This is a genomic window from Brenneria izbisi, from assembly GCF_025840185.1.
GTDB lineage: Bacteria > Pseudomonadota > Gammaproteobacteria > Enterobacterales > Enterobacteriaceae > Brenneria > Brenneria izbisi.
On the sequence record NZ_JAMPJU010000014.1, the window covers coordinates 1 to 92,084 of the forward strand.

At 52.3% G+C, this 92,084-nt stretch carries 84 protein-coding genes, 7 tRNA genes, 1 other RNA gene and 1 pseudogene; 47 read left to right on the plus strand and 46 right to left on the minus strand.

Translation table 11 applies throughout. The features are described 5' to 3' along the window. Positions 1-75: 75 nt before the first annotated feature. Positions 76-261 (plus strand): annotated as a pseudogene (locus tag NC856_RS15135) (IS3 family transposase); the annotation flags it as partial. 35 nt (positions 262-296) lie between these two features. Here the strand turns inward: NC856_RS15135 and NC856_RS15140 are convergent. Continuing rightward, positions 297-1,205 carry an alpha/beta hydrolase gene (locus tag NC856_RS15140; RefSeq protein ID WP_264091282.1) on the minus strand — a complete coding sequence of 303 codons (909 nt, stop codon included), beginning with the start codon at positions 1,203-1,205 and terminating at the stop codon, positions 297-299. Between the two features lie 487 nt (positions 1,206-1,692). Here NC856_RS15140 and NC856_RS15145 point away from each other — a divergent pair, with 487 nt between their 5' ends. Next, entirely contained in the window at positions 1,693-2,478 is a 786-nt protein-coding gene (locus NC856_RS15145) for an endonuclease/exonuclease/phosphatase family protein (protein ID WP_264091283.1), read from the plus strand. A 59-nt stretch (positions 2,479-2,537) separates the two neighbouring features. On the opposite strand, the gene mltD is transcribed toward NC856_RS15145, so the two are convergent. Together mltD and gloB are read right to left on the minus strand one after the other, a co-directional pair. Continuing rightward, a complete protein-coding gene (gene mltD / locus NC856_RS15150) occupies positions 2,538-3,914 on the minus strand; it encodes a murein transglycosylase D (RefSeq protein ID WP_264091284.1) in 1,377 nt (458 codons plus the stop codon). 70 nt (positions 3,915-3,984) lie between these two features. Next, positions 3,985-4,740 carry a hydroxyacylglutathione hydrolase gene (gene gloB, locus NC856_RS15155; RefSeq protein ID WP_264091285.1) on the minus strand — a complete coding sequence of 252 codons (756 nt, stop codon included), beginning with the start codon at positions 4,738-4,740 and terminating at the stop codon, positions 3,985-3,987. A gap of 44 nt (positions 4,741-4,784) precedes the next feature. Here gloB and NC856_RS15160 point away from each other — a divergent pair, with 44 nt between their 5' ends. Further along, positions 4,785-5,495, plus strand: a complete 711-nt coding sequence (locus NC856_RS15160; protein WP_264091286.1) for a class I SAM-dependent methyltransferase — start codon at positions 4,785-4,787, stop codon at positions 5,493-5,495. Positions 5,496-5,504: 9 nt separating this feature from the next. On the opposite strand, the gene rnhA is transcribed toward NC856_RS15160, so the two are convergent. Then, positions 5,505-6,071, minus strand: a complete 567-nt coding sequence (rnhA, locus tag NC856_RS15165) for a ribonuclease HI (protein ID WP_264091287.1) — start codon at positions 6,069-6,071, stop codon at positions 5,505-5,507. On the opposite strand from rnhA, the gene dnaQ reads away from it, so the two are divergent. From dnaQ to NC856_RS15190, 5 genes are all read left to right on the plus strand, one after another. Continuing rightward, positions 6,025-6,762 carry a DNA polymerase III subunit epsilon gene (gene dnaQ / locus NC856_RS15170; protein ID WP_264091289.1) on the plus strand — a complete coding sequence of 246 codons (738 nt, stop codon included), beginning with the start codon at positions 6,025-6,027 and terminating at the stop codon, positions 6,760-6,762. The genes rnhA and dnaQ overlap by 47 nt on opposite strands. Before the next feature lie 126 nt (positions 6,763-6,888). Next, positions 6,889-6,965: transfer RNA gene (locus NC856_RS15175), tRNA-Asp, on the plus strand. A gap of 327 nt (positions 6,966-7,292) precedes the next feature. Then, the gene (locus tag NC856_RS15180) at positions 7,293-7,709 is read left to right on the plus strand and encodes an Arm DNA-binding domain-containing protein (RefSeq protein ID WP_264091290.1); all 417 of its coding nucleotides are present in this window, start codon (positions 7,293-7,295) and stop codon (positions 7,707-7,709) included. A gap of 148 nt (positions 7,710-7,857) precedes the next feature. Next, positions 7,858-8,076 carry a hypothetical protein gene (locus NC856_RS15185; RefSeq protein ID WP_264091292.1) on the plus strand — a complete coding sequence of 73 codons (219 nt, stop codon included), beginning with the start codon at positions 7,858-7,860 and terminating at the stop codon, positions 8,074-8,076. A 76-nt stretch (positions 8,077-8,152) separates the two neighbouring features. Continuing rightward, positions 8,153-8,686, plus strand: a complete 534-nt coding sequence (locus tag NC856_RS15190; protein WP_264091293.1) for a hypothetical protein — start codon at positions 8,153-8,155, stop codon at positions 8,684-8,686. A 115-nt stretch (positions 8,687-8,801) separates the two neighbouring features. Here the strand turns inward: NC856_RS15190 and nrdF are convergent, their stop codons facing one another. The 7 genes from nrdF to NC856_RS15225 form a co-directional block, all read right to left on the minus strand. Next, a complete protein-coding gene (gene nrdF / locus NC856_RS15195) occupies positions 8,802-9,764 on the minus strand; it encodes a class 1b ribonucleoside-diphosphate reductase subunit beta (RefSeq protein WP_264091294.1) in 963 nt (320 codons plus the stop codon). A gap of 24 nt (positions 9,765-9,788) precedes the next feature. Next, on the minus strand, positions 9,789-11,939 hold the full coding sequence (gene nrdE / locus NC856_RS15200; protein ID WP_264091295.1) for a class 1b ribonucleoside-diphosphate reductase subunit alpha: 2,151 nt from the start codon (positions 11,937-11,939) through the stop codon (positions 9,789-9,791). Beyond that, complete coding sequence (gene nrdI / locus NC856_RS15205; protein ID WP_264091296.1) at positions 11,918-12,325, minus strand: class Ib ribonucleoside-diphosphate reductase assembly flavoprotein NrdI; 408 nt, start codon at positions 12,323-12,325, stop codon at positions 11,918-11,920. The genes nrdE and nrdI overlap by 22 nt, the downstream gene beginning before the upstream one ends. Before the next feature lie 9 nt (positions 12,326-12,334). Next, positions 12,335-12,574, minus strand: coding sequence for a glutaredoxin-like protein NrdH (gene nrdH, locus NC856_RS15210; protein ID WP_137714431.1), 240 nt, complete (start codon positions 12,572-12,574; stop codon positions 12,335-12,337). A 303-nt stretch (positions 12,575-12,877) separates the two neighbouring features. Continuing rightward, positions 12,878-13,672: an adenosylmethionine decarboxylase gene (gene speD / locus NC856_RS15215; protein WP_264091297.1), complete on the minus strand. Its 795-nt coding sequence runs from the start codon at positions 13,670-13,672 to the stop codon at positions 12,878-12,880. Positions 13,673-13,712: 40 nt separating this feature from the next. Further along, positions 13,713-14,573 (minus strand): polyamine aminopropyltransferase, encoded by an 861-nt coding sequence (speE, locus tag NC856_RS15220; protein ID WP_264091298.1) that lies wholly within the window; start codon positions 14,571-14,573, stop codon positions 13,713-13,715. 108 nt (positions 14,574-14,681) lie between these two features. Further along, the gene (locus NC856_RS15225) at positions 14,682-15,029 is read right to left on the minus strand and encodes a YacC family pilotin-like protein (protein ID WP_113865866.1); all 348 of its coding nucleotides are present in this window, start codon (positions 15,027-15,029) and stop codon (positions 14,682-14,684) included. Between the two features lie 282 nt (positions 15,030-15,311). Here NC856_RS15225 and NC856_RS15230 point away from each other — a divergent pair, with 282 nt between their 5' ends. Next, positions 15,312-16,964, plus strand: a complete 1,653-nt coding sequence (locus NC856_RS15230) for an ABC transporter permease (protein WP_264091299.1) — start codon at positions 15,312-15,314, stop codon at positions 16,962-16,964. 4 nt (positions 16,965-16,968) lie between these two features. Next, on the plus strand, positions 16,969-18,015 hold the full coding sequence (locus tag NC856_RS15235; protein WP_264091300.1) for an ABC transporter ATP-binding protein: 1,047 nt from the start codon (positions 16,969-16,971) through the stop codon (positions 18,013-18,015). Positions 18,016-18,022: 7 nt separating this feature from the next. Here the strand turns inward: NC856_RS15235 and NC856_RS15240 are convergent, their stop codons facing one another. Continuing rightward, positions 18,023-18,439 carry a GNAT family N-acetyltransferase gene (locus NC856_RS15240; RefSeq protein WP_264091301.1) on the minus strand — a complete coding sequence of 139 codons (417 nt, stop codon included), beginning with the start codon at positions 18,437-18,439 and terminating at the stop codon, positions 18,023-18,025. Between the two features lie 160 nt (positions 18,440-18,599). Between NC856_RS15240 and hpt the strand changes: the two genes are divergently transcribed. Further along, positions 18,600-19,133, plus strand: coding sequence for a hypoxanthine phosphoribosyltransferase (hpt, locus tag NC856_RS15245; RefSeq protein ID WP_264091359.1), 534 nt, complete (start codon positions 18,600-18,602; stop codon positions 19,131-19,133). Between the two features lie 47 nt (positions 19,134-19,180). Here the strand turns inward: hpt and can are convergent, their stop codons facing one another. Continuing rightward, positions 19,181-19,822, minus strand: a complete 642-nt coding sequence (gene can / locus NC856_RS15250; RefSeq protein ID WP_264091302.1) for a carbonate dehydratase — start codon at positions 19,820-19,822, stop codon at positions 19,181-19,183. Between the two features lie 127 nt (positions 19,823-19,949). Here can and NC856_RS15255 point away from each other — a divergent pair, with 127 nt between their 5' ends. Next, positions 19,950-20,873 carry an ABC transporter ATP-binding protein gene (locus tag NC856_RS15255; protein WP_264091303.1) on the plus strand — a complete coding sequence of 308 codons (924 nt, stop codon included), beginning with the start codon at positions 19,950-19,952 and terminating at the stop codon, positions 20,871-20,873. Further along, positions 20,870-21,640 (plus strand): ABC transporter permease, encoded by a 771-nt coding sequence (locus NC856_RS15260; RefSeq protein ID WP_264091304.1) that lies wholly within the window; start codon positions 20,870-20,872, stop codon positions 21,638-21,640. Before NC856_RS15255 ends, NC856_RS15260 begins: the two co-directional genes overlap by 4 nt. A gap of 44 nt (positions 21,641-21,684) precedes the next feature. Here the strand turns inward: NC856_RS15260 and panD are convergent, their stop codons facing one another. The 9 genes from panD to thpR form a co-directional block, all read right to left on the minus strand. Next, a complete protein-coding gene (panD, locus tag NC856_RS15265; RefSeq protein ID WP_113865877.1) occupies positions 21,685-22,065 on the minus strand; it encodes an aspartate 1-decarboxylase in 381 nt (126 codons plus the stop codon). A gap of 17 nt (positions 22,066-22,082) precedes the next feature. Next, positions 22,083-22,937, minus strand: a complete 855-nt coding sequence (panC, locus tag NC856_RS15270; RefSeq protein ID WP_264091305.1) for a pantoate--beta-alanine ligase — start codon at positions 22,935-22,937, stop codon at positions 22,083-22,085. Between the two features lie 30 nt (positions 22,938-22,967). Then, positions 22,968-23,762: a 3-methyl-2-oxobutanoate hydroxymethyltransferase gene (gene panB / locus NC856_RS15275; RefSeq protein ID WP_264091306.1), complete on the minus strand. Its 795-nt coding sequence runs from the start codon at positions 23,760-23,762 to the stop codon at positions 22,968-22,970. Positions 23,763-23,912: 150 nt separating this feature from the next. Further along, on the minus strand, positions 23,913-24,410 hold the full coding sequence (gene folK / locus NC856_RS15280) for a 2-amino-4-hydroxy-6-hydroxymethyldihydropteridine diphosphokinase (RefSeq protein WP_264091307.1): 498 nt from the start codon (positions 24,408-24,410) through the stop codon (positions 23,913-23,915). Continuing rightward, a complete protein-coding gene (pcnB, locus tag NC856_RS15285; RefSeq protein WP_264091360.1) occupies positions 24,407-25,822 on the minus strand; it encodes a polynucleotide adenylyltransferase PcnB in 1,416 nt (471 codons plus the stop codon). Before pcnB ends, folK begins: the two co-directional genes overlap by 4 nt. 86 nt (positions 25,823-25,908) lie before the next feature. Further along, the gene (gluQRS, locus tag NC856_RS15290; protein WP_264091308.1) at positions 25,909-26,802 is read right to left on the minus strand and encodes a tRNA glutamyl-Q(34) synthetase GluQRS; all 894 of its coding nucleotides are present in this window, start codon (positions 26,800-26,802) and stop codon (positions 25,909-25,911) included. A 72-nt stretch (positions 26,803-26,874) separates the two neighbouring features. After that, positions 26,875-27,330 carry an RNA polymerase-binding protein DksA gene (dksA, locus tag NC856_RS15295; protein ID WP_264091309.1) on the minus strand — a complete coding sequence of 152 codons (456 nt, stop codon included), beginning with the start codon at positions 27,328-27,330 and terminating at the stop codon, positions 26,875-26,877. Positions 27,331-27,669: 339 nt separating this feature from the next. Continuing rightward, entirely contained in the window at positions 27,670-28,371 is a 702-nt protein-coding gene (sfsA, locus tag NC856_RS15300) for a DNA/RNA nuclease SfsA (RefSeq protein ID WP_264091310.1), read from the minus strand. A 7-nt stretch (positions 28,372-28,378) separates the two neighbouring features. After that, a complete protein-coding gene (thpR, locus tag NC856_RS15305) occupies positions 28,379-28,921 on the minus strand; it encodes an RNA 2',3'-cyclic phosphodiesterase (protein ID WP_264091361.1) in 543 nt (180 codons plus the stop codon). 85 nt (positions 28,922-29,006) lie between these two features. Between thpR and hrpB the strand changes: the two genes are divergently transcribed. The 5 genes from hrpB to fhuB all read left to right on the plus strand — a co-directional run bounded on the left by hrpB (position 29,007) and on the right by fhuB (position 38,113). After that, positions 29,007-31,466 carry an ATP-dependent helicase HrpB gene (gene hrpB / locus NC856_RS15310; protein WP_264091311.1) on the plus strand — a complete coding sequence of 820 codons (2,460 nt, stop codon included), beginning with the start codon at positions 29,007-29,009 and terminating at the stop codon, positions 31,464-31,466. A gap of 102 nt (positions 31,467-31,568) precedes the next feature. Next, on the plus strand, positions 31,569-34,043 hold the full coding sequence (mrcB, locus tag NC856_RS15315) for a bifunctional glycosyl transferase/transpeptidase (protein ID WP_264091312.1): 2,475 nt from the start codon (positions 31,569-31,571) through the stop codon (positions 34,041-34,043). Positions 34,044-34,413: 370 nt separating this feature from the next. After that, positions 34,414-35,211 carry a Fe3+-hydroxamate ABC transporter ATP-binding protein FhuC gene (gene fhuC, locus NC856_RS15320; RefSeq protein WP_264091313.1) on the plus strand — a complete coding sequence of 266 codons (798 nt, stop codon included), beginning with the start codon at positions 34,414-34,416 and terminating at the stop codon, positions 35,209-35,211. A 2-nt stretch (positions 35,212-35,213) separates the two neighbouring features. Beyond that, positions 35,214-36,125, plus strand: coding sequence for a Fe(3+)-hydroxamate ABC transporter substrate-binding protein FhuD (gene fhuD, locus NC856_RS15325; RefSeq protein WP_264091315.1), 912 nt, complete (start codon positions 35,214-35,216; stop codon positions 36,123-36,125). Beyond that, a complete protein-coding gene (gene fhuB, locus NC856_RS15330; RefSeq protein ID WP_264091362.1) occupies positions 36,125-38,113 on the plus strand; it encodes a Fe(3+)-hydroxamate ABC transporter permease FhuB in 1,989 nt (662 codons plus the stop codon). Before fhuD ends, fhuB begins: the two co-directional genes overlap by 1 nt. A gap of 1 nt (position 38,114) precedes the next feature. Here the strand turns inward: fhuB and NC856_RS15335 are convergent, their stop codons facing one another. Then, complete coding sequence (locus NC856_RS15335) at positions 38,115-38,705, minus strand: LysE family translocator (protein WP_264091316.1); 591 nt, start codon at positions 38,703-38,705, stop codon at positions 38,115-38,117. Positions 38,706-38,844: 139 nt separating this feature from the next. On the opposite strand from NC856_RS15335, the gene NC856_RS15340 reads away from it, so the two are divergent. Beyond that, positions 38,845-40,305 (plus strand): aminotransferase-like domain-containing protein, encoded by a 1,461-nt coding sequence (locus tag NC856_RS15340; RefSeq protein WP_264091318.1) that lies wholly within the window; start codon positions 38,845-38,847, stop codon positions 40,303-40,305. 14 nt (positions 40,306-40,319) lie between these two features. Here the strand turns inward: NC856_RS15340 and hemL are convergent, their stop codons facing one another. Next, the gene (hemL, locus tag NC856_RS15345) at positions 40,320-41,600 is read right to left on the minus strand and encodes a glutamate-1-semialdehyde 2,1-aminomutase (protein WP_264091319.1); all 1,281 of its coding nucleotides are present in this window, start codon (positions 41,598-41,600) and stop codon (positions 40,320-40,322) included. 269 nt (positions 41,601-41,869) lie between these two features. On the opposite strand from hemL, the gene erpA reads away from it, so the two are divergent. Beyond that, on the plus strand, positions 41,870-42,214 hold the full coding sequence (gene erpA, locus NC856_RS15350) for an iron-sulfur cluster insertion protein ErpA (RefSeq protein WP_264091320.1): 345 nt from the start codon (positions 41,870-41,872) through the stop codon (positions 42,212-42,214). A gap of 70 nt (positions 42,215-42,284) precedes the next feature. Here the strand turns inward: erpA and btuF are convergent, their stop codons facing one another. Both btuF and mtnN read right to left on the minus strand, forming a co-directional pair. After that, positions 42,285-43,097 (minus strand): vitamin B12 ABC transporter substrate-binding protein BtuF, encoded by an 813-nt coding sequence (gene btuF / locus NC856_RS15355; RefSeq protein ID WP_404802339.1) that lies wholly within the window; start codon positions 43,095-43,097, stop codon positions 42,285-42,287. 5 nt (positions 43,098-43,102) lie between these two features. Further along, positions 43,103-43,801 (minus strand): 5'-methylthioadenosine/S-adenosylhomocysteine nucleosidase, encoded by a 699-nt coding sequence (gene mtnN / locus NC856_RS15360; RefSeq protein ID WP_264091322.1) that lies wholly within the window; start codon positions 43,799-43,801, stop codon positions 43,103-43,105. A 119-nt stretch (positions 43,802-43,920) separates the two neighbouring features. Between mtnN and dgt the strand changes: the two genes are divergently transcribed. The 7 genes from dgt (at position 43,921) to NC856_RS15395 (ending at position 52,495) form a co-directional block, all read left to right on the plus strand. Beyond that, positions 43,921-45,429: a dGTPase gene (dgt, locus tag NC856_RS15365; RefSeq protein WP_264091323.1), complete on the plus strand. Its 1,509-nt coding sequence runs from the start codon at positions 43,921-43,923 to the stop codon at positions 45,427-45,429. 145 nt (positions 45,430-45,574) lie between these two features. Further along, complete coding sequence (gene degP / locus NC856_RS15370; protein WP_264091324.1) at positions 45,575-47,017, plus strand: serine endoprotease DegP; 1,443 nt, start codon at positions 45,575-45,577, stop codon at positions 47,015-47,017. 175 nt (positions 47,018-47,192) lie between these two features. Next, entirely contained in the window at positions 47,193-48,356 is a 1,164-nt protein-coding gene (locus tag NC856_RS15375) for a CdaR family transcriptional regulator (protein WP_264091363.1), read from the plus strand. A gap of 339 nt (positions 48,357-48,695) precedes the next feature. After that, positions 48,696-49,706: a sulfate ABC transporter substrate-binding protein gene (locus tag NC856_RS15380; protein ID WP_264091325.1), complete on the plus strand. Its 1,011-nt coding sequence runs from the start codon at positions 48,696-48,698 to the stop codon at positions 49,704-49,706. Between the two features lie 101 nt (positions 49,707-49,807). Beyond that, positions 49,808-50,620, plus strand: a complete 813-nt coding sequence (gene cysT, locus NC856_RS15385) for a sulfate ABC transporter permease subunit CysT (protein ID WP_264091326.1) — start codon at positions 49,808-49,810, stop codon at positions 50,618-50,620. 11 nt (positions 50,621-50,631) lie between these two features. Next, positions 50,632-51,513 carry a sulfate ABC transporter permease subunit CysW gene (gene cysW, locus NC856_RS15390; RefSeq protein ID WP_264091327.1) on the plus strand — a complete coding sequence of 294 codons (882 nt, stop codon included), beginning with the start codon at positions 50,632-50,634 and terminating at the stop codon, positions 51,511-51,513. Continuing rightward, complete coding sequence (locus NC856_RS15395; protein WP_264091328.1) at positions 51,503-52,495, plus strand: sulfate/molybdate ABC transporter ATP-binding protein; 993 nt, start codon at positions 51,503-51,505, stop codon at positions 52,493-52,495. Before cysW ends, NC856_RS15395 begins: the two co-directional genes overlap by 11 nt. A gap of 115 nt (positions 52,496-52,610) precedes the next feature. On the opposite strand, the gene NC856_RS15400 is transcribed toward NC856_RS15395, so the two are convergent. From NC856_RS15400 to oxdA, 7 genes are all read right to left on the minus strand, one after another. Continuing rightward, complete coding sequence (locus NC856_RS15400) at positions 52,611-53,288, minus strand: energy-coupling factor ABC transporter permease (protein WP_264091329.1); 678 nt, start codon at positions 53,286-53,288, stop codon at positions 52,611-52,613. Between the two features lie 108 nt (positions 53,289-53,396). Further along, positions 53,397-53,840 carry a nitrile hydratase accessory protein gene (locus NC856_RS15405; RefSeq protein ID WP_264091364.1) on the minus strand — a complete coding sequence of 148 codons (444 nt, stop codon included), beginning with the start codon at positions 53,838-53,840 and terminating at the stop codon, positions 53,397-53,399. Next, complete coding sequence (gene nthB / locus NC856_RS15410) at positions 53,837-54,490, minus strand: nitrile hydratase subunit beta (protein ID WP_264091330.1); 654 nt, start codon at positions 54,488-54,490, stop codon at positions 53,837-53,839. Before nthB ends, NC856_RS15405 begins: the two co-directional genes overlap by 4 nt. Positions 54,491-54,507: 17 nt before the next feature. Further along, on the minus strand, positions 54,508-55,122 hold the full coding sequence (nthA, locus tag NC856_RS15415; RefSeq protein ID WP_264091331.1) for a nitrile hydratase subunit alpha: 615 nt from the start codon (positions 55,120-55,122) through the stop codon (positions 54,508-54,510). Positions 55,123-55,149: 27 nt separating this feature from the next. Next, positions 55,150-56,664 (minus strand): amidase, encoded by a 1,515-nt coding sequence (locus NC856_RS15420; protein ID WP_264091332.1) that lies wholly within the window; start codon positions 56,662-56,664, stop codon positions 55,150-55,152. A gap of 146 nt (positions 56,665-56,810) precedes the next feature. After that, the gene (locus NC856_RS15425) at positions 56,811-57,677 is read right to left on the minus strand and encodes a transporter (RefSeq protein ID WP_264091333.1); all 867 of its coding nucleotides are present in this window, start codon (positions 57,675-57,677) and stop codon (positions 56,811-56,813) included. A gap of 22 nt (positions 57,678-57,699) precedes the next feature. Next, on the minus strand, positions 57,700-58,758 hold the full coding sequence (gene oxdA / locus NC856_RS15430) for an aliphatic aldoxime dehydratase (protein ID WP_264091334.1): 1,059 nt from the start codon (positions 58,756-58,758) through the stop codon (positions 57,700-57,702). Between the two features lie 438 nt (positions 58,759-59,196). On the opposite strand from oxdA, the gene NC856_RS15435 reads away from it, so the two are divergent. After that, positions 59,197-60,126 carry a helix-turn-helix domain-containing protein gene (locus NC856_RS15435; RefSeq protein WP_264091335.1) on the plus strand — a complete coding sequence of 310 codons (930 nt, stop codon included), beginning with the start codon at positions 59,197-59,199 and terminating at the stop codon, positions 60,124-60,126. Positions 60,127-60,380: 254 nt separating this feature from the next. Here NC856_RS15435 and NC856_RS15440 read toward each other — a convergent pair. The 5 genes from NC856_RS15440 to NC856_RS15460 all read right to left on the minus strand — a co-directional run bounded on the left by NC856_RS15440 (position 60,381) and on the right by NC856_RS15460 (position 61,046). Next, positions 60,381-60,509, minus strand: a non-coding RNA gene (locus NC856_RS15440) — RtT sRNA. A 117-nt stretch (positions 60,510-60,626) separates the two neighbouring features. Next, a tRNA-Lys gene (locus NC856_RS15445) sits at positions 60,627-60,702 on the minus strand. Positions 60,703-60,709: 7 nt separating this feature from the next. Further along, positions 60,710-60,785 (minus strand) — tRNA-Val (locus NC856_RS15450). 42 nt (positions 60,786-60,827) lie between these two features. After that, positions 60,828-60,903, minus strand: a tRNA-Val gene (locus NC856_RS15455). A 67-nt stretch (positions 60,904-60,970) separates the two neighbouring features. Then, positions 60,971-61,046, minus strand: a tRNA-Val gene (locus NC856_RS15460). Between the two features lie 291 nt (positions 61,047-61,337). Between NC856_RS15460 and gltX the strand changes: the two genes are divergently transcribed. Then, positions 61,338-62,753: a glutamate--tRNA ligase gene (gltX, locus tag NC856_RS15465; protein ID WP_264091336.1), complete on the plus strand. Its 1,416-nt coding sequence runs from the start codon at positions 61,338-61,340 to the stop codon at positions 62,751-62,753. Between the two features lie 60 nt (positions 62,754-62,813). Here the strand turns inward: gltX and NC856_RS15470 are convergent, their stop codons facing one another. Beyond that, complete coding sequence (locus NC856_RS15470) at positions 62,814-63,677, minus strand: alpha/beta hydrolase (protein WP_264091337.1); 864 nt, start codon at positions 63,675-63,677, stop codon at positions 62,814-62,816. Between the two features lie 267 nt (positions 63,678-63,944). Here NC856_RS15470 and NC856_RS15475 point away from each other — a divergent pair. Then, positions 63,945-64,020: transfer RNA gene (locus tag NC856_RS15475), tRNA-Ala, on the plus strand. Between the two features lie 62 nt (positions 64,021-64,082). Beyond that, positions 64,083-64,158, plus strand: a tRNA-Ala gene (locus tag NC856_RS15480). Positions 64,159-64,275: 117 nt separating this feature from the next. On the opposite strand, the gene ung is transcribed toward NC856_RS15480, so the two are convergent. Continuing rightward, positions 64,276-64,962, minus strand: coding sequence for a uracil-DNA glycosylase (gene ung, locus NC856_RS15485; RefSeq protein ID WP_264091338.1), 687 nt, complete (start codon positions 64,960-64,962; stop codon positions 64,276-64,278). Between the two features lie 363 nt (positions 64,963-65,325). Between ung and grcA the strand changes: the two genes are divergently transcribed. Beyond that, positions 65,326-65,709, plus strand: a complete 384-nt coding sequence (gene grcA / locus NC856_RS15490; protein WP_264091339.1) for an autonomous glycyl radical cofactor GrcA — start codon at positions 65,326-65,328, stop codon at positions 65,707-65,709. 92 nt (positions 65,710-65,801) lie between these two features. Here the strand turns inward: grcA and srmB are convergent, their stop codons facing one another. Further along, a complete protein-coding gene (gene srmB, locus NC856_RS15495; protein ID WP_264091340.1) occupies positions 65,802-67,133 on the minus strand; it encodes an ATP-dependent RNA helicase SrmB in 1,332 nt (443 codons plus the stop codon). A 133-nt stretch (positions 67,134-67,266) separates the two neighbouring features. On the opposite strand from srmB, the gene trmN reads away from it, so the two are divergent. Further along, on the plus strand, positions 67,267-68,013 hold the full coding sequence (trmN, locus tag NC856_RS15500; RefSeq protein ID WP_264091341.1) for a tRNA(1)(Val) (adenine(37)-N(6))-methyltransferase TrmN: 747 nt from the start codon (positions 67,267-67,269) through the stop codon (positions 68,011-68,013). 106 nt (positions 68,014-68,119) lie between these two features. Here trmN and nadB read toward each other — a convergent pair whose 3' ends face one another. Continuing rightward, the gene (gene nadB / locus NC856_RS15505; protein WP_264091342.1) at positions 68,120-69,724 is read right to left on the minus strand and encodes an L-aspartate oxidase; all 1,605 of its coding nucleotides are present in this window, start codon (positions 69,722-69,724) and stop codon (positions 68,120-68,122) included. A gap of 362 nt (positions 69,725-70,086) precedes the next feature. Between nadB and rpoE the strand changes: the two genes are divergently transcribed. From rpoE to acpS, 11 genes are all read left to right on the plus strand, one after another. Continuing rightward, the gene (gene rpoE, locus NC856_RS15510) at positions 70,087-70,662 is read left to right on the plus strand and encodes an RNA polymerase sigma factor RpoE (RefSeq protein ID WP_113865945.1); all 576 of its coding nucleotides are present in this window, start codon (positions 70,087-70,089) and stop codon (positions 70,660-70,662) included. A 57-nt stretch (positions 70,663-70,719) separates the two neighbouring features. Then, positions 70,720-71,370 (plus strand): anti-sigma-E factor RseA, encoded by a 651-nt coding sequence (gene rseA, locus NC856_RS15515; RefSeq protein ID WP_264091344.1) that lies wholly within the window; start codon positions 70,720-70,722, stop codon positions 71,368-71,370. After that, on the plus strand, positions 71,370-72,320 hold the full coding sequence (gene rseB / locus NC856_RS15520; RefSeq protein ID WP_264091345.1) for a sigma-E factor regulatory protein RseB: 951 nt from the start codon (positions 71,370-71,372) through the stop codon (positions 72,318-72,320). Before rseA ends, rseB begins: the two co-directional genes overlap by 1 nt. Before the next feature lie 2 nt (positions 72,321-72,322). Further along, positions 72,323-72,793, plus strand: coding sequence for a SoxR-reducing system protein RseC (rseC, locus tag NC856_RS15525; RefSeq protein ID WP_264091346.1), 471 nt, complete (start codon positions 72,323-72,325; stop codon positions 72,791-72,793). A gap of 279 nt (positions 72,794-73,072) precedes the next feature. After that, a complete protein-coding gene (gene lepA / locus NC856_RS15530) occupies positions 73,073-74,872 on the plus strand; it encodes a translation elongation factor 4 (RefSeq protein ID WP_264091347.1) in 1,800 nt (599 codons plus the stop codon). 16 nt (positions 74,873-74,888) lie between these two features. Further along, positions 74,889-75,839: a signal peptidase I gene (gene lepB, locus NC856_RS15535; protein ID WP_264091348.1), complete on the plus strand. Its 951-nt coding sequence runs from the start codon at positions 74,889-74,891 to the stop codon at positions 75,837-75,839. Between the two features lie 209 nt (positions 75,840-76,048). Then, positions 76,049-76,729: a ribonuclease III gene (rnc, locus tag NC856_RS15540; protein WP_113865957.1), complete on the plus strand. Its 681-nt coding sequence runs from the start codon at positions 76,049-76,051 to the stop codon at positions 76,727-76,729. Further along, positions 76,726-77,631 (plus strand): GTPase Era, encoded by a 906-nt coding sequence (era, locus tag NC856_RS15545; RefSeq protein ID WP_264091349.1) that lies wholly within the window; start codon positions 76,726-76,728, stop codon positions 77,629-77,631. Before rnc ends, era begins: the two co-directional genes overlap by 4 nt. Positions 77,632-77,642: 11 nt before the next feature. After that, a complete protein-coding gene (recO, locus tag NC856_RS15550; protein WP_264091350.1) occupies positions 77,643-78,380 on the plus strand; it encodes a DNA repair protein RecO in 738 nt (245 codons plus the stop codon). Between the two features lie 80 nt (positions 78,381-78,460). Further along, entirely contained in the window at positions 78,461-79,192 is a 732-nt protein-coding gene (gene pdxJ / locus NC856_RS15555) for a pyridoxine 5'-phosphate synthase (RefSeq protein ID WP_264091351.1), read from the plus strand. Then, on the plus strand, positions 79,192-79,572 hold the full coding sequence (gene acpS, locus NC856_RS15560; protein ID WP_264091352.1) for a holo-ACP synthase: 381 nt from the start codon (positions 79,192-79,194) through the stop codon (positions 79,570-79,572). The genes pdxJ and acpS overlap by 1 nt, the downstream gene beginning before the upstream one ends. 3 nt (positions 79,573-79,575) lie before the next feature. Here acpS and NC856_RS15565 read toward each other — a convergent pair whose 3' ends face one another. After that, positions 79,576-79,836, minus strand: coding sequence for a YfhL family 4Fe-4S dicluster ferredoxin (locus NC856_RS15565; protein ID WP_264091353.1), 261 nt, complete (start codon positions 79,834-79,836; stop codon positions 79,576-79,578). A gap of 488 nt (positions 79,837-80,324) precedes the next feature. On the opposite strand from NC856_RS15565, the gene pdeH reads away from it, so the two are divergent. Both pdeH and NC856_RS15575 read left to right on the plus strand, forming a co-directional pair. Next, positions 80,325-81,116: a cyclic-guanylate-specific phosphodiesterase gene (gene pdeH / locus NC856_RS15570; RefSeq protein WP_264091354.1), complete on the plus strand. Its 792-nt coding sequence runs from the start codon at positions 80,325-80,327 to the stop codon at positions 81,114-81,116. Between the two features lie 783 nt (positions 81,117-81,899). Then, a complete protein-coding gene (locus NC856_RS15575; RefSeq protein WP_264091355.1) occupies positions 81,900-83,414 on the plus strand; it encodes a sensor domain-containing protein in 1,515 nt (504 codons plus the stop codon). A 74-nt stretch (positions 83,415-83,488) separates the two neighbouring features. On the opposite strand, the gene NC856_RS15580 is transcribed toward NC856_RS15575, so the two are convergent. From NC856_RS15580 to NC856_RS15590, 3 genes are all read right to left on the minus strand, one after another. Then, complete coding sequence (locus tag NC856_RS15580; protein WP_264091356.1) at positions 83,489-84,853, minus strand: HlyD family type I secretion periplasmic adaptor subunit; 1,365 nt, start codon at positions 84,851-84,853, stop codon at positions 83,489-83,491. Continuing rightward, on the minus strand, positions 84,840-87,032 hold the full coding sequence (locus NC856_RS15585) for a type I secretion system permease/ATPase (protein ID WP_264091357.1): 2,193 nt from the start codon (positions 87,030-87,032) through the stop codon (positions 84,840-84,842). The genes NC856_RS15580 and NC856_RS15585 overlap by 14 nt, the downstream gene beginning before the upstream one ends. Before the next feature lie 239 nt (positions 87,033-87,271). Further along, entirely contained in the window at positions 87,272-88,627 is a 1,356-nt protein-coding gene (locus NC856_RS15590; protein WP_404802338.1) for a TolC family outer membrane protein, read from the minus strand. 377 nt (positions 88,628-89,004) lie between these two features. On the opposite strand from NC856_RS15590, the gene NC856_RS15595 reads away from it, so the two are divergent. After that, positions 89,005-92,084 (plus strand): retention module-containing protein (locus NC856_RS15595; protein WP_264091358.1); only part of this gene is annotated, 3,080 nt, incomplete at its 3' end.

Genomic DNA, 92,084 nt, shown 5'->3' on the forward strand with positions numbered 1-92,084 from the left:
TCGTTCGAGAGCTTTATCCGCTTATTTTAACTGATTTGGGGCGAGTCCAACTTCGGCCGTTGACATAGGAGCGTCAATGCGGTGGCCGAATCGTTCTTCAGTTCGCTGAAAAAAGAACGCATCAGGAAGAGAATATACAAAACCCGGGATCTGGCCCGAGCGGATATCTTCGATTACATTGAAGTGTTTTACAACCGGGCTCGGCGCCACAGTCATCTCGGCGGCGTCAGCCCGGAGGCCTTTGAACAGGCCTCGTCGTGAGGACAGAATTTGTCTACGGGCGTGGGGGCAGTCCATTATTTTCCCCGCGTCAGCACTATTGCCAACTGAGCACTTATCAGGCGCTTGCAGTCCTGCTGCAAATTTTCAGCGGTTCCCATATCCATGAATCCGTGATCAACGCCCGGATAGATTTTATGCAGACATTCTATACCGGCCTGATACAGACGTTGGGTAAACACGAAATGCTCAGGCGTAAAAGGACAATGCTCCGCAGAAATCAGGATTACTGGTGGAAATAGGCTGATGTCCGCAGTCAGACCGACCGAGAGAAAGCGATGAGAATACTGACTATTATCGCCTTGTAGGTAAGCGTCCCTGATGCAGAGATCAATCAGATCGTTTTTAAGCATGCTTCCAGCTGCTTTGCCGGTGAGCTTATTCTGGTGCGGAATGGTAAAATCCAGCGGTGGGTAAATTACGGACAAGGCAGAAACCGGGAATGCTTTTCGTTCGTCAGCCAGGATACAGAGAGCCATAGCAATATTGGCACCGGCACTGTTGCCGCCCAGAATAATTTTTTCAGGATCTATACCGTAGTGGTCAGCACAGGCTATGACATGAAGAATGACTTCAAAGGCTTCTTCTATTGCTGACGGGAAGGGATACTTCGGAGCCAGCCCGTAATCAATTGAAAATACGGTGCAGCCTGCATCATTTACTATTCGCCGGGCCATAGGCTCATCATCCCGGTAACTGCTCATACAAAAGGCCCCGCCGTGTAGATAAAACATGGCTGCGGTTTTTTCGGTGCTCGATGGAGAATAGATTCTTACCGGCGTGGCGCGAAATGTCGTATCAACCATGATGTCACGTACCGAGCCGACGGGCACGTCCATACCATCCGAAAGGGGCGGCATCTGGCTGAGAAATTTCTGCATCTCCTCAATTTTTGATGCTGTGTCTTCAGTTCTGTTATTTCTCATACAGTTTATCCTCAGGTTAATGTTTCGCTTAAAGATAGACGATATTTAAGATTTGTAACCGCTTGGGGTAAGAGCATTTGCCGGCGCAGGCTTTGCCAGAAAAAGCACACAAGCATAAAGCAGATTTCATAAATATCCCGGTAGGCCAGTACATAAGCCTCTCGCTGAACCTGGCTACTTAAAGACCTTTTACTCTATTAAAAATAATGAGTGTATAATTCAGGAGATCGCTGAGGCGCTGGATGTAGAACCTTATGTATTTTCAAGAAATTACGTTGAAAAATTGAATATCGCCCGTTCCGCCACTTATTGCATCGGCCTTGAGTTTGGACTCTGGGCTTTTCTGCATTTGAATAGCAGCCTGTTTTATATTTTATCTGCTTAACGTCAGTCACACATTGAAAGACGGTAATAAAATCCCTATAACAGAAGAGTACCTCTGCTCCAGTTGTTGCATTGGCGTTATAAAATTTATAGCAGGCGAGGCGTGCGAAAAAAAACCTATTCGATGAGATATGTTGCAGGACAACCGGCAGAACGTATCTTTCCAACTCGGCAAATGTTTCCTCTGGAACAAGTGCTGCCTACCGGTCCCTTGCTGCTAAAGCAGGATGTTTTGCGTGTGATGGTGTGGAACATCTTTAAGCAGCAAAGAATGAACTGGCTTTCTGTTTTGCAGAACTTTGGCAAAGATACCCAGTTGGTTCTGTTGCAGGAAGCTCAGAGCACGCCTGAGCTTATTCGCTTTGCAACTTCCAACTATCTTTCTACCGATCAAGTTCCCGCGGTTGTTTTGCCGCAACATCCTTCTGGCGTGATGACGTTGTCGGCCGCTCAGCCAATGTATTGTTGCCCGCTACGGGAAAGGGAGCCACTGCTGCGTTTATCCAAGTCTGCCTTAGTAACCGTGTATTCGTTGCATGATGGCCGACAACTGATGGTTATCAACATTCATGCGGTAAATTTCAGTTTCGGTGTGGAAGTATACAGTAAGCAGCTTGAATCTATTGGTGAGCAACTTAGTCTTCACCGTGGCCCGGCAATTATGGCGGGTGACTTTAATGCCTGGAGCCAGCCCCGTATTAATGCGCTTTATCGCTTTGCTACACGTATGGCGCTAAAAGAGGTCGGTTTTATTGATGATCATCGTCGCAAAGCGTTTGGGCGTCCGCTGGACTTTGTGTTCTATCGTGAACTGGCTGTTGTCCAATCTTCAATACTGGTGACGCAGGCATCGGATCACAATCCCTTGCTGGTCGAATTCCAGCTTTGACGATAGTCGCCTGGCAAAAAAAACCGCCTTAATTTCAGGCGGTTTTTTATGTCTATGAACTAAGAGTCTGGCTGGGCGCTATTACTGACATAAAGCGTCAGTCTGTCACCGGGCTGGATATTGGCTTTCTTGTTGATCACCGTATTCCAGCGCATAACATCCGCAATATTTACGCCATGACGCCTGGCGATGCTGGCAAGCGAATCACCTTTACGAACTTGATAGGTGATTGAACCGCCTTTACTGTCGCTGTTAGCTACCCTGGCAATTTGCAACGTCTGTCCAGCTTTGAGCGCGTTCGCACTACGCAGATTGTTCCAGCTTTGCAAATCTTTGGCGCTAACATTCAGCCGCGCGGCAATTGCAGATAACGTATCGCCAGAGCGAACGCTATACTGCGATTCGGTCGTTGACTGCGCCAGTCTGGTCGGCTGGATCGCAGCGATGTCACCATCTGCCAGCGAATCCTTCAACTGCTCGACATGCGCTTTCGGAACCATAATGTAATGCGGACCATTTGGCGCGGTTACACCGCGTTTGTAGCCCGGATTGTAGTTCTTCAGCATGGTCAATGACAGACCGGCCATCTCCGCAGCTTGCGTCAATTGCATTTGCTGTCCAACGTCTACTCTGGCCAATGCACGGCTTTCGTTTGGCGTGGGCAGCTTAACGCCGTATTTTCTGCTATTCTTAAGAATATCGCTCAAAGCCAGCATTTTCGGAACATAGATTGACGTTTCACGTGGTAACGCCAATGCCCAGAAATTGGTTGCTTTACCCTTTGCTCTATTCGCTTTAATAGCTTTCATGACGCGACCTTCACCACTGTTGTAGGCGGCGATGGTCAATAGCCAGTCACCGTCGAACATGGTGTTAAGACGCTGCATTATATCCAGAGCAGCGGTCGTCGACGCGACTACGTCACGACGCCCGTCATACCATTGGTTTTGTTTCAAACCATAATTTCGTCCTGTGCCAGGGATTATCTGCCATAGCCCTGCGGCATTGGCGGATGATGTGGCGTGAGGATCAAAAGCGCTCTCCACTATGGGTAGCAGTACCAGTTCCATCGGCATGTTACGTTGCTTAATCTGCTCGACAATCCAGTACATGTACGGCTCTGCCCGTAATGTTACATCGTGGAGATAGCTCTTGTTTTTTAAATAACGCTTTTTTTGCTCGCGGATCCGGGCGTTTTCCGGAACCTCCATCTTCAGCTCGTCGCTAATGAAGTTCCACAGATCTCGTTGCGCGAGGCTGTCATCATCCAGCCATCGCGCGGAGGTCTCTCGACCATCTGCGTACTTTCCTGCTTCACTTTGACTTGCCGAAGACAAACTCTGTGCATGCTGTTTGGGTTGTGAGGTGTCGTTGGGCGGCACCTGGCAACCGACTAGCAAGACCGAGGCGATAAACATCATCGCTTTAGCCTTCATATGTGTGTCAATAGTTGCTTAAAAGACGAGCAATAATACGTTGATTAGGGAGTCAGTACAACCTATACCTTTAGAAATGGTCTTTCTTACTGCGTAGTTGCTCAAAAATCTGCCAATCCGCCATGCTTTCAGGTTCTTTTGATATTTTTCTTTTTAAATCAATATCATGGCATCTAAGAAATAGATTGATTTTACGCTCTAATCCTAATGTTGTAGGCAAGCTAGATTGTGATTTTTTGCGTATCTGGCTGATTTTATAAAGATAAGCCTCAATAGTGGGTTCTTCTGGCCATATTTCATTAGAAAACATTAAGTTTGCTTGCGTGTATTCATGTGCACAGCAAATGAGCGTGTCATCAGGGAGCGTTGATATTTTTTTAATTGATTCAAACATTTGTTTTGGCGTGCCTTCAAAAATTCGTCCGCATCCGCCGGAGAAAAGTGTATCGCCGCAGAATAAAAAGGGGGCAATATAATAAGCAATATGACCGGATGTGTGGCCTGGAACATCGATTACGGAAAATTCTGAATCTAATAATTCGATGACTTTTCCGCCACTCACGATGGTCGTTGTACCGCAATTAGCGGTTTCCTGTGGACCAAAAACAGGCAGATTCGCATAGTGACCCACGATACCGGCAACCCCGCCGACATGATCGTTGTGATGGTGGGTAAGTAGAATCGCCTTGGGAGAAAGCCGGTGTTGGTCAAGCGCATCCAGCACCGGTTGCGCCTCGCCTGGATCGACGATCACACAATGCTTTTCTTTGTTACTCAATAACCAAATGTAGTTGTCCTGGAGGGCGGGAATACTGATAAGATTCATTGATTACCTCGTTTTGCTATCAGCCTGAGGAAAGAGAATAAAACATGCAGCCAGCGCATACCCCTCAGACACTTGTTGCCCCTGCTTCATGGGATGATATCACCTGTGGTCAATACTATCGCGAATCACTTGAACAGGCATTACTCCCCTGGTGGCCGAAGTTGTTTGGTTTCCATCTGCTCAAAATAGGCCCGTTGAGCGCTGAGATTAGCGTGCGTGAGTGTTCGATTTCACATCAGGTTAATGTCGCCCCTTGTGGTAACAATCTGCAGATTATTGCTGATCCGCATCAGTTACCCTTTTCTGAAAAGTCGGTTGATGCATGTTTACTGGCGCAAACACTGTCTTATTCATCAGATCCACATCGGATGCTGCGTGAAGTTGACCGAGTGCTGGTTGATGATGGCTGGCTGATATTGAGCGGATTTAATCCAATCAGTTTTGTTGGATTGGCCAAACTTATTCCCAGATTAAACAAACGACAACCTTATTGTAGTCGAATGTTTACGCAAATGCGGTTGATGGACTGGCTGAGTTTGTTGAACTACGAAGTGGTGCACCATGCCAGTTTTCATGTCACGCCGTGGCGAAGGAATAAAGGAAAGTTGAATAAACACATCCCGGTCTTTGGTTGCATGACATTACTTGTTGCGCGTAAAAGGACGATTCCGCTGATACCCACGCCGATGCGGGCCAAATTGCGCAAGGCGCCGTTGCGCCGCACGGTCGGCGCAACGAAAATCTATCGACGTTAAGGTGTCGCCTTACTCTGGATGATAACCGACGTCATCTAGCGTCGGCGCGTTGGCCGCTTGACGCGCAAGCTCATCACAGCGTTCATTTTCCGGGTGTCCGGCGTGGCCTTTTACCCATTCCCAGCGCAGGGTATGGCGTTGGATCGCTACATCAAGGCGTTGCCAGAGATCAACATTTTTTACCGGCTTTTTATCTGCGGTTTTCCAGCCCCGTTTTTTCCAGTTATGAATCCAACGGGTGATCCCCTGGCGGACATACTGGCTGTCGGTGCTTAACACCACTTCGCACGGAGAGGTTAGTGTTTCAAGCGCCGCGATAGCCGCCATCAGTTCCATCCGGTTATTGGTGGTTAATCGGTAACCGGCACTTAGGGTTTTTTCATGCTGCTTGTAACGCAGCAAGGCGCCGTAACCGCCAGGGCCAGGATTTCCCAGGCAAGATCCGTCGGTGAAAACTTCTACCTGTTTAAGCATCTCTGGTAGACTCTCCCTTATGGTGAAAACGGCAAGTCTGACATAAACGAAAACGATGAGCACTGAAATTACGCGACAAGTCGTCCTGGATACAGAAACCACCGGTATGAATAAACTGGGGGTTCACTACGAAGGACATAAAATTATCGAAATTGGTGGCGTAGAGGTGATCAACCGTCGTCTTACCGGTCGTCACTTTCACGTTTATATCAAACCTGATCGTTTAGTCGATCCCGAAGCCTATAACATTCATGGCATCAGCGATGAGTTTCTGGCGGATAAGCCGACTTATGCCGATATTGCCGATGATTTTCTCGATTTTATCCGCGGGGCCGAACTTGTTATCCATAATGCCATGTTTGATATCGGCTTTATGGATTATGAGTTCCGCATGCTGAATCGGGATATCCCGAAGACGGAAACATTCTGTCAGATCACCGATAGCCTGTTAATGGCGCGTAAGATTTTCCCCGGCAAACGCAACAATTTGGATGCGCTTTGTGATCGTTACCAGATAGATAACAGTAAGCGAACGTTGCACGGCGCTTTGCTGGATGCCGAAATTCTGGCGGAAGTCTATCTGGCCATGACTGGCGGCCAGACGTCGTTGGCATTTTCAATGGAAGGTGAAATGCAGCGACAGGAAAATGAGAGCGAAACAATTCAGCGCATTACGCGTCCGGCTTCGGCGTTGAAGGTGCTTTACGCCAATGAAGAAGAATTATTTGCACATGAACAGCGTTTGGATCTGATCGCCAAGAAAGGCGGCAGTTGCCTGTGGCGTAATGAGTAAAACACCATCGGCGAGAGAATCGCCGTTAAGATGAAATTATAAGCAAACAGAATCGGTTAGTTATAAAAACCATTGACGTAATAGTACCATCATCTTAGTATTCATCCCGCTCAATGAGCGTAGAGTGGAGCGGTAGTTCAGTTGGTTAGAATACCTGCCTGTCACGCAGGGGGTCGCGGGTTCGAGTCCCGTCCGTTCCGCCACTTATCTATTCCGGGATGTTCCTATACATCTCTGGATGAATAAAAACCGTATCGCTGTCAAAGGCATACGGTTTTTTTTCGTCTCTATGATACCCCCGGTATAGCGGGGTATCCGGCTCAAAATGGCCTACGTGTCGGAAAGAGAAATTTCGTAGGCCATTTTTATGGCTCGCTATCCCTGCGAGCCACCCTGACGGGCCGTCGCTATCACGACGTTAAAAATTTCTCCTGGAAATTTTTTGGTTTTGTGGCTGAGAAAGGGTCGCGGATACAGGACATTACACCATTCCCGTTGTTTGGTTTTTAACGACAACCAAGGAGTGAACGATGACCGCAATACCCCGCCTGCTTTCTGCTGTCACAGTACGAAAAGCAAAACTCGCCGCTAAAGATTATGAACTGTCTGATGGGCATGGCCTGACACTTTCCATCAGGACTACCGGTAAGAAAATCTGGCGTTTTCGTTACCAGCGACCCAATTCCTCAGCACGTACCAATATCACGCTGGGCCATTATCCTGCCATGACGCTGGCTGCCGCACGTACCCTTCACGATGAATATATCGCGCTGTTGATTAAAGGTATCGATCTCAAAAACAGGAGCAGGACAAGGCTGAGCAGGAAAAAAGAGCCAAAGACAGCCTGTTCGTTAATGTGGCAACGAGGTGGTTCGCCATTAAAAAAACCAGCGGTATTCCCGACGTTCATGCCGGTGATATCTGGCGTTCACTGGAGGGGGCGGTGAGCCGCTGGCGATTGAACTACGGGGCAGCAGACAGGCAGGGCGTCATGATGAGACGGGTAATGTCGAATGGCGCGACAGACCTTCGCTGGATATCAACAGCAGCCAGGTTGCGCTAACCACGGCGACGGGCAAGGCCAATTACTTTGTCATGAGTAGTGGGACTAAGACACCTGGATGTAATAAGACTCAGGGGACAGGGGCTGGCAAGATTGCTGATATTATGGGGAAAATACGGAGAGGTCGTAATGGATGGACCATGGAGAAAATGAGCGAAGTTGATCCTGACTTTCTAAAAAAGATAGATGCTATCCGTGATGCCTCTAAAGATAACAAGGTTGCTTATATGCACGCACAAGTTTTTTTTTGATTCAAAGGGCGCGCTCAGTCAATTGGCTGGCAATGGAACGGGTATTCAGTTAAATACGTGGTAGTAAGGACAAAATATGGCGAAAATTCAAAGTCGATTGGATAAAGTATTGCCCCAAGTGCCAAGCTGGGCTAGCGACGCGTGGCCTATAAACGGGAACCGCTTACAGCGGTATGTTTCTGGGGAAGGTAGCGTGGGTCATGCATGTACAGATCTGTTTGATTATGGGATGCAGGCAATCAGATTCAGTTTGCTTGCCGCCCGTGAATACAATTCAAAAGATGCTATTAAGCAAATGACTTTTGGGGTTGCGCGGAATTTGTTTTCAGAAATTGTCGATCTAAGGATTTTAACATCCCCAGAGCAAATGTTTATCGGTACGTTGGATGATTGTACACATACGATGCTGGGAGTATTGGCGCTTGGGAAATCGGAACTGGTTTTCCCTTATTACCAAACAGTATTTGATTGTATTGAGAAGGGCTATGGTTTAGGTGACGGTCATAATCCACCTCTTGGAACTACACTTCGCTACGCCGCTTTCGGTCTGACTATTATCGGCGACTGGTTAGGAAAACCACTGGATCTGAGCAGTGGCGCTGGATGTTGAACTTTATTTTTTCAATGAGTTACGGTGGAAAATTGCATGGCGTCCGTTCCGCAACTACTCTAAAACCCCTGAATTGGCGATGATTCAGGGGGGTATCATTTCAGCGCCTGCTACGTTAGAAATCCCAATCCTCATCTTCCGTATTGACTGCTTTGCCAATAACGTATGAAGAGCCTGAACCTGAGAAGAAGTCGTGATTCTCATCAGCATTCGGCGATAGTGCGGAAAGAATGGCCGGATTGACGTCCGTCATGCTGGCAGGGAACAACGCTTCATAGCCCAGATTCATTAACGCTTTATTGGCGTTGTAGTGCAGGAATTTTTTGACATCTTCCGTCCAGCCGACGCTGTCGTACAGTTCCTGGGTATAGAGCACTTCATTGTCATAGAGATCCTGCAATAGTTCATAAGCGAAGTTCTTGACCTGCTGCTGACGCGCACTGTCCGCTTTCGCCAGACCTTGCTGGAATTTATAGCCGATGTAATAACCGTGTACGGCTTCATCCCGGATGATCAGCCGTATCAAATCTGCGGTGTTGGTCAGTTTCGCCCGGCTTGACCAGTACATCGGCAGATAAAACCCGGAATAAAACAGAAACGACTCCAGAAAAACGCTGGCGACTTTTTTCATCAGCGGATCGTCACTGCGATAATGCGCCAGGATAATGGCCGCTTTTTTCTGCAACGCCGGATTTTCCTCGCTCCAGCGGTACGCGTCATCCACTTCACTGGTCAGGCAAAGTGTAGAAAAAATAGAGCTATAGGAGCGTGCGTGAACCGCTTCCATAAAGCTGATGTTGGATAATACCGCTTCTTCGTGTGGTGTGACGGCGTCCGGCATAAGCGTCGGCGCGCCCAGCGTATTCTGAATGGTGTCCAGCAGCGTCAGCCCGGTAAATACCCGGATGGTTAACTGACGTTCATGGGCACTCAACGTTCCCCATGATGGAATGTCATTCGAAAGCGGTACTTTTTCCGGCAACCAGAAATTTGATGTCAGCCGGTTCCAGACCTCCAAATCTTTATCATCTTCGATTTTGTTCCAGTTGATGGCCTGGACGCGCGTTAACAATGTCATAATCAGATTTCCTTCAGCGATGGCTTATAGCGCGCAGGACACACAGCCCTGAACTTCTGTGCCTTCCAGCGCCATCTGTCGTATACGAATGTAATAGATGGTTTTGATCCCCTTGGTCCAGGCATAGATTTGCGCTTTATTGATATCCCGCGTGGTGGCGGTATCACGGAAGAACAGGGTCAGCGACAATCCCTGATCGACGTGCTGAGTCGCGGCGGCATAGGTATCAATAATCTTCTGCGGACCAATTTCGTAGGCATCCTGGTAATACTCCAGGTTGTCGTTGGTCATATAAGGGGCGGGGTAGTAAACCCGTCCGATTTTGCCTTCTTTGCGAATCTCAATACGCGACACAATCGGGTGGATGCTGGATGTGGAATGATTGATGTAAGAAATCGAGCCTGTCGGCGGTACGGCCTGTAAATTCTGGTTATAAATGCCATAGGTCATGACCGATTCGCGCAAGTCCGCCCAATCCTGCTGATTAGGAAGCGTGATCCCGGCCTGAGAAAATAGCGCCTGTACCCGTTCTGTGGCGGGCAGCCAACTTTGCTCAATGTATTTGTTAAAATATTCGCCGGAAGCATACTTCGAGTTTTCAAAGCCTTTGAAGCGCTGACCGCGCTCTATCGCCAACTGGTTCGATGCCCGCAGCGCGTGGTAGGCCACGGTATAAAAATAGATATTGGTGAAATCAATGCCTTCCTCAGAACCGTAAAAAATACGTTCCTTTGCCAGATAGCCGTGCAGATTCATCTGGCCGAGGCCAATGGCATGAGATTCGTCATTGCCTTTCTCGATTGAAGGTACGGAACGGATGTGACTCATATCGGAAACGGCGGTCAGCGCGCGAATAGCCATTTCCACCGTTAACCCGAAGTCAGGCGATGACATCGACTTGGCGATATTCAGCGAGCCGAGATTGCAGGAGATATCCTTGCCGACATGACGATAGCCAAGATCCTCGTCGTACACGCTGGCGTCATTAACCTGCAAAATTTCAGAACACAGATTGCTCATATTGATGCGTCCCTGAATCGGGTTCGCCCGGTTTACCGTATCCTCAAACATCATGTAGGGATAGCCGGATTCAAACTGGATCTCGGCAAGGATCTGAAAGAATTCTCTCGCTTTGATGTGTGACTTGTGGATGCGCTTGTCATTCACCATCTCATGGTACTTTTCACTAATGCTGATTTCCGACAATGGAACGCCGTACACCTGTTCGACATCATAGGGTGAAAACAGGTACATCACCTGATTCTCTTTCGCCAGTTGGAATGTGATATCGGGTATGACCACGCCCAGCGACAGCGTTTTAATACGGATTTTTTCATCGGCATTTTCGCGTTTGGTATCCAGAAAACGCAGAATATCGGGGTGATGCGCATTGAGATAAACCGCGCCGGCGCCCTGACGCGCGCCCAACTGGTTGGCATAGGAGAAGGCATCTTCCAGCATTTTCATCACCGGAATAATACCGGACGACTGATTTTCGATACGTTTGATCGGCGCGCCAGTTTCACGGATATTGGTGAGCATGAAAGCGACGCCGCCTCCACGTTTGGAAAGCTGAAGCGCTGAGTTAATCGCGCGACCAATGGATTCCATATTGTCTTCGATGCGTAGCAGAAAGCAGGAAACCAGTTCGCCGCGTTGCTTTTTGCCGCAATTCAGAAACGTGGGCGTGGCGGGCTGGAACCGACCGCTGATAATTTCGTCTACCAGGGCGCTGGCAAGTGCGGCGTCACCCGCGGCCAGGGTCAGCGCGACCATGCAGACGCGATCTTCATAGCGTTCCAGATAACGTTTGCCGTCAAAGGTTTTAAGGGTGTAACCGGTGTAATATTTAAAAGCGCCCAGGAACGTTTGAAAGCGAAACTTATGGCGGTATGCCTGCTGGAAAAGACTTTTAATAAAACTGAAGGCATATTGATCCAGAATTTCCGCTTCGTAATAGCCTTCCTCAACCAGATAGCGCAGTTTTTCTTCCAGATTATGGAAGAACACCGTGTTTTGATTCACATGTTGCAGGAAATAACGCCGAGCGGCCAGTTTGTCCTGTTCGAACTGGATGCGCCCCTCTGCGTCGTAGAGGTTCAGCATGGCGTTGAGAGAATGGTAGTCCAGCTCCGTGTTGGCTGGTTTTGTGATCACGGATTCTGTTGTTGCCAAAATTTAGTTACTCCCTTACGCACATTTGCAACGTCTTCCGCGGTGCCAAGTAGCTCGAAGCGATACAGGTAAGGCACCTGACACTTCTGCGCGATAATGTCACCCGCGAGGCAGTACGCTGCGCCGAAGTTCATATTGCCTGCGGCAATGACGCCTCGCAGGTAATCACGATTTTGCCGTTCGTTCAGAAAATGGATCACCTGGCGGGGTACGGCGCCTTTGCTGCTGCCGCCACCGTAGCTGGGAACCACCAGAATATAAGGCTGCTCCACTTTCAGGGGGGGAAGCCCGGTAGCGATGGGGATTCGCAGGGCGGGTAATCCAACCCTGCTAATGAAGCGATGGGTATTTTCCGACTGGCTGGAAAAATAGACCAGTGGGTTCATCGCGCCCCCTTATTGCAACCGCTGCGAGGCATGAAGCGTGCTGATTTTGTCCGGGCGGAAGCCGCTCCAGTGATCATCCGCCGTCATGACAACCGGTACTTGCTGATAACCTAATGCCCTGACCTGCTGTAACGCCTGCGCATCTTCCGTTAAGTCCACCAGTTGATAGTCAATTCCCTGTTTATCCAGCGCACGGCATGTCGCATTGCATTGAACACAATCTGGTTTGGTGAAAATAGTAATACGCATGATTCGTATTTACCCTTTGGCGTGAAAGAAGTTTATCGGAGCGGCTGGCTTGGCGGGTATGTGTTCCCGGACCGATCCACGAAGCAACCATCATTAGTGATGAGGCTACGCTCTGAATACTAGATGTAGTTGTTTTGAAATTCAACCATACAATATATAGGATTTATGTGTAAGCTTATACAACAGGTCGCCAACCCGGATGGCGCAAGGCGAAAAGGTAAAAAACCGTCATTTTAAAGAAAGTGTGGCGAGGGTAACCTCTTAAGGATAAAAAAGGGAGCCTCGGCTCCCTTCAACATGACATCACATTTTCGGCAGGTTCCTGCCGTAATAGATCTCCTGCATTTCATGATACAGCAGGTCAGTAATTCTCTTGCGTTCCGCATTGCTCAACGCGTCGGGCCTGACATTGAACAGGTAATGTTGCAGATCGAAATCTTTCAATAACATCTTGGTATGAAAAATATTTTCCTGATAAACATTAACATCCATCATGTGATAAAGCGATTTCATGTCTTCTGACATGAAGTTCTGAATCGAATTAATCTGGTGGTCGATAAAATGTTTCACGCCGTTGATATCACGGGTAAAGCCCCGCACACGATAATCAATGGTCACAATATCGGATTCTAGCTGGTGAATAAGATAGTTAAGCGCTTTTAAAGGGGAGATGACGCCACAGGTTGACACTTCAATGTCAGCGCGAAAAGTACATAATCCGCCTTCGGGGTGGCTTTCCGGGTAGGTATGCACGCAAATATGGCTTTTGTCCAGATGCGCGACCACGGCGTTCGGCAAAGGTCCCGGATGTTCGGAATTATCGACATCCCGTGGATCCATCGGTTCTTCGCTGACCAGAATGGTCACGCTGGCGCCTTGCGGTTCATAGTCCTGACGGGCGATGTTAAGAATATTGGCCCCGATGATCGAGCAGGTTTCGGTCAGGATTTCGGTTAAGCGATTGGCGTTATACTGTTCATCAATGTAGGCGATATAACCCGCGCGGTCATCGGCTGTTTTGGCGTAACAGATATCGTAGATACAAAAACTCAGGCTTTTGGTCAGATTGTTAAAGCCGTGTAGTTTCAGCTTGTGCAATTTAAGTCACCCCCTTGTTGATTGGTTGCTGTGAGAATTGTCATGAACCGGATAATGCATTTAATAAATACTGCGGCAGCGCGAAGCTTCCCACATGCACGTCTGGATTGTAATAGCGACAGTCAATGCCGGAAGCCGCGAAGCGTTGACGTAACGTTTCAGCGCTAAGCTGGCGCAACGCCTTATGGTGACTGGCCCAGGCGAAGGTCATAATGCCGCCATAGTAGGTCGGTATCGCCGCCTGATAAAAACTGACGTCACTGAAATAATGGCTCAGTTTTCGGTGGCTATTGACGGCTTCATCCTGCTGTAGAAAACAGACGCCGTTCTGGGCGACAAAAATCCCGCCGTCATTCAGGCAACGCGCGCACCCCTGATAAAAATCCGAGGTAAACAGGCTTTCACCCGGCCCGATGGGGTCGGTGCAGTCGGAAATGATGACATCAAATTTCTCGGTGCATTGACTAACGTAGTTTACGCCATCATCAATGACCAGATGGAAACGGGGATCGTCATAAGCGCCGGCATGATGATTGGGCAAATATTGCCGACAGAAGGCGACGACGCCAGCGTCGATTTCCACCATGGTAATATGTTCGACGCCGCGGTGCCGACTAACTTCACGCAGCATCCCGCCGTCGCCGCCGCCGATGATCAGCACACGTTTGGCGTTGCCATGAGCCAGCAACGGAACATGCGTCAGCATTTCGTGGTAAATGAATTCATCACGCTCGGTGGTCTGCACCACGCCATCAAGCGCCATGACGCGGCCCAATGACGCATTTTCAAAAATGATCAGATCCTGATGAGCGGTTTTTTGGTGATACAGCACCCGGTCGATGGAAAAATACTGACCAAAGTTGGCATGTAAGGTTTCATACCAAGTTTCTTTCTGGGACATGTTAGGGCTTCCTCCGCGATAACAGCCATGAAAATTGGCGCGCCATCATAGCTAACTCTTGCGCCGCTTGCACGGTCGAATTTCAGTCAGCGCGGAGGATGGGGGGAATTATTGCGCGTAGGCAAGCAATCCGAGTGAATTACGCGCCAGCGATTGGCATTTTTTAGGTGTCGCGATCGCAATATTACTCAGGTCGCGGTAGCTGTCTTCACCCAGGGCCGTCATGTTGTAGGTATTGTAATTGCTGAGATCCCAGCGATTTTGCTGCGCAAATGCCACCAGCGTCCGACGAATCTGCTCATTGGGCAGATCCTGATAGCCGCAGTTGTTCTTCAGATAAACGAAAATCGCGGTCAGATCCGCAAGATCTTCCGCCTCAAATTCGTTTAATGCTTTGCTGGCGGAGGAGAAGCTCATCAGACTTAGCAGGAGCATCGCCAGCGCGGAGTTTTTCATGGTTAAACCTGTTCCTGATATCGTCAGATGACGTTATCACAGATGTTGCCTCTGGTTCCAAGCTTTCTTGTCGCGCACGCAAGGCGGCATGCGTAAAAAAACCAGACAATATCAGGCGGAAAGAGGACTGAAAAGCGAACGATACCGGCGTTGGGGGGCAGGCAAGCGCTTTCTTCAGGTTAATCGTGCGATTACAGGCTATTTATCGTTGATTGACACCATGACGTCGGCATCAGGCTCTGTTATTAATAATAATGGTCTAACTAATATAGTTTGTACTTTATGATCTCCGGTTTCTGGCGCGTCAGTAGTTGGTTGTTGGCGGGACTGTTGCTGTTTCCTTTAGCAACGGTTTTCGTTCAGGCTTTTTTTATGACGGGCGTCCTGTCCGACACTCAGTGGGCCGTCGCAAGCGACGTTGAAAATTTCTCCCGAAAATTGTTTGCCGAGGATCGCGGATTCGCCCAGCTATGGCGGAGCGGATTACCGGTATATCTGCTCAATTCGGCGGCGCTGGTGACGGGTACGGTGCTGCTCAGTTTGTTGATCGGCTTGCCAGCGGCCTGGTTGATGGCGATGTACCGTTTTCCCGGCCAGCGTATCCTGGGTTGGGCGCTATGTTTGCCATTAGCGATGCCCGCTTTCCTGCTTGCCTACCTTTATGCCGATATCGCCGCGCCTTTGCAGACGCTGACTGGCGCGCCCAGTGCCGTGGCCGTGCTGTGCGGCGCATGCGTTATCCTGGCGTTGGTGTTGTACCCTTATATTTATCTGTTGGTGCGCCACGCTTTGGCAACACAACCGGCCAGCCTGATTCATTCAGCCCGCATGCTTAAGCTTTCCCATGCGCAAGTAATAAGGCGGGTTTGTCTGCCCATCGCCCGACCAGCGATGGTGACGGGCGCGATATTGGTGGCGGTTGACGCCTTCGGCGACTACGGCGCGGCATCTTATCTGGCGCTCCCCACACTGACGACCGCTGTGCTGGATATCTGGCAGCAGCAGGGCGATCTGGGCGCGGCGGCACGTATTGCGGTAATCATCCTGCCTTTTATTTTCTTATTGATGTATCTGGCGCATGTGTGGCGGCGGAAAAACCAGATCTACCAGGCGCGTTTGCAGGCGGAACCGCTTGTCCCGCCCAACCTGCGCGGCTGGCGCAGCGGATTGGCGCAGTTCTACTGTTGGAGCCTGGTCTGTCTGGCATTCCTTTTTCCACTCTTGCGGCTGACGTGGGGGGCGATGGCGCAGGCGATGCCGGGCTGGGATCAGGCGTTTCTGCTTGCTATCGGTAACAGCGTGTTGATTTCTACCGTGGCCACCGCGTTGATTATGCTTATGGCGATATCATTTGTGTTTTATACCCGCACAGTGGGCCCATCGGCGAATCAACTTCCTGTACGGCTGATAGGCCTGAGCCTTGCGATCCCCGGCGCAGTGTTGGCGTTGGGATGGTTTATCCCGCTGGTCTGGATTGGTCATGGTCTTGGACAACTGGCGCAGCGTATGTCGTTATACGTGCCTGAAGTGTGGGTATCAGGATCGTTATTTATTCTGATGCTGGTATACAGCGCCAAATTTGCCCGCCTGATGCTGGATGGTCTGGAATACCGGATGGCGAAGATCCCGCTATCGCTGGATCGCGCCTGTCTGGTGCTGAAATGCTCTGCCCGCGAGCGCTGGTCGCGGGTGCATCTTCCTTTACTAAGGCGGGCTCTGCTGGTTGGCGCGTTGCTGGTTTTCACCGAAAGTATGAAAGAACTGAATGTTTCTTTGCTGTTGCGTCCACTGCATCTTGAAACACTGGCAACCTATGTTTTCCGGTTGACGTCAGGGGAGCCAGCGACATCGCTGGCTTTGCCAGCATTGGCCCTGGTGCTGGTGGGAATGGTTCCGGTGGTTGGCTTGATCCGGGTTTTAAACATCAAAGGATAATAAAATGGTAACGTCGGTGGATATGCTCAGTGTGAAGTCATTACGCTGCGGCTTGAGTCTGGAAAACGTGACGTTTGCTGTCCGGGCTGATGAAACCATCTGCTTGCTGGGCAGAAATGGCAGCGGTAAAACGACGCTGCTCCACGCTATCGCCGGCTTGTTGCCGATCGAACAAGGCGAGATTCTATTTGACGGACACCCCATCAGTACCCCCCAGCAGATGTTGCCGCCGGAGCAACGTCAGATTGGCATGCTTTTTCAGGATTATGCCTTGTTTCCTCATTTGACTGTCGAAGGCAATGTGACGTTTGGTTTATATGGTCAGGCGGCCAGCGACGTGGCGCGCATCGGCGGGGAGATGCTGACGCTGTTGAAGCTTGATGAGGTGGCGTCCCGCTATCCGCATGAATTGTCAAACGAACAGCAGCAGCGTTTGTCTCTGGCGCGGGCGCTGGCTTGCGACCCCAAATTGCTATTGCTGGATGAACCTTTCCCCGGACTGGATAGCCAGTGCCGTTATCGGCTGATAACCGAGTTGCGGCAGATATTGAAACAGCGGCACATCGCGGCTATTTTTGCGACGCATAGCCGGGAAGAGGCGTTTGCCTGCGCCGATCATCTCATCTTGCTGGAGGAGGGGAAAATTGTTCAGCAAGGTTATCCGTATGAACTTTATCACCGCCCCGTCAGTCGGTTTGTCGCGGATTTTCTGGGGAATACGAATTATCTGCCGGTGAAGATCCAAAGCGATCATCAATGGCAGAGTGCGTTAGGCGATCATCATGCCAATCATCGGCTGAATCAACCGATTGATTCGCAATGCGACTGGATGGTGCGTCCTCTGGACGTCGCGCTGGCGCTGGACCCGGACGGCAGCGCGCAAATTGAGGATCGGCTTTTTACCGGTACATCCAATCTCTATAAGGTGAGTCTGGGGGAACTGATAATTCTGGTGCAGACCAGCAACTGGTTTGAGCCGGGGCAGAATGTGCGTTTGAGCATTAAGACCGAGCAACCGGTGCTCTTTCCGGCGCTTGCGGCAGCGGAGTGACGCAGGTTCACGCGCCGGGGAAAACCCAGGCGCTGGGATGTTTTTCGAAGCCCAGTCTGGGGTAGTAATCAACCGCCTGAGGCGCGGCCAGCAGGATAAGTTTGCATTTCGGCGTTAACTGTTGTCTGGTCATGGTTATCAGCGTTTTCCCGATCCCTGCATGTTGCCAGTGCTCTGATACCGCCAGATCGGACAGGTAGCAACAAAAATGAAAGTCAGTCACGCTACGTGCAATCCCCACCAGCGTTGCGCCATGCCAGGCTGAAATCAGCACATCAGCATGTTCCAGCATGCCGTCAATAGCTTCTCTGTCTGCCAGCGGGCGGCGCGGCCCTAGCGACGTTTTCGCCAGTAGATCGATAAATTGCTGGCTGGACAGCGGGGCATTCACTTGATAACTGATTTCGTGATCTGGCGTGTTCATCAGGGCTCCTTTAACCGGAAGGATGGGGCTGGCCGGTGGTTTCTGGTATACTTCGCGCCCTTGGGCGCAATCTGCCTGCTCAGGCGACCGTTCAGCATAAGGGGCATCATCGTCTTTGCCGATGATACTGAATTCTTTTATTCAACGAGTTATGAGTATGATGAAACATACCGTAGAAGTCATGATTCCTGAACAGGAAGTGATGGATCGAGTTAACGAGTTAGGCCGACAAATCAGCGATCACTATCGTGGTAGCGGCAGTGATATGGTATTGGTCGGCTTGCTGCGTGGTTCATTTATCTTTATGGCGGATCTGTGCCGGGCTATTGATGTTGCGCACGAAGTCGATTTCATGACGGCATCCAGCTATGGCAGCGGTATGAATACCACCCGTGATGTGAAAATCCTCAAGGATCTGGACGAAGATATTCGCGGTAAGGACGTATTGATCGTCGAAGATATTATCGATTCCGGCAATACGTTGAGCAGAGTGCGTGAAATTCTGCAATTGCGTGAACCTAAATCGCTGGCGATATGTACCCTGCTGGATAAACCGGAGCGTCGGGAAGTGGAGGTGAACGTCGAGTGGGTCGGGTTCGCTATTCCTGATGAGTTCGTGGTGGGATATGGCATCGACTACGCCCAGCACTATCGCCATTTACCCTATATCGGCAAAGTGATTGCTCAGCCATGAGCGGGGCGCGGGGTGAGATGACGCCTGTTGCAAGGCGTCGATAGGCATCAGGGCAGGGAAGAAATAGCGCGACGGTAGCGTTGTTCCAGCGTCTCCCTGTTGGTGGCGGTGACTTCCAGATCGCGCAGTCGACCATCCTGAATACCGTAAACCCAGCCGTGGATCATGATTTTTTGTCCGCGTTTCCAGGCTGACTGCATCACAGTGGAGTGACCGAGGTTATAAACCTGTTCGACGACATTGATCTCGCACAGCGTATTCAACCGCTGTTCGGGAGGCAGTTCTCCCAGCAGCGAACTATGCTTGTACCACAGATCGCGAATATGCAGCAGCCAGTTGTTGATTAAGCCCAGTTCCGGGTTTTCAACCGCCGCCTGCACGCCGCCACAACCGTAATGACCGCAAATAATGATGTGTTCGACTTCCAGCACTTCGACCGCGTATTGTACGACAGACAGGCAGTTGAGGTCTGTGTGAATAACCAGATTGGCGACGTTACGGTGAACAAACAGTTCGCCTGGCGCGAGGCTGGTCAGGCTTTCCGCAGGTACGCGACTATCCGAGCATCCAATCCACAAAAAACGAGGTCGTTGTGCCTGCGCCAGCCGTTCAAAATAACCAGGATCTTCTTCCACCATCGTTTTCGACCAGCGTTGGTTATTCGCGATGAGTGTTTCAATTTCTTTCATGAAAGTAAATGACCTGTAACAGACAAGAAGCAGTAGAGGTAATATAAGGCAACATTCGTCGTTTGAAAAACGATAGTTTTAAAATCGAAACTGTAGAACTCACTAATAATAAGGCAATCCATTTCTTATGACATATGCACTGGAACTGGCGCAATTAACCAAAACCTACGCAGGGGGCGTCAAAGCATTGCGCGGCATCGACCTACAGGTTGAAGCAGGCGATTTTTATGCTCTGCTGGGGCCGAATGGCGCGGGCAAATCCACCACTATCGGGATTATTAGCTCATTAGTGAATAAAACCGCCGGCAAAGTACAGGTGTTTGGTTATGATCTGGATCGGGACGTGGTTAACGCCAAGCGTCAACTGGGGTTAGTGCCGCAGGAATTCAACTTCAACCAGTTTGAAACCGTATTGCAGATAGTGGTGAGTCAGGCGGGCTATTACGGCGTAAAACGTGGTGAAGCGATGCTGAGGGCGGAGAAATACCTCAGGCAATTGGATTTATGGGACAAGCGTAATGAAAAGTCCCGCATGCTTTCCGGCGGGATGAAACGCCGTCTGATGATCGCTCGCGCATTGATGCATGAGCCTAAGCTGCTGATTCTGGATGAACCCACCGCCGGTGTGGATATTGAACTGCGTCGTTCCATGTGGGGTTTTCTCAAAGAGCTCAATGCGCAGGGCACCACGATCATTCTGACCACCCATTATCTGGAAGAAGCCGAAATGCTGTGCCGCAACATCGGCATTATCCAGCATGGCGAACTGGTGGAAAACACCTCGATGCGTCATCTGCTCTCCAAACTGAAATCTGAAACATTTATTTTTGATCTGGCCGCCAAAAGCCCGTTACCTCAGCTTGATGGTTATCCGTTCCGGCTGGTGGATACCTCGACGCTTGAGGTGGAGGTGATGCGTGAACAAGGCATGAATGGGCTGTTCAGTCAGTTGAGCGCGCAGGGGATACAGGTATTGAGTATGCGTAACAAAGCGAACCGGCTGGAGGAGTTGTTTGTCTCGCTGGTTAACGGTAATGGAGAACAAGCATGATGCAGTTGTATTGGGTGGCGTTACAGAGCATCTGGGTTAAAGAAGTCCACCGTTTTAGCCGTATCTGGATACAGACGCTGGTGCCGCCGGTTATCACCATGACGCTGTATTTTATTATTTTCGGCAATCTGATTGGCTCGCGTATTGGTGAGATGCATGGTTTTGATTATATGCAGTTCATCGTACCCGGCCTGATCATGATGTCGGTGATCACCAATTCCTACGCCAATGTCGCTTCTTCATTTTTTAGTGCGAAGTTTCAACGCAATATCGAGGAGCTGCTGGTCGCGCCGGTGCCGACCCATGTGGTTATCGCCGGCTATGTCGGCGGCGGCGTGGCGCGCGGCGTATGTGTCGGTATATTAGTGACCGTAGTATCGCTGTTTTTTGTTCCGCTTCAGGTTCATGCCTGGTGGATCATTGTGCTGACGCTATTACTGACGGCGGTGCTATTCTCGCTGGCCGGACTGCTGAATGCGGTATTTGCCACCACCTTTGATGATATCAGCCTGATCCCGACTTTTGTGCTGACGCCGCTGACCTATCTTGGCGGGGTATTTTATTCCCTGACGCTGTTGCCACCCTTCTGGCAGGCGGTGTCGAAGCTTAATCCGGTCGTGTATATGATTAGCGGGTTCCGCTATGGCTTCCTGGGGATCCATGATGTCCCGCTGCTCTTTACCATGACGGTGCTGGTCGGCTTTATCCTGGCGTTTTATCTGCTGGCGTGGTGGTTGATCGAGCGTGGGCGCGGGTTACGTACTTGATACATGATGGTGGTAAGGCGGTGATCGCACCGCCTTTTTCACCTTCAGGCAACCTGAACCGGAATGGCTTTTGCCTGACGTTGCAGTTCATTATCGCCAGTGAAATAGGCGACGTTGGGGCGATGTTCTCGTGCTTGCTCATCGGACATCTGCACATAAGAGCAGATGATCAGTTTGTCGCCCACGCAGGCGCAGCGTGCCGCCGCGCCATTGACGGAAATAATGCGCGAACCTCTCTCGCCCGCGATGGCGTAGGTCGAAAAGCGCTGACCATTGTCCACGTTATAGATATCAATCGCTTCATATTCCAGAATGCCCGCGGCATCCATAAAATCCTGATCGATGGCGCAAGAGCCTTCATAGTGCAAATCTGCCTGGGTGACTTTCACCCGGTGCAGTTTGCCTTGCAGCATGGTACGTATCATCGCTTTGTTACCTCAGTTCACACAGTCAAATCAACTTGCTGGTTATCAATCAATCGCGCTTTGCCTAACCAGGCGGCCATCAGAACAACCGCGCGAGCGCTGGCCGCTGTCAATGGCTGTAATGTATCGGCATCGCGAATAAACAGTTCATCAGGGGTAAAACCGGCCAGTCGAAGCTGTTCTTCGGCCTGACTCAGCAGCGTATCAATCTGCCGTTCGCCCTGCGACAACTGTTCAACCACGTCAGCCATCACCTTAGGCAAGCGCGGAGCGATTTTGCGTTCTTCCGGGCTGAGATAGCCGTTACGCGAACTCAGCGCCAGTCCGTCTTTCGCCCGCACAATCGGTACGCCGACAATGGCGATGTCATAGCCCATATCACGGACTAACTGACGGATCAGCAACAATTGCTGATAATCTTTTTCGCCAAAGCAGGCTACATCCGGTTGCGCCATATTGAACAGTTTGCTGACGATGGTGGCGACGCCGCGAAAATGACCGGGACGGCTGGCGCCTTCCAACATGGCGGACAGCCCCGGCACTTCGACGAATGTTTGCGTTTCCAACCCGTTCGGATATATCACGTCCGGGCTGGGAGCGAAAACCAGATCGACGCCTTTACGATTCAGTTTCTCGCAATCTTCCTGCAATGTACGGGGATAACGCGCCAGATCATCCTGTCGTTCAAACTGCATGGGATTGACGAAAATACTGACGATCACGATATCGGCCCGCGCTCTGGCTTCATCCACCAGTGTCAGATGCCCGTCGTGCAAATTCCCCATGGTGGACACCAGCGCAATACGTTTCCCCTCTTGACGCCAGCGACGAATCTCGCGGCGCAGCAGCAGAGGCGTTTCAATAATCAACACACCTACACTCCTTAATGAGAACAGCCGGTGTTAATGGAAAGAATGTTCTTCAGCCGGATAAATCCCTTGTTCCACCTCTTGCACATAGAGGCGTGCGGCAGCGCGTATATCGCCGCTTTGCGCCAGGAAGTCTTTGGCGAATTTAGGGGTCTTCTCACCAGTAATGCCCAAGGCGTCATGCATCACCAGAACCTGTCCATCGGTGACGTTGCCGGCGCCGATGCCGATAACCGGAATCGCAAGGGCTTCGGTGATGCGTTGCGCCAGCGCGACCGGCACACACTCCAGCACCAGTAGCTGGGCGCCGGCCTGTTCCAGCGCGAGCGCATCCTCCAGGAGTTGATTGGCCGTCGCTTGGTCGCGACCCTGAATTTTGTAACCGCCGAAAATATTAACGGACTGCGGCGTCAGACCAAGGTGTCCGCATACGGGAACAGCACGTTCGGTCAGCATTTTCACGGTTGGCGCCAGCCAGCTTCCGCCTTCCAGTTTGACCATATTGGCGCCGGCGCGCATCAATTCCGCGGCCTGGCTAAAGGCTTGTTCCGGCGTGGCGTAACTCATGAACGGTAGGTCTGACAGCACCAGCGCCAAAGGCGCGCCACGGCGAACGCAATGCGTGTGATAGACGATATCGCTAACGGTAACGGGTAACGTGGAATCGTGTCCCTGTAATGCCATGCCCAGGGAGTCGCCAATCAGCATCACCTTGATCCCCTGTTCAAAGAACAGGCGAGAGAAGCTGGCGTCGTAAGCGGTGATTGAAGCGAATTTCCGCTTTTCTTGTTTCCACTGGCGCAAATGGGAGATGGTCGTCGGTTTCATGACTGCCTTCCTAAGTCAATAGGGCGAAGAATGAAAGGCGATCATTCTAATGGAAGCGGACGTACAGGGATATACCCATATCCCGCAAGTTTCTGTCGTCAATTGAAACCAACCGCTCATCGGGGCTGTGCTGAGTCGGGGCGAATTATTTTATTGGTGGTTATCGTCATGCCAGTGCGTCAGACCGTTGCGATCGACGCGCACCAGACGATGAGCAAGCGATTCACCATCCGGGAACACCAGATCAGGCGCGATCTCGGCCAGCGGATACAACATGAATTCGCGATTTTTCATATCGTAATGAGGAACCGTCAGGCGGGCCGTGTCAATCACCGCGTCGCCAAACAGCAGAATATCCAGATCCAGCGTGCGCGGACCCCAACGGTGCGCCTTGCGCTCCCGCCCCTGCTCAAGCTCAATCGCCTGCGTATGGTCAAGCAACTGTTCGGCGCTTAGATCGGTTTCCAGCGCCACGACCGCATTGAGATAATCTGGCTGATCCTGTGGACCAAGCGGACGACTGCGGTAAAATGAGGAACATTTGCTTATGTGGGTGAGTGGCACATTATCCAGCGCGGTCAACGCGGCGCGCACTTGTTGTAACGGCTGGGCCAGATTGCTGCCCAGCGCCACAAAAACGCGGGTCATCCGGCGTTTTCCCTGCGCATTGCCGTTGGCTTTCGGGGGCGGCGAGGGCGCGAGCGACGGTGCGGCGTCGGGCCGTCATCCAGTGATTTCAGCATATTTTGCTGTAGCGGCGGCGCGGCAACCTGAAACTCGCCCCACCATGCGGCCAGACGCAGCAATTCCTGATGGTTTTCTATTTCAGCGCGCAGGCAAAGCAGATCATAAGCCGCACGGAATTTCGGATGTTCCATCAGCTTATACGCCCGTTTCCCCTGGCGGCGCGACAGGCGCAACTGTAATTGCCAGATATCGCGCACTAAAGAGGTAATACGTTTAGGAATAGCCAGAGAACGGCACTGTTCATCCAGCACATCGTTCATTGCCAGCGAGAAGGCATCGAAATAAGCCAGTCCGCTTTCCTGCGCCAGCTTTTGCGCATGTTCGATCAGCGGATACCACAACATGGCGGCGAACAGAAACGCCGGGTTAACGCGCATATTGTTTTGCAGACGCTGGTCGGTATTTTTCAGAACCTGCTCCACCATCCGCTCCAGCGTGGTATCGCCCGCTTCGGTAAAGTGGCGGCTAATCAGCGGGAACAGCGGTTGGAATAACTGATATTCGCACAGCATTTTGTAGGTTGGGTAGCCGTAACCGGTTTGCAGCAGTTTCAGCGACTCTTCGAACATACGGGCGGCGGGAATATCATGCAACAAGGCCGCCAGACGCGGGATCGGTTGGGCGGTCTCCGGGCTGATGGTCATATTCAGTTTGGCGGCAAAACGCACGGCGCGCAGCATTCGCACCGGATCTTCACGGTAGCGGGTTTCCGGGTCGCCAATCATGCGAATGATCCCCTGACGCAGATCATTCAACCCATTGGTGTAGTCCCGAACGGTGAAGTCGGAAATCGTGTAATACAGGCTATTGATGGAGAAATCACGACGCTGGGCATCTTCCTCAATCGAGCCAAAAATATTGTCGCGCAACAGCATGCCGCTCTGTGCTTGCTGGGCGGAATTCTTGATTTCCTGCTGTTCCTGATGCTGGTCGTGATGACCACGGAACGTCGCGACCTCAATCACTTCAGGTCCGAACATCACATGGGCCAGACGGAAACGGCGACCGACCAAACGGCAGTTGCGAAATAGCTTACGCACCTGTTCGGGGGTCGCATTGGTGGTGATATCAAAATCTTTCGGCTTTTTGCCCAGCAGCAGGTCGCGAACGCCGCCGCCGACCAGATAAGCCTCGTAACCCGCTTTGTTCAAACGATAAAGTACTTTCAGCGCGTTATCGCTGATATCACTGCGTGAAATATTATGCTGGTCACGCGGGATTACCGTCAGATGCTGACGCGGTTCCTGGTGCTCGACCGTTTCGTTCTCACGATTCAGTACCTTACGGCAAAAATTAGCGACTCGGGTAAAGATAATACACCTCGATAGTGATGGATAAATAAAGGCACAACCGAAAAATAGCGGCTAATCATAGCTCACCAGGCCCTCTTTGAGAATAATCATGTGACTGTCAACCGGTTTATTGCCGCCTTGGTCGGAATTTTATCCAGCGACCAGTGCGCGATCGACCACTCAAGCAGCGCCGCAAGTGTTAAGTCTCGCCAGCTTTCCGGCAATGGCTGGTGCAGAAATTGCAGCGCTGCAACAATAATCGGCCGAGGATCGCTTGCCGGCAGCGTGGGGGCATGGTTTTGTTTGGAGAGCTTTTGTCCTGCATGATTCAGCACCAACGGCAGGTGAATGTAATCCGGCGCCTGATAACCCAAATAATGGTAGAGCGCGATTTGTCGTACCGTCGGTTCAATCAGATCGGCGCCGCGCACGATTTCCGTGATCCCTTGCTGATGATCATCGACGACTACCGCCAGATTATAAGCAAACAGCCCGTCACGACGGTGGATAATAAAATCCTCTTCCGCCAGGGCGCGATCGGCATGAATCTCACCACGCAGGCGGTCATGAAAATGGAGAACCGGGGTGGTTTGCCGTAAGCGCAGCGCGGCCTGCGGCGGCGGGCGGCGGCCAAGATCACGGCAATGGCCATCATAGCGCCCGCCCAATTGCTGGATGCGACGGCGGGGACAGGCGCAATAGTAGCTCAATCCGTTCTGATGAAGTTGATGAAGCGCAGCAAGGTAGAGCGCATGGCGTTGTGATTGATAGACAACGTCACCGTCCCAATACAGGCCGTAATGTTCGAGTTGGGAGAGAATACGGGATGAAGCGCCAGGAACTTCACGTGGTGGATCGATATCTTCAATACGCACCAGCCAGCGTCCGCGTTGAGCGCGAGCCTGAAGATAACTGCCTAGCGCGGCAATCAGCGAACCAAAATGCAGGTTGCCGGAAGGCGAGGGGGCAAAGCGCCCAACGTAATGTGTTGTTGCAGACATAAGGACACAAATGATAAAGCCTGCCCCTGCGCGGAATTATATCGCAGGGCAGGCATTTTGCATGGCGGATGGTTATCCGGCCATTTGCTTTTCGCGTATTTCCGCCAGTGTTTTGCAGTCAATACACAGATCAGCTGTTGGACGCGCTTCCAGACGGCGGATACCGATTTCCACCCCACAGGACTCACAGAAACCAAAATCTTCATCTTCGATTTTTTGCAATGTTTTGGCGATCTTCTTGATGAGCTTACGCTCACGGTCGCGATTGCGCAGTTCGAGGCTGAATTCTTCTTCCTGTGCCGCACGGTCAACGGGATCAGGGAAATTCGCGGCTTCATCACGCATATGCGATACCGTACGATCCACTTCATCCCTGAGTTGGTTGCGCCATGCTTCAAGAATACGCTTGAAATGAGCGAGTTGAACATCGTTCATATACTCTTCGCCCGGCTTCTCCTGATACGGCTCTACTCCGGCAATTGCGAGAATGCTCAGAGAAGATGTCTTACGGTTTTGCCCTTCTTGCATGTTGCTTCTCCTACATAACACGACACGCACTATACCCTGCTTAGTTGAAGTTAATGCGTTGCCGGTCACTATAAAGGGTTGGCTTCTTTAACTTACCTGAATCACTTACTTTGATAAGTTATTCAGAATGCCTTCATTTGTTGCCTGGCCGTCACTTCAATCACTCTGGGTATATCGATCCCCTAAGGGGAAAAAACAGGCCGCTATAAATAGCAGATGGAGATTAGGTTGGCAATGATTCCTGACACCGGCCTGATAAAGTGTGAGGAACAACCAATTATCATCAGATGATAAACAACGTGTTAGCGTGTTATCGCCATGATCACTTTATTTATCTACTTATAATAACGGCAACTTGTGCGTAATCCTGATGCCATCAGGAGATAACGTGGAGGCATAACATAGAATTTCAACCCCTTGCTGTTGTGCTGCCATTAATAATTCCGCATAACGCGGGTCAATATGCCGTGCGGGAGAAACCTGCGCGATCCCGGAGTGCAGCACGGCAAAAAACAGAACGGCGCGTTCACCGTGAGTCACGACCTGTTGCAGTTCACGCAGATGCTTCTGCCCCCGCAGGGTGACCGCATCAGGAAAGTAACCCCATCCATGTTGCAATAATGTAACGGACTTAACCTCAATATAGCAGTTAATCTTGTCTGCCGCCTGTAACAGCAGATCAATACGGCTATTTTCCGCACCATATTTTACTTCGGTCTTTACGGTGGTGTAGCCCGCCAGTTCAACGATCCGATTTTCCGTCAGGGCTTCATGCAATAACGTGTTGGCGCGCAATGTATTGACACAAATCCATTCGTTCTGTTGCGTTTGCGTTAGTTCCCAACTGTGAGGATATTTGCGTTTCGGATTCGCGGATGTCGAATACCAGACGGTGTCGCCCGGCGTCGCGCACCCCGTCATCGCTCCGGTGTTGGCGCAGTGCAGTGTGAATGTTTCGCCCTGCGGCGTGACCACATCGGCGAGAAAGCGTTTGTAGCGTTTAATCAGTCTGGCTGGTTGCAAGCGAGGCGTAAATTGCATGGGTATCCTATTGTGAGCGTGGTTTGGTCAGCGGCCAGCTAGCCAATGTCTGATAACGGGTTCTGCCGTTCTCAAACAGCGATTGATAAAGCGAGAAATGATCCATATTTACCGACCAACTGAAATCAGCCTGCGGTAAGCTCACCGCTCTGGTCGCGCCGCGCAGCAGGGTAATATGAGGATGGAAGGGCTGAGATGTCTGATGGCAACCATTACGGGCCGCCTGCGAGCGTAGCAATCCGGCCAGTTGCAGCAGACCGCGCGGCGCCTGTCGACATCCGATCCAGACCACGCCGGAGCGCGGCCATTGTCCGGCGTCATTCAGGTTGATGGTAAATTCAGGCTGGGTGATGCGTCCCGCCAGCGTGCGCAGCGCCTGTTCTTTCTGTTCGCTCACCTCGCCCAGAAAAGCCAACGTCAGGTGAAGGTTGGCCGCGGCTACTGGACGACCGGCTTCAGGCGGGAAATGTTCAGCGCGCCAGCGGATAATATCCTGCCGGATTTCTTCGGGTAGCGTTAAGGCAAAAAACAACCGGCGGGCGATGTGCATCTCTATCTCTCTGATCTCATCCGATGCGACTTTCATTCGATGCTACAATGCCCGCCGCTGAAAGTTAACCTTTATGGAGATTTCTGTGATTTTACCGCCCGTCAGCGCCGTATTAAATGATGTCGTCTCGGCGTTGCATACTTCGCCTCAGGTGTTGCTCAATGCGCCTACCGGCGCCGGGAAATCCACCTGGCTACCGCTGCAACTGCTGCAACAGGGTAATCTGCGCGGACGAATCATCATGCTTGAACCCCGCCGATTGGCGGCGAAAAGCGTGGCCTGGCGGCTGGCGCAGCAATTGGGTGAAGAGCCGGGGCGAACGGTAGGTTACCGGATGCGGGCGGAAAGCCGGGTTAGCGCCGCGACGCGTCTGGAGGTGGTCACCGAAGGGATATTGACGCGTCTATTGCAGCAGGATGCCGAGTTGCAGGATGTCGCGCTGGTGATCCTGGATGAGTTTCACGAGCGTAGTCTGCAAGCTGATCTGGCGCTGGCGTTATTGTTGGATGTGCAGCAAGGGCTGCGTGAGGATTTGAAACTGCTGATCATGTCCGCCACGCTGGATAATACGCGGCTTTCCGCCTTGTTGCCGTCATCGGTTTGTATTGTATCCGCGGGGCGCGGTTATCCGGTCGAACGTCATTATATGCCGCTGAACAGTCAGGAGCGGCTGGAAGAGGGCGTTGCCCGTCAGGTCAGGCGTCTTATGGCGGAGCAGGCCGGTTCGCTGCTGCTGTTTTTACCCGGCGTGGCCGAAATTAAACGCGTGCAGGCGCTGCTGGAAAACAGCATAACGGATGATGTGGATTTGTGTCCGTTGTACGGCGCGCTGACGTTGGCGGAACAGCAAAAAGCGATCCTGCCGGCGGCGGCGGGGCGCCGTAAAGTGGTGCTGGCGACCAATATTGCGGAAACCAGCCTGACCATCGAAGGTATTCGTTTGGTCATTGATTGCGGTCTGGAGCGGGTGGCGCGTTTCGACGTGAAAAGCGGCTTAACCCGATTGGTCACGCAGCGTATCAGCCAGGCATCGATGGTTCAGCGCGCCGGACGCGCCGGGCGACTAAGTCCGGGTATTTGCTGGCATCTCTGTTCACGCGAGCAAGCCGAGCGCGCGGCGGCGCAAAGCGATGCCGAAATACTTAACAGCGATCTGAGCAGTTTCTGGCTGGATTTATTGCAGTGGGGTTGTACGGATGCGGCGCAGCTTACCTGGCTGGATACGCCGCCGCCTGCCGCCTTGCAATCAGCCCGGAATTTGCTGGGCCAGTTGAAAATTACCGATCAGCAGGATCGACTGACTGCCGCAGGACGCAAGATCGCCGCGCTTGGTTGCGATGTCCGGCTGGCAACCATGCTGTTCGCCGCCGCCGAACATCGCATTGATGTACAAAGCGACGATGTGCTGACGACTGCGGGGTGTCTGGCGGCGATCCTTGAAGAGCCGCCGCGTGGCGGATCGATTAATCTGCTGGACTGGCTGCATCGGCCATTGCCGCACTGGGTTCGGCGCGGACAGCAACTAACGCGCCGTCTGGCGCCGGTAGCCGGTCGTATCAATAGCGCGTGGGCCGCCTGGTTGCTGGCGCAGGCTTTTGCCGATCGCATTGCCCGGCGGCGCAGTCAGGATGGCCGCTATCAATTGGCTGGCGGCATCGGGGCGATGATGGCGGACGATGATGCGCTGTCTGGCGCGGATTGGCTGTTGGCGCCCGCGCTATTGCACAACAGTCATTCAGCGGATGCGCGTATCCTGCTGGCGTTACCCCTGGAGATCGACCAACTGGCGCGGCAGTTGCCGATGTTGGTCAGCGAGCATAACGTCGTGCGGTGGGACGAGGAAAAAGGCACGTTGCGCGCCAGCAAACGCAGTCAGATTGGTCACCTGATATTACAGACGCGTCCATTGACGAAACCGTCTGATGAAGAGCTGCATCAGGCGATGCTGGGCTGGTTGCGGGAACAAGGGCTGGCGGCGTTGAACTGGCAACCCGCGGCGGCGCAGTTGCGCGCCCGCTTGCAATGCGCCCGACAATGGCTGCCGGAAGTTGACTGGCCGCGGGTGGATGAGGAGACATTGCTGGCTACGCTGGAATCCTGGTTGCTGCCATCTTTAGCCGGTGTGCGTGATTTGCGCGGGTTACGGCAGGTGGATCTGAGCGACGCGTTGCTGCGGTTGCTGGACTGGCCTTTGCGTCAGCGGCTGGATAGTGCGCTGCCGAGCCATTACACTGTGCCCGGCGGCAGCCGTTTACCCATCGCCTATGATGAAGATAAACCGCCGGTGCTGTCGGTACGGCTACAGGAAATGTTTGGCGAGCGGCAAAGCCCGCGGCTGGCGGAAGGACGGGTAGCGCTGGTGTTGGCGCTCTTATCGCCGGCCCAACGTCCATTGCAGATTACGCGTGATTTGGCGGCCTTCTGGCAAGGCGCTTACCGTGACGTGCAAAAAGAGATGAAAGGCCGTTATCCCAAACATGTCTGGCCCGACGATCCGGCAAATACGGCGCCGACCAGACGCACCAGGAAATATCAGAATCACTAATTTCAGACGTTTCCGCTTCCTTGATGTGTACGGCGGAAACAGAGTAGACGGCTTGAGCGCAGAGCAGGTGGCCGTTAACAACCTGATGGAGAAGCAACAGTAATGTCTCGGGATGATCGCGAACCTATCGGGCGCAAAGGAAGGGCGTCAGGACGTAAACCTACACGCAGGCAGGCAATACGACGTCACAGGGACGATGACTACAATGATGATTATGAAGATGATCAGGGCGATTTTGATGATGATGACGGCGATGACGATGAGGACTCGATGACGCAGAAACCGCGTAAGAAACGAAGCTGGCTGGGACTGTTTATCAAACTGTCTCTGGTCTTTGCGGTCGTGTTGGCGATTTATGGCGTGTACCTCGACAGCCAGATCCGTAGCCGTATTGAAGGCAAGGTATGGCAACTGCCCGCGGCGGTATATGGTCGGATGGTTAACCTTGAACCGGGCATGTCTTACAACCAGAAAGAGATGATGAGTCTGCTGGAAGGTATGCAGTATCGTCAGGTCAGCCGCATCACCAGACCGGGGGAGTTCAGCGTTCGCGGCAACAGTATTGAAATGTTGCGGCGTCCGTTTGATTTCCCGGACAGTAAAGAAGGGCAGATCCGCGCGCGTCTGACGTTTAACAATGATCGTCTGGCGCAGATCCAGAATCTGGATAACCAGCGTAATTTCGGTTTCTTCCGCCTCGATCCGAAGCTGATCACCATGATGCAGTCGCCGAATGGCGAGCAACGTCTGTTTGTGCCGCGTTCTGGTTTCCCCGATCTGCTGGTTGATACGCTCATCGCGACCGAAGACCGCCACTTCTACGAACATGATGGGATCAGTTTGTATTCGATTGGGCGGGCGTTTCTGGCGAATATTACCGCTGGTCGCGCGGTACAGGGGGGAAGCACCCTGACGCAGCAGTTGGTGAAAAACCTGTTCCTGACCAATGAGCGTTCTTTGTGGCGTAAAGCCAACGAAGCGTATATGGCGTTGATCATGGATTATCGCTACAGCAAAGATCGCATTCTGGAACTGTATCTGAATGAAGTGTATCTCGGTCAGAGCGGCAGCGACCAGATCCGCGGTTTTCCATTGGCCAGCCTTTATTACTTTGGTCGCCCGGTTAATGAACTGAGTCTGGATCAACAGGCGTTGCTGGTGGGCATGGTTAAAGGCGCGTCGCTGTATAATCCGTGGCGTAATCCCAAGATCACGCTGGAACGACGCAATCTGGTATTGCGTTTGTTGCAAAATCAACAAGTTATTGATGCCGACCTCTACAATATGTTGAGCGCCCGCCCGCTGGGTGTGCAACCCAAAGGGGGCGTTATCAGCCCGCAGCCTGCTTTTATGCAAGTCGTGCGGCAGGAGTTGCAGCAACGGTTGGGCGATAAGGTTAACGATCTGTCGGGCGTAAAAATCTTTACCACGCTTGATCCCGTCTCACAGGATGCGGCGGAAAAAGCGGTGGAAGAGGGGGTCCCCGCGTTGAGGGCCGCGAGGGGGGTGAATGATCTGGAATCGGCAATGGTGATTGTCGACCGCTTCAGTGGTGAGATCCGCGCCATGGTCGGCGGTTCGCAGACGCAATATGCCGGATTCAACCGTGCATTGCAGGCGCGGCGACCTGTCGGTTCTCTGGCGAAGCCGCCAACCTACCTCACAGCGTTAAGCCAGCCCGATGTCTATCGTCTGAACACCTGGCTGGCGGATGAACCGTTATCGCTCAGACAACCCAACGGGCAATTGTGGCAGCCGAAAAACTATGATCGTGAATTTCGGGGCCGCGTGATGCTGGTTGATGCGCTGGCAAACTCCCTGAACGTGCCGACGGTGAATCTGGGCATGGCCGTTGGTCTGGATCAGGTTACCGCGACGCTGAAACGGTTGGGTATCCCTGATAATGTCATTCAGCCTGTGCCGGCCATGTTGCTCGGAGCAATCAGTCTGACGCCAATGGAAGTGGCGCAGGAATATCAGACGATTGCCAGCGGCGGCAATCGTGCGCCGTTGTCGGCGTTGCGTTCGGTGATTGCGGAGGATGGCGCGGTGTTGTATCAGAGCTTCCCGCAGGCGGAACGCGCGGTTCCGGCGCAAGCGGCTTATCTGACGCTGTACGGTATGCAGCAGGTGGTGGCGCGCGGCACATCCCGTTCGCTGGCGGTGAAATTCCCCAATTATCATCTGGCGGCGAAAACCGGTACGACCAACGATCTGCGTGATAGCTGGTTTGCCGGGATAGACGGTAAGGAAGTGGCGATCAGTTGGGTGGGGCGCGATAACAATGGTCCGGCAAAACTGACGGGCGCCAACGGCGCGCTGACCATTTATCGCCGCTATCTGGAAAATCAAACGCCGCTACCGCTGATGCTGACGCCGCCGGAAGGGATCGCGACCATGACGGTTGATGCCAGCGGCAATTTTGTCTGCAACGGCAGCAGCGCCGGACGAGCGCTGCCGGTCTGGACGGATAATCCGCAATCGTTGTGTCAGGCCGCTCAGCAACAAACTCCGCAGCAAGAGCAGCAGAGCGGCGAGGGCGTTGCCGACTGGATCAGGGAAATGTTTGGTCAGTAATACGTTATTTCCCCCGATATGCCTGCTTTTGCCCCAACGGAGGGAGAGGGATGAGGCGACAGCTTCTCTCCCTTTGGCAAAGGAACCACGCAGCGCCGCCTTTGCCAGAAGCCCACGGATGGGCCGAGTGGCGGGCGCAGCCAACGCGCCTGCAATGGAAAGTATGACGGATATATACCGTTATCAGTAAAACTTGTGGTTAAGTGACAGGGAATTCCCCTACGCACGCTTCAATCCCCTTGCGGTAAATATCTTGCGGAGACGATTCCGTTAAGCCTATTATGCAATCTTTATCATAATCATTATCGTTTTCCTTTGGCCTGATAGCGGTTAATCATTCCCCTTGATTTTCATTGAAAACCAAAACGTTATGCAAAATCGTAATAGATTGCCCGATGCCACATTCACTCTGAATGCGGTAAGTTTTTCCATCACAGGCCGTACATTGCTGCATCCCTTGTCGCTGACATTTCCGGTCGGTAAAGTCTGTGGTTTGATTGGACACAATGGCTCAGGGAAATCCACGCTGTTGAAAATTCTTGGTCGCCACCAGTCCGCCAGCGGCGGCAATGTGCTGCTGGGTGAACAATCAGCGGCAAACTGGGACAGCAAATCCTTTGCCCGACAGGTAGCCTATCTGCCCCAGCAGTTGCCGGCGGCGGAAGGGATGACGGTGCGTGAACTGGTCGCGATAGGCCGTTATCCCTGGCATGGCGCGCTGGGGCGTTTCGGGCGTGTCGATCGGGAAAAAGTGGACGAAGCAATCATGCTGGTGGGACTGAATGCATTCGCCAATCGGCTGGTGGACAGCTTATCAGGCGGCGAGCGCCAACGCGCTTGGCTGGCGATGACGGTGGCGCAGGATAGCCGCTGCCTGTTGTTGGATGAACCCACTTCTGCGCTGGATATCGCCCATCAGGTCGAAGTATTGGCGCTCATTCAACGCATGAGCCGGGAACGCGGACTGACGGTGATTGCCGTTTTACATGATATTAATATGGCGGCTCGCTACTGTGATTATCTGGTGGCGTTGCGCCGTGGGGAAATGATTGCGCAAGGTGAACCGGCTGCGTTGATGCAAAGCGACGTACTGGAGAATATCTATGGCATCCCGATGGGAATATTGCCTCATCCCGGCGGCGGCGCGCCGGTAAGTTATGTTTGCTGACAATGTCTGAATTATTCCTTCCCGCAGCGTTGCCGGATCACCGGCGACGCCGTCTATTGACTGCCTTGCTGCTGTCTCCCCTGATGTATTCCTCAACCAGTTATGGCGCCACGTATCCTGATCTTGAACGGATAGTCGCGCTCGAATGGCTGCCGGCAGAGTTACTGATGGCGCTGGGGATCACGCCGCTGGCGATAGCCGATAAACCGAACTATCGCTTGTGGGTGAGTGAACCGGCCCTCCCGGAGCGGGTGATTGACGTCGGGTTGCGTACTGAACCCAATCTTGAACAACTAACTTTACTGAAACCCTCGCTCATTCTGTATTCAGAAGGCTATGGCCCTTCGGTCCAAAAGATGACCCGTATCTCACCCATTCTGGGGTTCGGGTTTAGTGACAATAATGGCAAACCGCTGACGGTCGCCAGGACATCGCTGGCGAAACTGGCGCTGGCGCTGGGTATTCCTGACGCGGCGGAACAACATTTAGCGCGACTTTCACAATTTATGCGCCAGTCGGCCATCAGGCTGCAACCTTATACCCAACGCCCGCTATTACTGTTATCGCTGTTGGATGCGCGTCATGTACTGGTTATGGGTAAAAACAGTTTGTTTCAGGAAGTGATGGATGACATTGGCATCGAAAACGCCTGGCAGGGCGAAACCAATTTCTGGGGCAGCGCGGTGGTGGGTATTGAACGTCTGGCGGAAATTGATAATGCGCATGCGCTCTGTTTCGATCATGGCAATAGCGAGTTGATCGCACAGGTGGCTCGTAGTCCGCTGTGGCAGGCGATGCCATTTATCCGCGAACAGCGTTGGCAGCGTGTGCCTGCGGTCTGGTTGTATGGCGGCACGCTGTCGGCCATGCGGTTTGCTGAGGTTCTGGCGCAGGCGCTGGAGGAACGGGGGTGATCGCGGTTAAAAAACAGACGTTGCCCATTCTGCTGATCGGTTTGTTGTCGGCGATCGCGCTGAGTCTGGGCGCGTACAATTTACAGCGTCAGTTGCCTGTGGCGCTATGGCTGCAAGGGTTCTGGCAGCCGGATACTGACGATATTCGTCAATTACTGTTTCACTATAGTTTGCTGCCGCGCATGGCGCTTGCCTTGCTGGTCGGCGCCGGTCTGGGGTTATGCGGCGTCTTATTCCAGCAGGTGTTGCGTAACCCGCTGGCGGAACCGTCGACGCTGGGGATTGCGTCCGGGGCGCAACTGGGCATTACGGTGGTGACGCTCTGGTCGGTGCCGGGGGGAATGGCGATTCAGCAGATCGCGGCGATGATCGGCGCATTAACGGTGGGCGGGCTGGTGTTTGGCGTCGCCTGGGGAAAACGGCTCTCGCCGGTTACCCTGATCCTGGCCGGGTTGGTGCTGAGTTTTTATTGCGGGGCGGTGAACCAGTTATTCGCGCTGTTTCACCATGAACAACTGCAAAATTTGTTTCTGTGGAGCAGCGGTGCGTTGAATCAGCAGGACTGGCGCAATGTTCAGTTTGTACTGCCGCGCCTGCTGATCTGCTTTTGTCTGACGTTATTATTGCTGCGGCCTCTGACCCTGCTTGGGCTGGATGACGGCGTAGCGCGTAATCTGGGGCTTGGGCTGTCGCTGGCGCGGTTGAGCGCGCTGGGGGTGGCGATTTTCCTGAGCGCGCAATTAGTGAATGCGGTGGGGATTATCGGTTTCATCGGCCTGTTCGCGCCGCTGTTGGCTAAAATGCTGGGAGCCAGACGTCTGTGGCACCGCCTCTGGCTGGCGCCGTTACTGGGCGCGTTGCTGTTGGCCGTCGCCGATCAGGTGGTGATCTGGCTGACGTATGTCTGGCGCGAGGTGCCGACGGGCGCGGCCACCGCATTGCTGGGCGCGCCGTTATTACTGTGGCTGCTGCCTCGCTTACGCAGCAATGGCTCTCCTGCGCTGATGGATCATGCCGGGGCGCCAGTCATCGAACGTCGCCAGTGGGGAGGGTGGCTGGCGTTAGGCGGTATATTGCTGGCGGCGATAACGCTGGTCGCCTTGCTGCTGGGGAAAAATGCGCAGGGGTGGCACTGGAGCAGCGGCGAACTGTTGACGGAACTGTTGCCGTGGCGCTGGCCGCGTATTCTGGCGGCATTGGCGGCGGGGATGATGCTGGCGGTGGCGGGGACATTGATACAGAAACTGACGGGTAATCCAATGGGCAGCCCGGAAGTGCTGGGGATCAGTTCGGGCGCGTCATTTGGCGTGATTATCCTGCTGTTTTTTGTCCCCGGTAACGCCTTTGTCTGGTTGCTTCCGGCAGGCAGCGCGGGTGCGGCGTTAACGCTATTGATCATGGTGGCGGTGGCCGGACAAGGCGGGTTTTCCACACAGCGCATGCTGCTGGCCGGGATAGCCCTGAGCATGGCTTTCACCACGGTGATCTCGCTGCTGCTGGCCAGTGGCGATCCTCGCATGGGAAACGTACTGACCTGGTTATCGGGTTCGACCTATGCGGTGGAAGCGGCTGATGCGCTGAGGACCGCCGCGATTGCCGGCGTGTTGTTGCTGGTGGTGCCGCTGTGCCAGCGCTGGTTGCGTATTCTGCCGTTGGGGACGACGACGGCACGCGCGTTGGGCGTGGCCGTCACCCCGGTTCGTCTGTTGGTGCTGTTGCTGGCCGCGATCCTCACCGCAATGTCAACGCTGCTGGTGGGGCCAATGAGCTTCGTCGGCCTGATGGCACCGCACCTGGCGCGCATGTTGGGATTTAGTCGCGTCATGCCGCAGCTTTGTTGCTCCGCGTTACTGGGCGGCGGATTGATGGTCATGGCCGACTGGTGCGGCAGAATGGCGATGTTCCCGTATCAAATTCCGGCTGGTTTGCTGGCGACGTTTATTGGCGCGCCTTACTTTGTTTATCTGCTGCGTAAGCAGGCAAAATAAGTTATGGCGCGAGATTGATCGCTTCCACCAGCATCCAGAGGGCGGTGATCACCAGCGATAATCCCATAACGCCGTTGAACAACCGCAGTTTTCTGGGATCCTGAAGGTGCTTGCCGATGCGATCGCCAAGCGCCGCCCACAGCAGAATGCATGGCAGATTCAGCGCCATAAAGCCGATCATGACTGTTAAAACACCGCTGTTGGCCGCATAGAGCAGCGCCACGTTGCTGGACATGAGCCAGGCTTTGGGGTTGACTGCCTGGAATAACGCGCCCTGAAGCAGGGTGAGCGGCTTACTTTTTCCATTCAGTTCCGGCGCGGACGCACGCGCAATTTTCCACGACAGCCACAGCAGATAGGCACACCCCACCACGGTGAGCGGTACTCTTACCGCGCTCATTCCGCTAAGCAACAGATCCAGCGCCATCCCCATCAGCGCCGTTTGCAACGCGCAGCCGATCAGAACGCCCAATAACATTGGCAATGTACGCCGTATGCCAAAATTGACCCCGGAGGTCGCCAGCAACAGATTGTTGGGACCGGGGGTAATCGACATAACCGTGACATAGCTGAAGAAAGAGGGATCGAGCATGGTGCGTTCCTTTTTACACTGAGTGAGAACACCATCATAAGAGAGAAAAAGGAGATGGTAACAGATACACAAAAAGATTATTGTAATGAGTACAGATGCTTTGAATGATTAACTGTACTCATCGGTTGGCGAGGTAATTGTGTCCATTATCGATCCGCAGGAAAACACGCTTTATCAACAGTTGGCGGAAACCTTCGCCACAGCGATTCATCAGGGAACCTGGCCGCCGGGAAGTCGTTTACCGGCTATCCGTCGCGTAGCGGGATCGCATCAGGTGAGTGTCAATACCGTGCTTAATGCCTGGCGTATTCTTGAGGATCGCGGTTTGATCGAGGCGCGTCCGCAATCCGGCTATTTTGTACGCGGGCGGTTGCCACCGTTGACGAAATCTCCGCGGCATCGTGCTCAGGTCATCATTCCCGGCAGTGAAAAACTGGATCTGATCGATACGGTTTTTGCCGCGCAGAATCATCCCGATTACCTTAATATTTCTCTTGCCTGCCCACAAAACAGCGATTTTTATCCCAGCGCGAAGATCAGCCGCATTACTGCTTCGCTTCTGCGTCGTTATCCTGACATCATTGGCCGCTACGCCTTACCGCCGGGCAGCGAGCGGCTGCGCCGTGAAGTGGCGCGGCGGGCGATGGACTCAGGCATCGCGTTGGGCGGCGATGATATCACTGTCACCCACGGCTGCATGGAGGCGATGCAGTTGGCATTACGGGCAGTGACCCAACCGGGCGACTGCGTGGGGCTGGAAACGCCGACCTATTTTTATCTGTTTCCATTGCTGGCCAGTCTGGGACTGAAAACAGTGGAAATTCCGACCGATCCGCAGCGCGGACTATCCCTGGATGCGCTAGAGATGTTGCTTTCGGAACGACGGCTTCAGGCGATCATCGCCATGCCCAATGTACAAAATCCGCTGGGGTGCAGCATGACGCTGGCAGACAAAAAGCGACTGGCGAAATTGGTGAACGACTATCAGGTTCCGCTGATAGAAGACGGTTTGTATAGCGAGCTACAGTTTAACTGGCCGCTTTCCCCGGCGGTCAAGGCGTTCGATCGCGACGGCTGGGTGATTTACTGTTCCAGCTTCACCAAGACGCTGGCCCCCGATTTTCGTATCGGCTGGATGGCGGCGGGCCGTTTCAGTGCGAAGATTGCGCGGCTGAAAGCCGTGTCGTCAATGGCGGAGTCCGCGCTGTTGTCGGAGACGCTGGCGCAATTTCTGGAATCCGGCGGATACGATCACCATCTGCGCACGTTGCGCCGTCGCTATGCCGCCCAGTTGGATGAAGCCCGTGGGCTGATTGTCCGCCATTTTCCGCAAGGCACGCGCGCCACCCAGCCGCAAGGCGGTTTTGTCTTCTGGCTGGAAATGCCTGGCGAGGTGGATGGCGTGGCGCTGTTTCATCGTCTGTTGCAGGAAAAGATCTGCGTGACGCCCGGCGCGCTTTACACCTTAAGCGACCGCTGCCGACACGCCATTCGTCTGTCCTGTTGTTATCCTTTTGATGAACGTTATCAGTATGCGCTTAAACGGGCGGGGGCGCTGGCCTGCGAAATGAGCGGCATTGCGCCCCCGGATGAAGTTTAATTTCGCGCCTTACCTTACAAACGCGCAAAGCAACGTTGCGCTGCTTCTATTGTGCGTTCAATATCCTGTTGACTGTGAGCCAGCGACATAAATCCGGCTTCGAAGGCGGAAGGCGCCAGATAGACGCCTTGTTCCAGCATCATATGGAAGAAGCGCTTGAAGCGTTCCACGTCGCACCGCATCACATCCTGATAGCAGGTCACGCGGTCGGCGTCGGTAAAGAACAGACCGAACATGCCGCCCGCCTGATTGACCACCAGCGGGATATGTTCCGCTTTGGCGGCGGACAGCAGCCCTGCGGCAAGCTGTTGCGTCAGTTCCGTCAGTTTCTGATGGACGCCGGGTTTGGCCACTTCCGTCAGGCAGGCGAAACCCGCCGCCATCGCAATCGGGTTGCCGGAGAGCGTACCGGCCTGATACACCGGGCCGACCGGCGCCAGCGCCTGCATCACTTCGCGTTTGCCGCCGAACGCGCCAACCGGCATGCCGCCGCCGATAATTTTGCCCAGACAGGTTAAATCGGGCTGAACGCCATAGTGAGCTTGCGCGCCCGCCAGCGCCACGCGAAAACCGGTCATCACTTCATCAATGATGAACAGCGCGCCGAATTCGTCGCACAGCGCGCGCAACCCCGGCAGGAATTCCGGCAATGGCGGCACGCAGTTCATATTGCCGGCCACCGGTTCGACAATAATCGCGGCGATGTCTTGCGGGTATTGCTCAAACGCGGCGCGCACCGAGGATAAGTCATTATAGGTACAGGTCAGTGTGTGGCGGGCGACGTCGGCGGGTACGCCGGGCGAGTTGGGCTGTCCCAGCGTCAAGGCGCCGGAACCGGCTTTGACCAGCAGACAATCGGCATGACCGTGATAGCATCCTTCAAACTTGATGATTTTATCGCGCCCGGTATAGCCGCGGGCCAGACGAATGGCGCTCATGGTGGCTTCCGTCCCGGAGTTCACCATGCGCACCATATCCATGCCGGGCATCAGCGATGTCACCAGCCGAGCCATTTGCACTTCGATTTCCGTTGGCGCGCCAAAGCTTAATCCGTGCTCCGCCGCCGCGATCACCGCCTGACGAATGGCCGGGTGGTTATGTCCCAGCACCATCGGCCCCCAGGAACCGACGTAATCGATATAGCATTGACCATCTGCGTCATAAAGGTAGGCGCCGTCCGCCCGTTCGATAAACAGCGGCACGCCGCCGACGCCGTTGAACGCGCGTACCGGCGAGTTGACGCCGCCCGGAATAAGTTGCTGTGCCGCGGCATACAGACTTTCAGATTTGTTCATTAAGTGATCCTGACATTGTGATTATCATGGAAAGTAAGGCCATTCTAATCAACTGCCCACGGTTATGAAATCGTTGTACTGGCCCGTGGTTAAAAACATAACGTGCCATCGCCAATGAGATCACTGGCTGTGCCGCAGGCGGCGTTGCATAATATGGCGATTAATTCAGCGGCCAGTGTCAAATCTTGAACGTTTTCGCTTACTGCCGGATAATAAGTCTATGAGTGTGGGCGTATCACCTGATAAGCCCTGAGTTGGGAGTAAAAAAGATGAGCGACGATATAGCATTGCCACTGCAATTTACCGATGCGGCAGCCATCAAGGTGAAGAACCTGATTGCTGATGAAGAGAATCCTGATCTGAAACTTCGGGTTTATATTACGGGTGGCGGTTGCAGCGGCTTCCAATACGGTTTTACCTTTGATGATCAAATCAACGAAGGCGACATGACCATTGAAAAGCAAGGCGTTGCTCTGGTGGTCGATCCGATGAGCCTGCAATATCTGGTGGGGGGGGCGGTGGACTACACGGAAGGGTTGGAAGGTTCGCGTTTTATCGTCACCAACCCGAATGCCAAAACCACTTGCGGTTGTGGTTCCTCTTTCAGTATCTGATAAGTCATTGCGCCGGTTGAAAAACCCGTGCGGCCATCATCGGCGCACGGGTTTTTTATGCGCGGGATGGCTAATCGCGCGATAACTGCCGGCAGATCTGTTGGGCCGCCAGCAGTAAACGCGGCCCGCTGCGATTAAACCAATCCTCATTCACCGCGATCACCGGAACATCGAGTTGAGGTTTCCAGAACGCCTGCGTATTGGCAATGGCAGAGGTTGTACCGCTGATGATAATCGCCTGCGGCGCACGCCTTAAGACCTGTTCCCGACTGACCTGCGGCCAGGGTGCCGGGCTGTCGTTAAAAATATTCCGCGCGCCGCACAGTGACACGATCTGACTTTGCAGGGTGTCTTTCGACGAGGTAAAAAGCGGTTGCGAGCCAAACTGTATAAAGACGCGCAACGGCGGGCGAGTTTTGCCGACATCGCGTTGCCGTAAATCCGTTATTTGCCGACGAAACGCGGCAGCGGCGTCTTCTGCCTGCTCAGGATGGCTGCTGTAAGTCGCCAACTGTTGCAGCGCGGCGGGAATGGCGTCCAGCGTTTTGGGATCAAGATAAACGATGGGAATGCCGAAATTGGCCAGTTGTTCCAGCGGCCTTTGCGCGTTGCCTTCGCGCCAGGCCAGAATGAGATCAGGCTTGAGCGCCAGGATCCGCTCCAGATTGATCCCCTGCCAGGACGCCACCTGCTCCAGCTTTTTCGCCTCTGGCGGATAGTCCGACCAGGCGCTGACTGCGATCAATTGCTCGCCCATGCCCGCCGCATAAGCGAGTTCTGTAGCATGGGGCGCCAGACTGATTACGCGTTCGGGCGCGGCGTTTGCCGTCGCCAGCAGTGAAAAAAGCAGACCACCCAGCAGGCGGCGCGTCCATGACTTCATCATGATTAATGCCTGGCCAGCGCCTGCAACATGGTTTCCACCATCCGGGTGGATTGCTCGGCGGCCACAGCCAGGAATGCGTCGAAACTGAGGTGCGATTCCTGATCGGCCACGTCGGAAATGGCGCGCACGATAACAAAAGGAACACCAAACTGATGGCAGACATGCGCCACCGCAGTGGCTTCCATTTCTACCGCGATAGCCTGAGGGAAAGTGTTGCGGATACGCGCCAGCGGTTCGGCGCCGTTGATGAAGGCATCGCCGCTGACCACCAGACCACGTACGGCATTGAGTTGCAGCCGGGCAATCGCATCCTGCGCCAGCGTAATTAAACGCTCATCGGCGATGAACGCCGCCGGACAGCCCGCCATCTGACCGGGTTCATAGCCAAACGCGGTCACATCGGCATCGTGATAGCGCACCTCATCGGAAACCACAATATCGCCGACGTTCAGGGTGGACGCGAGTCCGCCGGCGGAACCGGTATTAATCACCACATCCGGCTGGCAATGCTCCAGCAGCAAGGTGGTGCCCAACGCGGCGGACACTTTGCCAATCCCGGATTTCAGTAATGCGACATCCACACCGTTTAACTGTCCGCTGTAGATTTCACACCCGGCGCGCTGCAAGATCTGCCGATTTTCGATGCGATCGCGCAGCAGCGTCACTTCTTGTTCCATAGCGCCGATAATGCCGACTTTCATAAAGATCCCCACAAATTTTGTTATAAATAGCATGAGTATAGTGTCAGCTAGTCTATCATGGCTGACAAGAGTAAATGGAGCGTGTGAACTGACGTTAGCGGTGTTACATGGAGAATCGTATGTCTGATATCGATTTTACGAAGAAGATAAGCTTCCAGCGGCCCTTTAGCGCCGAGATTACAACCGAGGATGAATATGCCGTCGTTCGTCAGTTTGAAAGCGATCGCGGACGCATCATCAATTCCGCGGCGATCCGCCGCCTTCAGCAAAAAACGCAGGTCTTTCCGCTGGAGCGCAATTCCGCGGTGCGCTCACGTCTGACTCACTCTATGGAAGTGCAACAGGTAGGACGTTATATCGTTAAAGAGATCCTTCATCGCTTGAAAGAAGCAGACCGACTCAAGGAACTGGGACTGGAAAACCGGCAGACCCCGTTTGAAAGCATGGTGGAAATGGCGTGTCTGATGCATGACATCGGCAATCCGCCATTCGGTCATTTTGGCGAATCCGCGATCAATAACTGGTTCTGCCGGTTAATGGACATTGACTCTCTTAGCGATAAAGCAAACCATGAAGACCGCTGCCGGGTCGATTTCCTGCGGATGCAGGATGACGGGTTGAATGAGTTGCGCGGCAGAATTCGTCAGGATTTAAGTCATTTTGAAGGCAATGCCCAGGCTATCCGCTTGGTGCATACCTTGCTCAAACTGAATCTGACCTACGGTCAGGTCGGCTGCATCCTGAAATATACCCGTCCCGCCTACTGGTGCGAAAAAATCCCCGCTGAATACGATTATCTGATGAAAAAGCCGGGTTATTATCTGGCGGAGGAAACGTTCGTCATCCGTTTGCGCAACGAGTTATCAATGGGCGAATTTCATCGTTATCCGCTGACTTACATCATGGAAGCGGCGGACGATATCTCTTACTGCATTGCCGATTTAGAAGACGCGGTTGAAAAAGATATTCTCACTATTGAACAACTCCACAATCATCTGCGCGACGCCTGGGGCGAAGTGAAGAGCGGCGATCTGTTTGCCAAAACCGTCGGCAGGGCGTATGAGGGCCGTGAACGTCAACCGTGGCGCAGCGTGAACGATCAGTTTTTTATGAACCTGCGCGTCAATACCGTCGCCAAAATGGTGCCGCATGCTTCACAACGCTTTATCGATAATTTACCGGCGATTTATGCCGGGTCGTTTAATCATGCGTTGTTGGAAGATGACAGCCCGCAGAATCGCCTGCTGAAAGTATTCAAACATGTTGCACTGAAGCATGTGTTTAATCACTATGAAGTGGAGCAGCTTGAACTACAGGGATATCGGGTTATCCGTGGGCTGCTGGATATTTATAGCCCGTTGCTTGAGATGTCATACCGGGATTTCAGCCAGTTGGTGAAAGAAGATAGTCATAAACACTATCCTATTGAAACCCGGCTATACCATAAATTATCCCGTAAGCACTGCCTGGCTTACCGTGAAGCGGTGGAGAAGTTGCAAGGCCTGTCCGTCAAAGAGCGTGAGATCCGCGAATATTATTATCGCGCCCGTTTGATTCAGGACTACATCAGCGGTATGACCGATTTATATGCTTACGATGAGTATCGGAAATTGATGGCGGCGGAATAAGATTTTTTGTAAAGCGGGTCAATACTTTCTTACGCTTCAGCCTCTTCCCAATCTGAACTTTATTGGTCCATATTTATCTCATACAGCACGACCATAGCGTGTGGGCCGTAAGACTTGCCTGTTGATAAATATGAGACCTATCCCTATGAAAAGAAAATCATTGGTTCTAAGCGCGCTGACCTTAGCTCTGGCGATGGCCATCGTGCCTGTCGCGGCGAATGCGGCTGAGTCAGTCTCCTCCTCTTCCTTGCCTGCCAGCGGACAACTGCCCAGCCTGGCGCCGATGTTGGAAAAAGTGATGCCTTCCGTCGTCAGTATCGTTGTGGAAGGGCATACCAATGTCGATCAAGCGCGTATTCCGTCACAGCTTCAGCCTTTCTTTGGCAAGGATTCACCGTTCTGTCAGGAAGGTTCGCCATTCCAGCAATCCCCCATGTGTCAGGGGGACGACGGCGATGAAGGGCAACCCTCCAGACAGCAGAATTTTCAGGCGCTGGGCGCCGGGGTGGTGATCAATGCGGAAAAAGGCTATGTGGTCACCAATAACCATGTCGTTGACGATGCTGATAAAATTCAGGTCAGGCTCAGCGATGGACGTAAATATGATGCCAAGGTCATCGGCAAAGATCCGCGTGCGGATATTGCGTTGGTGCAGCTAAAAGATTTTAAAAACCTGACCGCCATCAAACTGGCCGATTCAGATCAGTTACGCGTCGGGGATTATACCGTGGCGATCGGCAACCCTTATGGATTGGGGGAAACGGCAACTTCCGGCATTGTGTCTGCGTTGGGGCGCAGTGGACTGAATATTGAAAATTATGAAAACTTTATTCAGACCGATGCGGCGATCAACCGTGGGAATTCCGGCGGCGCGCTGGTGAATCTCAACGGTGAGTTGATTGGCCTGAATACGGCGATCCTGGCGCCGGACGGCGGCAACATCGGGATCGGTTTTGCCATTCCCAGCAATATGGTGAAAAGTCTGGTCGGGCAGATCGTCGAATTCGGTGAGGTAAGACGAGGCGAGTTGGGGATCACCGGAACGGAATTGAACTCGGAACTGGCGCAGGCCATGAAAGTGGATGCGCAGCGCGGCGCATTTGTCAGTCAGGTTCAACCAAAGTCCGCGGCGGCGGCGGCGGGTATAAAAGCAGGCGACGTGATTGTTTCGTTAAACGGCAAAGCAATCAGCAGCTTTGCGGCGTTGCGCGCTCAGGTCGGCTCATTACCGGTCGGCAGCAAGATTGCGCTGGGGCTGTTGCGCGACGGAAAACCGTTGACGATCAATGTGACGCTTCAGCAAAGCAGCCAGACTCAGGTGGCGTCAGGTAACCTCTATACGGGGATTGAAGGCGCTGAATTGAGCAACACGGAGTTGGATGGTGAGAAGGGCGTCAAGGTTGATAATGTCAAGGCTGGCTCGGCTGCTGAGAAAATTGGTCTGAAAAAGGACGACATTATCTTTGGCGTCAATCAGCAGCCGGTACGGAATATTGGCGAGTTGCGTAAAATTCTCGACAGCAAGCCTGCGGTGTTGGCGCTGAATATTCGGCGTGGCGATAGCAATATCTATTTGTTAACTCAGTAATTTTTTATCTAAAGCCGGGTGCGAACGCACCCGGCTGACGCCGTTTCCCGCCATATTTTGTGAGTTCTTCCACAGTTTCAAACGAATTCCCAGTTCTTTGTTAATTTGCACAATGTGCAGCGCCGCACGTAACGTTATGCTGGTGCAATTGTCAGTGTTGCTGTCCGAGGTGGAAATGGCGTCGTATCATCTTAATGCTAGGATGGCGCAGGATATCGTTGCGCGGACCATGCAGATCATTGATAGCAATATCAATGTGATGGATGATCGCGGCAAAATTATCGGCAGCGGCGATCAGGAGCGGTTAGGTGAATTGCACGAGGGAGCGCTGCTGGCGTTATCTCAGGGACGGGTCGTCGATATTGATGATGCGGTGGCGCGTCATTTACACGGCGTGCGTCCCGGCATCAATCTGCCGCTGCGTATTGATGGCGAAATTGTGGGCGTTATCGGTCTGACCGGGAATCCCACCCAGTTGCGGCAATATGGCGAACTGGTCTGCATGACGGCTGAAATGATGTTGGAACAGGCCAGGCTGCTGCATATGCTGGCGCAGGATAGCCGTCTGCGCGAAGAGCTGGTTTTGAACCTGATTCGTACCGATGAGTTATCGCCTGCGTTGATGGAGTGGGCGCAGCGTTTGGGTATCGACCTGAATAAGCCGCGGGTTGTGGCTGTGCTGGAGGTTGATAGCGGGCAACTCGGCGTAGACAGCGCGATGGCGGAGTTGCAGCAGCTACAGACGCTACTGACCACGCCTGAGCGCGACAACTTGATCGCCATTGTGTCTTTGACCGAAATGGTGGTGCTGAAGCCCGCCTTGAACAGTCATGGGCGCTGGGATGCGGAAGAACATCGCCGTCGGGTTGACCATTTGCTGTCCCGTATGGCGGAAAGCAGCCGTCTGCGGATCCGTCTGGCGCTAGGGAACTATTTTCCCGGTGCGGGCAGTATCGCCCGCTCTTATCGTACCGCTCGAACCACCATGAGCGTCGGCAAGCAGCGTATGCCGTCACAGCGTTGTTATTTCTATCAGGATCTGATGCTGCCGGTATTGCTGGATAGTTTGCGCGGCGGCTGGCAGGCGAATGAACTGATTCGTCCTCTGACCAAACTGAAGGCGATGGATGGCAACGGATTGTTGCGCCGGACGCTGGGGGCCTGGTTTCGCAATAATGTTCAGCCCGGCGCGACCGCCAAGACGCTGTTTATCCATCGTAATACGTTGGAGTACCGCCTTAATCGCATTTCTGAACTCACCGGCCTGGATCTGGGTAATTTCGATGATCGTCTGTTGTTGTATGTTGCCCTGCAACTCGATGAAGAAGACTCAGTCTGAGAGGATTCAATACGCGGAGAATGACGCCGTCGGTTGCGCTCCTTTAATAAGGGAAGCCGCAGCGTTCTGTCTGAATGATGATTTACTTAGATTGAAAACTATTACATAACCATTAACAATATAACGCGATAGCATAAATTATCGCGAAACAGTATTTTTGCCACTTTCCCATATCCTCTATTGTCACTTCCATATTGTCAGTCTGATAGCCGCGTTGGTTAAGCGCGTAAATCAGCCTTGCTCGTCGTTATTTATACGCTTACCTGATTCGCTATGTAACGAATAACCCGCTGCGTCGGGCAGGTTGATAAAGCTTGCAAATTCTAGGGAGTGATAACCATGTCAATACGTCGTTTGGGGCTGTCTGTTGCTGCGGCAGCGCTGTTGTTTTCCGGCGTGGCGTCCGCCGCGACGGAATTATTGAATGTTTCCTACGATCCCACGCGAGAGCTTTATCAACAATATAACGCGGCTTTTAGCAAGCATTGGAAAGCGACGACAGGTGAAGATATCTCCATCAGGAATTCCCACGGCGGGTCGGGTAAACAGGCGCGTTCTGTTATCGACGGCCTACAGGCGGATGTGGTGACGCTGGCGCTGGCGGGCGATATTGATGCGCTCAATCTGAATCAGCAACTCATTGATCCCAACTGGCAGGCGCGCCTGCCAGATAACAGCACGCCTTATACTTCCACCATTGTTTTTCTGGTGAGAAAGGGCAATCCGAAACAGATTAAGGACTGGGACGATCTGGTGAAGCCAGGCGTTGAAGTTATTACGCCAAACCCGAAAACCTCCGGCGGGGCGCGCTGGAATTTCCTTGCGGCCTGGGCTTATGCCAAAGCGCAACCCGGCGGCAACGATGACAGCGCGTTGAAGTTCGTGACGGAGTTGTATCGTCATGCGCCGGTTCTGGATACCGGCGCCCGTGGTTCGACCATCAGCTTTGTTCAGCGTCAATTGGGCGACGTGCTGCTGGCGTGGGAAAACGAAGCCTATCTCTCTTTGCAGGAACAGGGTGGCGATCAGCTTGAGATAGTGACGCCGTCCCTGTCCATTCTGGCCGAGCCGCCGGTTGCGGTGGTGGACAAAGTGGTTGAGCGCAAAGGGACGCGCAAACAGGCGGAAGCCTATCTGCAATATCTGTACAGCGATGAAGCGCAGCGCATTATCGGTAAAAACTTTTACCGTCCGCGCAACGCGCAAATTGCTGAAGAATTTAAAGATCAGTTTGCGCCGGTGAAACTGGTGACCATCGATAAGGATTTCGGCGGCTGGAAAGCAGCACAGGACACTTTTTTTAAAGACGGCGGCGTATTCGACAAAATTTTCCAGGAAATTAATAAGTAATGGATTTCCGCTGTTGGCGAGCCGCTGTATAGGGCAGCGGCTTTGGTTTGTCGGCAGTTTGATTTGCCAGAATCATTGAGTATGACTATTGAAGGCAGCGTATGTCACACCGTAGCTCCCCGGTAATTCCCGGTTTCGGATTAACTTTGGGCTTCAGCCTGAGTTATTTAGGATTGATTGTACTTATTCCATTGGCGGGAATGTTTCTTTACGCCAGCCAATTGACGTTGGCCCAGTTTTGGGATCTGATCACCAGCCGACAGGTGCTTTTCTCCTTGCGACTCTCCTTTGGCACCGCGCTGGCGGCGGCCTTTATCAATGGCATCTTAGGGACGCTGCTGGCATGGGTATTGGTTCGTTATACTTTTCCGGGGCGAAAAATCATCGATGCGATGATCGATATGCCGTTTGCATTGCCCACGGCGGTCGCCGGGATCGCACTGACGGCGTTGTATGCCCCGAACGGGCTGATTGGTTCGCTGTTTCCTTTCAAGATCGCCTATACCGGCATCGGGATTACGCTGGCGCTGATTTTTGTCACCTTGCCTTTTGTGGTGCGCACGCTGCAACCGGTTCTGGCGGATATTCCGCAAGAAGTTGAAGAAGCGGCGGCCTGTCTTGGCGCTCGGCCAATACAGGTGTTTCGCCACGTTCTGCTTCCCTCGCTGTTGCCAGCCTGGTTGACCGGCTTTGCGCTGGCGTTTGCGCGCGGGGTGGGGGAATACGGTTCGGTGGTGTTTATCGCGGGCAATATTCCGTTCAAAACCGAAATTCTTCCGCTGTTGATCGTCTCCAAACTCGATCAGTATGACTATAAAGGCGCAACCGGGATTGGCGTATTTATGCTGCTGGTTTCTTTCATTATGTTGCTGCTGATTAATTTATTGCAGCGCCGTATTCAACCGAAGTTGTAAGGCGGACTGTCATGGAACAGGTTATTTCTTCTCAGGGCCGCTTACAGCAAGCCAAAAAAAAACCGGCGACGTATTACATCCTGGTCGCGTTGGCATGGGGCGTGTTTTTCCTGGTTCTGGTGTTACCGCTGCTGATGGTGGTGACGCAAGGTCTGGATAACGGCATCGGGGCATTCTGGGACGCCATTTCTGAACCTGATGCGGTTTCAGCACTGAAGCTGACCTTGCTGGCTACGGCGATTTCCGTGCCGTTGAACGTGGTTTTCGGGCTGGCGACCGCATGGTGTGTGACCAAATTTGCATTCCGCGGCAAGAGTCTGCTGCTGGCGCTGATCGACTTGCCGTTCTCTGTTTCACCCGTGGTGGCCGGGCTGGTCTATGTGCTGCTATTCGGGGCGCAAAGCAAGCTCTATCCCTTTCTGACGGCACATAATCTGGAAGTTGTGTATGCGGTGCCGGGCATTGTGCTGGCGACCATTTTCGTCACACTGCCTTATGTGGCGCGTGAACTGATCCCGTTGATGGAACAGCAAGGTTCGCAGGAAGAGGAAGCGGCGCGATTGCTGGGCGCCAACGGTTGGCAGATGTTCTGGCACATTACGCTGCCGAATGTGAAGTGGGCGCTTATTTACGGCGTGGTGCTGTGCACCGCCAGAGCGATGGGGGAGTTTGGCGCGGTCTCCGTTATCTCCGGTCATATTCGCGGGCTGACCAATACGCTGCCGCTGCATATCGAGATCCTTTATAACGAATATAACATTGTCGCGGCGTTCAGCGTCGCCATCCTGCTGCTGGCAATGTCGCTGGTGGTGCTGTTGCTGCGCCAGTGGAGCGAAAGCAGGTTGACGAAGCAATTACAGAAACAACAGGAGTTGACCAAAAATGAGCATTGAGATCCGCAATATTAATAAACAATTTGGTCAGTTTCGGGCGCTGAACGACATCAATCTGTCGATCCAGAGCGGTGAACTGGTGGCGCTGCTGGGGCCTTCGGGGTGTGGTAAGACCACGTTATTGCGCATTATCGCCGGTCTGGAGCAGCCTGACAGCGGCAGCATCATTTTCCACGGTGAAGACGTCTCGATTCATGATGTCCGCAAACGTAATGTCGGGTTCGTGTTTCAGCATTATGCGCTGTTCCGGCATATGACGGTATTCGACAACGTAGCGTTCGGCCTGCGCATGAAGCCGAAAAATATTCGGCCCGCAAAGCGTGAAATCGAACAAAAAGTTCACGAATTACTGAATCTGGTTCAGTTGGACTGGCTGGCGGATCGGTATCCCGAACAGCTTTCCGGCGGACAGCGCCAGCGGATCGCGCTGGCGCGCGCGTTGATTGTCGAGCCCAGTATATTGTTGCTGGACGAACCTTTTGGCGCGCTGGATGCCAAGGTGCGTAAAGAGTTGCGTCGCTGGTTGTCTCAGTTGCATGAAAATATCAATCTGACATCGGTGTTTGTCACCCATGATCAGGAAGAAGCGATGGAAGTCGCCGATCGTATTGTACTGATGAACAAAGGCGTTATTGAACAGATTGGCACCCCGGATGAAGTTTACAATCGTCCGGCCAGCGAGTTCGTTTATCACTTTCTGGGTGACAGTAACCGGCTGAAGATCGCGCAGACCGATGAAACCATCCTGTTCCGTCCGCATGAAGTGGCGTTGTCTGCTCAGGCGCAGGAAGGCTACCAGCCGGTGGTCGTCAGGGATATCCGACCGCTGGGCGCATTGACGCGCTTATCGCTGAAACTTGCCGATGAACAAGAACTTATCGAAGCGGAAGTGGCGAAAGATGATCTCAGCCTGAATGGTTTGCAAAAAGGGGATGTGATTCAGTTCAAGCCCAAACGTTATAACCATGATTGGGAGATTTAAATTCCCGCCTTAACGCCAACAGTATCGCTGTTGACCTTCTCTTCAACTCAGCATATCGGAACAATGATCGCCGGTTCCCGTCAAATCATGGGAACCGGCGAACTTTCTGCGTTCTTTATGCGGATTGATAAAGCCGTTTCTCAACCAGCGCGCTGCCTTGCAGACGATTTGCCGCTTTCGCAACCGACAGCACGGCCAGATCCACCAGCGGTTCGACGATGATGACCATCATATAAGCGCCGCCAAACGATAGCACGGATGAGATATTCCCAGCGGTAAAGCCCTGACCGTAAAACGCCCAGAACGCAACCCAGGTCACGATACCGGCCTGATAAGTGCTCGAAAGCGCCAGCGCCTGACGATAGGTCAGTTCGACATACGGGGTATCTGGCCGGATGATGCGTTTAGCCAGCGCGGAGAGCGCAAACAGCGGCGCCAGCAGCGTGGTGACGTTCATGCCGTATTGCGGCAGATCGAAAGGGGAGAAGAACAGGCCTTGAGTCAACAGTCCCAACGCCAGACCGATGGCCGCAGGCGCGGCGCCGAACAGCAGGAACAGCGTCGAACCGAGAATGAGGTGTACTTCGGAAACGCCGACCGGATGGTGCGGCAAAACCTGAAAGAAACTGAAAACCAGCAGCGTGCAGGCAAGGGAGCGCGACGCCAACGACAGCAGGCCACGTTCACGCGTCGCCGACAGCGCCTGCTTGAGGGTATAGGTTCCGATGCCCGCCGCCGAGAGATAACTCAGCCAGATTTTACCGTTTTCAACAACGCCTGGTTCAATATGCATTGATAACTCCTTTGCCGTCCTGATTGACGGCGTTGAATGGAATTGCTGTGCCAGACGTTCAGAAGACGTCTGGCGCTGCGCTTTTTAGCCGCGGAATGCGTGCGCTTTTCAACCGCTAAACGCCGGACTGACAGCCACCGGCGCCCGCTGCGGCGAGTGGTGGTGATCATGGGGGTGGGCTGGCGGACAGTCGGCGTGCGCCAGCAGCACGGGTTGACCATGCGGGGTATTGAGATAAGCCTGTCGCCATGCCTGCGCCCGCTGCGAGATGTCATCTTCGCCGGTAAATCCGAGAGAAGCCATCATCTTTTCCATCGCGGCGGCCCACTGACGGTAGTAGGCGTCATTCACGCTTTCCTCCGGCATGGCTGGCGCCGCCTTGATCTCTTCGCTGAATGCCTGCACCCACTCGCGCCAGGTGAAACATCCCGCCTGATGCAGATGAACCGTCAGTGAGAAAATCTGCGCCTGCCACGGCTTGTCGAACACCGGGCCTTCTTCGTCCCGCGGCAAGTCAATTGCCTCATAATGGTGTTGCGTCGCCATGTTTATGCCTCCTCCAGATAGTCATCCCACAGATCGATATAGACTTTGTCCGCGCGCGTTTCGCCCCACAGTTCCTGAGCGGTGAAGCTCACGCTGTAGACATGCTGCGGATGTTCGCCCAGACCATGCGCCATGGTGTCCGGCGTGGCGAAAACGCCGTGATCGAACTCGATCGTACCGACTTTGCCGCGCACGTAGCGCGGCAGACGGGTGTGGGTGGTCGGATTGATGTTCTTCGTGCGAACCTGATCGCCCGCCTTAAAATGGGCGGCTACGTCGTGGGCGACGCGGGCGGAGGCGCCGGTTTTAACCACCAGCGGCACCATGTCATTGGTTAGCACCGATGGGGCGGGCATTGCGGCAACCGTTTCAACCGCGCCCTGAAGTTCGGCGGCGGAGATCACGCCTTTTTCGCACAACAGCATCTCGATCGCATGCAACCAGTGCTCGTAATAGCTGGAGAGCAGGTAATTGGCGGGATCCATACGCTCCATGGCATGGCGGAACTCATCCACATTGAAATGCCCGCCAGCGAAGAGCGCCGGGAACAGTGAGAACATCCTGCGCTCCCAGTCATGGTGGAAGTAAGGTTCATTCTCTTCGGCGAGGATCGGGCCGTGGCCGTGCATGCCGCCAAGATCGTGTATTCCGTTCATGCGTTGCTCCTCATGCGTTATGACGCGGTAGTTGGGGCGAGGGGAAGGCCGGTTCCAATCATGGCGTCCCTGGTGACGAGTTCGGCCAGTTGTTCCTCGTTCCAGCCATCGGTTCCCGCTGGTCGTTCCGGCAGCACCAGATAACGCAACTCGGCGCTGCTGTCCCAGACGCGGATCTCTTTGTCCGCGGGGATTTCCAGCCCGAATTCCGCCAGCACGCTGCGCGGTTCGATCACGATGCGCGACCGGTAAGGCGCGGATTTATACCAGGCTGGCGGCAGTCCCAGCGTCGGCCAGGGGTAGCAGGAACATAATGTACAAACGGTCACGTTATGTACCTGAGGCGTATTTTCCACCACCAGCATGTCTTCTCCCTGAACGCCGGAGAAACCCAGTTCGGCAATGGCTGTCGTGGCGTTTTCCAGCAGTCGCCGTTTGTAGTGCGCATCGGTCCATGCTTTGGCGACGACTTGCGCGCCATTGCGCGGCCCGATTTTGTTTTCGTAAGTATCTATCAATGTATCGAGGGCGGCAGGGTCGATCAGCCCTTTCTCACGCAGCAGCGATTCCAGCGCCTTGACGCGCAGTTCGATATCCGCGGGCGGTTCAGTGTGATCGTGCTTATGGCTCATATCAAGCTCCTTACTGTGTCGGGGGCGTTAGCATTTTTGCCAGTCATAATCCGCTTCGAGTGCGGCGGCGGCCTGGTAAATGGTGCTTTCGGCATAATGACGGCCAACCAGCATCAGTCCTACCGGCAGACCATCAACCCGCCCGCAGGGAACGGACATGGCCGGGTGGCCGGTAATATCCAGCGGCGCGGTGTTGCCGATCATCTCAAATGCACGCGTGATGTACTCGGTGATGGAGCAGCCTGGCTCCGGTAATGGCTGGGCGGTGATCGGCACGGTGGGCATGACCAGCAGATCGTAGCGGGACAGGGCATCATCATAGCCAGCGCGCGCCTTGCGCGCCAGATTCTGGGCTTTGGCATAGTAGCGGCCCTGATAGTGTTCCAGCCCGTACTGACCGACGAACATACACACCTTGAGCGAGGCGGCTAGGGCATCGGCGTGGTTCCGCCAGTCGGCGTGCTTATCCAGTAAGGCGACATCGTATTGGCCTTTCCAGCTAAAGCCCATACCGTTGCCGTGCATCATCTGCGCGGTCAACCCTTCGCAGCCGATGGGCGACCAGATCGCGCCCGCCAGCGTATGCGCAGGAACGGAAACCTCTTCGATCACTGCGCCCAGACTTTCCAGACGCGCAATGGCTTCACGTACCTTGTCGCTGACTCTGGGGTCCTGATTGCCCAGTTGGAAGCCTTCAGTCAGGATGCCGATTTTCAGCCCTTTGACGCCGCGGCTCAGCGCATCGCTGTAGGTCTCGACCGGTGGCGCATACTGGCGCGGATCCAGACCGTCCGCTCCGGCCAGAACTTCCAGCATCAGGGCGTTGTCGCGCACATTGCGGGTGATGGGGCCAACGTGGTCGATGGTGGCTTCAATCGGCATGACGCCGGTGTAAGGCACCAGACCGTGAGTCGGTTTCAAACCGTAGGTGCCGCAGAAGGCGGAAGGAATGCGGATGGAACCGCCCTGATCAGCGCCAATCGCCATGTCCACTTCCCCGGCGGCGACCAGTGCGGCGCTGCCGGAGGATGAACCGCCTGCCGCATAGCCGTGGCGATGCGGGTTATGCACGGGCGCGGGATCGGAAGTGTGGCTGCCACCAGAGAGGCAGAAATGTTCGCAGGTCGCTTTACCGAGAATGGTGGCGCCGGCGTCCAGCAGGCGAGTGACCACGGTGGCGTCGAAAGTCGGAACAAACCCTTCGAGCGTTGATGTACCGTTCATCATCGGCACGTTGGCCAGAGAGACATTGTCCTTGAGAACCACGGTGCGCCCGGCCAGTTTTCCCTCCGCCGCGCCTTTCACCTCGGCCTTATAGTACCAGGCGTTATAACGGTTTTCGTCGCCGGTTGGCCGGTAGCCCGCCGTGCGCGGATAACGTACCTGCGGCATGTCATCGGGCAGTGAGTCGATCAGGTCGTAGGCGTCGAAGTTGGGTTGCATCAAGGCCAGATATTCGCTGGCTTGTTCCGGCGTCAGACTCATGTGCAGACGGCTGGCGATAGCCAGAAGTTGTTCAATATTAGGACGAGTGATTGCCATAAGTTCTCCTGTTCTTGTTTTGCGCCGGACTAACCGCCCGGTTAGAAAAATATAGGGTTCCCGCTTCCCCCCTGCTTGGTTGGGAAGGACAGCCCTTTGGTTGGGAAGGACAGTTCCTTCACATCCTGAACGGCGGGCAGACGGCGTCAGAAAACTCTGGCGTAACGCAGGTTCATGCGAAAGTCTTCTTTGGCGCCGTTCTCCACCGACAGATCCCGCCCCAGTTGTATCTGCACCTGATCTTTGGGTGTGACGAACTTGGCGGCGGTGAGACGGATATTGGTGGTGTTCTGCTTGTTGTCCTGATCGACGCCGTCGATGGTGGTTTCGCCGCCCCAGTTATGACCAAAGCCAATGCCGAAGGAGGTGGTTGTATCCGGCATATAGCGCCCCATGATCTGAGCGGTGTAGGAAATATCCTGCTCCAGACGGACTGAATTGGCGCTAAAGTCGTTGTTATCGCCGTACCAGATGGCATCGCCGACCAGATCGATGGCCCACTTGTCCGAGAAGTGCTTGACGTAGGCGGCCTGGAGGTCGATTTTCCAGCGGTTCTCCCCCAGATTAAGCGCATCATCCTTGTGGTAACGGCCAGTGGGGACATAGAGATAAGGCGTGAAACTGAGCGTATCGCTGGCGCTGTTGAGGCGTAGTTTGACTGGCGCTGCCAGGATGAGATCGCCCGTGCCGCTGGCATCCCCCAGCGCGGAGGCGTCAGCGCTGCCCGATAAGCGACCGAAAGGCAACAGGAACTGCGGATCGATGGTGACGGTATCGCTGAGCGCGTAAACATGCAGTAAACGGAGCATGCCGATGTCTGACTTCAGGTTAAAATCCGAACTGGTCTGGCGGCCCTGAGCGTAAAGGGAGTCGGTGGTGGCGTGTTGATAATAGAGCAAACCCAATGTCGTACCCACAGGCAATTGCTCATAGTCGCCGGGCGTCACTTCGACGGCCTGAGTATGGAATGCCGGCAACAGCGCGGCGAGAAAAAGATAACGTGACTTGCTCATCGTGATGCTCCTGTGGAAAGGGTTAGCCCTGGTTCGATTGCGCATCGCGCAACATACCGGTTTGCGGGTGGCAGTTGATGTATTCGAATACCTGACTTTGTTCGTTCGATACCGATACCTCGTGGTACAGACGCAGGTTGGTCAGGCCGGCGGCCACGCGGAAAAAGGTGGTGAAGATCCGTAAGTGGGTCGGGTGGGACTCCGCCCAGCGCTCAAGCTTTTCCACCGAGCGCCAGTGGCCGATGTTATAGCTCAGATCGAGCAGATTTCCTTGCAGATCGATATTGCGTACAAAGCGGTTGCTGTAGCATCCCACCGTCTGACCGTTGTCGGTGAGGAAATCCATCCCGGCCTGCAAGGTCGGCAGGATCTCGTCGAGATACAATGCGCGCTCATCCGCTTCGGCATTCACCCAATCCTGGCCGGAACGGATGAGGGCGATGTTGTCATGGCCTTGAACCACCACGCGCCCCCCTTTCGCCGGGTCGCCAGCGATCACCCGCAACACGCCGGATGGTTGCATCCAGTCCGTCTGGGAGACGGGGAAGCGGTCGCGCATCGAACCCCAGTAGCCATGTTCTTCAATTTCGTCGCTGATGCCGTCCATAACGGCGCCGACGCCGGGCAGGTTGTCGCGAAAGGCGTACAACGTCTCAAACTGTTCAGCGCACGGCGCCACGATCTCGCGGAAGTAGCCCAGACCTTCGTTCAGGCGTTCGTCAGCCGCCCACCACCCGGTTACTGCCGGCGAGCGCAGCCAGCGGCAGTGGGAGGCGGGATCTTTCCAGTAACCGGCGATCATCAGATTCCCGTAACCCTGATTATCGATATGCTGGGTCAGATCATAATGTTGCGGGCCGTCAGGCAGATCGAAGCTGGCAACGATGCGACGCATGGCTTCCAGCGCGGCGGGGCGTTGCTCCTCGTCGCGGAACTGCACGCCGAAATAAGCCATTACCACCTGTTGCAGGCGCTCGTCGGCCCGTCCCACCCACATGGGGAAGGGGGGCTGATAGTCGTCGGGGACGCGGCGGGATAACGTCCGGGGGCACTTGAGGTGCTTGTCGATGGCGGATTCCATGAGGGCTCCTGTTCTGGTTTATCAAGATCGGATTTGCCGATGACGGTTTCACATCAGGTTCGGCGCGTTTTCTGATGAAATCTTGCCGGTTCTGCTTGCTTTGATCGGGAGACTGAAACCCCGATAAGCCAGAGGTTACTGCTTGTATCCGGTGACTTGCTTGTCTCAGAAAGACAGTCGTTTGGCTGACAGCGACATCCGGCGGAGACTCAGTCGGGTAAGGAGAAAAGGAAGGGGGGCGGATGAGTGTCGTTGGTGCGTGATTGATCCATTTTGGGGCGGTTGAGCGCCGGAACAGGTGACTGGCGTTTGAACCACCTGGCGGCCAGGCCAGCGTTTCTCTGGCTGTCAGGCGTGCGAGGAGGCTCTGGCACGGTATTTGCGTCAGTTAAGGGACTGTTTACTGTTCTTCGGTGATCTGTTAACGCGAGGCAGTTCATGAGTAATACTCAATATTCGACTATCGCGGTTGCTGCGCCACAGCGCTTCGAATACTGGAAGGAAGTGGTGTTGCGCCATTGTATTCCCGCTGCCAGTAAGCCTTTATCTCACTGTGATTTCGACGGTCAGCTTAAGGTTCATGGGGTGGGGCTATTGGATATTTGCACGTTGTCCGCGCCGTTGCATTACTGGGAGCGAACGCCGCGTCATTTGCGTACCGGCCCCAACGATGACCTGTGGCTTGGTTTTACCCGCCACGGTCATGGACAACTGGAGCAGGGAGGACGCCGGGCGGCGCTGGCGGCGAATAGCCTGGTGCTCTACGATGCTTCCCAGACTTTTCGCTTTAGCCTTGGCGGTACTGATAATCATCTGGTTCGCATTCCTCGTCACCTGCTGAGTACCCGATTGCCTGGCGTCGAGAATCTCACCGCCGTGGTGCTGGACGATCGTCGTCCGGGGGTGGTGCCGCTGCGCGAAATGCTCTATCAGGTTGCGGTTGAACCGATAGGATTACACGATGACGATATATCCGGGCGTTTCTCCCAGACATTGCTGGATCTGCTGGTATTGAGTCTTGAGCTTCAGGATTTGGCGAAAAATAGCATAGAGCGCGATCTGTATGCGCGGATGATGAACTATATCCGCCGTCATTTGACCGAACCGGATTTGAACATCGAACGCATCGCCGGCGCGCATCATGTCTCCAGCCGAACGGTTACCAGAGCCTTTGCGCGTCATCAGAAAACGCCGATGTCGGTTATCTGGCATGAACGTTTACAGGCTAGCCGGGATGCGATTGAACGCGGCAATGTACGCAGCATTTCTCAGGCCGCGCTGGACTTTGGCTTCTCCGATTTTTCGCATTTCAGCCATGCTTTCCGCAAGGCTTTCGGCGTGACGCCGCATTCCCTGCTGAAACGATGAGAGCAGCGTTGCGTTATGGTGTTAGGTCATCAGTCAGGGCGGCTTTAAACGAAAGTGACGGGGGGGGAATAACGTGATGACGCTGCATTCAACATGGGCCGATAGAATTTCTACTCTCAGCGGTGTCGGCCATTTGCTCTGGTTTTTACGCTATGAGGAATGACGCATACAGACGAAAAAAACCGTATTACCGTCAACAGTGATACGGTTTTTTATTTCCCCAGACGTCGACAAGACGTCTGGGGAAGGGATAGTGGTGGGTCGTGCAGGATGACTCGGCCTCTGCTGGTGTCGCCCCTTCGGGGTCAACGCCGACGCGTTGTTATCTCGCTACGCTTGGCGCGAACCTGAACGCAGGTTATTCGTCTCATTCTGTGACTCACTCACAGGGCCAACGCAAACGTTGTTCAAAACCATTTTCAATGGTTTTGTCTTACCTGCACAACAGCACAAGATATTATTTAAGGCGATTGATTTTAGAAAGGAATACTTTGCGGAATTGGTGGGTCGTGCAGGATTCGAACCTGCGACCAATTGATTAAAAGTCAACTGCTCTACCAACTGAGCTAACGACCCGCAGAAGTGGTGGGTGATGACGGGATCGAACCGCCGACCCCCTCCTTGTAAGGGAGGTGCTCTCCCAGCTGAGCTAATCACCCACATCTGTACTCCATTAAACAAGAAGACAGCTGGTATGAGATTGGTGGGTGATGACGGGATCGAACCGCCGACCCCCTCCTTGTAAGGGAGGTGCTCTCCCAGCTGAGCTAATCACCCAATCTCAAATCTTCTTGCTTCACACAACGTATTTCACTTTTCACGACATATCATCGTGCTAAAAGTGTGGTGGGTGATGACGGGATCGAACCGCCGACCCCCTCCTTGTAAGGGAGGTGCTCTCCCAGCTGAGCTAATCACCCTCGCTGTGTGGAGTCGCATTATAGGGATAGTTGAAAGTGAGTCAACGCTTTTTAAAACTAAAAGGCGTGTTCGTTGTAAAATTAGTCAGGGCGCTTTATTTCTCGCCGCGGATGTCGCATCTTTGGGCAATTCGGCGGGTAATCAACAGATTCTGCCAGTAATAAACGTGGGTGTGAGGCGTTACAGCGTTGAGGAATCGAGGCAGAGTGATAGAATATCGGCCACTTTCGTTATCTGAACTCATGTCGGTATACGCCGACAGCCGTCGCGTAATAAGGCTTTAATCCCAAATGAAAATCAAAACCCGTTTCGCCCCCAGTCCAACTGGCTACCTGCATGTCGGTGGCGCCCGTACCGCACTCTATTCCTGGTTATTCGCCCGTCATCAGGGCGGCGAGTTTGTTCTGCGTATTGAAGATACTGACCTGGAACGCTCCACACAGGACGCCATCGATGCCATTATGGATGGTATGAACTGGCTGAATCTGGATTGGGATGAAGGTCCATATTTCCAGACCAAGCGTTTTGATCGTTATAACGCGGTTATCGATCAGATGTTGGAAAACGATACGGCTTATAAATGCTATTGTTCGAAAGAACGGCTGGAAGCGCTGCGTGAAACGCAGATGGCAAACGGCGATAAACCGCGTTATGACGGTCACTGCCGTGATTCTCATGAACATCATGCCGATAATGAACCGCATGTGGTGCGTTTTCGTAACCCGCAGGACGGTTCTGTTATTTTTAACGACCGGATTCGCGGGCCGATTGAGTTCAGCAATCAGGAACTGGATGATTTGATCATTCGTCGTACCGATGGTTCGCCGACCTATAACTTCTGTGTGGTGATAGATGACTGGGATATGGAAATCACCCATGTGATCCGTGGTGAAGACCACATCAACAATACACCGCGCCAAATCAATATCTTGAAAGCGTTGCATGCGCCGGTTCCGGAATATGCGCATGTTTCCATGATCCTGGGTGACGATGGCAAGAAACTATCCAAGCGCCACGGTGCGGTCGGTGTCATGCAGTATCGTGATGATGGTTACCTGCCGGAAGCCTTACTCAACTATCTGGTGCGTTTGGGCTGGTCGTGCGGCGATCAGGAAATTTTCTCTGTTGAAGAGATGAAAAACCTGTTTTCTCTGGATGCGGTCAGCAAATCAGCCAGCGCGTTTAATACGGAAAAGCTGCAATGGCTTAATCACCACTATATTAATCATCTGCCGGCGGAATACGTGGCGACGCATCTTTCATGGCACATTGAACAAGCTGGTATTGATACCCGCAATGGCCCGCAATTAAGCGAACTGGTGACGCTGTTGGGCGAGCGTTGCAAGACGCTGAAGGAAATCGCTGCTTCCTGCCGTTATTTCTATGAAGATTTTGAGCAGTTTGATGCCGATGCTGCGAAGAAACACCTGCGTCCGGTCGCGCGTCAGCCGCTGGAACTGGTACGCGCAAAGCTGGCCGCCATCACTGACTGGACAGCGGAAAATATTCATCATGCCATTCAGGGAACGGCTGATGAACTGGGACAAGGCATGGGCAAAGTCGGGATGCCGCTGCGTGTGGCGGTGACGGGCGCCGGACAGTCTCCTGGCGTTGACGTAACGGTAAAAGCGATAGGTCAGCAGCGTGCGCTGGCGCGTATTGACAAAGCGTTAGCATTTATTGCCGAGCGTGAAGCACAGCAATAACAATAATCGATGCAACAGATAAAACGAACCCGGCCTGCGCCGGGTTTTTTATGGCGTGCATTATTGCCCCGCGATGATCACTGCTTTTTCCATTGCATCAGGAATAACGCTGCTGTGGTCTTTGCCAGGAAACAGAATGAATTCGGTATGGGTTCCCTGCGCTTTCAATTGTGTAGCCAGCGCGCTCGCTCTCGCTACCATTTTTTTCTGGGTTTGCCGCGCCGCGTATTCCGTATCAGGGGGAGGGCCGGCCTCGGCCTTTTTTGACTTATCTTCATCTTCGCCAACACTTAGCGTGACGGACTGGGGCAGGGTGCTAAGCAAAGGTGTCCTTGTCGGGATAACGATGCCATCACCCCACCAGATGGAGGGACTGGCCGCCACATAGCGCTGAAAAGATTCAGTATGATTGAACAGCGTATACAGCGTAAACAATCCGCCGAAGGAGTGTCCGGCGAGCGTCTGTTTTCGACTATCAACCGGATAACGCGTTTCGATCCAGGGCTTCACCTGATTTTGCAGGAACTGATAAAACGTTTCGGCTTCCCCGCCTGCCGCAAAATCGGGGTCGCGAATTGGCGTGGGCGGTGTGTAGTCTCGTGTCCTGGCCAGCACATCGTAGGGTTGGGTTATCTGATAGCCGATGGCGACGATCAACGGCGCAGGACCGTTTTCTTCTTTATAGCTATTCACGGCCAACGGAAACTGGGCATTACCGTCCAACATATAGAGAACCGGATAACCCTGTTCGTTAGCCGCACGACGCGGCTTGGCGATAAAAAGACGGTAGTCATGCCGCTTATCGCTTTGCATATCAAACTGTAGGATCTCGAAATGGCGTCGAGCCTGTTCGCTTATCGTCGGAACGTCGGGCTGTGCCCGGGCGGGAAGCTGGCCGGACGCCAATAGTGTAAACGTAATCATAGAAAAGTAGCCATGTATTGGCTTATCTGGATGTGTGGGTCGATGATAAGAAATCATCTTACCATTAACAGCTTTTTTATCAGCCATCATCAGGGACATTGATATTTCAATACGCTGTCGCAAAACAGCAGCGCTGTTTTTGTCTCACTCAATGGGCGTTTGGCGGCTTTTTCAGCGGTTGACGGCATAAAAAGATTTAGCCGTTGACACTGTTAAGCGGGTTTCATATTATGCGACCCGTTCGCACAGATACTCTCTGTTGGAAACGGGGCTATAGCTCAGCTGGGAGAGCGCTTGCATGGCATGCAAGAGGTCAGCGGTTCGATCCCGCTTAGCTCCACCAAATCATCAGGATTTGGTTCTGAATTGAGTCTTTGAATGATATTACGAACATTCCACTTATGTGGGGCTATAGCTCAGCTGGGAGAGCGCTTGCATGGCATGCAAGAGGTCAGCGGTTCGATCCCGCTTAGCTCCACCAAATCAATATCCCCGTTTCACGAATTCCCAACGTTCATTGTTATTTCTATTATCCATCAATAAATAATTTTATCATCGTGTGATTCGGTTGCCTTCCGTGCCGAAGGCAGACCTGTCATTACGCGTTTTCCGGTAAACGTGGCGTCCAATCGATCGGTGTTGCACCTTGTTTCTCAAGGATCTGATTGGTTTGTGAAAAGTGCTTACATCCCAAAAAGCCGCGATGGGCGGATAAAGGGGAGGGATGCGGGGATTTCAATACATGGTGGCGCTGGCGATCAATAATACTGCCTTTTTTCTGCGCATGAGAGCCCCACAGCAGAAAAACAATGCCTTCACGTTTTTCATTCAAGGCGGCGATAACGCGATCAGTAAAGGTTTCCCAACCCAAATTAGCATGTGAATGCGCGCGTCCTGCTTCAACCGTCAACACGGTATTGAGCAGCATCACGCCTTGTTCAGCCCAGCTTTGCAAAAATCCATGACCGGGAATGTCAAACCCCGGAATGTCTGTGGACAGTTCTTTATAGATATTCACCAGAGACGGCGGCGCCGGAACACCAGGGCGAACGGAAAATGACAATCCATGTGCCTGATTGGGGCCGTGATACGGATCCTGGCCTAAAATAACGACTTTAACCTGATGCAACTCGGTAAACCGGAAGGCGTTAAACACATCCTTCTGGGGAGGATAAATGGTTTTTCCTGCGGCGCGTTCTTGCGCAATGAATTGAAGGGTATTCACAAAATAAGGTTGCTGCTTTTCTTGTGCCAGCACATCATGCCAGGTGAGGTAAGTCGTCATCATGCACTCTTCATTTTTAGGGGGAATTTTTGTGGGAATAGCTTACCGTTCAATTGTATCGAGGTAAAACCGTAACGATAGTGAAATCATGACGCCGTTCATTTTTTTGAAAAAAAATTGAAAATTTATAAAAATATTTGCAATTAAGATTGCGAATTAAATTGATATAAAACAATTAATTGCCATCAAGCGCTATTTGACCTGGGTTTTAAAATTGATTTAAATCAAAGATGCGAGGCGTTTGTACTGGTATATAAGAAGTTATATGCAGCTAGTTTTATTTAATCGTTAATAGCTATGGCTGTTTGTTACTGATTTCGATTTTCAATTAAGACAATAACACGCCGTTCTACGGAGGCAACAATGGTTACTGGTATTCAAATCACCAAAGCGAACAATAGCGCTCTAATCAATTCCTTCTGGCTACTGGATAAAGAAAAATCTCAGGCGCGTTGCGTTTGTGCTAAATCCGGCTACAGCGAAGATGAAGTGGTGGCGGTTAGCGATCTGGGTCAGATCGAATATCGTGAAATCCCGTTGGAAATCAAACCCGAAGTACGTGTAGAAGGTGGGCAACACCTGAATGTGAACGTTCTGCGTCGTGAAACGCTGGAAGATGCGGTTAAGCACCCGGAAAAATATCCGCAGCTGACTATCCGTGTGTCTGGTTACGCCGTGCGTTTTAACGCTCTGACGCCGGAACAACAACGCGACGTCATTACCCGTACTTTTACAGAAAGCCTGTAAACCACGACGTTGGTTTTACCCCAATAGCAAAAGGGAGCCGCGGCTCCCTTTATTGTGTCTGCGATTGCGCTTGCACGTTTCAACCAATGGCGTTATTCGCTGGCTGTTCCATCTACCTTTCTGGCAGGCTGACGGCGTTTGCCGATATTTTTACTATCGCGGTGACGCACTTTAACCCTTACTTTCGCTTTTTCCTTTTCCTGCTCTTTCTTCTCTTTGCGTTTAGCCAGCGCTTTTTTGGAGGGTTTCCCGGTGGTTTGGGCGCTGGGCGCTTTGGTTACCGGTCGTAGTTCATCAATGACTCTGGGTTTCAGCGGTTCATTTAAATAACGGGAAATTTTCCCCAGCAGCAGATGATCATGTGCTTCGACCAGTGAGATGGCGCATCCTTTTCGTCCGGCGCGACCAGTACGGCCAATGCGGTGCAGGTATGTGTCAGCGGTACGCGGCAGGTCAAAGTTAAATACATGGCTGACATCGTTGATGTCGATGCCGCGCGCCGCCACATCGGTGGCCACCAGAACATTCACCCGGCCTTCGCTCAGACGCTTGATCGCTTCATTACGCTTGGCCTGCACCATTTCTCCTTCAAGATAGCAAGCGGTAATGCCCGCCTCACGCAACCAGGCCACCAATTCATGAACACGCTCGCGCTTGCGAACAAAAACAATCGAACGTGTCGCTTCAGGTTGTTTCAACTGGTGGCAGAGCAAGGCGGTTTTATGTTTGATGTCATCCGCCCGGTAATACCATTGCAGAATTTTTTTGCGTTCACGGCGTGAGGGATCGGCTTCGACCTCGACAGGTTCTTTCAACAGACGCTCGGCAAAATCTTTAACCGCATTGCCTTCCAGCGTCGCGGAAAACAACAATGTCTGTTTGCGCCAACGGGTTTCGCCGGCAATATGTTCGATATCCTGCGCGAATCCCATATCCAGCATTCTGTCCGCTTCATCCAGAATCAGCGTTTCCACTGCTCGGCAGTCAAAGTTTTCTTCTTTTATGTATTGCAGCAGGCGACCAGTAGTGGCGACGACCACATCCTGATTTTCACTGAAAACTTCCGCATGATTCATATAGGCCACGCCGCCGGTGATGGTCGCGATGTCCAGATGCGTGTGCGCCGCCATTGCGCGAGCTTGATCAGCGACTTGCATGGCGAGTTCGCGGGTTGGCGTCAGGATCAAAATACGCGGCGGCCCGGATTTTTTACGAGGGAAATCTAAAAGATGCTGTAACACCGGCAGCAGATAGGCTGCGGTTTTACCGGTGCCTGTCGGCGCTGAACCCAGCACGTCGCGACCATCCATCGCGGGGGGAATGGCGGCCAACTGGATGGCGGTCGGGCGTTCATAACCCATATCACGCAGTGCGTCTAGCAGGCTGTCATCAAGATCAAGCTCGGAAAAATTTGTCGCAGTCATGGTCTACCTCTGTTTGGGGCGCTGATTATAGACGCATTAGTCTGGTTCTTCACCTGTTTAAACAGCCAACGGCGCTTTTCCTGGGTGGCGGATTAACTTATGCTACGGCGGTTTTAGTCTGGAATCTGCCACGATGAGCCATCGTTCTGATAATAAACCGACATTGCGTCGGGATGGATTTACCTTCAAGCAATTTTTTGTGGCGCATGATCGCTGCGCGATGAAAGTGGGTACGGATGGCATATTGTTGGGCGCCTGGGCGCCGATTGTTGGGGCCCGACGCATACTGGATATTGGTTGTGGTTCGGGATTGATTGCACTGATGCTGGCTCAGCGCACTGATAACGAGGTTTATATTGATGCGGTTGAACGAGAGATGGCCGCCAGTCAGCAGGCCGCAGACAATATTACGGCATCTGCGTGGGCACATCGAATGCGCGTTTACGCGGGCGATATTGTGGATTTTACCGCCTCGGTCGAGCACGTCTATTCGTTGATTGTCAGTAATCCGCCCTATTTCGCGCCGGGTGTCGCCTGTGCCAATGAGTCGCGCGCTCAGGCCCGTTATACCACGTCTCTGACTCATGACGTTTTGCTCGATTGCGCACGGCTTGCGCTGGCCCCTGGTGGCCTCTTTTGCGTGGTGCTGCCCGTTCAGGTTGAGGACGCTTTTCTGCCATTGGCGCAACCGCGCGGCTGGTTTGTGCGTCAGCGTATGGCGATAAGCGAATCGAATTCCCGTCCGGCGCATCGTGTGCTGCTGGCGCTGTCCCGGCAACCGGGAGAATGCCTGACGCAACAGTTGGCGATTCGTGACAACGACAAAAGCTACTCATCGGATTTTCAGCGCCTGACAAAAGATTTTTACCTTTTTATGTAGAATTGCAAAATGCAGGCTTGCAAAAAATCACGACACACGCGATGCCAGATCTTATCACCGTGTGTGCCGCAACACCCGATTGATGCGGGCGGTATAATGCACCGCGTTAGGGCGTCAGGATGGTTGGCTGTGGCGGCGTGTCTGCTTGTTGCGGATAATCCAGCGTGTAATGCAGCCCGCGGCTTTCTTTTCTTTCCAGCGCGCAACGCACAATCAACTCGGCGACCTGAACCAGATTGCGTAACTCCAGCAGATTATTGGAGATGCGGAAATGCGCGTAATACTCATCAATTTCCTGTTGCAGCATGATGATGCGCCGCCGCGCCCGTTCCAGTCTTTTGGTACTGCGCACGATGCCGACGTAATCCCACATAAACAGGCGCAACTCATGCCAGTTATGTTGAATCACTACCTGTTCGTCTGAGTTATCGACCTGGCTTTCATCCCATGCGGGCAGCTTCTTAATGGGTTTGATCTGGGGCAGACGTTGCAGAATATCTTCCGCTGCCGACCAACCATAGACCAGGCACTCCAATAATGAGTTGGATGCCATGCGGTTGGCGCCATGCAAGCCGGTATAGCTCACTTCGCCAATCGCATACAATCCATCCAGATCGGTGCGCCCGTGCTGATCAACCATCACGCCGCCGCAAGTGTAATGCGCCGCCGGCACGATAGGAATCGCTTCCCGGGTCAAATCGATGCCCAGCGATAACAATTTTTCGTAGATAGTGGGGAAATGCTGTTTGATGAATGTCTCAGGTTTATGGCTGATATCCAGATACATGCAGTCCGCGCCGAGGCGTTTCATCTCGTGGTCGATGGCTCTTGCAACCACGTCTCGCGGCGCCAGTTCACATCGGGAATCAAAGTCCGGCATAAAGCGGGTGCCGTCTGGCCGCTTCAGGTAAGCGCCTTCGCCACGCAACGCTTCCGTCAGCAGAAAATTCCGCGCCTGCGGATGGAATAAACAGGTTGGATGAAACTGGTTAAATTCGAGATTTGCCACCCTGCAACCCGCACGCCAGGCCATGGCGATACCGTCGCCGGAGGAAATATCCGGGTTGGTGGTGTACTGATAGACCTTGGAAGCGCCGCCGGTAGCCAGCACCACGGTTTTTGCCCGACAGGTTTCCACCGCTTCCCGTTCGCGGTTCCAGATATACGCGCCGACAATACGTCGTGTACCGGGCAGTCCCAGCTTATTGGAAGTAATCAGATCGACGGCGTTGCTGCGTTCCATGATTCGGATGTTCGGATGCGCCAGCACCTGTTTGACCAACGTGTTTTCGACTTCTTTTCCTGTGGCGTCGGCAGCATGCAGGATCCGGCGGTGGCTATGTCCGCCTTCGCGGGTGAGGTGATAGCGCTCTTCACCGCTGGTGCTGGTTTCGGTATCAAATAGTACGCCTTGTTCGATTAACCACTGTACACAGTGTTTGGCATTGCTGGCGATAAATTCGACGGTTTCGCGTTCGCATAAACCATCACCGGCGATTAGCGTGTCTTCAATGTGCGAATCGATGCTGTCGGTTTCATCAAAAACAGCCGCAATCCCGCCTTGAGCATAAAACGTCGCGCCCTCGTTTAACGGGCCTTTGCTGAGGACGGTAACGTTTGCGTGGGAAGCAAGGCGAAGGGCGAGGGAAAGGCCGGCAGCGCCGCTGCCGATGATTAACACATCACAGGTATGTTCTATGGTCGGTTGCATATTCGTGCCATTGATGCAAGAGAAAAGAGGAGAATCGATGTTAGCACCCAATTATTTATTCATGTATTGATTTTTCACCCCCCTGTAAAGATGTATAAAGACCAGGCGTCAGGTTGGTGAGAATCGTGCTAATCCCATGAATTTATCGTATGATCCCAGGCCTGCGCCTCTGAATGGTTCGCAAAATGATTGGTTCCGGTATCCGAATCCAGAGGCGGCGACACAGAAGAAAAAATCATGACCGGGAACTTTATGTCGGGTGCTGGTTCTAAGCTACAGCTTGCTCCGGTATAACTTATTATGGCTGGCAGTACTATTTACGTGTTACGTGTGGAGAACGGTTTGAGGAGATATTACCTCGGATGAGCGAGCAGCTGGCAGATCAGGTACTGGTCGAGCGAGTCCAGAAAGGCGATCAAAAATCGTTTAATTTGCTGGTCGTTCGTTACCAGCATAAGGTAGCGAGCCTGGTATCGCGTTATGTGCCTCAGGGCGATGTCCCTGACGTGGTGCAGGAGTCATTTATTAAAGCATATCGCGCACTGGATTCATTCCGGGGCGATAGTGCCTTTTATACATGGCTGTATCGTATTGCCGTGAATACAGCGAAAAACTATCTGGTCGCACAGGGACGGCGCCCGCCATCCAGCGACATTGATGCCAATGATGCTGAAAACTATGAAAATGCGGGCGCATTGAAAGAAATTTCGAACCCTGAGAACTTAATGTTGTCAGAGGAATTACGAAGCATTGTTTTTCGGACTATTGAATCTTTACCGGAAGATTTGCGCCTGGCGATTACGTTGCGTGAGTTGGATGGACTGAGCTACGAAGAGATTGCCGTCATTATGGATTGCCCCGTCGGCACTGTTCGTTCTCGTATCTTCCGGGCACGGGAAGCTATTGATAATAAAGTACAACCGCTTATTCAGCGTTAGTTCCTTTTCAGCTATTCGCATGATTAATGATGGATTTGACAAGATAAGGGCGTCGGTATGCAGAAAGAGAAGCTTTCCGCTTTAATGGATGGTGAGGCAGTCGATTCTGAACTGCTGAATGCTTTGACACGCGATGACAAGTTGCAGCAAAGTTGGCAAAGTTACCATCTGATTCGTGATACGTTGCGTGGTGATATTGATGAAAAAGTGATTCATCTCGATATCGCTTCCCGTGTTGCGGCCGCAATCGAACAGGAGCCTGTTCGTCTGGTTCATCAAGCGCAACCCGAGTCTCAACCGCATCCTTCTCGTTGGCCTCAGATGGCGTTCTGGCATAAGCTCCGCCCCTGGGCGAGTCAATTGACTCAGGTTGGCGTGGCCGCCTGCGTTTCGCTGGCGGTAATTGTCGGCGTGCAGAGTTACAATCAACCCGGTGTTGTCGAGCCGACAGGCGAATCTGCGTTGTTCCGTACACTGCCCGCGTCAGGAACCGCCTCTCCGGTTAGCCTGGGAACGCCGCCAGACAGCGTGTCCGCCCCCCATAACGGACAGCAAAAATCCGATGCGCAACGCAACCGCCTCAACGCGATTTTGCAGGACTATGAATTACAGCGTCGGCTGCATGCTGAACAGGTTCAACCGCATGATGATCAGCAAGCCGCCATTCAGGTTCCCGGCACTCAATCATTAGGAACTCAGCCTCAGTAATGAAGCGTGTTTTATTTATCGCCTGTTTGCTGATTGGCAGCCTGTTCTATTCCACCTTCGCCCCGGCACAAACTGAGTCCGGGGCGTTGTTGCAACAGATGAACAGCGCCAGTCGTTCGTTGAATTACGAGCTTTCTTTTATCAACATCACCCCGCAAGGTTTTGAGTCAGTCCGATATCGGCATGCCCTGCTGAACAACCGTTCTGTGGCGCAACTGGTATTTATGGACGGGCCGCGGCGTGAAATCATCCAGCGCGGTAATGAGATCAGCTATTTTGATTCTGGTCTTGAGCCTTTTTCTCTGACCGGCGATCACATTGTTGATTCGTTGCCCGCTTTGGTTTATACGGATTTCAAAAAGCTGGCCATGTACTACGACTTTGTCCCTGCCGATGGACGAGTGCGTATTGCCGATCGCTTAGCCGTAGGCATCCGCATTATCTCCCGGGATGCGACGCGTTATAGCTATGCCGTCTGGCTTGATGCTCATTCCAAATTACCTTTACGGGTTGATTTGCAGGATCGCAATGGGGAGCGCCTGGAGCAATTTTTAGTCACATCGCTGATTATTGATGATGAGATCGCCAATGTCTTGCGACCGTTGGATCGCATCAAGTTGCCGCCTTCCGTACCGACGCCAACATCTGAAGCCGTTAATTTCGCCTGGAATGCGGAGTGGCTGCCTGTCGGGATGAAGGAAATCTCCCATAGCCGTAAAATCGTGCCGGGAACCAATCTTCCCGTTGAGACTCGTTTATACAGCGATGGTCTGTTCAGTTTTTCGATTAATGTCAGTCCTTCGCCTGAGGTTCGTCCCGAACAGGCAATTCGTACCGGAAGACGTTCAATCCATACAGAAGTACGTAATAATTACGAAATCACCATTGTTGGCGAAATTCCTCCCGCCACGGCTAAGCGCATTGCAGATAACGTTATTCGGAAGGCGTAGTAATGATTAAAGAGTGGGCAACGGTTGTTTCATGGCGGAATGGCATCGCTGTCGTGCGTTGTGAGCAGAGTTCCGGTTGCGGAAGTTGTAAATCCCGCTCGACCTGCGGCACCGGATTGTTGAATCAACTGGGTGCTTCTGCCGATCATCTCCTGACGGTGCCTTGCGGACAACCATTGGAGGCAGGGCAGCGTATTGAACTGGGCATTGCCGAAGCCAGTCTGCTACGTTCCGCGGTGGTGGTCTACTTCTTGCCTTTGCTGGGATTGCTTCTCGGCGCGTCGCTGTTCCAGATGTTTTTCGCCAGTGATTTATCCGCCATGATCGGGGCGTTTGTCGGCGGTGGTTTGGCTTTTGTCTCGGTAAAACTTTGGGCAAAACGATTGAGTAAAAATAGTCGTTATGAACCTATTATCCTGCAAATTGCGCTACCGGGCGAACTACTGCAAATTAACCCCGTCTCTCAGTCATAGCGGGGGCGTTTATTGCGGATGACTTGGCCAGGCTACTTGATTATCTTGTACCATCTTCCGTTATGTTCACCCGTTTACTTCCCGCTTTTGTCTTGCTCTTCCGCCGTTGTGAATAAAACCGTCATAATCAACGGTAATGCACGGGACATGACTAGGTTTTCGCTCTGCTGACATGTAGAATGCTGCGATTCAGGTGGAATAACATCGCGGCTGTTTTCACCTAATGCGCATGCCCATCGGCAAGAATTTCAGGAATATCAAGGTAGAAAAATTTTTATAATGAAGCATATACGAAATTTCTCCATTATTGCCCATATCGACCACGGTAAGTCGACGTTATCCGATCGGATTATCCAGATTTGCGGTGGTTTAACCGAACGTGAAATGGCAGCGCAGGTTCTGGACTCCATGGATCTGGAACGTGAACGTGGTATTACGATCAAAGCGCAAAGCGTGACGCTGGATTATAAGGCGCAGGATGGTCAAACCTATCAGTTAAACTTCATTGATACCCCCGGACACGTTGACTTCTCCTACGAGGTTTCTCGTTCACTGGCCGCTTGCGAAGGGGCGTTGCTGGTGGTTGATGCGGGCCAGGGCGTTGAAGCGCAGACATTGGCGAACTGCTATACCGCATTGGATATGGATCTGGAAGTGGTGCCGGTGCTGAACAAAATCGACCTGCCTGCCGCTGATCCGGATCGTGTTGCCCAGGAAATCGAAGATATTGTGGGTATTGATGCGACGGATGCGGTGCGTTGCTCAGCTAAAACAGGTGTCGGGGTGCCGGATGTGCTGGAACGTCTGGTGCGTGATGTTCCACCGCCGGACGGCAGTGCGGACGCACCGTTGCAGGCGTTGATTATCGATTCCTGGTTTGATAACTACCTTGGCGTTGTTTCGTTGGTGCGCATAAAAAATGGTTCGATGCGTAAAGGCGACAAAATCAAGGTGATGAGTACCGGTCAGGTTTACAACGCCGACCGGCTGGGGATTTTTACCCCTAAGCGGATTGATCGCGAGGTGCTGAATTGCGGCGAGGTGGGCTGGCTGGTTTGCGCTATCAAAGATATTCTGGGCGCGCCGGTTGGCGATACGCTGACGCTGGCTCGTCAACCGGCGGAGAAAGCGCTGCCGGGCTTTAAGAAAGTGAAACCGCAGGTTTATGCCGGACTTTTCCCCATCAGTTCTGATGATTATGAAGCGTTTCGTGATGCGCTGGGTAAATTGAGTCTAAATGATGCATCCCTGTTTTATGAGCCGGAAAGCTCCACCGCGTTGGGTTTTGGTTTTCGCTGTGGTTTCCTTGGGTTGTTACACATGGAGATCATCCAGGAGCGTTTGGAACGGGAATATGATCTCGATCTGATCACTACCGCGCCAACAGTGGTGTATGAAGTAGAAACCACCGCTAAAGAAATTATTTATGTGGATAGTCCTTCTAAATTGCCGCCTTTGAATAATATTCAGGAACTGCGAGAGCCTATCGCCGAGTGTCATATGCTGATGCCGCAGGAATTCCTGGGTAACGTCATTACGTTGTGTATCGAGAAACGTGGTGTACAGACCAACATGGTTTACCACGGCAATCAGGTGGCGCTGACGTATGAAATTCCGATGGCGGAAGTGGTGCTTGATTTCTTTGACCGTCTTAAATCGACCTCGCGCGGCTATGCATCGCTGGATTACAGCTTTAAACGTTTCCAGGCTTCCGACATGGTGCGGGTAGACGTACTGATTAACGGCGAGCGTGTCGATGCCCTGGCGCTGATTACCCATCGGGACAATGCTCAGTATCGTGGTCGTGATCTGGTGGAAAAGATGAAAGAACTGATCCCACGCCAACAGTTTGATATCGCGATTCAGGCGGCAATCGGCAACCATATTATTGCCCGTTCCACAGTGAAGCAACTGCGCAAAAACGTACTGGCGAAGTGCTATGGTGGTGACGTGAGCCGTAAGAAGAAACTGTTGCAGAAACAGAAAGACGGTAAGAAGCGTATGAAACAAGTAGGTAATGTGGAGTTACCGCAAGAAGCGTTTCTGGCTATTTTGCACGTTGGCAAAGACAACAAATAAATCCTGAGGAGTTGGCATGGCCAATATGTTTGCCGTAATTTTGGCGCTGGTGACGCTTGTCACGGGTATTGTCTGGTGTTTGGAACGTTTTGTGTGGGCACCGGCGCGCCGGAAAAAATTTGCGGCATCGGGCGAGCAGGCGGCTTTGCCGAAATCGGTCGAGCAGCCCGGATGGATTGAAACGGTCGCATCAATATTTCCGGTGGTTGCGCTGGTGTTGGTGGTGCGTTCCTTTATTTATGAACCCTTTCAAATACCTTCGGGTTCCATGATGCCAACGTTGCTGATTGGGGATTTTATACTGGTAGAGAAATTCGCCTACGGTATAAAAGAGCCCTTTACTCAGAAAACGTTAATTGAAACCGGACATCCGTCACGTGGTGACGTGGTGGTATTTAAATATCCTTCCGATCCAAAGGTGGATTTTATCAAACGTGTCGTTGGCATACCGGGCGATCGCGTCAGTTATAACCCGATGAGCAAGCAAGTAACCATTAGTCCTGCCTGCGATGGTCAGCCGCGTTGTGATAAAGCGCTGGCTGTGGCCTATAATAATGTGCAGCCTAGCGATTTTGTTCAGACATTTAATCAGCCTGGTCTGGAATCACGTAGCGGTTTCTATCAGGTTCCGGTGAGTGAAAATAATGTTGATGGCGTTCGTATGGGCATCCGTAAAGAATCTCTGGGTAATGTGGCGCATAACATTCTGATGGTTCCCGGCGTGCAGGATCAGGTGGGCGGATATTATCAGCAGTCCCAACAGCAGCTTGCGACCTGGGTGGTGCCCGCCGGACACTATTTCATGATGGGCGATAACCGCGATAACAGTTTGGATAGCCGTTATTGGGGATTTGTCCCTGAAAGGAATCTGGTGGGTAAGGCAACCGCAATCTGGATGAGCTTTGAAAAACAGGAAGGCGAATGGCCTACCGGCGTGCGATTCAGTCGTATTGGCGGTATTCATTAATCAAAGCGATAAACACGCAGCATTATTATGTTGCTCGTTGTAGAATATTTACTGAAACACTATTTTCGAAACGTTCTTTTTTTAAAAGAATAAATGCAGGCTCCCAGTCGGGAGCTGATGCACACGAAACCGTTTTGATTGGTAATAAGCGAGTCAGGGCTGTTCCGTATGCAGCTGTTTTTGACGCATCGTTGATCTATTGGTAACACATGAATCCCATCCTGATAAATCGTTTACAAAGAAAGCTAGGTTATACTTTCCAGCAGTATGAACTTTTGTTACAGGCTCTGACGCACCGCAGTGCCAGCAGCAAGCACAACGAGCGACTCGAATTTCTGGGGGACTCGATTCTCAGCTTTGTCATCGCCAATGCGTTGTATCATCGTTTTCCCAAAGTGGATGAAGGCGACATGAGCCGGATGCGCGCTACGTTGGTGCGTGGTAATACGCTGGCGGAAATTGCGCGTGAATTTGAACTGGGCGAGTGTTTGCGTCTTGGGCCAGGAGAGTTGAAGAGCGGCGGTTTCCGTCGGGAATCCATTCTTGCTGATACGGTGGAAGCGTTGATCGGCGGTATTTTCCTCGACAGTGATATCCAGACGATCGAGCGTTTGATCCTTAACTGGTATAAAAGCCGGTTGGACGAGATCAGCCCCGGCGACAAGCAAAAAGATCCCAAAACGCGGTTGCAGGAATTTTTGCAAGGACGTCACTTACCGCTGCCAACCTATCTGGTGGTTCAGGTTCGCGGCGAGGCGCACGATCAGGAGTTTACGATCCACTGTCAGGTCAGTGGTTTTAGTGAATCGGTAATTGGCACTGGTTCGAGCCGCCGGAAGGCTGAACAGGCTGCGGCAGAACAAGCGTTGAAAAAACTGGAGCTTGAATGAGCGAAGAACAGACATACTGCGGTTTTATCGCGATTGTGGGTCGGCCTAACGTCGGTAAGTCAACCTTACTGAATCAGTTGCTGGGGCAGAAGATTTCGATTACATCGCGTAAACCCCAAACAACGCGCCACCGGATCATGGGCATTCATACGGAAGGCCCCTATCAGGCTATCTATGTGGATACCCCTGGGCTGCATATCGAAGAGAAGCGGGCGATTAACCGTCTGATGAACCGGGCGGCCAGCAGTTCCATCGGCGATGTTGAACTGATCATTTTCGTAGTGGAAGGGACGCATTGGAACGCTGACGATGAGATGGTATTGAACAAGCTGAGAGATCAGAAGCATCCTGTCGTGTTGGCAATTAATAAAGTGGACAATGTTACGGATAAAACCAAGCTGTTGCCGCATATCCAATTTATCAGCCAGCAAATGAATTTTCTGGATGTGGTGCCGATTTCCGCGGAAAAAGGAACGAATGTCGATACCATAGCCAGCATTGTGCGCAAGCACCTGGCGCCGGCTGATCACCATTTCCCGGAAGACTATATTACCGATCGTTCACAGCGCTTCATGGCGTCAGAAATTATCCGCGAAAAACTGATGCGTTTTCTGGGCGAAGAATTGCCATATTCTGTGACGGTTGAGATCGAGCGTTTTATAACCAACGAGCGCGGTGGTTATGACATTAATGGTCTGATCCTCGTTGAGCGTGAAGGCCAAAAAAAAATGGTCATCGGTAACAAGGGCGCCAAGATCAAAACGATCGGCATTGAAGCCCGCCAGGACATGGAAGAAATGTTTGAAACCAAAGTTCACCTCGAACTGTGGGTAAAAGTAAAGTCAGGTTGGGCGGATGATGAACGCGCCTTGCGAAGCCTCGGTTACAGCGAAGACATGTAAGGCCCGCGCCGATGGAAGGCTGGCAACGCGCATTTGTCTTACATGGGCGACCTTACAGCGAAACCAGTTTATTGCTGGATCTGTTTAGTGAAAGCGATGGTCGGGTGCGGGTGCTGGCAAAAGGCGCGCGGGCGCGACGTTCCAGTCTGAAAGGGTGTTTGCAGCCCTTTACACCTTTGCTGGTGCGCTGGAGCGGGAGGGGAGAGGTGAAAACGCTGCGTAATGCGGAACCGGTATCGCTGGCGCTTCCTCTTTCCGGCAGCATGCTATATAGCGGTCTGTATGTGAATGAGCTATTGGTGCGTGTGCTGGAACATGAAACCAACTATTCAGCGCTTTTTTTCGATTACCTCCATTGTTTACAACAACTTGCTTCTCAGGATGCATCCCCTGAGCCTGCATTGCGGCGTTTTGAACTGGCGCTGTTGGGGTATCTTGGTTACGGTGTGGACTTTTTACATTGTGCGGGCAGTGGTGAGTCGGTCGTTGACACCATGACATATCGGTATCGCGAAGAGAAAGGATTTATTGCCAGCTTGATTATCGATAATAACAGTTTTACCGGTTATGAGTTGCGCGCGCTGGCATCGCGGGAGTTTCCCGATACGGTGACATTACGGGCGGCAAAACGCTTTACCCGCATGGCGCTAAAGCCCTATCTTGGTGGTAAGCCACTGAAAAGTCGAGAACTATTCCGCCAGTTTGTCCCCGCATTCAACGCGCCTGAAACGCCATCTTCTGAGAAATAATACGCGTCTGCCGATATCCAGAAACCCACACATCGGTGTAAACTGCCAGATATTACGCGTTACTTTTTATAGGATTTATCATGGCTGAATTATTGCTGGGCGTTAACATTGATCATATCGCAACCCTGCGTAATGCCCGCGGAACGGCGTATCCTGACCCGATTCAGGCTGCATTTGTGGCTGAACAGGCGGGGGCCGATGGCATTACCGTACATTTGCGTGAAGATCGGCGTCATATTACCGACCGCGACGTGCGTATTTTGCGGGAAACCATTCAAACCCGTATGAATCTGGAAATGGCCGTGACGGAAGAGATGCTGGGGATTGCCTGCGAACTGAAACCCCATTTCTGTTGTCTGGTGCCGGAGAAACGCCAGGAAGTGACCACGGAAGGTGGGCTGGATGTTGCTGGTCAGCAAGAGAAAATGAATGATGCCGTCGCCCGATTGACTCAGGCTGGCATTCAGGTTTCTCTGTTCATTGATGCGGATAAACGTCAGATCGACGCGGCTGTCGTCAGTGGCGCGCCTTATATTGAAATCCACACTGGCGCGTATGCGGATGCATCCAGCGACAGCGAGCGTCAGCATGAATTTGAACGTATCCAAAATGCGGCAAGTTATGCCGCCGGAAAGGGCCTGAAAGTGAACGCCGGACACGGATTAACCTATCATAACGTCCAACCTGTCGCGGCTTTACCGGAAATACATGAATTGAATATCGGCCATGCCATTATCGGTCGCGCCGTCATGGGGGGGCTAAGCGAAGCCGTTGCGGAAATGAAACGCCTAATGAAGGATGCTCGTCGTTAATGCCGATTCTGGGACTTGGCACCGACATTGTCGAAGTTGCCCGTATTGCCGCGGTCATCGAACGCAGCGGTGAGCGTTTGGCGCGTCGCATCTTAACGGATAGGGAATGGACGCAATATCAGCAACATCAGCAACCGATTCGTTTTCTTGCCAAACGTTTTGCCGCCAAAGAAGCGGCGGCGAAAGCGTTTGGTACAGGTATTCGAGATGGGCTGGCGTTTAGTCAGTTTGAGGTATTCAACGATGAGCAGGGCAAACCCTGTTTGCGTTTTCTGGACAGAGCGGCGGAACTTGCCGAGCGCATGGGGGTGAAATATGTACACCTTACTCTGGCGGATGAGCGCCGTTATGCTTGTGCCACGGTGATCATTGAAAGCTAGCGGTCAGAGCCTGTCCGCATGGTGCATTAAGACGAACTTTTCCCACAACTGCTCGTTATCTTCTGGATGGGCAGGATCTTTGATGATCGTGTTATCAATCGGGCAGACTTTTTTACAAGTTGGTGCGTCGTAGTGTCCGACACATTCGGTGCATCGGCTGGCGTCAATTTCGTAGATATCCATACCCATCGAGATGGCCTGATTAGGGCATTCCGGCTCACACATATCGCAGTTGATACATTTATGGGTAATGAGTAATGCCATGATTGTCTTCTGTCTTGCAAACGAAACGGGGCGCAGATTATACCTGCTCCCGCGCGTTTAAACACCTGTAACGATATCCGAGGGCGTTTATTTCATATGGCGGCATCAACCACGGAATAAATCTGACCGGGTTTAACGACGCATAGCACTGTGATAAACAAATAATTGCAGAAAGCCAACATCTCTTTAACTTAAAAATGACGTGTATAAATATAGATGGTTAAGTTACAGGGTAAAATAACCATCTGTTCGTTACATTGCCACGAAATTTATCCTTTAGACTGTATCGACCAGTTATTATGGTTGCAGTGAATATAATTTAATTGCCTGATTTTTAAGGTTAATTTAATCTATTGTGCTGATTTCTCTATCTTGCGCGAGAATCAGTATGAATATAATCATTTTCACCGATAAAGTTTGTTTCAGGCGCGTCGATAACGGTATATATCCGAATGATATTATTTTTATAACTAACAAGTGTCAGTCTAATGGCGGAATTCATAGTGCAGCAGGAAGGTGATCTGGATCAGTTTGGACCATTGTTTTCCCATCAAGGAAACACTGAGCCATTAGACGCTGATTATTGGCATGAATGCCAGCGGCGGTATACTTTTCAACCAATTTACCGAACATCCGGTAAACTGATGGCTATCGAGTTGCTCACCTCCGTTTCCTCTCTTACCTTGCCGCAAAAATTTATCTCGCCTGAAAAATATTTTGCCAATATTAATGTCGATGCGCGTTTACAGATTATTGTTGAACAATTGCAACTTCTGTCTCACTGGCAATTGCGTTTTATCCGCGACGATCTGCTTGCATCCGTGAATATTGACGGCATGACGCTACTGGCTTTACAGAAAAGCCATGAAGCAAAGCGATTGATTTCCTCTATGCCGTGGATTCGTTTTGAGATGGTGGAAAATCAGGGAGGGTTGCCAAAGGAAACCCTGACTAAACTTCCTGAAGCGCAGACGCTCTGGCTGGATGATTTTGGTTGCGGGATGGCGAATTTTTCATCACTTATGCTGGTGCAATATGATTGTATCAAAGTGGCGCGCGAGTTGTTTATTCTGTTGCTGCAGAGTGGGGAAGGGCGTGAGGTTTTTCCGACGTTAATCGCGTTGCTTACCCGTTTTTGTAACTATGTGGTGATTGAAGGAATTGAAACACAAGAAGAGTGGGAGATCGTCAAAGCCTCCTATGCGGATGCGGCCCAGGGTTACTATCTTTCTCGTCCTCAACCGTTTGATAACTTCGAGGCGCTGAAATTGCAGCTTTAGGGATGAATAACGTGGTGACCATATCGTTTTGATGTAATCGAGTCCTGCCTTCCTTTTCATTTTTCTCTTGTTCTTCCGAGCCTCTTCCCTTCTATAACCCTTTCTTATTATTGAAGATCGCGTTTTGCGAAATAAGCAAGATTGCAACAAAGAAAACAGCATATATTCTTATTAATTGATTTATTTTGATGTTTTGTTTTTTATTTTTTTATATTTATGGTGTTTTATTTTGGTGTAAAACCAAATAATGAACTTTATAACTTTTTTAAGTATTCATTGGCCTTCTTATCGTTCTGAGTGTTGAAGGATTTTAAGGTTTGTTTTAAACTGCTGATTTATAATGATAAAAAATCATAGTATTCGCCGGTAACGATCGAAAATCATTTTGTGATAGATTTTATTGATTAAAAGAATGATACTTATTGGTATAATTGATTTGCTTACAAAAAATTGATGTTCAAAATATATCACCATGCATTTGGTGGCGTATTTTATTCCATTAGTGGCACTTATAACGCAAACAATTACTTAATATTCAATTAAGCTACTTTTTTATCTTGTTGTTCTTATTCGCGCACAGTCATATGCGGGGGCTTTATGCTGACGTTTCTATGTATCTAACCACTCCAGCTATATGGAGCACTTTTCTTTTCATCCTTTCTGCTCTCCGGAAATGTGCCAATCCCGTAAATCGATGGGATTGGGGTTTGTTACCGGGATTTTCCGTCATCAATGTTGCGACTTGTACGATCAGGACCGCTCGGGCCTGAGGAGAGTGCTATTGTGTATGAAATTATAATAATCATATTGTTGTTGCTGCTATTGTTTTCTTCTGTAAAGAATAGAAAAATTAAAAAAAAGTTTACTACTGAGCAGAAAAAACAAGATTTTCTAAGCATGATTTTCTTTGCGGCAGAATATAGCCCTGCTTCTATTATGATTGCGGACGAAAATTGTGAGATTATTTACGTAAATCGTCAATTTATTACCATGTCTGGTTATATGCCGGATGAAGTCATTGGTAAAAAAACAAATATATTAAAATCAGGGATGACCAACGTAAGTGTCTATGAAGATATGTGGTCGACCATAAATAAAGGTGATATCTGGAGTGGTGAATTTATTAACCGTCGCAAGGATGGTCAACTCTATTGGGAAAAAGCGAATATCGTTAAAATATATAATAAGGCGGCTAATTCAACCCAATACGTTGGCGTAAAGCTGGATATCACAGAAAGAAAGTCACAGGAACATCATGATAATTCCTATAATCGCGCACTGGAACTATTATCAAGTGGCGCGCCATTAAAAGATATTCTTGATGCGATTGTATTTAGCGTTGAAGAAAAAAATCCCGGTCGTATCGTCTGTTCAGTGTTACTGGTTGATAAAGATAAAAAATGTCTGACTTTAGGGTCGGCGCCGAGTTTGCCTGGTTTCTATAAAAATGCTATCCACAATGTGAAGATTGCTGACGGCGTTGCATCGTTCGGCACTGCGGCGTACACGGGAAAGCGAGTGATCACGGACGATATTTCTGTCCACCCGGACTGGTCTTTGCATAAAGGATTGGCATTATACGCCGGGCTGCGTTCATGCTGGTCTGAACCAATCTATGGACAAAATAAAGAAATATTGGGCGTGTTAAGTGTTTATCATCGCAAAGTATACGTTCCGACAGAAGAGGAAATTTTTTCAATAGAGAAATCAGCGCAACTGATTTCTATCGCCATTGAGCGCTATCGGGCGATTGATATGTTGCGACGAAGTGAGGAACATTATCGGCAGTTAGCGCACTATGATTCGCTGACCTCGCTGGCAAATGGTTTAACGTTTGCCGAACAGATGGAGCAGGCAATATTGTTATCCAAACAAACAGGCAGAAAAATTGCGCTGATGTTCCTCGATTTGGATAAATTCAAACAGATAAATGATTCTTTTGGTCACGCTGTCGGCGATTTGCTGTTAAAAGAGGCTGCGGCGCGAATGCGTGCTGCGGTGAGGGATTCCGATACGGTCTATCGACGCAGTGGTGACGAGTTTATTATCCTGCTACAAGGAATTAAAGAGGTTGAAAATACGTTGTATGTTGCAGATAAAATACATAACGCATTAAACGAGTCCTTCGAAATCGATGGGAAAAAGCTTGATATATCCTGTAGTATCGGTATTGCTCTCTACCCGGAACATGGTACTGATTCTCTAACCTTGGCAATTAATGCGGATTCAGCGATGTATCAGGCAAAAGCGATGGGTCGAAGCCAGACTCAAATCTATCATGACGTGAATAATCATTAATCTCCCCACCTCTTGCCCGATTGACTTGGCCCCTCCCTGGGCCTCGCCCATTGCGGGCCATTAAATCGCCTCGATTATCTTTCTCGCAATGCTTCAGCCCTTGCACGGATAATGGGTTTCAGCAGATAGCTGAGGATGGTTTTCTTGCCGGTGATGATATCGACTGATGCCACCATGCCAGGAATAATGAGTAGTGGTTTTTCCTCTGTACCCAAATAGTTTTTATCGGTGCGTAGCCGGATAATATAAAAACTGTTTCCTTCTTCATCGGTGACGGTATCTGGACTAATCTGCTCAAGCCTACCTTTAAGCCCACCGTAAACGGTGTAGTCATAAGCCGTCAGTTTAATAATCGCTTCCTGACCGGGATGTAAAAAAGCGATATCCTGCGGACGAACTCTGGCTTCAACCAGCAGTTTGTCATCCAGCGGGACAATTTCAACCAGGTCGCTCCCCGGTTGAATAACGCCGCCAATGGTGTTAACCATAATCTGCTGGATAATACCGCGCACCGGAGAAACCACCAGCGTGCGTTTTACCCGATCTTCCAGCGCTTTGCCGGTCGCGGTAAGCTTGTTCAGATTGGTTTGCGCTTCGTTCAACTGTGATAACGCATCGCTTTTATAGCGACCGCGCGCTTCCTCAATTTTGTTCTCAATTTCTTTTATTGCCGACTCCGCTCTGGGTATCGACAGGATAACGGAGTCGAGTTGGCCTTTGATTTCCACCTCGGCCCGTCGTAAACGCAACACTTCTACTTTAGAAATCGCGCCTGCGGCGATGAGCGGCTCCGACATTCTGATTTCCTGCTGTAACAAATTCAGGCTATTGCGAAACTGGATCTGCTTGGCAGAAAAGTCCCGTAATTCCTGACGGCGTTGCACCAACTGTTCTTCGAGGCCGGATATTTCATTATGAAATTGCTGGCGTCGGCTGTTATAAAGCTCACGCTCGCCGTTAGCCACTTCCGGCGTTTGCGCGGAGGCCTCTTCTGATAAAACCAATTCACGGTCGTTGATTTCGGCGTTCAGACGTTCGATTCTTAAAGTCAGCGCCAGGCGGTCGGCCTCCGTCTCCCCAACATTAGAGGCAAACCGGGTATCGTCCAGACGTAATAGCGGATCGCCGGCGTTAACGATCTGTCCCTCGTGAATAAAGACCTCTGTGACAATACCGCCTTCCAGATTCTGGATTTTTTGCAGTCTTGATGAGGGGATCGCTTTCCCGCTGCCGCGAGTTACTTCATCAATGTCGGCGAACGCTGCCCACAGGATGAAAAACAGGAAAAAAGCCCCAATAGTCCAGAGCGTAAAACGGACGACTCTGGGTGAGTCTTCGATAATCGCCCGGTTGACTTCCGGCATGGTCTGAAGATTATCCTGGTCATCATCCCCGATAAAGTAGCGTTTGATGCGCTGAATATAGTTAGCGAGACGCATTGATTTGTCCCTTCTTCAAGGCGTCCATCACGATGGCTTTTGGACCATCGGCAATAATGCGGCCTTTATCAAAAATAACCAGACGATCGACCAACGTCAGCATGGATGCCCGATGCGTCACCAGTAATAGGGTTTTATTGACCAGCACGGGCGCCAATGTCTGCTTCAATCGATCTTCACTGGTGTTATCCATCGAACTAGTGGGTTCATCCAAAACCAGAATCGGGGGATCGAGCAATAATGCTCTGGCCAGGGCGACCGCCTGACGTTGACCGCCGGAGAGTTGCTGACCACGTTCACCAACCTGAAGGTTATAGCCATCGGGATGCAGGCGGGCGAATTCATTCACCCCGGCAATTTCTGCCGCCAGCAGCATCGCTTCATCTTCGATATAACGCGCGCCACTAATCAGATTATCGCGCAGCGTGCCGCTAAACAGTTGAATATCCTGCGGCACATAACCGATGCTGTGTCTTAAATCGCTGACATCCAACTGGCGTGCATCCACGCCATCAATCAGCAGATTGCCGGTCGTTGGTTGATAAAGATTGACGATCAGTTTTTGCAGAGAACTTTTACCGGAACCGCTTCGTCCGATAATGCCTACTTTTTCACCGGGGGCGATGCTCAGATTGACGCCTTGCAAGGAACTGTTTTTCTGTTCTGGATAATTGAATGTGACATCGCGAAACTCAATGGCGCCGCGAATACTCTCCCGTTTGAGCGGACGTTCATTATCGCTGCGCTCCTGCGGCAATTGCATCATTTGTTCTGTGGTGGTCATCGTCAAGGATGCCTGCTGGTAACGGGTCACCAATCCAGACAGTTGGCCCAGCGGCATCAACGCTCTGCCATTCAGCATGTAGCAGGCAATCAATCCGCCCATGCTGAGATTGCCGTTAATCAGCAGGTAAACGCCAGCGACGATCATGGCGACGCCAGCGAACTGCTGGAACCAAAGCGTCAGGTTAACCGCTAATGATGATAATGCTTTCGCCCGCAGTTCAAGTTTGCTGAGGCTGCCAATGGTTTGTTCCCATTGATATTGCCGTTCGCTTTCCGCATTATTGACTTTTATGGCATCCAGACCACTTAACGTTTCAATCAAGGTTGCCTGCCGTTCACTGGCAAGATGCATGGTTTTCTCAATGGTGGAAGAAAGCGGTTTTTGCAAGGCCCAACTGGTGAGTAAAGCGATAGGATAGGCGAGGATCGATATCCAGACCAGCGGCCCGCCGATGAACCCGATTACCAGCAACAGCAGCAGGGTAAACGGGAAATCAATCAGCGTTGTCAGCGTCAATGAAGAAAGAAAATCCCTGAGCGACTGAAACTCATGAATGTTTTGCGCAAAGCTGCCGACGCGCGCTGGTCTGGCCTTCATCGACATGCCGGTGATGCGTTCGAACAAGGTGGCGGAAATGATCAGGTCGGTTTTTTTCCCAGCCATATCCAGGCAAATTCCCCGCAGGGTTTTCAATAATAGATCGAAGAAAAACGCGCCGGTAATACCGATCGCTAACACCCATAGGGTTGCGGTTGCCTGATTGGGAACCACTCTGTCATAAACGTTCATGACGAATAATGGCGTGGCCAGCGCGATGATATTGATCAGCAGGCTGGCGAGCACGGCATCCATATACAGGAAACGCGAAAGCTTAAGCGTATCCTTGAACCAGGTTTTGGTTCGGGGGATCAATGAATCATGTTGAATATCAAATTGGTGGCGAGGTTGAGCGAACATCACCAGGCCAAGATAGTTCTGCTGTAATGTATTGTGATCGACCGAAATTTCCCCGCCTTCGGTTTCACTGGGCAGAATTCGGGCGCTGCCATCGGCATTCCAGCCCAACAAAATGGCGGCTCTTCCTTCACGCAATAACAACATACTCGGCAAAGACATGACTGGAATTTGTTTCAGCGATCGTTTAAGCACTCTGCCTTGTAAACCGGCGCGGGCAGCCGCACGGGGGAGTAATTTGACGGATAAACGCTGATTGGCGAGGGGAAGACCTGCGGTCAATGTGGTGCGGCTGGCGGGTTTTCCCTGTAAAGCGCAAAGGATCAGCAGGCCATCCAATAATGGATCATCATGACGGCTGCGCGGATCGCTATGTTCATGGACCAGCGGTTTGTCAGGTGGCGTGTGACTTTCGTCTTGGGTGGAATGTAACTTCATTTAACGGCACTTTCCCTTACGCTAGGCAATCTCTGCAACCGACGATATGTAAACTAATGCTTCCCGGCAAAACCGGGGTTCATGACTCAATGACGCCGCACTATTCACGTTTTTTATTAAACTAATGACAATCAGGGATAAGCGTTTGACGCAAGGTTGTCATTCGCTGTTTTATTGACGATATCCATGACGTTGACGAATAATAAAGTTTCTTCACCCGTATCGGGATATACATAATATTAATTTAGACTGGGCAACTCTGCACGGGTCGTCACGTTGGTCAGGCTTTTACCCGCCGCAGGCGCGGGAATGGATAAACTGTTCAACAGGTCTCCCATGCGCGACTTTATTCGGTACTCGGTAAAGAGCGAGGTAAAACGAACCTCCACCAGGCGCCGTTGCGCGGTGAATAATTCATTTTCACTATCCAGCAAATCCAGCAGCGTTCTTTCGCCCAGGCTAAATTGTTTCTGATAGGCAGTGCGTACTTTCATACTGCGATCGGCATATTCCGCCGCGATGGGCAACTGCTGGCGTGAATTATTCAGCGCGGACCAGGCAAGCCGCAGTTCTTCGTCAAGCATGCGCAGGGAGTTATTTCTGATATCCTGCGCTTCTTTGATCTGGTAGGCCTTTGATTCCATATTGGCTTTGCCCGCTCCGCCTTCATACAAGTTGTAACGCATTCTCAGCATCGCCTGCCATTCGCTGTTGTGACCGCGTGAACCATCGATGTTATTGTCCATACTGCGCGCCAGTTCCACCGTAACTCGCGGGTAAAATGTCGATTTGGACGCTTCATATTGCTTTTCGGTTGCTTCAACATCCGATTGCGCAGATTTCAACACCGGGCTGTTTGTCAGCATAATGCGCCGCGCTTCTTCCAGAGACGCCGGCATTGAGAGGGTGGCGCTGTCCGGCAGCACCAGATTGTCGGGTTCTTTGCCCACCACGCTCAGATAATTGGTTATGGCATCATCAAGGTTGGTTTTTTCCGTCAAAACGTTGTTCCGGGCCTGGGCGAGACGCGCTTCTGCCTGCTCCATATCGGCCAGACGGCCTACGCCTTGTTCGCTGCGCAACCTGATTTGATCGTAGATTCGTTCATGGCTGGCGAGATTTTCTTCTGCGAGCCGGACAAATTCCCTGCGCTGCAAAACGGCGAGATAAACTTGTACCGCGTCTAATGCGGTGGTTTCACTGGTGTTTAGTACGTTGTAGGCGCGGGAATTGACGGTGGCGCGTTGCCGGGCAACCTCGCTGGATGTCGCAAAACCATCAAATACCATTTGATTCAGGTTGACGCTGGATTCACTGCGCGTCAGTTCAACTTTGTGATTACCGCTGGATCTCGTCGAATTACTGTCGGTTTCCTCGCGTCCGGTCCCCGCATTTAATGTTACAGAAGGCAGATAAGCTCCCTTGGCGGCACTCAGATCATGTTCGGCTGAAAAACGACTATTCATTGATGCGCTGACTTCAGGGTGGGTATTAAGTGTATGTTTAATCGCTTCCTGAATAGTGTCGGCGCTGACCGTATTAGTAAAAGCAGCAATAAGCGGCATTAAGGCCACGCCATATTTACGTTTGATCATGCTGATTTCCTTCGAAAATGCTGATTTTGTGATTATTCCTATTAATTATTCAAATAATTATATTAATGGTTCTATTAATATTTATAAAAAAATGATTTTAAATCAATGTGTTGAATGATAAATGAAAGCATTTTGATGAATCTGGAATTATTATTTACACTTACTAAGTAAACTTCTGGAAAGAATATTCCGAATTTTTTATTATATCAGTCATCTAGTCAAGTGCCTGGCACAGAAGAAAGTCAAATTATAGCGGTGTCTCAATAATTTAGTCAGGATGACACACAGCAATTCAATTCATCTGCAATGATGTCGAAATATAATTATTAAGATTCATATGCACCATAAATAACTATAGATATCAAGGAGAAGCTATTGTGAATAGCGTAATCGGTATCATCAAATTCGTTATCGGTCAGGTTTTCGTTGTCGCTTTAGATGGGAGTCAGCGGTTATTGACCGCGGGCGATCGTATCTATAGTGGTGAAGAAATTGTGACCGGTGACAATGGTGCGGTTTCTATAACATTGCCAGATGGACGTACTCTGGATTTAGGCCGAAATAGCCGCTGGAGTGATGTCGCGGATGCGACACAGCAGAAAACAGAAGACGCAGAGGATGATGTTGCCGCGTTGCAGGCCGCTATCGAACAGGGCGCAGACCCGACGCAAGTGCTTGAAGCCACCGCAGCAGGCAATGATAGCACTGGTGAGGCCGGCGACGGCGGCGGTAGTCACACAACCGTGGTGCTTGACCTGACCGGACAGGTTATTGATGTGACGGCGGGTTACACGACGGCGGAGAGTGATTTCGTGACCGACGGCGTAGAAGGGATTGATGACGCCGACACCCAATCATTAGCGGGGGCGCAACTTTCTGAGGAAGGTACGGGTAATGAAAATACGGGAAATCGTGATGTAATCACGCTGAGTTCGAACAGTCAGGTGACTGAAGGCAGCGCCTTTACCGTCACCGCCACCGTGGGTTCACCGGTCACCGGCAGTCCGCTGGTGATCACGCTGAGCAACGATCAGACCATCACCATTCCGGTGGGCGAAAGCAGCGGTACGGTACAGATCGCGACTCGCGGTGACGATGGTTATCAGCAGGGTGAGGAACCCATCACGGTCGGTATCAAAGATGCCGCTGGCGGCAACTATGAAGCGCTGGATACCAGCAGTACAACCACCACCACGGTAGTGGATAACAGCGATACCACCGCCATCACCCTGAGCTCGGATAATCAGGTGACCGAAGGCAGCGCCTTTACTGTCACCGCCACCGTGGGCGCGCCGGTCACCGGCAGTCCGCTGGTGATCACGCTGAGCAACGATCAGACCATCACCATCCCGGTGGGCGAAAGCAGCGGTACGGTACAGATCGCGACACGCGGCGATGATGGCTATCAGCAGGGTGAGGAAGCGCTGACCCTCGGTATCAAAGACACCGCTGGCGGCAACTATGAAGCGCTGGATACGACCAGTACAACCACCACCACGGTAGTGGATAACAGCGATACCACCGCCATCACCCTGAGCGCGGATAATCAGGTGACCGAAGGCAGCGTCTTTACCGTCACCGCCACCGTGGGCGCGCCGGTCACCGGCAGTCCGCTGGTGATCACGCTGAGCAACGATCAGACCATCACCATTCCGGTGGGCGAAAGCAGCGGCACGGTACAGATCGCGACACGCGGTGACGATGGCTATCAGCAGGGCGATGAAGCGCTGACCATCGGTATCAAAGACACCGTTGGCGGTAATTTTGAAGCGCTGGATACCAGCAGCACAACCACCACTACCGTGGTCGATAACAGCGATACCACCACCTTGACGCTGGGCGATATCACCGTGGCGGAAGGCAGCGGCACCGCCACCATTGGCGCGACATTAAGCCAGCCGACCGATCGTGAATTTACCGTGACGCTCAGCAATGGCGCGACCATCACCTTTGCCGCCAACAGCGCGGTTGGCACCTCAACGGCGTTTGCGGTGCAGGGCGATGATGCCTATCAGGACGGTGAAAGCTATACGGTGAGTGTCGTCAATGCCGGTGAACATAACTTTGAACAACTGGATGTCAGCGATACTGCAACCGTCACCGTGACGGATACGGTCGATACCACCGCCATCACCCTGAGCGCGGATAATCAGGTGACCGAAGGCAGCGCCTTTACCGTCACCGCCACCGTGGGCGCGCCGGTCACCGGCAGCCCGCTGGTCATTACGCTAAGCAACGATCAGACCATCACCATTCCGGTGGGTGAAAGCAGCGGCACGGTACAGATTGCGACACGCGGTGACGATGGTTATCAGCAGGGCGATGAACCCATCACGGTCGGCATTAAAGACACCGCTGGCGGCAACTATGAAGCGCTGGATACGACCAGTACAACCACCACCACGGTAGTGGATAATAGCGATACCACCACCTTGACGCTGGGCGATATCACTGTGGCGGAAGGCAGCGGCACCGCCACCATCGGCGCGACATTAAGCCAGCCGACTGACCGTGAATTTACCGTGACGCTCAGCAATGGCGCGACCATCACCTTTGCCGCCAACAGCGCGGTTGGCACCTCAACGGCGTTTTCGGTGCAGGGCGATGATGCCTATCAGGACGGTGAAAGCTATACGGTGAGCGTCGTCAATGCCGGTGAACATAACTTTGAACAACTGGACAGCAGCGACACCGCGATTGTCACCGTGACGGATACGGTCGATACCACCGCCATCACCCTGAGCGCGGATAATCAGGTCACCGAAGGCAGCGCCTTTACCGTCACCGCCACCGTGGGCGCGCCGGTCACCGGCAGCCCGCTGGTGATCACGCTGAGCAACGATCAGACCATCACCATTCCGGTGGGCGAAAGTACCGGCACGGTACAGATTGCGACACGCGGTGACGATGGCTATCAGCAGGGCGATGAACCCATCACGGTCGGCATTAAAGACGCCGCTGGCGGCAACTATGAAGCGCTGGATACGACCAGTACAACCACCACCACGGTAGTGGATAACAGCGATACCACCGCCATCACCCTGAGCGCGGATAATCAGGTGACCGAAGGCAGCGCCTTTACCGTCACCGCCACCGTGGGTTCACCGGTCACCGGCAGTCCGCTGGTGATCACGCTAAGCAACGATCAGACCATCACCATTCCGGTGGGCGAAAGTACCGGCACGGTACAGATCGCGACACGCGGTGACGATGGCTATCAGCAGGGTGAGGAAGCGCTGACCCTCGGTATCAAAGACGCTGCTGGCGGCAACTATGAAGCGCTGGATACCAGCAGTACAACCACCACCACGGTAGTGGATAACAGCGACGCCACCACCTTGACGCTGGGTGATATCACGGTGGCGGAAGGCAGCGGCACCGCCACCATTGGCGCGACATTAAGCCAGCCGACCGATCGTGAGTTTACCGTGACGCTCAGCAATGGCGCGACCATCAC

Coding starts and splice junctions, on each gene's coding strand:
- NC856_RS15140 (WP_264091282.1), bottom strand. CDS start 1,205: ATGAGAAATAACAGAACTGAAGACACAGCATCAAAAATTGAGGAGATG.
- mltD (WP_264091284.1), bottom strand. CDS start 3,914: ATGAAGGCTAAAGCGATGATGTTTATCGCCTCGGTCTTGCTAGTCGGT.
- gloB (WP_264091285.1), bottom strand. CDS start 4,740: ATGAATCTTATCAGTATTCCCGCCCTCCAGGACAACTACATTTGGTTA.
- NC856_RS15160 (WP_264091286.1), top strand. CDS start 4,785: ATGCAGCCAGCGCATACCCCTCAGACACTTGTTGCCCCTGCTTCATGG.
- dnaQ (WP_264091289.1), top strand. CDS start 6,025: ATGAGCACTGAAATTACGCGACAAGTCGTCCTGGATACAGAAACCACC.
- NC856_RS15180 (WP_264091290.1), top strand. CDS start 7,293: ATGACCGCAATACCCCGCCTGCTTTCTGCTGTCACAGTACGAAAAGCA.
- NC856_RS15185 (WP_264091292.1), top strand. CDS start 7,858: ATGAGTAGTGGGACTAAGACACCTGGATGTAATAAGACTCAGGGGACA.
- NC856_RS15190 (WP_264091293.1), top strand. CDS start 8,153: ATGGCGAAAATTCAAAGTCGATTGGATAAAGTATTGCCCCAAGTGCCA.
- nrdF (WP_264091294.1), bottom strand. CDS start 9,764: ATGACATTGTTAACGCGCGTCCAGGCCATCAACTGGAACAAAATCGAA.
- nrdI (WP_264091296.1), bottom strand. CDS start 12,325: ATGAACCCACTGGTCTATTTTTCCAGCCAGTCGGAAAATACCCATCGC.
- nrdH (WP_137714431.1), bottom strand. CDS start 12,574: ATGCGTATTACTATTTTCACCAAACCAGATTGTGTTCAATGCAATGCG.
- speE (WP_264091298.1), bottom strand. CDS start 14,573: ATGTCCCAGAAAGAAACTTGGTATGAAACCTTACATGCCAACTTTGGT.
- NC856_RS15225 (WP_113865866.1), bottom strand. CDS start 15,029: ATGAAAAACTCCGCGCTGGCGATGCTCCTGCTAAGTCTGATGAGCTTC.
- NC856_RS15230 (WP_264091299.1), top strand. CDS start 15,312: ATGATCTCCGGTTTCTGGCGCGTCAGTAGTTGGTTGTTGGCGGGACTG.
- NC856_RS15235 (WP_264091300.1), top strand. CDS start 16,969: ATGGTAACGTCGGTGGATATGCTCAGTGTGAAGTCATTACGCTGCGGC.
- NC856_RS15240 (WP_264091301.1), bottom strand. CDS start 18,439: ATGAACACGCCAGATCACGAAATCAGTTATCAAGTGAATGCCCCGCTG.
- hpt (WP_264091359.1), top strand. CDS start 18,600: ATGAAACATACCGTAGAAGTCATGATTCCTGAACAGGAAGTGATGGAT.
- can (WP_264091302.1), bottom strand. CDS start 19,822: ATGAAAGAAATTGAAACACTCATCGCGAATAACCAACGCTGGTCGAAA.
- NC856_RS15255 (WP_264091303.1), top strand. CDS start 19,950: ATGACATATGCACTGGAACTGGCGCAATTAACCAAAACCTACGCAGGG.
- NC856_RS15260 (WP_264091304.1), top strand. CDS start 20,870: ATGATGCAGTTGTATTGGGTGGCGTTACAGAGCATCTGGGTTAAAGAA.
- panD (WP_113865877.1), bottom strand. CDS start 22,065: ATGATACGTACCATGCTGCAAGGCAAACTGCACCGGGTGAAAGTCACC.
- panB (WP_264091306.1), bottom strand. CDS start 23,762: ATGAAACCGACGACCATCTCCCATTTGCGCCAGTGGAAACAAGAAAAG.
- folK (WP_264091307.1), bottom strand. CDS start 24,410: ATGACCCGCGTTTTTGTGGCGCTGGGCAGCAATCTGGCCCAGCCGTTA.
- gluQRS (WP_264091308.1), bottom strand. CDS start 26,802: ATGTCTGCAACAACACATTACGTTGGGCGCTTTGCCCCCTCGCCTTCC.
- dksA (WP_264091309.1), bottom strand. CDS start 27,330: ATGCAAGAAGGGCAAAACCGTAAGACATCTTCTCTGAGCATTCTCGCA.
- sfsA (WP_264091310.1), bottom strand. CDS start 28,371: ATGCAATTTACGCCTCGCTTGCAACCAGCCAGACTGATTAAACGCTAC.
- thpR (WP_264091361.1), bottom strand. CDS start 28,921: ATGCACATCGCCCGCCGGTTGTTTTTTGCCTTAACGCTACCCGAAGAA.
- mrcB (WP_264091312.1), top strand. CDS start 31,569: ATGTCTCGGGATGATCGCGAACCTATCGGGCGCAAAGGAAGGGCGTCA.
- fhuC (WP_264091313.1), top strand. CDS start 34,414: ATGCAAAATCGTAATAGATTGCCCGATGCCACATTCACTCTGAATGCG.
- fhuD (WP_264091315.1), top strand. CDS start 35,214: ATGTCTGAATTATTCCTTCCCGCAGCGTTGCCGGATCACCGGCGACGC.
- NC856_RS15335 (WP_264091316.1), bottom strand. CDS start 38,705: ATGCTCGATCCCTCTTTCTTCAGCTATGTCACGGTTATGTCGATTACC.
- hemL (WP_264091319.1), bottom strand. CDS start 41,600: ATGAACAAATCTGAAAGTCTGTATGCCGCGGCACAGCAACTTATTCCG.
- erpA (WP_264091320.1), top strand. CDS start 41,870: ATGAGCGACGATATAGCATTGCCACTGCAATTTACCGATGCGGCAGCC.
- btuF (WP_404802339.1), bottom strand. CDS start 43,097: ATGAAGTCATGGACGCGCCGCCTGCTGGGTGGTCTGCTTTTTTCACTG.
- mtnN (WP_264091322.1), bottom strand. CDS start 43,801: ATGAAAGTCGGCATTATCGGCGCTATGGAACAAGAAGTGACGCTGCTG.
- dgt (WP_264091323.1), top strand. CDS start 43,921: ATGTCTGATATCGATTTTACGAAGAAGATAAGCTTCCAGCGGCCCTTT.
- degP (WP_264091324.1), top strand. CDS start 45,575: ATGAAAAGAAAATCATTGGTTCTAAGCGCGCTGACCTTAGCTCTGGCG.
- NC856_RS15375 (WP_264091363.1), top strand. CDS start 47,193: ATGGCGTCGTATCATCTTAATGCTAGGATGGCGCAGGATATCGTTGCG.
- NC856_RS15380 (WP_264091325.1), top strand. CDS start 48,696: ATGTCAATACGTCGTTTGGGGCTGTCTGTTGCTGCGGCAGCGCTGTTG.
- cysT (WP_264091326.1), top strand. CDS start 49,808: ATGTCACACCGTAGCTCCCCGGTAATTCCCGGTTTCGGATTAACTTTG.
- cysW (WP_264091327.1), top strand. CDS start 50,632: ATGGAACAGGTTATTTCTTCTCAGGGCCGCTTACAGCAAGCCAAAAAA.
- NC856_RS15395 (WP_264091328.1), top strand. CDS start 51,503: ATGAGCATTGAGATCCGCAATATTAATAAACAATTTGGTCAGTTTCGG.
- NC856_RS15400 (WP_264091329.1), bottom strand. CDS start 53,288: ATGCATATTGAACCAGGCGTTGTTGAAAACGGTAAAATCTGGCTGAGT.
- nthB (WP_264091330.1), bottom strand. CDS start 54,490: ATGAACGGAATACACGATCTTGGCGGCATGCACGGCCACGGCCCGATC.
- nthA (WP_264091331.1), bottom strand. CDS start 55,122: ATGAGCCATAAGCACGATCACACTGAACCGCCCGCGGATATCGAACTG.
- NC856_RS15420 (WP_264091332.1), bottom strand. CDS start 56,664: ATGGCAATCACTCGTCCTAATATTGAACAACTTCTGGCTATCGCCAGC.
- NC856_RS15425 (WP_264091333.1), bottom strand. CDS start 57,677: ATGAGCAAGTCACGTTATCTTTTTCTCGCCGCGCTGTTGCCGGCATTC.
- oxdA (WP_264091334.1), bottom strand. CDS start 58,758: ATGGAATCCGCCATCGACAAGCACCTCAAGTGCCCCCGGACGTTATCC.
- NC856_RS15435 (WP_264091335.1), top strand. CDS start 59,197: ATGAGTAATACTCAATATTCGACTATCGCGGTTGCTGCGCCACAGCGC.
- gltX (WP_264091336.1), top strand. CDS start 61,338: ATGAAAATCAAAACCCGTTTCGCCCCCAGTCCAACTGGCTACCTGCAT.
- NC856_RS15470 (WP_264091337.1), bottom strand. CDS start 63,677: ATGATTACGTTTACACTATTGGCGTCCGGCCAGCTTCCCGCCCGGGCA.
- ung (WP_264091338.1), bottom strand. CDS start 64,962: ATGACGACTTACCTCACCTGGCATGATGTGCTGGCACAAGAAAAGCAG.
- grcA (WP_264091339.1), top strand. CDS start 65,326: ATGGTTACTGGTATTCAAATCACCAAAGCGAACAATAGCGCTCTAATC.
- srmB (WP_264091340.1), bottom strand. CDS start 67,133: ATGACTGCGACAAATTTTTCCGAGCTTGATCTTGATGACAGCCTGCTA.
- trmN (WP_264091341.1), top strand. CDS start 67,267: ATGAGCCATCGTTCTGATAATAAACCGACATTGCGTCGGGATGGATTT.
- nadB (WP_264091342.1), bottom strand. CDS start 69,724: ATGCAACCGACCATAGAACATACCTGTGATGTGTTAATCATCGGCAGC.
- rpoE (WP_113865945.1), top strand. CDS start 70,087: ATGAGCGAGCAGCTGGCAGATCAGGTACTGGTCGAGCGAGTCCAGAAA.
- rseA (WP_264091344.1), top strand. CDS start 70,720: ATGCAGAAAGAGAAGCTTTCCGCTTTAATGGATGGTGAGGCAGTCGAT.
- rseB (WP_264091345.1), top strand. CDS start 71,370: ATGAAGCGTGTTTTATTTATCGCCTGTTTGCTGATTGGCAGCCTGTTC.
- rseC (WP_264091346.1), top strand. CDS start 72,323: ATGATTAAAGAGTGGGCAACGGTTGTTTCATGGCGGAATGGCATCGCT.
- lepA (WP_264091347.1), top strand. CDS start 73,073: ATGAAGCATATACGAAATTTCTCCATTATTGCCCATATCGACCACGGT.
- lepB (WP_264091348.1), top strand. CDS start 74,889: ATGGCCAATATGTTTGCCGTAATTTTGGCGCTGGTGACGCTTGTCACG.
- rnc (WP_113865957.1), top strand. CDS start 76,049: ATGAATCCCATCCTGATAAATCGTTTACAAAGAAAGCTAGGTTATACT.
- era (WP_264091349.1), top strand. CDS start 76,726: ATGAGCGAAGAACAGACATACTGCGGTTTTATCGCGATTGTGGGTCGG.
- recO (WP_264091350.1), top strand. CDS start 77,643: ATGGAAGGCTGGCAACGCGCATTTGTCTTACATGGGCGACCTTACAGC.
- pdxJ (WP_264091351.1), top strand. CDS start 78,461: ATGGCTGAATTATTGCTGGGCGTTAACATTGATCATATCGCAACCCTG.
- acpS (WP_264091352.1), top strand. CDS start 79,192: ATGCCGATTCTGGGACTTGGCACCGACATTGTCGAAGTTGCCCGTATT.
- NC856_RS15565 (WP_264091353.1), bottom strand. CDS start 79,836: ATGGCATTACTCATTACCCATAAATGTATCAACTGCGATATGTGTGAG.
- pdeH (WP_264091354.1), top strand. CDS start 80,325: ATGGCGGAATTCATAGTGCAGCAGGAAGGTGATCTGGATCAGTTTGGA.
- NC856_RS15580 (WP_264091356.1), bottom strand. CDS start 84,853: ATGCGTCTCGCTAACTATATTCAGCGCATCAAACGCTACTTTATCGGG.
- NC856_RS15585 (WP_264091357.1), bottom strand. CDS start 87,032: ATGAAGTTACATTCCACCCAAGACGAAAGTCACACGCCACCTGACAAA.
- NC856_RS15590 (WP_404802338.1), bottom strand. CDS start 88,627: ATGATCAAACGTAAATATGGCGTGGCCTTAATGCCGCTTATTGCTGCT.